This window comes from Exiguobacterium aurantiacum, assembly GCF_001766415.1.
GTDB classification, from domain to species: domain Bacteria; phylum Bacillota; class Bacilli; order Exiguobacteriales; family Exiguobacteriaceae; genus Exiguobacterium; species Exiguobacterium aurantiacum_A.
The window spans coordinates 57,672-173,014 of the sequence record NZ_MKXO01000005.1 but is presented as its reverse complement, the minus strand read 5'-3'; the positions used below and the strand labels follow the sequence as shown (position 1 = coordinate 173,014).

Genomic DNA, 115,343 nt, shown 5'->3' with positions numbered 1-115,343 from the left:
ACATTTCTCATAATTGGGGAACGGACGCCGATTTCTTAGAGGGCGGTTTCGCGATGATGGACCGCAAGCCGAGCGAATCCGCTCGGCTCAAGATGCTTCAGACGATGAAGGACAATGCCCGAGCCCTCACGGCCGAAGGGGTCATCGTATCGGCCGAGACGATGATCAACAAGCGGACAATCCCCCATTTAACATAATTAAGCGAGAATTCTCCCACCTCTAAGCGTCTGGGGCGAGGCCCAGCGTAGGTGGGAGATGAATCGCCCGTACATAAACTTCTTGGCCACCCCTGTGACAGATATGACGAACATAAGTTCGTGATTCCGTCAGATTTCCCTTCCCCCGTCGCGGGTATCGGATGAGGAAGGCGTTCATCACGATCATCGGCCGAGAGGAGGGGGAGACATGCTGAATGGCTACAAATACAGGCTCCACCCGACGTCGGAACAGGCCGATTTCCTGGTCAGGACGATCGGCTGTGCCCGGTTCATCTACAACAAGCTGCTCGAGGACCGCATCGCCATCCACGAGGAGGCGAAGGCTGGGACCGGCCCGAAGCGAAAACTGCCGACACCGGCCTCGTACAAGCCCCTGTTCCCGTTCCTGTGTGAGGCGGACAGCCTCGCGCTCGCGAACGCGAAGCTTCACCTCGACGCGGCGTTCGCGAAGTTCTTCGCCGGGACGGCCGGCTTCCCGGTGTTCAAGTCGAGACGGAAATCGCGCGCCTCCTACACGACGAACAACCAGCACGGCACGATCCGCATCGAGGGGGACCGGGTCCGGCTCCCGAAGGTCGGGTTCATCCGGTTCACACAGCACCGAATCTTCGACGGGGCCATCCGGTCGGCGACCGTGTCGATGACGAAGACGGGCAAATTCTTCGTGTCGCTCCTCGTCGAGCAGGCCGACGAGCCCTGGGTCCCGGCCGAGCACAAAATCGGGATCGACCTCGGCCTCGGGCACTTCGCCGTCATGACGAACGACGCGCTCGTGACGGAGAAGGTCCCGAACCCGCGCAACCTGCGCGAGGCCGAGGAACGGCTGAGACGGGCGCAGCGCGCGCTCTCCCGCAAGAAGCCCGGCAGCCGGAACCGCGAGAAGGCGCGGCTCCTATTGGCCAAAAAGCATGAAAAGGTACGGAACCGCCGACATGACTTCCTCCACAAGCTGTCACGACGCATCGTCGACGAGAACCAAGTCGTCGTCGTCGAGACGCTGAAACCGAGGGAGATGATGCAGGACCGCCGCCTGGCAAAGTCGATCGGGGACGCCGGATGGGGCGAGTTCGTCCGCCAGCTCGCCTACAAATGCAGGTTCCACGGCCGCACACTGATCCAGGCCGACCCGTGGTTCGCCTCGACCCAGGTTTGTTCGGCCTGTGGCGAGAACGGCGGCAAGAAGGACCTGCACGTCCGCGAGTGGACATGCGCCGTATGCGGCACGCACCATGACCGCGACGTCAACGCGAGCCTCAACCTGTTGCGTCTCGCCGACTGAAACACTCCAGGGCAGGGACTGCCCGACGAGCTTGGTCCACAACCGTGGCTGGTCAAAGCACGGTCTTCCCAAGAAGCTCCCACTTCAAGTTGCGAAGCAAATAAGTGGTGAGTAGTTCACAAGAGATTCACGAGGAAATCGTCTCGCTCGGTTGTCAACGCCACGAATTGCACCCAATGTACCCCGCAGACTTCGCTAGCGCGCTCGAGTCGGCCTCTCTCGACGAGATCCGTCAAGCTATCCATGACGTACTCGACATTCGGGACGAGAACGTCTGGATGCTGTTTGGAACGTTGCCGTTTTACGCCTGCTCGGACTCAGAAGCCGACCGCGCCTTACTGCGGCGACTCTCGACCGCGAAAAACGTGACGGTCCGCAACGACCCGGACGGACGCTCCCGGTTGAACACGAACATTTTTGACGGTCAGATCATCGTCACCGACTTCGGAGACGAACTCGGCACACTCGGCACGTTGTACGATACGTCGTTCCAAGACGCGTACGATCAATGGACGAACAGCGCGTTGAACGCCACACTGTCGTGCCATTGTCCCGCCGTCAAATGCCTCGGACCGAACGCACTCGTCAAACAAGCGTACTATCCGACAGTCGACTTTAGACAACGTGTCGCCCACTCGTTTTAATTATTTCGATTCGGGAAATATTTAGTATATAAAACGAATCGAGGTGTTCGATGATGACAGCGATCTATGTGTTCATCGTTACCGTCATGGGAATCATCATTTTCGGAGGCGTGCTCAGCATCTTATTGACAGCCGCATTCGTTTCGGACAAAGTAGACCATGATGAAGTATTCAGTCAAGGCAGTTGGGACGACGAGTTACTGCAAATAAATCATACTCCCCAACCGATTGATGAACCAAAAAGCTGAGACCTCTCAGCTTTTTATTTTTGTATATGAGGTGAACTATGGAACGGTTTCGTTTTTCGATCTTATTGCTCGTCGTTTTTATTTCAGGCTTGATTCAAGGGGCGCTCATCCCTTTACTATCCACATTAATCGAACGTGACGGCAACCCGGCCTGGCTGAACGGACTGAACGCGACGATGCTCTATTTGGGCATCATCGTCTCGGCGCCGCTACTCGAACGGTTCGTCCGCAAATACGGATTCCGCCCGACGATCGTGCTCGGCATCGTGTTGACGGCGCTCGCCACGTTCTTTTTACCGCTCTGGCCGTCACTGCTCATGTGGGCCGTCATGCGCTTCGTCATCGGATTCGGGGACTCGGCGCTTCACTACGGCTCGCAAGTGTGGGTCACGTCCGTGAGCGAGAAACGGAGTCTCGGCCGGGCGATGGCGTATTACGGGATGTCGTTCAGTCTCGGGTTTGCGGTCGGTCCGTTGATCGCCCCGCTCGTCGATATTCACTTTTGGCTCCCGTTCCTCGTCTTGATCTTCTTCTGTCTCGGATCACTCTTCCTTATCTTCAAGGTCGACAACGAGTACCCCGAGGCGGAGAAAGTGAAGACGGATTCGACCGGACGCATCCGCCTCGTCTTGATCGGTGCCGGGTACACGCTGCTCCCGGCGTTCACATACGGCTTTCTTGAAGCGAGCCTGAATGCGAACTTGCCGATCTTCACCGTCCGCAACGACATCGGGCTCGCACAGACGAGCACGCTCATCACGACGTTCATCGTCGCGTCCATCATCGTCCAGTTGCCGCTCGGACGGCTCGCCGATCACTTCGGGAAGAAACGCGTCCTGCAAATCGTCTTGACGCTCGGTACGCTCTTGTTCGCCCTCGCGAACCTCGCCGTCGACAACTATTTGTGGTTGCTCGTTTTGTTTGCCTTGGCCGGTGCCGGACTCGGTTCTACTTATTCGCTCGGCCTCGCCCATATGACGGAAGTGTTGCCCCGCTCACTCTTACCGACCGGCAACATGCTGTACAGCATCTCGTTCAGTGTCGGGTCGATCAGCGGTCCGATGATCGGTGCGTTTTGGGTCGCGTTGCCTAAAGAAGTATATTTCCTCATGTACGCCTTGATCCTCGGCATCCTGTCGATCAGCCTGTTCACGTCAAAAGCCAAACCGATCGAAGCATAAGTAAAGGATGAGTCTCCGCGGAGATTCATCCTTTTCGTTTGTCATTCGTTTGGTGGCCCGACTCTGACATCGTTTCGTTCGAACGCCCGGATGAACACCTCATCGAGAGCGAACGGCTCCGTATCGAGCGATGCCAATACGTCGGACTTGAGCGTCACCTCGATGACACGATCGTTGATTTGCCACTTCGTCTGGATGTCATCGCCTTGCCTGACGGCGCGCACATCGACTTGGTCGTGATGTTCTTTCAATCCGCGACTCACGCACTTCATCACGTACTTGACGTACTCGTCTCGCGGCTGGCGCGACACGAGGATGTTTCGGACAATCAAATTTCTCGTCATGGCACAAACCCTCCCTTCTGTTAACTTGTCGTACGCAAGTCTTTACAACGAAGACCGATTCATAACTGAAAAATTTTCAGAATTTTTAATATATTTTGTCATGAAAATAAACTTCCGTCAACTGTACCTCGAACTCATTTCGCGATAGAGCCGCCCGGTCGACGACGACCTTGAAAATACGTTGACAAATAGATGCCGGCGATGACGAATAGTAACCCGACGAGCGCGTTCCAAGGAATCGTCTCACCGAGCAGTAAACTCGATAACAAGACACCGAACAAGGGAACAAAGAACATATAGAGCGACACCCGGCTCACCGGGTTGTGCTTCATGAGCGTGTTCCACAACGTGAAACCGATCGCTGACAACAATGCGAGGTATAACAGGAACAATAGCGTCTTCACCGTGTAAGGCAAGAACACGCCTCCCGGGTCAAGGATAAATCCGACGATCAACAGACCGAGCGAACCGATCACCATCGCCCAAGCGGTCATCGGGGCGACGTCATGATGTCGCGAGTAGTCTTTCGCGACCAAGTTCCCGAACGCGCCAGACACCATCGCCAAGATGAGGAGGATCTCACCGATTCCAAAACCGATTTCCGAGCTTGCTGTCGGCCAGTTCGCGATGACGATCCCTGAGAAGCCGAGAGTGAGCGCGATGCCTTTCAACCGGTTCAACCGATCATCTTCATAGCGGAAATGTGCGAGCGCCATTTGGAAGAACGATGTCGAGCCGGCGATGATCGACCCTTGCACCCCGGTCGAGATGGACAATCCGATATAGAAGAACAGATATTGCAAAAACGTCAAGAACGCCCCTAAGTGTGCGTATGCCTTCAATTTTTCCGCATTCAATCGGATCGGCCGCTTGAAGACGAGCCGGCTGATCACGAGCAACAGAATACCGGCCAGTAAAAACCGTTCGCCGGCAAAAAACAGTTGTTGGCCGTACTCGCCTGCCCCGATGTCTAACGCCTCATAACTTAATTTAATGAACGGGAAAGCACTGCCCCATAAAAACGTGTTGAACAACGCCAACAGCGTGACGCTCCAAGAGCGTTGAAAAATATTTTGCATGACACGAAATCTCCTTAATCTTTTAGTTTGTGAGTTGTTATGAATGATGATAAAATAGACTCACATGATAATCATTATAAATAAGAGACATGAAGAAAACGGATGTAAAACCCTTTAAAACAACAAAAGATAATGATAATCATCCTCAGTCATTATCATTTAACTGATATATATTCTCAATTAGAAAGAGGTGCCTACTATGAACGTACACGCAACTACTGCACAAGAAAAAAGCCACGTCTTCAAACGGGCCAACTGGTTCGAACATATCGAGCTCATCATGGCGCTCATCAGCGGTGTATTGATTGTACTCGCATATCTCGCAGAAAGACAAGACGGAGCCACTTGGATTTACGTCACGCTCTACTTGAACGCCTTCTTGATCGGCGGTTACGCCAAAGCCAAAGAAGGACTGACCGATACGTGGGAAACCCGATCATTGAACGTCGAGCTACTCATGATCATCGCGGCGATCGGTGCCGCCTCGATCGGCTATTGGATGGAAGGCGCGATCCTCATCTTCATCTTCGCCTTGTCCGGTGCACTCGAGACGTACACGCTGAACAAAAACGAGCGGGCGCTCGAATCGTTGATGGAACTCCAACCGGAACAAGCGACCCGTTTCGATGCAGCCGGCGGTCTCGAAGTCGTCCACATCGATGACTTAAAAGTCGGCGACCGGATTTACGTCCGGCCGGGTGAACGCATCCCGGTCGACGGACGCATTTTGAGCGGGACCGCCTCCGTTGAAGAAGCCGCCATCACCGGGGAATCGATTCCGGTCGACCGGACCGTCGGCGACGAAGTGTTCGGTTCAAGTGTTAACTTGAACGGGGTGCTCACGTTATCGGTGACGAAACTCGCCACCGAGACGTTGTTCCAAAAGATCATTCAGATGGTGCAGCAAGCCCAAGAAGAAAAATCACCGTCGGCCCAGTTCATCGACCGCTATGAGGGACGATACGTCCAGATCGTGCTCATCTCGGTCACGGCCATCATCTTGCTCGGTCCCGTCCTCACTTCGTGGTCGCTCGAGACAAGCATATACCGCGGGATGATCCTGCTCGTCGTCGCCTCACCGTGCGCCCTCGTCGCCGCGATCACACCGGCCGCGCTTGCCGCCATCGCCTCGTCCGCTAAACACGGGATTTTGTTCAAAGGCGGTGTCCACATCGAAAACATGGGACGCCTCAAAGCGATCGCTTTCGATAAGACCGGGACGCTCACAATCGGTAAGCCGGTCGTCCAAACGGCGTTGGTTCATCCTGACATGGCAGCAGAAGACGTTTATCGCGTCGTCAGTTTGATCGAAGAACATTCGATGCACCCGCTCGCCGAGGCGCTCGTCAAGTTCACGGGCAAACATACGGGAGACATGGATCACTTTAAAGACATTACCGGTTCAGGCATCGAAGCGACGATTGACGGCACTTCCTACCGGGTCGGTAAACAAAAGTTCGCCGACCGGAGCGGTGACTTCTACCGCGAAGACGTCGAGCGGTTAAAAGCCGCCGGACACACACTCGTCTTCGTCAGTGACGATGAACAGACGATCGGCGCGTTCGCACTGCGTGACACGTTACGCCCGGAAGCCAAACAAGCGATCGAGCGCTTGAACCATCTCGGGATCGCGACGATCATGATCACAGGCGACAATGAAGCGACCGCACGCGCCATCGCGACGGAGGCGGGCTTGACCCGCTACATCGCCGAATGCCTCCCGGAAGAGAAAGTCGAACAAATCAAGCTGTTAAAACAAGAGTACGGCACGATCGGGATGATTGGCGACGGCATCAACGACGCCCCGGCCCTCGCGACAGCAGACGTCGGGATCGCCATGGGCGAAGGAACCGACGCCGCACTCGAGACGGCTGACGTCGTCCTCATGAAAAACGACCTCGTCCGCTTGAGTTCAGCGATTGAGCAATCTCGTAAATTGAACCGGATCGTCTTGCAGAACGTCGTGTTCGCCCTCGGCGTCATCCTCGTTTTGATCGCGACGAACATCTTCGAGCTGCTCGTCATGCCGTTCGCCGTCGTCGGTCATGAAGGGTCAACGATTCTCGTCATTTTGAACGGACTGCGCTTGCTCAGTTCTTCATGGGATTGACAAATTTCGACAGCGTTTGAAACCGTCATTGAAAGCGAATGACGATTTCGCTATAATGGAAACAATGTGTCTAACAGACCGATAACAGATAGATGATTGGCTAAAGGTGGTACAGCATATGAATACGATTGCAGTAATCGGCAAAGTATTTGTCGATATTAAAGGAACATCGTTCGCCCCGCTTCATAAAGATGCGAAAAACGTCGGGGACATCGCGTTCTCGAACGGCGGAACCGGCCGTAACGTCGCGCAAAACCTAGGTGTCCTCGGTAACGACGTCCGGTTCGTGTCAACCGTCACAAACGACCAAATCGGGATGGGTGTCCTTCAAGAGCTTCGCGACTTAAACGTCAACGTCGACCATGTCGACCTGCTTGAAGATAACGGTATGGGCATGTGGCTCGCCGTCATGGACAATAACGGCGACCTCCAGACCTCGATCTCGAAACAACCAGATGAAGCGATGATGGAACAATGTATCCTCCGCCGAATCGATACGGTGTTCGCCGAAAGCGAAGCCGTCGCCATCGACCTCGATTTGTCGGTCAACGTCTTGAATGAGACGATCGAACTATGTCGCGAGATGAAGCTTCCGCTTTACGGGGTGTGCGGTCATTTGTCCGTCATCGAACGAAATCGCCACTTGCTTCAAGGCTTCACCGGCTTCATCTGTAGCCGTGAAGAAGCCGAAATCCTGTCTGATATGTCAATCGTCACCGTCGATGACGCATTGCGCGTCGCCGAAGTGCTCGCGATGAAAGGTGCGCCGCTCACGATCGTCACGATGAGCGAACTCGGTGCCGTCTACGTCGATCTCCGGACGAACGAGCAAGGACACGTACCGACGACAAAAGTCAAAGTCGCTGATTCAACAGGCGCCGGTGATTCTTTCTTCTCGGCCGTCATCTCTGAATTGATGAAGCATCATTCGATTGAAGACGCGCTCCGCCTTGGCATGCGCGTCGCCGCAAAAGTTATCGGTTCTCATGAGAACGGTTTGACTTCTGATATGTACGAATCGTTAGAACAAAAGACGACAGATTAACAAAGCGCATCGACGGTGAGTCGATGCGTTTTGTTCACTATAAGCTACCGAAAGGAACGATCCCATTGGTCAGAACAAAATTACGCAGCGCCATCATCCTCACGAACGAACACGACGAGGTCGCGCTCATTCGACGCGAAAAAGAAAACGCACTCTATTACGTCTTCCCTGGCGGCGGTGTCGAATTTGGCCATACGGCTGAAGAAACTGCCGTCCGTGAAGCTTATGAAGAACTCGGTGTCCACGTCGAGCTTGAAGGAGTCGCCGCCTACGTCGCCTTCAACGGTGAATTGAATCCTTATTTTTGGGCCCGCGTCACAAGTGGCGAATTCGGCACCGGTACAGGCGAAGAGTTCCAAGCTGAACAGACGAACGGCTCGTACACACCGATTTGGGTGAAGCGGAGCGCATTGAGCCGCCTGCCGGTCAGACCCCCTTCTTTAGCCGAGCTACTCACCACCAATCCAGAACGATTCTTTGACAAAACGTTAGCCGAAGACTGAATCAATGTGTAACCTACTGACAAATCGGGAAAGATAGTTTCTAACGATAACGTTCAGGAGGATATGCGCATGGACACTACAGAAGTGAAAGAAAAAAAGAATTGGCTTTCCTTCGGGAAAGAGTTGTTTCGTCGTTTTAAAGAGCATGACGTTCAAGATTACGGGGCAACGCTCGCTTTTTTTTGGTTCTTATCCATTTTCCCGGGAATCATTTTTATTTTAGCGTTGCTCTCGTTCTTCGACATCACACAAGCGTCGTTTCAAGAACAGTTAAATAACCTGGCGCCAGGTTCGGCGGCGACCGAGTTTTTATCAGGGATCTTTGAGGCGATCGGCGAGCCACGAGGCGGACTGCTCTCGATTGGTGCGATTTTAGCGATTTGGTCGGCCTCTAAAGGAGTCGAACGATTGATCAATATGGCAATCCACGCGTACGGTGAGGACAACGAACGCAACTTCTTCGTCAGTAAAGGCATCGCCCTCGGCTTGACGTTCCTCCTCGGCGTCGGCGTCTTGCTACTCATCATCTCGAACGTGTTCGGTTCACAAATCATCGAATTCATTTCAGACTACCTCCCGATTTCCGGTGCCGAAGTCGTCTTGATCAACGTGTTCCGTTACGTGCTGACGACGGTCATCTTGATCTTGACGCTGTCGATCTTTTATAAGATTGCACCGCAACAACACGTGTTTTGGAAAAGCACCGTCCCCGGCGCCATCTTCGGCGTCATCGCTTGGCAGCTCGTCTCACTCGGTTTTAGCCTATACGTCTCGAACTTCGGTAACTACGATTCGACGTACGGATCACTCGGAGGCATCATCGTCACGTTGCTTTGGCTGCAGTTGACCGGCATGATCATCTTGATTGGCTCTGAGATCAACGCCACGTGGCAACGCTTCTTCAAAACACCGAGCGAGCAAGAGTATGAGAAGAACTATAAGAAAAACAAAAAATCCAAGTCGAAAGACTCGGACGAAGATGACTACAAAGATATTCCGGTCAACACGTACGGATGACAAAAGGCGAGCTCTCTCAAAACGGAGCTCGCCTTTTTGCATGGATGATTATGCCTCGACGACATCGAGTCGCCCCGTTCCTGGATCGATGACAAATCCGTGGACGTCCGTACCCGGCGGCAGGAGCGGATGGTTTTTGATCAGACTGACCGAGTTGACGACGTTCGCCTCGACCGAGTCAAAGCCATGCAACCACTTCTCCAAGTTCATGCCTGAGGCTTTGAGCGTCTGTAACGTCTGCGGATCAATTCCGCGCCGCTCCATCTCGCCGATGACCGCGTTCGGGTCGATAGCGGCCATGCCGCAATCGTAATGTCCAACAACGATCACCTCTTCCGCACCGAGAGCGTATAAGGCGACGAGAATCGAACGCATGACCGATCCGAACGGATGCGACAATACCGCGCCCGCGTTTTTGATGATTTTCGCGTCGCCGTTCTTCAAACCGAGCGCATGTGGCAATAACGACGTCAACCGTGTGTCCATACAAGTTAAAATGACAATTTTCTTATCAGGAAATTTATCTGACACGTACTGCTCATACTGCTTCTCTGTCACGAACCGTTCATTGAACGCAAGCATGTCTTTGACGACTGACATATCGTTCCCCTCCTCTATGTTTATGCGATAACGCGTGCGACGATTAATCCGATGACCATCCAGGCCCCGAATAACGTGTTGACCTTCGCCGTCATCGCCATCGCCGGCATCAGGTCGGCCGGCTCACGTTTCACCCAGAACCGCTTCACCGCACGAATCATGATCGGAACGGTCATTAACGAAAGCAATACCCAAGGCGTGACCCCGTAAACGAATACGGCGACGAGGATACCAATCAGCGCAACGATAAAGAATCCGGCCAAAACGAGCACGGCCCGGCGATGTCCGACGAGACACGCAATCGTGCGTCGTCCGTTCACCTTGTCGTTATCCAAGTCCCGTATATTGTTGGCTAGTAAAATCGCTCCGATCAAGAGCGCCATCGGGAATGACACGAGCAACAACTCAGTCGTCACCGTACCGATTTGGATATATCCTGAAATCCCGATGATGACGTAGCCCATGAACAATCCGGCGACAAGTTCACCGAACGGCGTATACGCAATCGGAAGCGGACCACCCGTATACAGATAGCCGACGACCATCGACAACGCTCCGATCCAAAGCAAATGCCAGCTCGTCGAAGCGGCAAGATACAGACCGAGTACACACGCGACACCATACATCCCGAGCGCGATGCCGAGCACTTGACCCGGCGTGAACCCGTCTCGTACGATCGAGCCGCCGATTCCAATCGAGCCTTCGTGGTCGAGCCCGCGTTTGTAGTCGTAATATTCATTAAATAAATTCGTCGCGATTTGAATCAAGATCGAGGCGAAGAGCATCGCCAAGAACAGACCCCATTTCAAATCGGTTTGACCGGCGACGATAAACGTTCCTAACAGCACCGGAATAAAGCTCGCCGTCAGTGTGTGCGGACGAATCATGCGCCAATAAGCACCTTTCTCTCTCTTCTTCATCTACTTCCCTCCCTTCGTTAGTTTACGTCTCCACAAAAAAATCTGTCAATGCCCGCCCCTCAATCATCTGAACTCATGTTTCTCGAGCATTCGACGGGCAGTACAGCCGTTAAGTCATGATACACTAAAAGATGAATATTCCATCGGATTGAGGAGGCTTTTCTTATATGCCAGATACTCAAACACACATTAAACAACGAATCGAACAAGCACATAAACGCGCACGCGCATGGCAACGACCTGTCCTTGCCTCATACACGTGGGAGATCCCTTCGTTCGACGCGTTTCAGATCATTCAAAATACAGAAACATCACACTATTATTTTTCGACACCCGATCGCTCACTTGAAATGCTCGGTTGTGCCGACGCGCTCGTCTTGACGGCGTCCGGACCCGAACGGTTCCAACGTCTGCAGTACGACTGGAGCCTGCATCGCCGGGATGTCGATGCCGTCATCTATGCGTTCTCAGGATTTTCATTTGATACGTTCGTCCGTCCTCAAAAAAACATGTGGGACTCATTCGACGAGGCTGCTTTAGTCGTCCCTAAATTTTTATACCGTCGTTCCGGTGACAAGCACACGTTGACGGTGTCGACCCTTGTTTCTTCAAACCAGACCGTTGAACAATATTTAATCCAACTAGCCGACCAATTGTCCCAGTTCAACGCCCTGCACGCGCCCGATGAGTCGACGCCGACGTATTCGAAAGTAAAAGACGGCGTCGATCACTTTAAATCAAGTTTTCAACAGGCGAAAGGATATATCGCCGAAGAAAAAGTCGAGAAACTCGTCATCGCCAGGGAAGAGATTTACCAGACGTCAGATGAAGCGTTCCCGTTCGCGAAGACGCTTCGGCACTTGTCTGAACATCAAGAAGGCAGTTACGTGTTCTTATATCAACCGAAACGGGAAATCGGATTTTTCGGGGCCACACCAGAGCGGCTCGTCCGTAAGCAAGGTCCGCATATCGAGACCGCGGCCATCGCCGGCACGATCAAGCGCCCGGATATGGACGCGGAAACAGAGACGGCGAAACAGCAGTTGTTGCATGACCGTAAAAATTTAGAGGAGCACCAAATCGTCGTCAAAGACATTCAAAACGCTCTCACACCTTATGCAGCGACCATTCATGTCGCGCCGTCCCCGACGATTTTAGAGAACCGCTCGGTGTTTCATTTACACACACCGATCAAAGCGACTTTGGACACGAACGCGTCTCTCCTCTCCATCATTGAGTCGTTGCACCCGACACCCGCACTCGGCGGTTCTCCGAAGCGGACGGCCGTCCGCTTGCTGCGCGACATCGAACGGTTCGATCGCGGCTGGTACGGCTCACCGTTCGGCTGGTTGAACACCGACGGAGAAGGTGAATTTGTCGTCTCTATCCGTTCGGCCCTCGTCCAGCATCAGTTCGTGGCATTATACGCAGGCTGTGGAATCGTCCAAGAGTCTGAACTCGAATCAGAGCTAGCCGAGACAGAAGTCAAATTGAGCCCGATCAAGCAAGCGCTCGGGTTAGACCAAGTCATTTCAGGAGGCAATCACGAATGAACGATATGTTAACGAATTGGGTATCCCATATGATGAATCGACTCGTCGAAACTGGGATTTATGACGTCGTCATCAGTCCCGGTTCGCGTTCGACACCGCTGGCGATAGCCGCGTATTTGCACCCGAATATACGCCATCACGTCGTCGTCGATGAGCGTTCAGCCGCTTTCTTCGCGCTCGGACTAACCCGCGCTGGCGAAGACGTTCGGCCGGTCGCATTAATTTGTACGAGCGGCACAGCCGCTACCAACTATTTTTCAGCTGTCGCCGAAGCAACGATTTCCCAGCTCCCGCTCGTCGTCTTGACGACAGATCGGCCGCATGAGTTGCGTAACGTCGGGGCCCCGCAAGCAATCGATCAAGTCCGCCTCTACGGTGAACATGTGAAGACGAGCCTCGACCTACCGGTGCCCGAGCCAGAGAGTCTGCGCTATATGGAACAAGCCGTCGGACGGCTCGTACGCTTGAGTGCGCAGGCCCCGCTCGGACCGGTCCATATTAACATTCCGTTCCGAGAACCGTTACTGCCCGATATCGAACGTCTGAAGTCACAATTGACCGCCACTTCGAGACGGAGCGAGACCTCGTACATTCGTCCCGTCACCGACGACTTGGTTCGCTTCAAACAAGAGACGGCCGTCGAACGGCTCGCTTTCGTCGTCGGACCTGGCACGCCGACGTCTTGGCTCGAAACCATCTACAACGTAGCAAACACTCACCGAATTCCGGTGTTCGCCGATCCGCTCAGTGGCATGCGTTGCTTTGACGGCGTTTTGACGAATTATGACACGTGGCTCGCAAGTGAGCATAGCCCAGAATGGACGCCGAATGCGGTCGTTCGCTTCGGTGCGGCTCCTGTATCGAAACGGTTGAATGAATGGCTCAAACAGACCCACCAAATCTTGATTGAACAGCCCGGCTCGTTTCGCGACCCATCAAGTCGTGCGACTGTCGTCTACGGCGACGCGAATGACTATTTGGAGGTCATCGACGTCCCGTTTGACGACGTCTACTCGGCTCGCTTTTCCTTATTCGAACAAGTCGCCGAATCGGCCAAACCAAGTCTGAGCGGTGAGAGCGCCTTGACGCGTCACGTCTTGAACGCTCAGATCGACCGCTTGTTCGTCAGCAACAGCATGCCGATCCGTGACGTCGACACGACGCTCGGCGCCGGACAAGCCGTATCCGTCTTCGCCAACCGAGGCGCGAACGGGATCGACGGAATCATCTCGAGTGCGCTCGGCGCTTGCCACGACACAGAACGAGCCGCGTTACTGATCGGTGACTTGGCGTTCTATCACGACAGCAACGCCCTGCAGTTACTAAAGACGCATCCTGGCTCGTTCTCGATCATCGTCGCCAACAACAACGGCGGCGGTATCTTCTCCTTCTTACCGCAAGCATCAATCGAGCCACAGATGTTCGAAGACTTGTTCGGTACACCGCTCGACTTGAACATCCGTGGCTTCGCCGACACATACGGGCTTAGCTATCAACTGCTCGAACGTCCAGAAGACGTGACAGCAGCAATCGAGGCCGGGATTCAGTTGATCGAATTCCCGTCCGACCGTGCCGACAACGTCTTATCCCACCGGAACTGGACGGAATCGATCTGCACGCGTCTCACGTTGGAGAACGGGACGTGAGACGTACTGTCCGTGACGTGTCGTATGAAGTGCTCGAGCACGGGTCCGGAAGACCGGTCCTCTTGTTGCACGGCTTCACGAGCAACGCCGGATGGCTCTCGTATTTCCCTGACTTGCCGGTGCACCTCGTCGCCCCGTCCCTGCTTCAACATGGACAGACCGGCAGTTGCTCGGTCGCCCGCGCGAAGATGAGCCAACAAGTGAAGGATTTGTCGACGCTGCTCGACACGGACGAAAGGCCGTGGACGGTCATCGGCTATTCGCTCGGCGGCCGCATCGGGATGACACTCGCAGCCTGTGACGAGCGCGTGGACCACTTCATCGGGATTAGTACGACGCCCGGTCTCACCGCTTCAGAACGACGAGCGCGACGCGACGCCGATGAACGGCTCGCGCGACGGATCGAGACGGACGGAATCGAAGCGTTCGTCGCCGCATGGGAGATGCTCCCGCTTTGGCGTCAAACGGACGAGATGCGGGCCTCACTTCGACATGAGCGGCTCGCTCAAGATCCGTCGGCGCTCGCGAACAGTTTGCGCGCCATCGGGACCGGCAGTATGCCGTCGCTATGGACGCATCTTGACCGCCTGCCTCGAACCGATTTGATCGTCGGTGCGCACGATGTGAAGTTTCAAACGATTGCTCGCGATATGCGTGAACGTCGTCCAGACATTCGGATACACGAAATTTCGAATGCAGGCCACGCTCCCCATATCGAGAACGCCCAACAATTTGGTACAATGATAGAGAAATTGATTTTAGGGGGAATTTAAATGGAATCAGTAGCAAACTGGACATCGGTCCGTACGTATGAAGACATTAAATATGAGAAGTGGAACGGGATCGCAAAAATCACGATCAACCGCCCGGAAGTTCGGAACGCGTTCCGTCCGCTCACGGTCAACGAATTGATTGACGCGTTCGCGCGCGCCCGTGACGATAAAGAAGTCGGCGTCATCATCTTGACAGGTGAAGGCGATCAAGCCTTCTGCTCAGGTGGCGACCAAAAAGTTCGCGGTCACGGCGGCTACGTCGGTGACGATGATATCCCGCGCTTGAACGTTCTTGATCTTCAGCGCTTGATCCGAGTCATCCCGAAACCGGTCATCGCCATGGTCGCTGGATACGCCATCGGTGGCGGACACGTCTTGCACCTCGTCTGTGACTTGACGATTGCGGCCGACAACGCTCGTTTCGGTCAAACTGGACCGAAAGTCGGTTCATTCGATGCCGGTTACGGTTCAGGGTACTTGGCACGTATCGTCGGACATAAGAAGGCTCGTGAGATTTGGTACTTGTGCCGTCAATACGACGCACAGCAAGCGCTCGACATGGGGCTCATCAACACGGTCGTCCCGCTCGAACAGCTTGAAGCCGAGACGGTCCAATGGTGCCAAGAGATCTTGCAACACTCGCCGACAGCACTCCGCTTCTTGAAAGCTGCGATGAACGCTGATACGGACGGCTTGGCCGGGATCCAACAGCTCGCCGGTGACGCGACGCTCCTTTACTACACGACAGATGAAGCAAAAGAAGGCCGTGACGCCTTCAAAGAAAAACGTGACCCTGACTTCGGTCAATTCCCGCGTTTCCCGTAAATCGTAAGAGAGTAGCGAATTCGCTACTCTTTTTTTGGAGGTAATTGTAATGGATTATGATTTGAAGCAACATCCTGTCGACACGATCGCCCTCGTCACCGCAACGGAACGTCTGACGTGGGGCGAATTGATCGATGAGAGCTCGCGCTTGGCACACTTTTTAGGCCGGACCGTTCCAGATGCTCGTCACATCGGACTGTATGCGTCAAATAGTAAAGACTATGTCGTCGCAGTCCACGCCGTCCATTTGCTCGGAAAAGTACTCGTCCCGTTGAATACACGGCTGACCACAAGCGAACTCGCGATGCAACTCGACAAGGCCCACATCGACATCTTACTCGTCGATCAGGAAATCGACCTCAACGTCCCTCAAATCGACGTGAGCGTACGCGATCAAGAGCCATTGCGCCGACATCATCGCTGGGGGCGTGACGAGGTCATATCGCTCATGTTTACGTCCGGCACGACCGGACACGCCAAAGCGGTGCAACAGACGTACGGAAATCATCGCGCGAGCGCCGAGGCCGCAAAAAAACATCTCGGATACGAGCCGACCGACCGCATGCTCGTCGTCACACCGCTGTTCCACATGAGCGGACTCGCTCAAGTGTACCGCTGCGCCCTGTTCGGCTCAGCATTATACGTTGAACCGAAGTTCGACGTCTTGCGTACGATCCAATTGATCGCGTCCGAACGGATCACCCATCTTTCCCTCGTCGCCATCATGCTCGGGCGACTGCTCGACGCAGGATTGACAAGTCACCATCTCCGCGTCATCCTCGTCGGAGGCGGACCGGTGCCACGGCCGTTGCTCGAAGAAGCAGACCGCCGCCACTTGCCGATCGCGCAGACGTACGGGATGACGGAAACTTGCTCCCAAGTCGCGACGTTGTTGCCGTCCGAAGCACTGGACCATATCGGTTCAAGCGGTCAAGCGATCGCACCGACCCGCATCCGTATCAGTCGCGATGGTGAGATCGAAGTCAATGGCCCGACCGTCACGCCCGGCTATTATAACGAATCGGAAGCGAACGCTTGGACCGAGGACAGGTACTGGCGAACCGGCGACCTCGGAACGATCCAAGACGGCTATTTATATGTTTTCGATCGCCGGAGCGACTTGATCATCTCGGGCGGAGAAAACATCTATCCCGCGGAGATCGAGAGCGTCCTGTTGCGATGCCCCGGTATCGAGGACGCAGGTGTCACCGGGAAGCCTGACCCGACATGGGGCGCCGTCCCGATCGCCTATATCGTCGGAACGTACGACCCTCACGAACTTACGCAAATTTTAAACGACCACCTCGCTAAGTATAAGCACCCGAAGGCGTTGATCACGGTCACTCAGCTCCCACGAAACGCCAACGGAAAATTGATGAGGCACCGCTTAAAGGAGACCGATTATGATTCAACGAGCTGACCTTTACATCGTCCCACTTACGTTCAAACATCCACTTGTAACAGCCCATGCCGTTTTGACGACGAGACGGACGGTCATTCTCCGTCTCGAAACGACCGATGGAGCAGTCGGATACGGGGAAGGTGTCGCCTTTGAGACGCCGTGGTACACGTCGGAGACGGTCCGCTCGACCGTCGACACGTCTGAACTGATCTATCGATTGTTGAACGGGCAGACGGTCAGCGCGACCACATTTCCAGACCATGTCCGTTCGATTATCGGGCACCCGATGGCAAAAGCGATGTGGGAGAGTGCACTCTGGGAAATCGAGGCCGCCCGTGCTGGCGTGACGCTAAAACAACTTTTGCAAGCCGGACATCACGTCGCTTGCGGGCGGACGATTGGGATCGGCTTGCTCACCCAAACGTTGAACGCGATCGAACAGGCGCTCGATTCCGGGTTCGAACGGATCAAGTTGAAAGCTTCGCCTCATGAGCTATTGACGGCGCTCGCGGAAGTGCGGACTTTTTTCCCGGACGCTCCGCTCATGATCGACTTGAACGGCAGTGCGCACGAGCAGCCGCTCGACTGGTTCGAACAACTCGACGCCCATCGCCTCTTGATGATCGAACAGCCTTATCCGAGCGACTGCTGGGTCGAATCGGCCGACCTGCAAACAAAACTCAAGACGCCCATTTGTCTTGACGAGTCCATCACCTCACGACAAGACGTCGAGACGATGAATCGGCTTCGGGCCGGACGCATCGTCAATATCAAACCCGCCCGCGTCGGGGGATTGACCGAGGCGCTCGCAATCCGTGACAGCGGTACTCCGTATTGGGTCGGCGGTATGTACGAATCATCGATCGGCCGTTATCATACGCTCTTATTCGCCTCGTTGACGGGTGCCGCCTATCCGGCCGACATGGCCGGAACGAGCGCCTATTTTGAGACTGACCTGCTCGATACGCCGCTCGAAGTCGAAAACGGTCAACTCTCGATCCCTGACGTCGTCACTCCGGATTGGAAAAAGATTCATCAGTTAAGCGAACAAATCATCCAATTAACGTAAACAAGGATACAGACCGCGGTCTGTATCCTTGTTTGATTGCGTCATTCTTCTCGGAACGTGCCAGTCAACACTTCATAGCCGTCCTCGGTCACGATGACCGTGTGCTCAAACTGCGAGACGGGGCTGTCGTTCGGTGTGAACAACGCCCAGCCATCCTCTTCTGACTGGTAGACGATCTCGTCTTTCGTCGAGACGAACGTCTCGACTGCGATGACTTGACCGACTTTCAAGATGTCATTCTCTTCCCGGCTATAATAGTTGGAGATCGTCTCCGGTTCGCCGTGGAGCGTGCGGCCGAGTCCATGACCTGCCAAGTTTCGAATGACGGTGAAGCCATTTTTGCGGACATCCGCGTAAATCGCTTTTCCGATCTGGTTCACTTTCGTACCGGCCTTCACTTTGCTGAGACCTGCTTCGAGCGACGTGAGCGAGACCTCGACTAAGCGGACATGCTCTGGCGATTTCGGTGTGCCGGCGATCACCGTTCGTCCCGTGTCTGCATAATAGCCATCTTTCACGGCAGACACATCGACATTGACGATGTCCCCGTCTTTAATGACTTCTTTACCTGGAATTCCGTGGGCAGCCACTTCATTGATGGAGATACACGTATAGCCCGGAAACTCATACATCGTAATCGGCGCCGAGGCCGCTCCTTCTTCTTTAAGAATACGTTGCCCGATCGCATCGAGCTCTTTCGTCGTCATCCCTGGCGTGACGGCCCGTGCCATCTCATCCCTTGCCCGGGCGACGATTCTCCCAATCTCACGCAACGCATCATAATCGTAATCAAACATCATAATCCCTCTCAATCTAATAATCGGTTTTGGTATAAGTACTCTTCTGATAAATCGGCGAACAAAAACATGCCGTCCGGTAACGGGTAGCTGAACGTACGTGTCACTTCGTTGGAGCTGAAGTCGCGATAGTCTTCCGACAAATAGCCCCGCCCACGAACACTCATCGCCGCCATCGTCCGGATAAAGTACGGTCGAAAACTCCAGTTATAGCCTCGGTATGTGTTATCGACTTTCCAAACGTGTTGCTCTTGGTAGACGTTCGCACTCGTCTGGAAGCCCGTTTGATCGGTCAAGTAGTAGCGGACGAGCATCCCTTCTAATTTAGGGGCGATATGGAGCAGCCATTCATCCTTCTTATCCCGTGACCATTTCCCGGTTTGGACGAGCTCCGCGACTTTTCCGTGAAGTTCGAATTCTAGCTCATACAACCGCTTCAATCGCTCTTGGTCGTGCAGGAAGAACGCTGGAACTTCTTGCGTGAGCACACTCATTCCTTTTGCTTCACGCGGCGGGAAATCCTCTTGACGACCTAACAAGCCGCCCATGTAGTAACTCCCACCGTGCTGCCAGGCGTAACGCAACTGACCGAGATGATCGATTGACTTATAAAGCAGCGGGGCCCCGAGTTTCGAAGCGATGTATTCCATCGTCTGGAGCATTTGGGGGTAAGTCACCGACAACGTCTTCTTCTCGACCATCGTTGCTAAATCGACAAGCAACAACTCCGGTGCAATCGTCATGATGTCCTCGATACTCGTCGACTCCGCGAAGTCGAGCGCGACTCTCACACCAGAAGATCGATAATATTGGACGACACGGGACAGACGAGACACATCGACGAGCTCGGTCCCTTGAAGTGTCACAAATATCCGGTGGAGCGGGAAGTTCAATTCCCGTAACGGTGCTAAAAATGCTTCGCCCCCTTCTTCAAGGATCCATTCCGACCGGCAGCGGAACGTGACGAACTGCTTTTCGTCACGCAACGCTTCGGCGGCCAACCGTTCCATCCGCTTGGCGATGTCGAGTTGATACTCGACAGGTACGTCGTCATCATAAAAGAACGGGGTGAGCGACTCGCCCCTGAAATGGCCGTGTACCATGTAGCCTTCCACTTGAAACGTGGCCGCCCCGAAAATCGGTTCATACGTCACTTCGACTTCATTTGGATTCATCATCACATCCACTGCATCCAATTGGATCACCTCATCCTCATTTTCGAAACAAGAAAGCGAGCCGGTTTCAGCTCGCTCGTGTATGCACATACATATAGGCACCGAAACAAGCAATAAAATACACGATACTCATCACACCGTATCCGATTCCCATCTTCCCGCCGACGCCGATGGCCATGACTAACCAAATCATCGCGCCAAACAAAAGTGTGGCGACCGGAATATATCGGAAATTCAGACGTACTGTCCGCATAACAATCGGCTTCAATGCTAGGATGCACGCCAATAATATGACGAGACCTAAACCTAGTTCTACCATCCGTTGACACCTCATCCTTCAATCTCTACTCGTTCAGTGTAGCATGAGATAAATAAAAAAACCGCAAATCCACTTAAGGAAATGCGGTTTTCGTTTTATCGATTAGTCACGCGGACGACGTGGGCCACGGTCTTCTGATGAGCGACGACGATCGTCAGTCCCACCAGTGCGTTTTCCACGGTATCCACCGCCACCGCTACGTTCGCCTGAGCGTCCGCCACGGTCTCCGCCGCCAGTGCGACGGTCTCCGCCGCCACTGCGTGCGCCGCCACGGTATCCACCGCGGTCGTTGCGTCCACCTTGACGTTTCACACGGACTGGTTCTGCGTAAGAGATTTCAACAGGTGTTGAATCTGGCTCTTTCGTCAAACCACGAAGTGCTGCTGCGAGAAGCTCGACTGCTTCGTACTCTTCAAGGAGCTCAGTCGCAAGTTGCGTGTAAGCTTTGAAGTCGCCCGCTTGAACGCGTTCGATCAAATCTTCAGCTGATTGCTTTTGGTTTCCTTCAAGTACTTCTGCGATCGTCGGTACGTGACGACGGTTCATTTTCTTGTTCGTCACACGTTCGATTGACTTCACTTGACCGAATTCACGTGGCGTGATGAACGTAAGGGCAGTACCTGTTTTACCAGCACGGCCTGTACGTCCGATACGGTGCACGTAGCTTTCCGGATCTTGTGGGACGTCAAAGTTGTATACGTGTGTGACACCTGTGATATCAAGTCCACGCGCCGCTACATCTGTTGCGACCAAGATGTCGATCGTGCCGTTTTTGAAACGACGGATGACTTGGTCACGTTTTGATTGCGTCAAGTCACCGTGAAGGCCATCAGCCGTGTAACCACGTTTGATGAGTGCTTCTGTAACTTCGTCAACACGTTTCTTCGTACGAGCGAAGATGATGCTGAGTTCTGGTGAGTCGATGTCGATCAAACGGCAAAGTGTATCGAATTTTTGACCTTCGCGCAATTCGAGGAACTGTTGGTTGATGTTTTCAACTGTCATTTCCTTCGATTTTACTTTGATGATCGTTGGCGACTTCATGAAGCGCTCAGCGATCTTCTTGATTTGTGGTGGCATTGTCGCTGAGAAGAGAAGCGTTTGACGTTCAGCCGGAAGGCCTTTCAAAATCATCTCGATATCTTCAACGAAGCCCATGTTGAGCATTTCATCCGCCTCATCCAAGATCACTGTTTGGATCTCGTCGAGTTTGATCGTCTTGCGTTTCATGTGGTCCATGAGACGTCCAGGTGTCGCAACGACGATTTGCGGATTCTTTTTCAAGCCGCGGATTTGGCGGTCGATTTGCTGACCACCGTATACAGGAAGTGCGTATACACGCTTCGTTTCCCCGATTTTGTTTAACTCTTCTGCAACTTGAATCGCAAGTTCACGTGTCGGTGCAAGAACAAGTGCTTGGACTTGACGCGCCTTTGTGTCGATTCGCTCAATTGTCGGAATACCGAAAGCTGCTGTTTTCCCTGTACCTGTTTGTGCTTGGCCTAATACATCCGCTCCTGTAAGTGCGATTGGGATTGTTTCAGCTTGGATCGGTGTCGCTTCCTCGAAGCCCATTTTGAGTACACCTTTTACTAATGCTTCACTTAACTGTAAATCTTGAAATTTTGTCAAATTATATTCTCCTTTGTTCATGCAAAAAACGTCTGAGGTTAGTTCTGCAGACGTTCTTTAAATGTTTCCTCGTAGTCAACTCTTATTACTATACCGCATTTGTTTCTAAAATGAAAGAAATACATTCTAAAACTTTTTTTAGCCACCTGGACATGAGTAATCTTATTTCAATTTATACCCGTTGTCGAGTTTTTCAACTTGCTTTTCTTTCAAGAGCTTCCCGAGCGCCCGTTTGAAGGCCGCCTTGCTCATGCCAAACTCACGGTCGATCACGTCTGGGGCTGTCTTGTCGCCGTAAGGCATTTCACCACCGCGTTCTTCGATGTAAGAACGAATGCTTTCCGCATCCGGGTCGATCGCTTCATACGCTCGCGGTTTCATCGATACAAGAACGGTACCGTCTTGCTTCACTTGCGTCACACGTACTGCTAACTGTTCGCCGAGACGCGGCCACCGCGTCATCTCTGCTTCATGTAAGAAACCGAGTGATTCATTCTCGACCCAGACGTTGACACCGACGTCACGTTTGTTGACGACGATCGCTTGAACGTCTTGATTGCCCCACTCTTCTTTGGCGGGACGGGCGAGCAAGTTCAAATACGCATAATGAGCCGGTTCTCCGAGAAGACGGCCTTTTTGATCGTATTTGAGACGGACGCATAGCTTATCGCCTTCTTTCGGCCAATATGTCCGGTTTTCAGGAAGGTCGTCGAGCGAGACGAGCACATCCTTTTGAATGCCGATGTTGACGAACACGCCCGTATTGTAGCGAACGCCTGTCACCTCGAACCATTCATATTCTTCAAACGATACGTTCGGAATCGTCATCGTCGAAGCGAGACGGCCTTCCGAGTCGTGATAAAGGAAGACACGCACCGTTTGACCGACTGTGACTTCTTCTGTTTGTTCTTTCCGATGAAGTAATACCTCTTCACGGCCGTTCCCAATAAATACGCCAAAATCGGCTGAACGTTCCGCAACTAGATCGACTACATCTCCTGCACGTAATACCATTCTATACACATCCTTTTTCATCTTATTACTGTCAGTATACCTACCTACACACGTTCTTAATCATATCACGTTCCTTTTCCTGCTTCGGGTCAATTGTGTCCAATTTGTGAACGAGACAATGAACCACCCAACCGTCAAGCTTCTAAATCGACCGAGTATCAGCCGGAATTTTGTGACAATTTTGTGAACAATGTTTTTCCATCTAGTATCCACTTTTTGAAAACGTTATTATTAAAGGAGTGTTGTTTATAAATCAGGTTTCAGCAATGTCCGAACGGGGGAAATAAAATGTTTGATGTTCAATCTCGCTCATTTGCGAAACGCTTCATGAAGGGCCTTTTGATTGCATTCTTCGCTCTTCTCGCTTCGCTGAGTTTCATATTCTCAAACGGTGTCGATACGAACGTGTCGTCTTCCGTCACGATGGTTCAAGAGTAAGCGCCCTCTCGCTCGTCAGAAGGCGTTTTTTTGTTTTGTTCGACAAAAAAAGGAATTTTTTGCTCACTTGTCGAACGAGAAATACGTTCGGTTTTTTCAATTGAATCATCTGGGAAGGGAGAGTCACTCATGCTATTTTATTTTCTCACCACGATTCTTTCAGTCGTCGGTTTGTCCGTCTCGCTCCAAACCGGTTTTTTCAAAGATCCGATCGGCACATTCTTGTTCGCGGCGCTGCTCGCCATGGGTCTATCTTCATTTAAACAGCTTATCGCACAAATGAACGTGCTCCTGAAAGAAAGGCGCAATCAAAAGCGCATCGATCGCATCGTCGCTCGCATGCACTCCAGTTCACGCAAACGCTCTACATAACGCTCGTGTTCCCCCGCCACTTTTGGTATTCTATTCTAGATAGAAGAGCACAACGGACTTGGACCGTAGGAGGCACAAACACGAATGAATGAAATCCCTTTATCGAACGAATGGCTGTTACGCTATTCACCCGTCATGGAGCTGTGGCTGAAAGAAGACGGCATTTTGCTCGTCGATGACGACAATCGAATCCGCCTCACCTTAGAAATTGGCAGTGATCACGTGATGCAGTTTAAGAGCATCGAGCAAGACGGTGCCTACTTTGTCGTTGACCCGGTGAATAAACGAATTACGTTCGAACTCGAGGAAGAAGAAGAGGAAACCGATTCTCGCTTCTGGGAATAAAGATTCATGTCTAAGAGTCAGATTCTCTGTGTGAGAAGAAGACTCTTTCTTGCTGTTTGGCTCTATTTTGAAAAGGAGATTGATACTATGTTACGCACCGCCATTTGGTTTTTCTCGTTCTTCGCCGTCTTGCCCGTCTTGCTTCCGTTTTATCCGAAAGCAAAACGACTCGACGTACCGGCACGATACGATTACGTTCAAAAAATCGCCTACAACTGGGCCAGCTTCTTATTGAAAGTGGCCGGAGCCCGAGTCCGTGTGCACGGACAAGAACATATTCCGAACGAACCGGTCGTCTACGTCGCTAACCACCAAGGAAACTTCGACATCCCGATCATGATCACGGCGACGAACCATCCGAAAGCGTTCATCTCAAAAATCGAAGTCAAAAAAATTCCGATGATCGCGGGTTGGATGGAATTGATGGGTTGTATCTTTATCGATCGCAGTGACCGCCGCCAATCCGTCAAAGCGATCCGCGCCGGTGTCGAGACGATCCAATCCGGACAGTCCATCATCATCTTCCCGGAAGGCACTCGTTCAAAAGGCGGGCCGATGAAAGAGTTTAAAGCCGGCAGCCTGACGCTCGCCACGTCGAGCGGAGCAAAAATCGTTCCGGTGGCGATCAACGGCAGCTATCACCTGCTCGAAATGAAAAACCGGATTAGACCAGGTATCGTCGATGTGACGTTTTTACCTGCCATCGACCCGGCTGACGTCTCGAATAAAGAATTGACAGCGAAAGTAGAAGCGATGATTCGCCAAGTCGTTGAAGGAGGTTCCAAATGAGTTTATTAACAATCGAAGGCATCCGTAAAGAGTTCGCCGATAAAGTCTTGTTTGACGACGTCACGATGACGATTCATCCCGGTAACCGGATTGGCGTCATCGGCGTCAACGGTTCTGGGAAATCGACGTTCTTAAAAATCATTGCCGGCGTCGAAACAGCAGACAAAGGCACGATGCAACATCCGAACGACTATCGGATTCGTTATTTGACGCAAACCGTTGATTTCGCTCCCGGTCAGACCATTTTAGACGCCTTGTTCACGAGCAACACTCCATCTGTGTTGGCGTTAAAACAATACGAGCTCGCTCGCCAAGCACTCGAGGCGAACCCATCGAGCGAGCAATGGCTCGAACGTTTCATGAAAGCACAGCAAGCGGTCGATGCCGCTGATGCTTGGGAAACGGAAGCGAAGCTGAAGTCGATCTTGAATCGGCTCGGGTTACCTGATGTGTCGGCCGAGATCAGCTCCCTCTCCGGGGGCCAACAAAAACGGGTCGCGCTCGCTGCGGCCTTGCTCGACGAAGCCGATTTGCTCTTACTCGACGAGCCGACGAACGAACTTGACGCCGATACGATCGCTTGGCTCGAGACGGTTCTCGCTGACTATCGAGGCGCGATCTTGCTCATCACCCACGACCGTTATTTCTTGAACCGGGTGACGAACCATATTCTCGAGATTGCCGACGGCACGTCTTACTTTTATGACGGGAACTATGAACTGTTTCTCGAGAAGCGAGCCGAACGCAAAGCCCGCTCCCAGTCGATGGAACAAAAGCGGCAAAACATCTTGCGACGCGAGCTCGCTTGGCTGCGCCGCGGTGCCAAAGCCCGGACGACGAAACAGAAAGCCCGGATTCAACGTGTCGAGGGCTTAAAGCAGCAAGAGGCACTCGCCGAAGACGATGCGCTCGACGTATCGGTCGGTTCACGCCGGCTCGGAAAAAAAGTCATCGAAGTCGAACAGTTGTCGTTCCAGTATGCGGACACGCCGCTCATTCACGATTTCAGCTGGCTGTTCGGACGCCGGGAACGGTACGGCATCGTTGGACCGAACGGGAGCGGCAAGACGACGCTCATGAACTTGCTCGCCGGTCGCATCGAACCGACGTCAGGCACGGTCGTCCACGGTGAGACGGTTCACATCGGTTACTACGGTCAACAAGTCGAATTTGACGATACGACGCGACGGGTCATCGACGAGATCGAACGGATCGCCCAAGTCATCTACACACCGGACGGCGAGACGATCACCGCCGGTCAAATGCTCGAGCGTTTCTTGTTCACACCGGACGCCCAATATAAACCGATCAGTAAACTTTCCGGTGGCGAGAAACGGCGCCTTGTGTTGTTGCGGATTTTGATGGATGAGCCGAACGTCTTGTTCTTAGATGAGCCGACGAACGATCTCGATACGGAAACGTTGTCGGTTTTAGAGGACTACTTAGAGTCGTTCCCAGGAACCGTCATCGCCGTCAGTCACGACCGTTACTTCCTTGACCGTATCGCCGAGCAACTGATCGCCTTCGAAGAGGGGACGATCAACGTCTACCACGCCGAATATAGCGACTATCTGGCCGAGCTTCAAGACGAGGCACGGCAACTTAAAAAAGAACCGAAAGACAAGAAAGAACGCGCCAAAGCCGACGTCGTCAAATTCACTTTTAAAGAACAAAAAGAGTGGGAGACGATCGAGGAAGAGATCGCTACAACCGAACAGAAAATCGAAGCTGCAGAAGCGCGACTCGCCGATGCCGGTAGCGATCTCGGAAAAGTGAACGATCTTTACGCTGAAATCAGTACCCTCAAGCAAACACTCGAAGAAAAAATGGAGCGCTGGGAGTACTTGTCTGAAATCGATGAACAAATTCAAGCTCAGAAAAAATAAAAAAAGACGGATCACAATTTAACATTGTGGTCCGTCTTTTTTCGCTATGTAGCCGTATACGTACACGTCGTATGTTTGATTGCCTTGGCGCATATAGTGGCGCAGCGTTCCTTCACGAATGAAACCATTGCGTTCTAACAGTTGCTGCGAAGGGATATTTTCAGGATAGACGATAGCCCCGACTCGCTCGATGTCTGCGGAACACGCAGCAAACGTCAATGCCGCCTGCAACGCCTCTGTCGCGTAGCCGTTCCGCCAATAACGCGGATGGATCTCATAACCGATCTCCGCACGTCGATGGCGCGGGGCGCGATTGTGGAATCCGATCGTCCCCATCAACTCGGGATGACCTTTCCTCATAATGCCCCAACGCATGATCGCCCCGTCGGCAATCCCTTCTAGCATCCCTAATAGCATTTGTTCCGTCTGTTCAAGCGATTGATGCGGCTCCATCCCATAATGGCGCAACACGTCGACGTTTGAAAAAATCGTGTGTAGCTGCTCGGCATCGGTCGGTTGTAACTGCCGTAACTGCAGTCGTTCCGTTTCAATCGTTGGAATCATCCCGTTTCCCCCGTCCGAGTGATTATTTGTCCACTAAATTATGTTGAAACGCATAGACGACCGCTTGCGTCCGGTCATAGACGTCAAGCTTCGTCAAAATGTTCGAGACGTGCGTCTTCACCGTCTTCAATGAAATATATAATTCATCGGCGATGACTTGGTTCGCCTTGCCTTCGGCCATCAGTTGCAAAATCTCGCGTTCCCGCGCCGTCAAACTTTCATGAAGGGTCGTCTCCGGATGCCGCAGACGTTCGAGCATCTTGCCGGTCACTTGTGCGGCCATGACCGGATTACCGGCTGCCGTCTGACGGATCGCGTCGGCGATTTCATTCGCATTTGCCGTCTTCAAGACGTAACTCATCGCACCGGCCTCGATGACCGGATACACTTTTTCATCGTCCAAAAAGCTCGTCACGACTAAGATTTTCGCATCTTTCCAGCTCGCTTTAATACGCTTCGTCGACTCGACTCCGTCCACAGGTTCCATCACGAGGTCCATCAAGACGACGTCCGGTTTTTCAGCGATGGCGAGTTCCGCTCCGGTCGCCCCGTCCGACGCTTCCCCGACTACTTCAATGTCCGGCTGTGTCGACAGAAATGCCGAGACACCGGCCCGGACCATTTCATGATCATCAATCAATACGACTCGAATCATTCTAACCCCTCCACTTGTTGTTTCACACGCACTTCGATTTGTGTACCGACTCCAGGCACGCTGACGAGACGTAACGTCCCGCCGACTTCGGCCGTTCTCTCTCTTATCGATTGTAAGCCATATGAGGCGACTTGTGTATCCTCGACATTAAAACCGATCCCGTCGTCATTTATTTTCAAGATGACCGTCTGTTGGACGGTCCGCATTTCAATTTCGAGCCGCTTCGCCTTGGCATGCCTGAGCGTATTGCTGATCGCTTCTTGAACGATGCGGAACAACTCATTTTCCGTATGGCGTGACAATTTCACTTCCTCGAGACGCCAGATGAGCTCGGTCGATTGTTTGCGGGACAGTTCTTCTAACAGACGTTCAATCCCCGTCTTCAAGGTCATCCCTTCTAACTCGACGGGACGAAGCTGCAACAAGAGCGAACGCATCTCGGCCTGGGCGGTCTGTGCCATGACTTCGACTTGACCGATCTGTTTAGCGGCGAGTTCCGGTTTCGATTCGATCGTCTGCTTGACCGCTGTCGTCATCATCGAGATCGCGTATAGCTGTTGACTGACCGAGTCGTGCAGCTCACGGGCGACACGACGACGTTCTTCGACGACCGCCTCGCTTCGTGCCTCTTCGACACTGACCGGCCGATCGCCGACCCGTTTGGCGACCTCGATCATCTCCGTACGTTGTTTGCTAATACGGACAATCCGTTCCAGCGTGTCGCGATACGGCGATAACGGCCGGAACGTGATCTCTTTTTGATTCTCGAGCTTCCATAGGGCAATCGCCACTTCACGGAAATCCCGGCGCAAGTAAAAGTAAGACCCAACTCCGAATATGCTGCCGATCAAAACGGCGATGACAACGATAGACACACCGAAAGGCAACCCTTCTTCACGTGTAAATAAATCTCGGAGTGAAGTCGAGTCACCTATTAGAAATGCAATCGTCACGAATAACGCCGTCAGTAGACTGCTGAATAACTGGTGCCAGACGACCGTCCTTGGGTAAGAATCTTTCTTCATACGGTCATCACCTCGACGCTTCCGCTCATGAGCACGATATGAATCCGGACTTTTCGCGTCGCCGCTTGGTACTCATCAGACGCCGTATAAAAACGGCGGTTGAACACCGGTGAATAATTCGATTCATCGACTTGGATCTTGCCGAAACCGATTGAGGCGTCGATCGAGTAATCGTAACCGGCCGGGATGAGGATACGGATATCCCCGGCGAGTCCGTTCAAGAGCAAGAACGTCTCCCCTTCCGGAATGATGGCGCGCGATAAATCCATCTCGACGTCGCGTAGCAAAAAGAATTCATTCGTGTCTTGCAAGACGTAATGGCCCGACTCTTTCGTCCCGAACGAAAACGCCTGTTCTTGACGAATGTGCGACCGGAACCGATTCGACTCAAGCGGTCGATTTTTATACAAACGGTACCCAAACATGAGCAATAATCCTGATAAGACGAACCCGAACGCGGCCGAAGAAAAGATGAGTCCGACGAGCATCACACCACCGATCCCGTAAAAAATATAACTGACCGGCTGATTTCCTTTCCGGCTGAAGCGACGCCCGATATAAAGCAATAAGAGCGGCACAATCATGCTGAAGAGGACGCTGTTCCCACCCGTCACGATGTCGATAAATAGTCCGATGGCAAATAAAATAATCATGAAGCCGATAATTTGGCGTGTGTTCCAACGTTCCACTCTGCTTCCCCCTCCCTAACGATATGTACAATGAAGCAAAGAAGCGATGGCCCGAAAATACTCTGGACCATCGCTGAACCAGTGCGTCAGTCTTGTTTAAAGCGACGCTCAAGTTCTTTTAATTTTGCTTCGAAATCATCTTCGTCCGCCGCGTCGGTTTTTTCTTCGGCCGCAGGTTCTTCCTTCGTTGCGTCTTTCTTCTCTTCTTCTGTGAACGGATGCGACTTCGATGTGTCCGCTCCGAAGATTTGATCGAGCGCACCTTTCAACAAATCAAGGTTCTCACGCATCGCGAACTCGTAACGTTTGTTTTGCATCTCGTCGAGTTTGAGGCGCATCTCGAGGGCACGGCGCTCAAGGGCGTCAAGTTCACGACCGCCTTCGTCTAGCAAGCCTTCGAAGTAGCGATACTGTTCACCGTAATGTTTTGACTCGAGAGCAGCGCGTTCAGCCAACTTTTCTTCGCCGGCTTGTTTCGCGAGCTCTGTCTGTTCGTAGCGCTTGTCAGCCATCAATTTGGCATCGTCACGCTTCGTCGCGAGTTCGCCGAGCAACGCCTTTTGACGCTCGACGAGACGTTCGACCGACAACGCCTCTTTTTCAGCACCGCGGATGTGGCGGTTCAATTCGGCTTCCCCACTCGAGCGTGGCGCCTCTTTATCTTGATACTTTTTCATTTCTTTTGAAAATTCTTTCGTCAACTCGTTAGCTAAATCACGAAACTGATCAAATGGTGTCTTCATCATAAAATCCTCCTTCTAAAAACTTAGCGACGGTTTACAAACTTTTGCCAGACTTGATCGAACGATTGGAAGCTGCTACGACTAGCACGCGACCCGTCCGCATTTAAAATCTCAACGTCCCGCTTTTGGTTGGCATACATCATATACCCTTTAAACAACATCCATGCCACCACAATTCCGATTAACGCCCAAATATTCGACAAAATCGTGATGATCCCGATCACGGCGAGTAAGCCGTAACCGATTTTTGCGCCGACATGCGTCACGGCCATGAATCTGACTCCAGCCCAAAGTGCTAAGAGCGCCCCCAAACCAAACATGATCATATTTGGTAAAAAGCCGATTAGGACGAGAACTAGAGAGATTGCCGCCACGATGAACAACACTTGCTTCACTTGGCGATTCATCTGTCATCCCTCCTCATTAAGTACACTCTTATCATAATACGCCATTTAAAAGATGGCGACGAGCGGAAGGCTTGTTTTCCCTCAGTCTGTAGACCGAGATGATAGCGTTATCAGAAAATGTGATACATTGAATGTATCGAACAATGAAAGGATGATGTTTTATGAGCACCTTACAAACAGCCGTATACACCTTGTCAGCCAACAGGAGGGCAGTTGTCCTCCACAACTAAAAGGAGGATTCGATTTGGATCACACAACAACGGGACGCGTCACGGCACAGTTCCAACATATGTACACGGTAACGACAGAGGACGCTGCTTTCACATGCGGGATATCGGGCAAATTTCGCCACGAGGCGATGAGCGAGCGCGACTATCCGGTCATCGGCGACTTCGTCGAGTTCACGGTTCGTGAGCACGGTCAAGGCACGGTTCGACGTCTCCTTGAACGACGGACTGTTCTTTCACGGACAGCCGCCGGCAACGAGACGCGCGAACAACTGATCTGCGCGAACGTCGACTATATTTTAATCACGATGGCGGTCGGTCACGACTTCAACCTGCGTCGGCTCGAGCGTTACTCGCTCGCCGCCTGGGAGACGGGGGCGATACCGCTTATCGTCTTAACGAAGGCTGATCAAGTAACTGATGTGGCCCCACTCGTTCAAGACATCCAACTGACGACGCCAGGCATTGACGTATTCTCGGTCAGCTCGATCACCGGCGACGGGGTCGAGGCATTGCGAACTGCACTGCCGAGCGGGAGCACGATCGTCCTCGTCGGTTCGTCCGGCGTCGGGAAATCGACGCTGACAAACGCGCTTGCCGGGAAAACACTCGCCGAGACGCAAGCCGTCCGCGAAAGCGACGAGCGCGGCAAGCATACGACGACGCACCGCGAACTGTTCCGCGTCGATGACCTCTTCATCATCGATACGCCCGGCATGCGTGAGTTCGGTCTTTGGGACGGCGCCGATCATCTCGACGACACGTTCAGCGATATCGAGGCGTTGTCGGAACGATGCCGGTTCCGTGACTGCTCGCATCAAGCCGAGCCCGGTTGTGCCGTCCGCGACGCGATTGCGACTGGCGCGCTCGATAAAAAACGGTATGCGAGTTACGTCAAACTCGAACGCGAGCTGCGTTACGCTGAAAAACGCCAAGCCGAAGCGGCACGACTAGCAGAAAAGAAACAGCGCAAGACGAGAGCATGAAACCAAAGGAGTTGCGGAATATCCGTGACTCTTTTGGTTTTCGTTTATGATTAGCACCAATTGTTAGGACCAATTCTACATATATGAACAATCGTTCAGAAATAATTGCGTCCATAGCAGGTAAAACGCTCGAAAGTAAGCGGTTTCTTCGATACAATGTAGTCGATTGTGACAGACAAAAAATCGTACGCACACAGGGAGAGAGTTATGAAAACATTGAACGAACGCGCACTCGAGATGCATGCTTTGCACCACGGTAAATTAGAAACGACGCCAAAAGTCGACGTCGACACGACAGAAGCGCTCAGCCTCGCCTACTCACCGGGCGTCGCCGAACCGTGCCGCCGCATCGCCGACAATAAAGAGCTGTCCTATGAATATACGTTGCGCGCCAACACGGTCGCCGTCGTCTCGGACGGAAGCGCCGTACTCGGGCTCGGCAACATCGGTCCGGAGGCGGCGCTGCCGGTCATGGAAGGCAAGGCCGTCCTGTTCAAAAGTTTCGCCGGGGTCGATGCGTTCCCGATTTGTTTAGACACACACAACGTCGATGAGATCGTGCGGACGGTCGAACTGCTCGCCCCGACGTTCGGCGCCGTCAACTTAGAAGACATCAAGGCACCCGAATGTTTTGAGATCGAGGCCCGGTTGAAGCAGACGCTCCCGATCCCGGTCTTCCATGACGATCAACACGGGACGGCCATCGTCGTCTTGGCCGGCCTCGTCAATGCACTCCGTTTAGTCGACAAAGCGATGCCTGAACTGCGTGTCGTCATGAACGGAGCCGGGGCCGCCGGAATCGCCATCGCCAAGCTGCTCAAGCGCTTCGGCGTAGAGGACCTCGTCATCTGTGATACGAAAGGTGCGATCTATGAAGGACGCGCCGACGGCATGAACCCGTTCAAAGACCAGATCGCCAAGGCGACGAACCGGAAGCTCCACGTCGGCACGCTCTCAGACGTGCTCGAGGGGGCCGACGTCTTCATCGGTGTCTCGGCCGCAGGTGCCGTCACCGAGGACATGGTCCGCTCGATGGCCGCAGATTCGATCATCTTCGCCCTCGCGAACCCAATTCCAGAGATTATGCCGGATCTCGCGACTTCCGCTGGTGCCCGCATCGTCGCGACCGGTCGCTCGGACTTCGCCAACCAAGTGAACAACGTCCTCGCCTTCCCCGGCATTTTCCGTGGGGCGCTCGACGTCCGGGCGTCAGAGATCAACGAAGAGATGAAAGAAGCGGCCGTCCATGCGATCGCCGACTTGTTGACAGAAGGAGATCTCGCGAACGGCATCGTTATCCCGAGCCCGTTCGACGAGCGGGTCGCACCGGCCGTCGCGATCGCCGTCGCGAAGACTGCTGTCGAGACCGGTGTCGCCAACCGTCCGCTCGACGAGGACGCCATTCGCCGCCACGTACGTGATAAGCGGCTATAACACGAAAAACTGCGCAGACCATAACGGTCTGCGCAGTTTTTTAGACTGTACCTTGTAAGATTCCTTCCGCCCACTCGACTTCTTCCGTCGTCGGTGGTTTGATGCCTTTTAACGGATAGTCGAGGCCGAGCGCCTCCCATTTATAGACGCCCATCTCGTGATACGGCAAGATTTCGACTTTCTCGACGTGGTCGAGTTTTTGAATGAACGCCGCCGTGCGCCGGAGCGCCCCTTCATCAAGCGTCCATTCCGGGACAAGGACGTGGCGAATCCACATTTTCGTTCCGCGCTCGGATAAGTGTTCAGCAAGCGCGAGCGTGTTGGCGTTGCTCCGTCCTGTCAGTTTCTTGCACATGTCGTCATCGATGTGTTTAATATCGAGCAAGACGAGGTCGGTGTGGTCTAAGATGGCGTCAAGGTTAGGGGGACGGAGTGCACCCGACGTATCGAGCGTCGTGTGGAGCCCGTGTTTTTTCGCTTCACGCAACAGCGCTTCTAAAAACTCTGGTTGCGCGAGCGGATCGCCCCCTGAAATTGTGATGCCGCCTTTTGATGCTTCCATGAACGGACGATAGCTGAGCGCTTCTTGAATGACGTCCTCGGCCGAACGATGGTTATTCTTTTTAAAATCCCACGTATCAGCGTTGTGGCAATACAAGCAGCGAAGCGCACAACCTTGCAAAAAGACGATAAAACGAATTCCCGGGCCGTCAACGGTTCCAAACGATTCGACCGAGTGTACATATCCCATTGTCATCGAGATGACCTCCTAACGAATGAGCGGCCTTCAAGCGAAGGCCGCCAAGCCTTTACTTATAATGAACCGTGGAACGTCCGGTTGATGACGTCGATCTGTTGCTCGCGTGTCAACTTGATGAAGTTGACGGCGTAACCTGATACGCGGATCGTGAGCTGCGGATACTCTTCTGGATGTTCCATGGCGTCGAGCAACGTCTCACGGTTGAAGACGTTGACGTTCAAGTGGTGACCTTTGTGCTCGCCACCCATATAGCCGTCAAGAAGTGCCGCCAAGTTAAGTTCACGTGCGACGTCTTCTTTACCGAGTGCTTTCGGTACGATCGAGAACGTGTATGAGATACCGTCTTGCGCGTGTTCGAACGGAAGTTTGGCGACTGACGAGAGCGACGCTGCCGCTCCTTTCGTATCGCGGCCGTGCATCGGGTTCGCACCCGGTGCGAACGGCTCACCAGCACGACGGCCGTCCGGTGTATTACCTGTTTTCTTGCCGTACACGACGTTCGACGTGATCGTCAAGACCGATTGCGTATGAAGCGCGTCGCGATACGTTTTGTGTTTCCGGACTTTTTCCATGAACGATTTCGTAAGTTCGACGGCGATCGCGTCGACACGGTCATCGTTGTTTCCGAATTTCGGGAAGTCGCCTTCTGTTTCAAAGTCGACAGCGATGCCGAATTCATTCCGGACCGGTTTGACCGTCGCATATTTGATTGCTGACAAGCTGTCCGCCGTCACCGAAAGGCCAGCGATACCACAAGCCATCGTCCGTAAGATTTCAGGGTCGTGGAGCGCCATTTCAATCCGTTCGTACGCATATTTATCATGCATGAAGTGAATGACGTTGAGTGTGTTGACGTAAAGCTCCGCGAGCCAGTCGAGCGTCCGGTCGAAGTCAGCGTACACTTTGTCGTACGTGAGGACGTCTTCTGTGTTCATGTCCCAAGCCGGAGCGATTTGTTCGCCGCTCTTCTCATCGCGTCCACCGTTCATGCTGTAGAGGAGTGCTTTCGCCATATTGGCACGGGCACCGAAGAACTGCATCTGTTTGCCGATTTTCATCGGTGACACACAGCAGGCGATGCCGTAATCGTCACCAAACTCTGGAAGCATGAGGTCGTCGTTCTCGTATTGGATCGCCGACGTCTCAATTGACATCTTCGCGCAATATTGTTTGAATCCTTCCGGTAATTTCGTCGACCAAAGCACCGTCAAGTTCGGTTCTGGTGCCGGGCCGAGGTTTGTGAGCGAGTGAAGGAAACGGAACGAGCTCTTCGTGACGTTCGAACGGCCATCCTCACTCATCCCACCGATTGATTCCGTGACCCACGTTGGATCTCCAGAGAACAATTCGTTATAGTCAGGCGTCCGCAAGAATTTGACGATGCGGAGTTTCATGATGAAGTGATCGACGATTTCTTGGACGTCTGACTCTGTCAAACGGCCCGCCGCCATGTCACGCTCAGCGTACACGTCAAGGAATGTCGATACGCGTCCGAGAGACATCGCCGCACCGTTTTGTTCTTTGACAGCTGCAAGGTAAGCGAGATATACCCATTGATAGGCTTCTTGCGTCGTTTCAGCCGGGCGACCGAGGTCGAATCCGTAAGCAGCGCCGAGTTGTTTCAATTCTTGAAGGGCACGAAGCTGTTCAGACATCTCTTCCCGCGTCCGAATGTCTGCTTCCGAGAGGAAACCGCCATTGTTTGCCAAATCTTTTTTACGCTCGGCAATCAAGAAATCTAAACCGTACAAGGCAACGCGACGGTAGTCACCGATGATCCGGCCACGTCCGTATGCGTCTGGGAGACCTGTGATGATCCCTGACTTACGTGCCGCCCGCATCTCTGGTGTGTAGGCATCGAAAACACCTTGGTTGTGTGTTTTACGAATGTCTGAATAGATTTTTGTGATTTCAGGATTTGGTTCGAAGCCGTATGACTCGAGCGCGGCGTCGACCATGCGAATGCCGCCGTTCGGATGAATCGAGCGTTTGAACGGTTCGTCCGTTTGGACACCGACGACTTTTTCAAGGTCTTTATTTAAGTACCCAGGTCCGTGTGAGATAATTGTCGACGGCGTGTTTTGATCGACATCCCAAACGCCCCCGCGTTCCCGTTCTTCTTTCGTCAATTCCATCACTTGTCCCCAAAGACGATTCGTCGCCTCTGTCGGTCCGACTAAGAAACGGTCATCCCCTGTATACTCGTGGCGGTTCAAGCGGATAAATTCACCGACATTCACTTCGTTCGTCCACTGTCCAGGAACAAATCCTGACCAGGCTGATTTAATTTCAGTTGCCATTATGGTCACTCCTCATAGTTGAGATAACTGCCTGATTCCTTATAATATGAGTGTACGTGAAAACGTGAACAATATGTTTTACATTCTTGTGAAAGTTGTAACAATCTCATGAACATTGGTGTTACGCCGTTTTTGTAAGCGCTATTTTATCTGTTATAGTAGTTTTTCAACTTACATAGAAACAGACGAATCCCTATCCGTTCACGTTCTTGTGAATCCTGTATTATCTTTAAGGAGTTGTGAAAAATCATACAGTTTTTGTAGTGACTTAACTCACAGGTTCGGGATAGAACTTGAATTTTTGCCTTATATCGAGCACAATGGAAGCAGAACATTGTAGAAGAGGAAGGGGTTCTTCCCATGACGTATGAACCATTAACAGCCGAGCATAACTTAAAAGCCGGTGACCGCATCTCCCTTAAAGTCGAAGAGGCTGGAGACAAGCGCGACGGATTTATCACAGAATTTGAAGAAAAAGGCTTTTGGATTCGCTTTGATGACGATATCGAGAATGAGGATTTCATCGATTTCCGTGACCATTTAATGGTCGCACTCGTGTCGCGCCCAATCGACGTCGCGACGACGTATCCAGAACTAAACGCCTATGCAAAATTGCTTAAGGAATTGGAATACCGCGTGTATCAAGGCTTCACGGTCGAAGGTGTCGAAGCCTCACCTGAGCACATCGACGTGCACATCAAACTAGTCGAGGACGGGCAAGTGTACACACAGACACTCCGTTCATCGATTGACCAAGACACTGAACATGTTCGCTATATTTGAACCAGGGAGCGCTTATGCTTCCTTTGTTTTTGCCCAACGATAAGGAGAACTGATATGAACTTTACAAAACCATTCATTAACGAAGCCTGGGAACGCCTTGGCTTTAACGAACCGATGCCGGTCCAAGCGGAAGCGTTCCCGCCCCTTTTAGAAGGAAAAGACGTCACGATCGAAGCACCGACAGGGACAGGTAAGACACTCGCTTATCTTTTACCCGCTATTGAAAAAATCGATGCCTCGAACGACCGGATCCAAGTCGTCATCGTCGCACCGACGCGCGAACTCGTCATGCAGATCCAAACGGTGGCGCAACGTTTCACCGAAAAAGGTGACGTCCGGATCGCCTCGTTCATCGGCGGCGTCGAACTGAAGCGCCAAATCGATCGCTTGAAGAAAAAACCGCATTTAATCGTCGGGACACCAGGACGTCTCGTTGAATTGATCGAGAAGAAAAAACTTAAACTGCACGAAACGCATACGATCGTGCTAGATGAAGCCGATCAAATCATCGACAGCGGATTGACGGAAGCGGCCGAGCGCATCATCAACCATACGGCGCACGAGCATCAAATCTCACTCGTTTCGGCGACGTTGACGGACACGCTTCAAGCCTGGGCTGCCCCGTTCTTGAAAGAACCGGTTCACGTGAAGGTCGAACGGACTGTCAGTGCTCAAGTGACGTACGGCTATATGTTGACGACACGTCGCTATAAGCCAGAATTGCTTCGTCGCCTGTCACACGTCGACGGTGTCAAAGTGCTCGCCTTCATCAACAACCGCTCGTTCTTACCGCCGCTCAAAGGTGAGCTCGATAAGATGAAAGTGAACTACCGTATGCTCGATAGCTTGAAAGGGAAACGTGCCCGCGTCGAGACGCTCCGCGAATTCCGTAAAGGCGAATATCCGCTCCTCATCACGACGGGTCTCGCAGCGCGCGGACTCGACATCGATGAAGTGACGCACGTCGTCCATTTCGATTTACCTGAATCGACCGATGACTTCATCCACCGCTCAGGACGGACCGCTCGCGGTAGCGCGGCCGGGACGGTCCTCTCGATCGTGACACCGGAAGATTTGACGCACTTGAAATCGTTCGCCCGCCAGCTCGGTGTCGAATTGAAAGAGCTTGAGATTTACCGTGGCGAAGTCATCGAGAAACGGATCGAAGACAAACCGCCGGTCGTCAAACGTCCTGCAGACAAGCGAGGACCACGGCGATGAAAAAAGACCGGAAAGTAATTCCCTTCCCTTTGCTCGTCGAAGAGTCCGAATTGCTGGCCGAACTGAAAAAGTTATACGAGCAAGCGGCACTCGCACGCAGCACGCAGTGGACGAACTATATCCAAGAGATCGCTTCGGAAGGCACGTGGCACTTGAAAGACGCCGAACTGTTCCGCGATTTGTTCATCGATTGGGCCGTCTTCTTTGAGACGGATGAGGACGGGATGACACCGCACGGCCGCTATTTGGCGGACCATAAAGCCGATATGTCACCCGCCCTTTATCACGCCTTGCGTGGTCTCGCCGTCCCCCGGTGCTCTGTGTTTGAAGTGACCGAGGACGGTCTCCGCGACTGGGAGACGAAAGAGACGTACAAGGTGATGCTTCCAGAAGTTCGTGAACCGGGCGACGTCATGCTCGGCAAGCTGCTCGATATCCGTGGCAGCTGGCGCTTCGGGTCGGCCTTCCTCGCACTTCCAGCGAAGATGGCTGGCAACGTAGCAGATCTGTACATCGACTTCATGGATGAGGTCGGTCCAGGTGCGTTCCTCGATCAATTCCCTGAGTTTTGCGCGGAACTGATCGATATGTTGCTTGATTTAGAAGAAGGGGTCATCATCCCGAAACCAACGAAATAACCGAGAGGCAGCCGCCTCTCGGTTTTTGTATTAGTAAACATAGTAATGGACGGGTTGATTCGAAGTCTGTCCGCTGTCTCCTTCTGCTTTTATGGAAGCGCGCGAAACCATTTCCCCTTCATCATATACTTCTAACATGGCTCCTTCTTTTTTAGGAAGCACATGATAGACTAACTGATCGATATAAGTGATTGACCCGACTGCACCTTGAATGACTTGGCGAGTCGTCTGCTCTAACGAGTTTAAATCAATAATCAATTCTGTTCCGTCAGATCGAATCGCACGATACTCCTGATCTTTGAATAGCGTACCTTTCAATTCTTCCGATTGATTCACTGTCACTACTTTGTTTTCTTTGGCATCATAGACAAATAATCCCGGTAAATCCATTTCTGACGTATACTCCTCACCCGTATCTTCTTGCAACGTCTCAAGTGCCGTCGCCCGAATCGGAATATAGCGGTTGTCCGTCGCCACTTGACCTTGATACGCAGATGGGTACCATGACCATTCCGCCCCCACGACTCCTCCGATCAACGTCTTGGACCGATCAATCTTTTGCGTGACGAACGTCTTCGTCGATTCATCGAACGTCGCCACGTGATGGTTCGTCGTTTCATAGTTTTGATCGTATAGAAGGTGGACTTTACCGTCATAAACATAGAATCCCTTCCAACCACTTTCTAATATCTCTCGTGCCTGTTTAAACTCGGTAACGTCTACTTCCTTACCGTCTTTTGATTTGAGCAACACTAACGTATCACGATCTTTTTGGCCAATTGCCATCTCCCCATCCGTCGTCCAAATGCGTTGCGCATAATCCAACTGTTTCAGCGCTCGTTTGAACGATCGAGAGTCTTCCCCGAAATTCGCTTGAAAATCGAGGAGCTGCTTAAAGTAACTTCCCTTATTCGAGGGGGTGCTCCCATTCAATGTCACATTGATATGCGTATAGGGCTGATCCATCGAATCTTTAGCGACTTGAACGATTCGATTTTCCCACACCTTTTTATTTGATTCGACTTGGAGTGACCAATCCGTCTCTTTTTCCGTCCCGCTGACGGCATATGTGGCGAGCCCTACCGTGATAATCACACCTAAGGCGACCACGTTCACTATTCGTTTCATGCGATTCACCTCACACACTCATTTTTTTTGAAAGGAAGCGACGGCTTAGCAACGTCAGCCCGAAGACCATCCCGATCAAGGCTAAACCGAACAGTCCAATCTGTTCATCCATAAACAAATAGCGATCAAAATAAATAATCAGAAAAGTCGGCAACGCGATCAAACCGCTCACTACACAAATCGCCAAGAACGGTGACCAAAGCGTCCGTTGCCATAGACCCCGCTCCACTAAAACGAACGTGAAGAGTGCGAGCACGACAAATGCGATTAGCACCTGATGCACGAGGAAGTTAAATCCGCTCTCTGGATACATCATGGCAAGATAATCGAATTGTATCGCCCTCTCGAACGATCCTTGAAGCGGAATCATTTTGGCGTTCAGCCAAGCCGAGAACAGTTGATATTGCAAAAACAATGCCATCCATTGAATCGCGAACAGCCCTAAAATGAGCATCATGACCGTCACAAATTTCGCAACGAACAGCTCCATTCTCCCCGTTGGTATCGTCAATAGCCGCATCATAAACATACCGCGCCCTTGAAAATCGCGGTACCAAATCCATACGCTGAAAAAAATCATCGCGACGATCGCGACACCAACCGAAAGAGTAAAAATAGTGCTCCCGATGTAATTTATGAACGAGACCGTATAACCCGTCATACCCTCTAGTCTCATTTCTTCATATGTAGCATTCTGCCTCCATAAGAAAGCACCTAGCCAGCCGAATTGCAGCAGCAACAGTATACCAACCAAAATCAAATAGGATTTTTTTACGCGATCAAGCTCCCAACTGATCAGTTTCAACACGTTCATGCCCCATACTCCTCTCTCATGACGTCGACGATCGATTTCCCGTGAATGAAGCGGACGTCCTCGACGTCGAATTCACGGACGATCCGTCCCCGGTTCAACATGACGGCTTTGTCGACCAAATACTCGATGTCGTCAATCTCGTGCGTCGTGATCAAGACACCGCGGTCTTCCATGATGTCACTCGAAAACAGCTCGACGATTTGCTCTTTTGAAAACACATCGATACCTGAGAACGGTTCGTCGAGCAGCAAGTAATCCGGGTCTTGAGCGATGCCGAGCGCCAAATTCACCTTGGCGAGCGTCCCTTTCGACAGTTCTCTCAACTTATCTTCCGGAAACAGTTTGAACTCGTCGACGAGTCTAGCGAACAGTTTCGGGTCGAACTTCGGATAAAAATCGCGCATGAACGCTTCGCACTGCTCGATCGAAAAGTGGATCGGGAACGTCGAATGATCCGGTACGAACGCGACAGTGTTCAAATCGATTGGCTTGCCGTCAATCAAAACGTTGCCTTGATCGAACGGGGTCAATCCCATGATGCCTTTTAAAATCGTCGATTTACCGGTCCCGTTCAGACCGATGAGACATGTGATCTCGCCTTTATTCGCCGTGAACGACACATCTTCGATGACTTGTTTGTTACGATAGCGCTTCTTAACTCCCAGTACCTCGATCATCGAGATTCCCCTCCCCATATTGCCGTTTGATTTTGCTGACGAGCTCGTCCATCGTGACGTCGAGCTCTTGAATCGATTCGACGAAGACAGCGACCGCCTCATCGACGAGTTCGGTCCGAATTCGTTTTAATACGTGGTCGTCCGTCGTCACCCGACTTGGACGATTGCGTTCGGTCGTGATCAATTGCTGTTCCTCCATTTCCTTGAACGCCTTTTGGACGGTGTTCGGATTGATTTTCAGTTCGGTCGCGAGCTCTCGCCGCGACGGCATCTCTTCGCCCGCCTTCAACTCGCCTAGCGCCATCTTCTTTTTGAAGTAGTCGACGACTTGGATGTAGACGGGAGACCTCGTGTTAAATTGAATGATCATGTTGTCACCTCTCTAAGTGTATGATGCGACTAATACACTATCTGACTGTATTATTACCGTAATACACTTGACTGTCAATAATAATTTCCCAAAACAATCCAAAACAAAAGACGCATCCTCATTGATTAGGATGCGTCAGTTTGATGAGCGGACGATATAGTCGGCTCGTATCACTGGATTGACCGTCTTGATGTAGTGCGCTTCACCCGGCCAGTAGCGGCGCTCATATTTGGCGAGCCGTGCCGCTAAATCGCCGATATACGTATCGCGATTTAGCACACGCTCGTAACGCGTCTCGCGTGGACAGTCAAGATAAACGATGTAGTCGAAATACGACCGCCACTCGTCCCGCAATAAGAAGATGCCTTCAATCAACACGAGCGCATTCGGAGCCACATCGATCGTCCGCATGACAATCGCGTCCTCGTCTCGCTCGTAGTATGGCAACGTCAGACGCGTCTCACCTCGGGACAACGGCTCGAACAACATCTTCACGAGCAGATCGACGTCCCATTGGAGCGCATAGTATTCCACCGCCTCAGGCTGCCCCGTCTCATAGCGCCGATGCCGTTCGACGATGAAGTCATCAATATGTAGAAGCAGTTCGTTCGGCGCGATACCACTCAATTGTTCGACGAGCGTCGTCTTCCCGGCCCCGCTCAAGCCGTCGATCGCGACGATGAACGGCCGGTCGTGGACACGGTTAGCGTATGCTTCACGAATCACTTCCTGTAACGTCTCCATACGTTCTCCCCCAAATCAAAAAAGTCAGCCCTAGAGGCTGACTTCAGTTTACCAGAGCACCCAACCTTTCGCTCCCGGAGGCGCGCTTTCAATCAAGTGCCAAATCGGAACCGTGTAGGCGAATGCGATCAAGACGAACGTGACCGTGATCCAGAGCTTCCAGTTCTCAAAGAACCGTGGCGTCTCCATTGCCGCCTCTTCCGTTTCTGCGAGTGGGAACTCTTCCTCACCTTTTGGTGCGAGGAATGACAAGTTGAACATCGAATATACGAAGATGAGCACCGAGACGAGAAGGATCGTCCCGCCGATTGCCATCGCCATATGGTACGGGATCCATTCACGCGTCAACGCGTCTGAGAAATACGTCGCCGGACCGGTCCGACGCGGGTTACCTTGAAGGCCTGAGATGTGCATCGCATACGACATGATCGACATCCCGAACGCCCACGTCCCCGTCTGAATCAAACCGAGACGGTTCATTGATTTCGTGAGTGTACGTCCGCGTAGTACCGGTACGAGCCAATAGGCAGTTCCAAAGAACGTCAAGGCGACGGCCGTTCCGACCGTGATATGGAAGTGACCGGTGACCCAAAGCGTGTTGTGGACCATCGCGTTCAATTGGTGCGACGCGTTGATGATACCGCCGGCACCAGCCGGAATGAAGAACAACATCCCGACGAACGGGGCGAGGAAACGCACATCGCCGTACGGCATCTTTTTGACCCAACCGAACAGACCGCGTGCTCCGAGAGCGCGTCCCCGCAGCTCGAACGTCGCGAACAGCGAGAACGCCGTCATGAACGACGGAATGACGACGAGGAACGTCAAGATGACTTGGACGAACTTCCAAAACGGATCAATCCCCGGCTCTGTCAACTGGTGGTGGAAACCGACCGGGAACGAGAACAAGAGGAATAACAAGAACGCCATCCGCGCGAGCGCGTCCGAGAAGATCTTCCCACCGATGACTTTCGGCACGACCGTATACCAGACGATATAGGCCGGCATGAGCCAGAAGTAAACGAGCGGGTGACCGAAGTACCAGAACAACGTCCGGCTCAGTTCAATCCCGACCGTGTCTTTCCATCCGAGCGAGAGCGGGAGCAGTTGGAACAAAATCGTCCCGGCAACACCGAGTGTCGCGATGACCCATAGCAACATCGTCATGATACTCATGTACGCTGGGAGTGGCGGATGGACGCCAGGGTGTTCCCGTTTATAGTCCGCATACATGCGGAACATCGCGAACGCCGAGAACCATGTACCGACGACGAAGAGAACGAGACCGACATAGAAGATCGGGTCGGCCATGAGCGGAGCGTAGAACGTGTAAAGTACAGTCGCTTTATTGGCGAGCACCATGATCGTCACGAGTACCGCCCCGGCGATGATCATCCAAAAACCGAGCCAAGCGACACGTGTCGGGAACGATTCAAACCGTCCGAACGACTTGGCGAGCAGCGCGTAAAGTAAGCCGATGATAAACATCGTCGTAAAGACGAGACCAAGCATGATACCGTGGGCCGTCAACAATTGATAGTAACCGAACACTTCCGGAATGATTCCTGTACGGATGAGCGTCTGCATGAGTCCCGCGATCGCTCCAATCAAGACGGCGAGTACCGAGACGACAACGTGGGCATAGGCGAGGCGCGCTTCTTTCACACCGATGCTCGGCACCGGCACACCGCGCTCCATTTCCCACTGTTTCAGTTTTGAGGCTACGTCGTTCATTTAGTCCACCACCTTAATTTTTGTCGCCATCATGTGATGGCCCGTCCCGCAATATTCGTTACAGAGAATTAAAAATTCGCCTGTTTCTTCAAACGTATACGTGAGCGAGTTGATATGCCCCGGCACGACCATCATGTTGACCGGTGTCCCCGTCAACTGGAAACCGTGGACGACGTCCGGTGACGTGACGAGAAACGTCACTTTCGCACCTTTCGGGATTTCAACGTTACCCGGTGTGAACGTGAACGCCTGCGCGACCATGACGAGTTCATACTCGTTATCACCAATTTTATTAAGTCCAGGTTTATCGAACGGCGCCGTCTGATGCACTTTCGCCGGGTCGATCAAATCAGCGTCCGATGCGGGCTGGTTGCCGGCCGCAAACGCCGAAATGCCGAGCACTGTCAAAAACACGCCTAATAGAACGATGCCAAAGATCAACCAATATTTTTCAAGCTTATGAATATGCATGTTTGTTTTCTCCTTTTGACGTTATCGTGTAACAAATAAATAAAAGACCGACGACCACATGGCGATGATGACACCCGCGACGATCATGACCGATGTAAACGTGCCTTTCAGATTCGGTTCTTGTCCACCGTTCTTATCCACGTGAAGGACCCCTTTCGCTATAATTTCCTCTTTCATTGTATGAAATTCACCCCGACTTAATATGTGACTTTTATCACTTCAAAAGTGACAATCACATCAATTTTGCGTAGTTTCCACACATAAAATTCACAATTAGCCAAATCAAGACGACAAAAAAACCGCCTCTCTAAGAGACGGTTCCTCGTTATAATCGGCAAATCCCGGCCGGACAGCCTTCGCAATGGCACAGCTCTTTTAAGAAATCGATATCATGCAAGACGATCGAGTTTCCCGTCGTTGTCAGGACGCCTTCTTTTCGCCACTGGTTCATCATCCGGTTGACGGTCTCACGCGGTGCCCCGATCAGTTGACCGAGCTCCCCATCGGAAGGATGTCGTGAGATGACGACCGCGTCATCTTCCTCCACACCGTGCATGGCCGCCATCCGAAGCAACGTCGATGCGAGCGCTCCCGGCTTTCCGTACAATAGCAAATCACGCAGTTTCATCTCTGAATGTTTACGCATCATCGACGTCCAGCGCAGCACGTCACCGGCAAATTTGGCGTCTTGCTGCATGATAGTCTCGATGTCTTTCTTTGAAATAACGCCAATGACACTTTCTTCCGTCGTCTCGATGCTGTAAGAACTCGGGAACGTGTCGACGATATCAAACTCACCAAAAAAATCGTCGGCGCCATATAAGAACATGACGATTGGATTCCCTTTTTTCGTGATCTTCGTGAATTTGACAGATCCGCTCTTCAAATAAAAGAATTTATCACACTTCTCACCTTCCCAACAGACGATGCTAGCCTTCGGGTAGTCTTGAGGTGTCATCATTTCGAGCAATAACTGTTTCGTCTCCGCTGAAAAGATAAAGCTGTTCGGTTCGGTCGTCCCACATTTCGTAGACATATTCGTCTGCTCCCTCCACAATTCATTGGTGCCTGGAATGTCTCGTACGTTTCATTTATGGCTTTATTATACAGTAGCGTGAGCACCCTGATCACAAAAGTATGTGACATTTCAAACAATCTTCTATTTTTCAATTCGTTCTCATAAAAAAAAGACTGTAGAAAGTCTACAGTCTCAGATCAGTCTCAGCGATAGACGAGACGGATCAGCTTCTCCGCTCCTTTAAAGTTTGGATAACGAATCGGCACATCAAATTTTGTCGTGTTGCGTAATATTGATTTGGCATGGCTGAACGCCTCAAAGCTATAGCGTCCGTGATAAGCCCCCATCCCACTCTCCCCGACACCGCCAAATGGCAAGTTCGGGTTTGTCAAATGCATGAGGACATCGTTGACACAACCGCCGCCGAATGTCAGATGCTTGAGCACCGTCTGTTCGACAGCTTTCGTTTCCGTGAACAGATAGAGCGCGAGCGGATGCGGACGGTCGGACACAAACTCGATCGCCTCATCGAGTTGACGATACGTCAGCACCGGCAAAATCGGTCCGAAAATCTCGTCTTTCATGACAGCAGCCCCATCATGAATATCCGTCATGACGGTCGGGGCGATTTTCAAACTTTCCCGCTCCGTCGCTCCCCCGAAGAAGACGTCCCCTTGACTCAAATAACTCGTCAACCGATCAAAATGAGACTCGCTGACGATCCGGGTGAACCGTTCTGTCCCGATTCCGTTCCCAAACATCAGGAACGCTTCCCGCTTGATTGCTTCAAGAAACGCATCACGTTTCGACTCGTGGACGAGCACGTAGTCCGGGGCGACACACGTCTGCCCGGCGTTCATCCATTTCCCCCACGCAATCCGTTTCGCCGCAATGTTAATATTGGCATCTTCATGGACGATGGCCGGTGACTTCCCACCTAATTCGAGCGTGACCGGCGTCAATTGCTTGGCCGCAGCCTCCATGACGATTTTTCCGACTTGGGTCGAACCGGTAAAGAAGATATGATCCCATTTTTGCGCGAGCAAAGCTTGAGCGACGTCTTTATCCCCTTCGACGCTGACGACGTAACGATCGGTGAACGCCCGTTCGAGCACTTTCGTCATTACTTGGGCCACGTTCGGCGTCAATTCCGACGGTTTCACGACAGCCGTGTTCCCGGCCGCGATTGCTCCGATGAGCGGTGCGATTGCCAATTGGAATGGATAATTCCAAGGCGCGATAATGAGAACGGTGCCGTACGGTTCATACATGACTTCACTTTTTGTCCCGAGGTGGATCGCTGCGCCGCGAACCCGTTTCGGGCGCATCCAACGCTTCAACTCTCGATTCGTCCGACTGATCTCGTCGTAAATAAAGCCGATCTCCGTCGTGAACGCATCGAGCTCTGATTTATTTAAATCTGTTTTTAACGCTTCGATAATCTCTGCTTCGTGATGTTTGATTGATTCTTTCAAAAACGTCAACATACTGAGACGGAATGCGAGCGATTTGGTCGCTTGCGTCTTAAAGAAACGACGTTGCTTACTGATGAGCTCTTCGATCGTCAACTGTTCGATTGGTGCGAGCATAAATCTGCCTCCCTTTGAGTGATAACGCTGTCTTTATCTTATCACTATCCAATCAGACCCGACCATTTTGAACGTTCAGCCGTTGCTGCTTGATACGTGCCCATCTCACCCGGTCTTGTTTGAAACGACACGTTTCCTTGTCTGCTCGATCACAATCAAAAGCAGGCCCGCTAGCAGCAAAACAATCCCGGTCAGCGTGAATTTCTGCGTTAACGAGACGGACAGCCACCCTAAGAGAGCCGAACCCACGACCGTACCGAGAGAGAAAAACGCATAGAAGTAGCCGTATGATTTGCCTCGATTGGCACTGTTCGTCGCTTTGATCAACATCGTGTTGATGGCCGGGAACAAAATAGCGAAGCCGACGCCATAACAGCCGAGCACGAGATAGAGCAGATTTGCGCTACCCGACAAACCGATCAGAATTTGACTAACCCCAAGGATGCCGATCCCGAGCGCAGCCAAGCGCGCCGGCTCGAACCGGTCGAAGATACGGTTCGTCGGCAAGACGAACACGAGGACGGCAGCAACGCCAAACGTGCTGAGCAACGTCCCGCTGAGCCGTGAGTCGTAACCGAGCGCTTGCACGTAAAGCGGTAATAAATAAGCGAGCGCTCCTTGCGAGAACATTAATAAAAACGCCCCGACATACGCTTTGACGACGTCACGCTCTAGCGTTTTCGAACCAACCACTTCGCGCCGGTCCTCATGTTTAACAGCGAATCGCAACCGCTTTAACACGACGAGGGCAAGCAAAGCCACAAGCACGCCATACGCCGCCACGTACGTAAATACGACCGGGACCGATGTGCGGCTGGCCATGATGCCGCTGAACGCTGGTCCTAGAATCGCCGCCAACCCGACGAAGCTCCCGGTGAGCGCCACTTTTTTCCCTTGTCGATTGGCCGCGGTCAAGTTCGCGGATAGCGTAAACGCAGCCGGTACAATCAAGCCGGCCACGAATCCGTGAACGACACGCACCACCAATAACATCGAAGCATCATCGACAAGGCGATACATGAGCAGACTCGCACTTGATAACACTAAACCGACGAGTAAGATTCGGAACGGACCGAACTTGTCCGTCCAAACGCCAGACAAAATGTTCCCGAACGTGTTCGACAATGAATAGATGGCAATGACGACACCGGCGATGAACGGCGTCGCACCGACTGAGGTCGCGAACGTGCTCATGACGGGAAGTTGGGCAAACAGATCAAAAAACGCAAAAAAGACGATACTATAAATCACAAAAGCGGATGGTTTATTCACGGAATTCTCTCCTTAGCTCAGCACCTCCACGGACACTGAGTTTTCAGCTTCAGTCTAGCTTGCCGGTTCCGCTTTGTATAGACACGTTGGCACACTGACACAAAAAGTCCCTACAAACGTTGCGTCTGTAGGGACTTATGATTTAGTTCGTCACTTCGACTGCTGTGTCGAGGGCGACACGAATCATCTCGTCGAACGTCGATTGACGTTCTTCTGATGTCGTCTCTTCACCCGTTAACAAGTGGTCAGAGATCGTGAGGATCGTCAAGGCGTTGACTTTATGTTTCGCCGCGAGCGTGTAAAGGCCGGCTGCTTCCATCTCGATTGCGAGGCAACCGAAGTCCGCCCACTTTTTGAAGTGGTGGAAGTCATCTTGGTAGAACTGGTCGGCCGTGAAGATTTGACCGACTTTGACCGGGATGCCCGCTTTCTCCGCGTTCATATACGCACGATGTAGGAGGTCGAACGTCGCTGTCGGTGCGTAGTCCATGCCGTCGAACCGGACACGGTTTTGTCCCATCTCACTCGATGCGCTCATCGCGATGACAACGTCACGCACTTTGACGTCTTCTTGAATCCCGCCGGCTGTACCGACACGAATCAAGTTTTTAGCACCGTACGACATGATCAATTCGTTGACGTAAATCGACATCGACGGCACACCCATACCTGTCCCTTGAACAGAGATGCGTTTGCCTTTATACGTACCTGTGAAACCGTACATGCCACGCACTTCGTTATACAGTTCGACATCCTCTAAGAACGTCTCGGCGATGTATTTCGCGCGCAACGGATCTCCTGGAAGTAATACCGTTTCTGCGATTTGTCCTTCTTTTGCCCCAATGTGTACACTCATGATAAAATTCCTCCTTTAAAGTTGTCGTTGGTAGTCTTCCCGATATTCGTTCGGGGTAACACCAACTTGTTTTTTAAAGACTTTTCGGAAGTATTTGTCGTCCGAAAAACCAACCGCTTGGGCGACTTCATAAATACGTTGTCTACTTGTTTCAAGGAGACGCTTGGCTTCGAGCATGCGGATCGACAGCAAGTACTCGGATAAGTTGACGCCATACTGCTGCTTAAAACGACGCGATATGTATTCGCGGCTCAAGTAAAAGCGCTCGCTCATCCCTTGCAAGCTGAGCTCTTCCGCATAATGACGCTCAATAAACGCACCGATTTGGAAGATTGGGTCTTCCTCGGCTGGACAGACGTCTGCGAGGGCACGTTCGAGCGTATCGTTCAACACGTCCGGATCAATCGGTTTCAGCAAGTAATCGAAGCTGCCGAGCTGAATCGCGCGCCGCATATACGAATACTCATCGTACCCGGTCAACACGATCAGCTTTACCGACTCCACCTCTTGATGCACCCATTCCATCAACTCAATCCCGTTGCAGCGCGGCATTTGAATATCCGATAAAACCAAGGCCGGGCGCTCTTTCGTGATAATCCGTTTCGCTTCTTCGCCGTCGCTCGCTTCGAACACTTTCGTGACGCCGAGACGTTCCCACTCCCCAAGCAATTTGACCGCTTCCCGTACCGGCGACTCATCGTCGACGATCAATACTTTCGTCATGACGCACCCGCCTCCTTCACGGCCGGGAAACGCATGACGATGCGGAATCCGCCGGTCTCTGGTGTAGCCAACATAAACTCAGCCTCCCGATTATAGTTTAACATGAGTCGATCGCGAATGTTCTTTAAACCGGTGCCTTCCGCACCATGAATCGGTCCTGTCGACCGTTCGATCCGTTGTTGCAGGGCGTTCAGCTCAAAGTCCGAGATCGCTCGCCCGCTGTTCTCACAACGGATGATGAGGTCGGCTCCCGTTTGACGGATGTTTAAGCAGAATCGATTGGCCGCCGTCGCCCCGTCCCGCTCAAACCCATGTTTGAAAAAGTTCTCCGCGAGCGGTTGGAGGATCATCTTCGGAACGATCAAGTCGAGCAACGCGTCCGGGACGTCGACCTCGACGTCGAACTGATCGGGGAAGCGGACCTGTTGGAGCCGAACGTACGAATTGAGATGCTCGACTTCGCGCTTGAGCGTCACCATCGACTCGTCCGGGTGCATCGTGTACCGCATCATCGAGGATAACTGTGTGATTAAGCGATAAACCGTTTTACCGTCCCCTTTTAGGGCGAGCGTCCCGATCGACTGCAGCGCATTGAATAAAAAATGCGGGTTCGTTTGTGCCTGCAGGGCGCGCAGTTCGTTCGTCCGATTTTCGAGTGCCAACCGATATTCGCGCTGAATCAAGTCATCGATCCGTTCGATCATCCGTTTGAACTGCCGACCAAGGACGCCGAACTCATCATTTCCCAGGGAATCGAACGAAACGGTCATGTCCCCTTGCTCGATTCGCCAAATGTTCGACGTGAGCGTTTTAATCGGCGTCGTCAAACGCATCGATGCGTATGTCGCCCCGATCAACGCTAAAACGAGCGAAACCATCCCGACGACGAAGATGATGAATGACGTCCGGGATGCCGGTTCAATCAACAACCGATCCGGAATCGATTTCCCGACATAAAACGTTTGATTTTCAAACTCGAACGATTTAATGATCCGATGATGTTTCCCGTCGACCGACATCGACTTCGCCGCCACAGTGTCCGGGATGTCCTCGTCCCCGAGCTTGGCAAACACTTGATTGTTCCCGCCAATAAACCAAAGGCTTTCCTCCGGATTGTTTTGCAACGACGCGAGTTGTCCGACAAACACGTCTTCCGGTATATCGATCGAGAGAATCGCGAGCGGTTTATCCGTCTCGATCTTGTCGAGCCGGAAATGGAGCGTCACGACCTCTTCTGCCGAGACTATCGGTCCAAAGTCATGGTACGGGACGAGCGGATGCGACGCCTCGAGCAAGACACGGCTCTCTTCATACTTCAGCAATTGTTGTTGAATCGCACTCGGTTGTTTTTTCGAACGTGGTGACACTTTCATTTTATAGGCGGCGAACGAGTCCATGTCTTCAAGCATGAGCAATTGAATCTGTGCGACATCCTCCCGTGATAAGTACATACCAAGGAGGGCCCGCCGAACTTCAAGCTCCGTCTGCTCGAGTGACAGCCCGGGACCGTATTCAAGAATGTCGAGGACGTCCCGATTGGCGTATAGGCTCGTCGGCAGGCGGCTCAAGTCAGAGATGTAGCGTTCGATCTGCAACGTCCCGCGCTCGAGTGACCAGTCCGTGAGCTCGAGACCGCGCTCTCGTTCCCGGTCTTTGACGTACCAAAATGATATGACGGTCGCTAAAATAACCGGAACGATGATCGTCAATGCGATCATCCCGGTCAATTTCGTACGGATGCTCCTCACCGACACCCCTCCTCTTGAAGATTATATCACGGGTCATGCAAGCGTTTGCAATCCCAACATAAAAAACTCGTCCCTCAGTTTCCCGAGAGACGAGCCAGCTGTTCATTCATAAGAACGTAGCAGTTCTATAATCCCAAATTCGTGGCTCCAATCTTTCGCCACATCGATCGGTGTCATACCATCGTCATTTTCTATGGTGACATCTGCCCCGCTTTCGAGCAAGAGCACTAATGAATCGTAGTCCATTCCATCGTTGTACAGCAAGTTATGGAGCGGCGTATCGCCATAACTGTCTTGCATATTGACATCTGCCCCATTCGCCAGCTCTTCTCGAATCGCATCGGCACCTGCATTGTCGTACGCCAATTCTTGGAGCGGTTCTTCCGTCATTTCACCAGCGAACCCTTCGCTGAACGGTGAAGCGGCGAGGCTCGTGAACCCGTCACTCATAACGAGCCACGCGATGATGGCCCCGTTGACGAGCACGGTGACGACAATCGTTCCGATGATTGAGGCTTTGACATAACCAGCCGTCTTGAACATCGGCACGTTCGCCTCACCGGCATGCGTGGCGATAGCGGCGATCCGTTTCGGCAATGTCGGATGCGTCGAGATCAGTTCGCTATATTTGGCGATGAACCCGTTCTCACGACTTGCTTCATATAAATAGTCAAACTCGTTCACTTCTTTGGCGAGCCTTCCACCGACGGCGAGGATAGTGAGCGCCCGTTTTGAAGCCGCTTCGTCTTGAATGTAATGCGCGGCCATCCGGTCGCACGTATATTCGCAAGCGCGTGAATACGCTGTCCCTAAAAATGGGACGATATTCCCGAGCAAGACGAGCCACTGTTTTTGGACATGATTGCGGCGGATGTGCGCGAGTTCATGCGCGATGACGAACTCGACTTCTTTCGTCTGACCGTTCCGAGACAGTTCCACGACGTCCGAATACAAGATGATCATATTCTTTTGGAAGAATCGGGTCGCGAACGCGTTCAAGACCCCGCCCGCCTGTAAAATATAGACGTCTGGCAACAAACGGATGCCCATCCCTTGTCCGACGCGCTGATACATCTCATGCAGGTCGGCGAATTGTCGCTCCGTCACTTTGACCCCGTTCGTCCGAATATAGCCGATTTGAATCCAGTGCGCGAACATCGACAGCGAGACGATTAGCCCGATGATCCACAGGAAGATACCGAGTGAGGCAATCGTCAAGACGATGCCGACAATGATCGTCAGGATGCTCATCGCGACGAGCAGTCCGAAATACAATTGTTCGTGCTTATGTACCAATTTTGAATGATCCATGTCATTAACTCCTTCATTTTCCAATTAACGTCTTTATTATACGTAATCTCACAAGTAATACAACAAAAAAATAGAAACTGACGAGATGTCAGTTTCTAACGTAATTCCAACATGAACAGTTGATCGTCTTCCGCTCCCGGATTTCCCCGGCCGTCCGTATTGTTCGTGATGTAATACAGACGGTCGTCTTCTAACCAGACGTCCCGGATGCGCCCTTGATCCTCGACGAGCGGAACGACTTCGCGCGTCTCACGGTCGATCGCGACCAAACGATTTCCACGCAACGTCGCCATATAGACGTACTGTTCGTCGGCAACGATGCCAGATGGCGCCCATGACGTTCCTCCGACCTCAAACCAAGGCGTCTCGAGACCGTCTTCCGTCTCATTGGCCTCGATGATCGGCCACCCGTAGTTGTTGCCTGGCTCGATGATGTTCACTTCGTCATGACCGGACGCCCCGTGTTCGCTCGCATAGAGCACGTCTTCGATGACGGTCAACCCTTGCGGATTCCGATGGCCGGACGAATAAATCCAATCGACCGGGTCCCCTTCGCCGGACAACGGCACGCGCAGGATTTTCCCGGCAATCGACGTCTCATCTTGAGCGAGGTCTGGGACGAGTGCGTCTCCGGTCGTGACCCAAATCACGTCACCGTCGAGTAATAAGCGTCCGCCGTTATGGAACTGCGCCCCGGGTATGTCTTCCAAGACGATGTCCGTCTCTTCAAATCGTTCTCCGTCCCACGTCAATTCGACGACCCTGTTCCGCACATCCCCAGGTGTCCCGTACGTATGATAGGCGTACAGCTGTCGCGACGTCGCAAAGTCATCCGCGAGAGCAAGACCGAGTAGTCCGCCTTCCCCGATTTCAAGCACATCTTCAGTCAGATCGACCGGTTGACGCGAGACGTTACCGTCAGCATCAATGACTGCAATCGTTCCCCCGCGCTCTGAAACAAGCCAACCGTCCTCGGTTCGTGCAATCGACCATGGGACGTCGAGCTGTCGTGCAATCGATTCGTTCGCCCCAACCGATAACGCGTCATCTTCGTTCGGCGCCCCTTCCGTCGATTCAGCCGGTTGTTCGATCGGGGTTTCCTCTTCTTGGACCGCATCGTCCGCCGAATCAGATGCACAACCGGCAACAAAGACGAGTGACAACATGAGTAACCATCGTTTCAACGTGACCGCCTCCTTTCCCCCATCATACCGCGCTTTTAGGCGTCGCGTGAAGGTTCGGGTGGGCGGGTCGGTAACCGAAGCGCGATGAGCAAAGCGATGAACGCCGCGAGCGCCGCTCCGACGAAGACACTGTTCAGTCCCGAGGCGATCAACTGCTCACCTTGCAGACGGACGCTCTCGTCAAGCGTGGCACTCGCCGCCCGGTTGAAGAACGATTCGAGCGAGACACCGCTCAACGTTTCGTCGTTCCGGAATCCGCTCAAGACGATAAAGTTGAACATCGCCCCGAACACCGCGACGCCGAGCGTCTGTCCGACCGTACTTAAAAATGAGTTCGCCGCTGTCGCTGTACCGCGCTGACGGTATGACACGACCGTCTGCAACACGACGATGAACATCGGTTGTGATAAACCGAATCCGACGCCGATGATGGCGACGGCGAGGTACACCCAGACGTCCGAACTCGATGGAGTCATCAGCGTCAAGATGACCGTCCCGATCAAGAGCAGGCCCATCCCGAAGACAGCCCGTCGTCGCGGTGATGCCGCTCCGAGCGTCCGTCCGCCGATAATCGACGTGAACGTCCATGCGACCGAGAGCGGCATGAGCATGAAGCCCGCCTCCGTCGCCGATTTACCAAGTACAGCCTGCGCCCAAATCGGGATGTAGGCTGACATCGAGACGAGCACCCAAGCAGCAAAGAAGACGGCCCCGTTGATGGACGCGATAATCGGCTGCTTCAACAGCTCGAGCGGCAGGAGTGGTGTCTTGGCCCGGCGCTCTGACATGAAGAAGCTGACGAGCAACACAAGACTGAATAGACCGCTGACGACGACCGGTAGCGTCAAGATGTTCGTTTCACTGAACGTGATCAAGGCGTACAAGAATGCGGTCGTCCCCCCAGCGAACAGGAGTGCTCCTTTTATATCGATCCGTTCGGTCGTCTCAGCGACCGTCTCTTTATAAAATGTGACGATCATGATGAACGATAAGAGCGCAAACGGAACGTTCAACAAGAACACGTAGCGCCAAGACAACGTCTCGACCAAAAATCCTCCGATGACCGGTCCGAGTACACCGGACACGCCCCACACCGCGCTTAAAATCCCTTGGATTTTGCCGCGCTCTTCATACTTATACAAGTCCCCGATAATCGTCATCGAGATCGGCAGGACCGCACCGGCACCAAGACCTTGCAGCGCCCGAAACACGATCAACTGCTCCATCGATGTCGCTAGACCGCATAAGAGCGAGGCGAGTGTGAACAGCCCGATCCCAAACAAGAGGACGCGCTTACGCCCGAACAAGTCGGCGACTTTTCCGTAAATCGGTGTCGACACCGCGGTAAATAGTAAGAAGGCGGCAAATACCCAACTGACGAGCGCCGCGCCGTTCAACTCGCTCGCAATGACCGGCGTCGCGACCGAGACGACCGTCCCTTCGATCGCCGCCAAAAAAGTCGCAAGCAGTAGTGCGACCGTAACATTCTTTCTCATCTGTTCCATCTCCCCACAAAAATAGTGGCGCCGGAAGGCTCCGACCACCACTTCAACTGTCTATTATTTTGTGCGAGCGGCGTCTGTTTGACAAGCCTCAACTTCCGGTTCGAAAAAGAAGTTTTTAATTTCGGCGTAAGCGGCCTGTTCATCTTGAACGAGGACACGTCCGGCCAGCCGGCCGGCATCAAGCATCCAGACTTCGTCAGCAAGCCTCGCCGCCACATCGAGCTGGTGTGTCGAGAACACGATCGTCGTCCCGCGGTCGGCCTCTTCCCGCAACAGTCGGCCCAATACATGCATCCACGTCGGGTCGAGACCGTTCGTCGGCTCGTCTAGCAGTAAAATGTCAGGTTTCGTGACCAACGCTTGAGCGAGCAGGAGACGTTGCCGCATCCCTTTCGACAACATCCCGACCTGTTGCCGGGTCTTGGCGTCAAGCCCGACACGGTTCAATAGAGACGCATCCGGTTTGACTCCTTGAAGCAACGCGTAATACGCAAACGTCTCACCGACGGTCCACGACGGATCGAATGCGAAATCATCAGGCATATAACCAAACGATTGATTATACGATTTTCGACGGTCACGCGTCTCCCCGTTCAACGAGATATGACCGACACTCGGTGCGAGCGTACCGTTCATCATGTTCAGTAGCGTCGATTTCCCAGCCCCGTTGCTTCCGCATAAGGCGACGACCCGACCGTCGGCAATCGCTCCGTCAAGCGGATGGAGCGACCATACATCGCCATAGCGTTTACCGACCTGTTCAAGCTGAATCATGTCGTCCCTCCTGTCGAAGTAACCAAGCTGTCCCGAACCACAACACAAACACGACACTCAAGATCGCGATGCTGACGGTCAAACTACCGAGTGGGTCGCCGAGCCAGCCGATAAACGTTTCATAGACGGCCCCGAACAGGTCAGGTGCCGACAAGACCGAGCTCACCCAGACGCGCAGTAGCTCAAATCCGTTCAAAAACAGAAGCCCGACCATCGCACTCGCTTGCGACCCGTAAGGCAGCCAAGCAATCGTTGCCACGAGGAGCGTCGGCCAAAGTAAAACGAGGACGACCCAGACGATGAACGAGAGGAGCACGGCTCGAAGCCTCGTCCGTCCGACGACGCCGATGAACGTGCCGATCGCGGCACCGTACGCGGTGAGGCCGAACGCATACACCCATAGGACGAACCACGTCTCGAGCGGCATCGAAACAAGGAACGAGGCGAGCGCGAACGCAAGCGTGATGATGAGTCCTTGCGTCGCCAGGAATGCGCTGTAACGCATCCAGACCACGCGGCGCATCGACACCGTGAACGTCGAGACGAGTCGCATCCGCTTTGATTCACGCTCATTGCCCCACTGCAGTGCCGTCGTCAACATGACGAGGAGCGGTAACACGAGCCCGATCACCGTGACGAGTGTCGCGCTGACGTTCGTATACGCCGTCGCCACCGGGATCGCTTGGCCGAGACCACCCAGCAAGACGAGTGTCAGTACCCAAGCAAGCAAGAAGACGTAACTTTCTTTCTGACGCAGCGTACGGGACCATTCGATCCGCCATAACATCGCTTACTGCCCGTGACCGTCAGATGACTCATCCGAATCGTGCGCGTCACTCATGTCGCTCGCTTCGCCATCGTCGTCCGAATTCATTTTTTTATGACCGTTCATCTCGCCGCGTTCCCACGTGTGTTCTTTCAAGTCGTCTAAATCCATCACCATGCCGCCATTCTCTTCGGCATACGTCTCCGCGTCCGCTGCTTTCGCGAACGAGACGATGTTATAAGCCATCGGCGTTTTCGCTTCTTTATTATAGACAAACGTACCTTCATCTAAATCGACCCAGTCCATCGTATTGTAGTCTTTCACATACATCGCCGCGATGTCCTCTTCCGTTTGCTCAGGGTACCAGTCACGCATCAAACAACCGATATCGTCGAACGCATAGCCTTTCCCGTTGTCCATGATCGCTTCGGCAGCGAATTGTTTATCCATCACTTTCATCTTGCACACTTCACACTCGGTCTCGCCCCATTCGATATCGAACGGTTCCGCCGCAGCGCTCGAACACGCCCCAAGTGCGAGCGTCAAACTTGATGCAGCGAATAGTCCTGCCATTTTCTTATACGTAGTCATATCGTTTCCTCCCAAATATCCATAGTAAAACCATCATTCCGGTTAAAGCGACCGCTCCGAACGACCCGTTCCACTCGATGCGAAACGCGGACACAATTGGTCCTGCGTCCGTGAGTGTGACCTCGTCCGGGCTGCGGAGCACACGTTCAAGCACGGTTAGCCCCGGGGCACCGTACAGCAACTCGAACGCTTCATATGAATCGGCCAATAAAAACAAGTACGGGTCGGCCCGAAACGGGATCTCACTGAACCCGTCGCGTGTCAAATCGAGCGTCGGTCCGCCCCAATCGTTTCCTTGAATCACATTGTCTGCCGACTCAAACGAGACGACCGGATACCGATTGCCGGTCAAGTCATTCCCTGCCATCGTCATCCCGTTCGCCGACTTCAAGCGCAGTCCTACATCATTGCCATTCACACCGTTGTCATGAATCGTCGTCCACTCCGATTTTTCCGCATAAATCCCGATCCGATTGCCGAAGATCGCGTTGGCACGCAACGTCGTCTCGACTGCTTCAAACAACATAATCCCGGTCGCCGTCGCGCCGACTTGGTCATGGATTTGTCCGTTCTCGATGACGACGCGCTCTGTCCCCATGATCATCGCACCTGCTCCGTTGCGCCGGAGGTTCGGCAAATTGATCGACACGTCTGTCGGAAACATGAGATGGACACCGTATCTAGCATCGGCAACGCTCGGTCGAATCAGCTGGTGACCCGACCCGTTCTCGATGTAGATCCCGTCACGGACTCGGTCGATGACCGCCCCTTTGATCAAAGCCGCTTCGCTGTTCAATAGCGAGATGCCCTCGTGTTGATTAGACCCCGAGATGACGGGACGGACGAGCCTTACCCCGTAGCTGTCTTCCACTACGATACCGGTCCCGGACGCTTCGACGGTCACATCGATCAGCTGATGGCCAAGCCCTGAGACTTGTATGGCAGCCACGTCCGTCTGCCGGCACTGTTCGACCAAAACATTCTCGAGCACCGCCCCGGTCCCTTCTAACCGAAACGCCGGTTCATTGCAGCTGACGAAGCGTTTCCCCGCACCGTCAAACGTCTCATTCGAACGGACCACGATCGGTTCGTCAAGCGTCACTAAATCGGACTCCGCGTGGACAGACGGGACTGCGAACAACAAGCCGATGAACAATCCAAGTTTTAGTTGTCTCATAACCCCTCCTCTTGATCAATCGCTTACAAAACATATTGTACGAAAACCTAGGGGGGTATGTGTGTGCTTTTTATGGGATTCCTGTGACAGTTTCTTCATAAAAAAAACACAAGCGGCGAAGGGGTCAGTTCGCTGCTTGTGTTTTCTTTATTTAGCTTTATCCATCCATACTTTTGTGAAGTCTTGGAGCATCTCGTCACCGGTCTTCTGACCGCCGACGTACGCTTGCATCAAAGCACCATACTCGTTGACCGCGCCGTCCGGATACTTGAACCAGTTCCATGAGATCGTCTTGCCTTCGTTCGAATAGGCAAGGATATCGTCAGCGAGTGGTCCGAGGTCGTTCGCTTCGATCGACTTGAACGCCGGGATGAACTTGAACTTGTTGACCATGTAGTCTTTCCCTGTGTCTGACGTCGCCATCCACTCGAGGAAGTCTTTCGCTTCTTCTTTATATTGTGAGTTTTTGTTGACGACCCAGTTATTCGGGACGCCGACCGGCAAGCGGTCCATCTTCTCTTTATCATCATTGATCGGAATCGGTACGAAGCCCATCTCGATGTCCGGATTCACGTCGAGAATCATCTGTTGGGCCCAGTTGCCCTGCTGGAGCATCGCTGTCTCGCCTTGGGCGAACTGTGTGACTTGCGTGTTGTAGTCCGTCGTGAGCGGGTTCTTGTTGCCGTATTTGATGGTCAGGTCGAACAGTTTCAAGAACTGTTGGAACTGCTCATTGTCTTCGAACTTCTCTTTGTTGTCGTTGAGCGCTTGGATGAACGCATCGGGATCATCTTGTTGTGCCATCGGGATGTTGAGCAAGTGGATGCCGAGAATCCAAAACTCCGCGTATCCGACCGAGAACGGGGTGATGCCCGCCTTGTCCAATTTTTCAGCCGCGTCCGTCAATTCAGACAGCGTCTTCGGCAGTTCACTGATGCCCGCTTTCTCAAACAGCTCCTTATTGTAGATGAAACCGTAGCCTTCAAGGTTCATCGGCATACCGTACAGTTTCCCGTCCATCGTCATCGGTTCTTTGGCCACTTCCGTCAAATCACCGACCCACTTTTCATCCGACAAATCTTCCAACTTATCTTTCCACGTCTGTGCTTCCGTGAAGCCACCGTTGTTAAAGATATCCGGTTCATTGCCAGATGCGAATTGCGATTTGAGCGCGGCACCGTAGTCGGCTCCGCCGCCGACCGTTTGAACGGTTACTTTGACGCCCGTCTCTTCTTCATATTCTTTCGCCATCGCCTCGAGGTCTTTAGCGATTTCGGCTTTAAATTGGAAGACGTTCAACGTCACATCTTTTGAGTCACCGCTATCCGCGTTCCCGTCAGCCGACCCTTCCCCTTCTGTGAGCGATCCGCCCCCGCAGGCAGCGAGCGTCAATACCATGCCAGCCGTCATCACAGCTGTCGATAATCTCCATTTGCGTTTCATCTTGCTTCCTCCCTCGGTGTGTAAGTCGACTAAAATAATCGATCCAATCAGTACACCCTTACTTTAAATGAAAACGCTTCCATTATGTAGGTGTCAAAATTGACGTGTAGGGTGGAAAATGTTGTACAGAAAACCAGGACTTTCTCGTAAGAAAGTCCTGGCTCATTTGCTTCTATATAATTACAACAGGCTAATTCCAGCTTCTTCGCACGCCGCGACCATCTCGCTCGGCCAGACCGACGATTGGACTTCACCGATATGACGGGCCCGGAGCAGATACATGGCGACACGTGACTGGCCGATTCCGCCTCCGACCGTAAGTGGGAGACGTCCTTCGAGCACGGCTTGATGGAACGGATACTTCCGCTTCTCTTCCGCGCCGGCTGTCACCAACTGCTCAGCGAGCGCTGTCTCATCGACACGGATCCCCATCGACGACAGTTCGAACGCCGTCTCGAGTTCTGGATGCCAGACGAGAATATCGCCGTTGAGCGACCAGTCGTCATAGTCAGCCGCTCGGCCATCATGTTTCTCTCCTGAGGCGAGCGCGCCTCCGATTTGTGAGAGGAAGACCGCGCCATGCTCTTTACAAATCGCATGTTCCCGTTCTTTTGGCGTCAGCGTCGGATACAGATCTTCTAGCTCTTGGCTCGTCAAGAAGTGAATCGACTCAGGGAGAATCGCTTCGATCGCGTATGCCGACTCGACCGACCGTTCCGTTTCAAGCAAGGCCGCATAAATCGATTCGACGGTCGCTTTCAAATAGTCGGTCGTCCGGTGTTCCCGGGCGATGACGCGTTCCCAGTCCCATTGATCGACATGAAGCGAGTGTGTCGCGTCGAGTTCTTCGTCGCGGCGGATCGCACGCATCTGTGTATACAACCCTTCGCCAACTTTGAACCCGTACCGGCCGAGCGCTTCGCGTTTCCATTTCGCAAGCGACTGGACGATCTCAAGCTCATGTCCCGGATATTGTGTGTCGAACTGAATGATACGCTCGACGCCGTTCAAGTGATCGTTGACTCCGCTCGCCGATGTGACGAACAACGGTGCCTGTACTTGCGTGAGACCTAGCGCCGTACTGAACTTGTCCTCGAACATTGCCTTTACCGCCGTGATTGCCTGTTGTTTTTCCTTCATCATGCTTGTTGCTGTCGTTGTCATTTTGTCTTCCTCCAATTGTGGGATTTGGGACGGAGCAATAGAAAAAAGCCCTCCAATCCCATGGACTATGGGACGGAAGGCTTCAAGCTCCGCGGTGCCACCCAAATTAGTAGACGAATCTACTCACTTTTTCGAGACGAACATCTCGTAGTTCCGATAACGGGGAACGGTCCGGCTACGTCTACTTGCAAAGCGTTCGGGTAGCGACTCCAGGAGGTTCTTCGACAGAGATTTCAGTCCGGGCTCTCACCTTCCCCGGCTCGCTTTGCTTACGTCTTCTGTGTACTCGTCCTTTCAATGTCGTTCACAATTGAATTGAACTCATTATTATAAATATTCAGACGAATGTCAACAGCTTTTCTAAAAAAAATTCTCCCCCGTGTAGCGGACGAGGGAGATCCCTTGGGAAGGGTTATTTGATCGAGCCGCTCGTGATCCCTTTGATGATATGCTGTTGCATACCGAAGAAGAAGATGAGGAGCGGAACGATCCCAAGAACTAAACCAGCGAGTGCCAAATCCCATTGTTTCGTATATTGTCCGAAGAAATAGAACGTCGCGAGCGGGATCGTCCGCAGTTCAATGTCTCGGAGGACAAGTGAAGGTAACAGAAAATCGTTCCAAATCCATAGGCTGTTCAAGATGACGATCGTCACCGTGATCGGTTTCAAGAGCGGGAACACGATCCGCCAGAACAGCCCCCATGTCGAGCAACCGTCGATGATGGCCGCCTCCTCGATCTCTTCCGGGATCGATTTCATGAAGCCATGATATAAGAACACCGAAATACCTGACCCGAACCCGAGATACATGACCATCAGTCCCCAATGACTGTTCAATAGACCGAGCACGCTCGATACTTTTACGAGCGGAATCATGATCGATTGGAACGGGATGACCATCGCCGCGACGAACAAGAAGAAGATGACGGTCGAGATCCAATGTTTCGTCCGGACGAGCTTCCATGCCGCCATCGACGTGAAGATGACGATGACGATGTTCGCGCCGGCCGTGATCAAAAGCGAGTTCAAAAAGACGCGGCCATAGTTCATCGCCTCCCACGCTTCCGTATAGTTCGATCCGAGCCAGACGTTTGGGAGTGCGGACGTGTTCGTATAAATCTCAGCAATCGACTTGAACGAGTTGACGATGACGTAATAAAACGGGACGAGATATAAAAGTCCTAGTAAAATAGCGACCAATTCGATGAGGCCAAGGCCGGTCGTATATCCGCTCGTCCGCAGCGGCTTTTGCGGCAACTGCCGTCTCGGCGTCTGATCTATTTTTGGTTCGAACTGTTCAATTTTTTCCGTCGTCATGCCTGCACCTCCCGTTTTTTCGTCAAATACACTTGGGTGACGGTGATCGCCGCGACGACGAGGAAGAAGATGACCGCTTTCGCCGAGCCGAGACCGTAATTGTTGTTCACGAACGACTCTGTATAAATGTTCAAGGCGAGCATCTCGGTCGATTTGAACGGTCCTCCGTTCGTGAGCGACAAGTTCGTATCGAATACTTTGAACGACCAGGAGATCGTCAAGAACAGACAGATCGTAATCGATGGCATGATCATCGGGAGCGTGATATGACGCAACATTTTCAACCGGTTCGCCCCGTCGATCCGGGCCGCCTCGAGCAAATCCGTCGGCACGTTCTGCAGCGCCGCGATATAGATGACCATCACGTAGCCCCCGCCTTGCCAGATCGCGACGATGACGATTCCCCAAAACGCTGTCTGGGCGTCGCCGAGCCAAGGCAGCTCGAACAGGCTCCAGCCGGTCAATGATCCGATCGACTCGAATCCTTTCACGTAAATGAATTGCCAGATGAAACCAAGGATAAGTCCGCCGATCAAGTTCGGCATAAAGAAGACCGTTCGCAATATATTTCGCGTCTTAATATTCATCGTCAACAACAGCGCCAATGAAAAGCCGACAATGTTCGTCATGATGACGGCCACGATCGTGTATTTCGTCGTGATCCAAAACGACGAACGGAACTGGGCGTCCTCGAACAAGAGTCGATGATAGTTATCCCATCCGACAAAGTTCAACTGACCGGTCACCCCGTTCCAGTCCGTGAAACTGTAATAGATCCCGTTAAAGAACGGGATGAGTACAATGGCCACGAACGCCAAAAAGGCCGGACCGACAAATGCGATAAAGCTTGCCGGCTTCTTCCAATTCCGTCTCTGTTTGCTTCGCTTCGGTGTTTCAATCATCTTCATCGCCTCCACTATCAATTTACCTGCAATGAAATGAAATGAAAACGGATACATTTGACGGAATGGGTGGAATATATTGAACTCAATTAGTGAATTTGCAGAACTGATGCGTTATGATAAAGTCAATGACAATACGAACGAGCCAGTTTATATTAGAGAAACGATCCAAATTATGGCTCGAATCACGAATGAATCAAACATAATATTAGTAAAACGTTCGAAAGTGGAGGGAATTTATACATGACGACAATCAAACCGTTATCTGACTTAGCGATCGCCCAACAAGCGGACATGCTCCCCATCAAGCAAATTGCTGAAAAGCTCGGCCTACAAGAAGATGATCTCGACCTATATGGGAAATACAAAGCAAAACTGTCGTTCGATTTGCTCGAACAAGTGAAGACCCGAGCAGACGGCAAGCTCGTCCTCGTCACAGCCATCAATCCGACGCCCGCCGGAGAAGGAAAATCGACGGTCACCGTCGGACTCGGTCAAGCGTTGAACCGACTCGATAAACAAGCGATCGTCTGTCTCCGCGAGCCGTCACTCGGCCCGACGATGGGGCTAAAAGGCGGAGCGGCCGGCGGCGGATTCAGCCAAGTCTTGCCGATGGAAGACATCAACCTCCACTTCACGGGTGACATGCACGCCATCACGTCAGCCCACAACACGATCAGCGCCATGCTCGACAACCATCTTCATCAAGGCAACGACCTAAAAATCGACGTTCGGAAAATCGTCTGGAAGCGCGTCCTCGACTTGAACGACCGTGCCCTTCGCCACGTGACGGTCGGACTTGGCGGAGCCGCACACGGTGTCCCGCGCGAAGACGGTTTTGACATCACCGTCGCCTCAGAAATTATGGCGATCCTTTGCCTCGCCGATTCGCTCGCCGATCTAGAGGCGCGTATTAAGCGGATCGTCGTCGCCTACGACTTCGATAATGAACCCGTCACGGCTGAACAGATTGGTGCGGCCGGTGCGGCCACACTCTTACTGAAAGAGGCGTTCAAGCCAAACTTGGTCCAAACACTTGAACAGACCCCGGCTCTCGTCCACGGCGGCCCGTTCGCGAACATCGCTCACGGCTGTAACTCGCTCATCGCGACAAAGACTGCCTTGAAGCTCGGCGAATACGTCGTCACCGAGGCCGGCTTCGGAGCTGATCTTGGCGCCGAGAAGTTCTGTCATATTAAATCGCGTATCGGCAACTTAAGTCCTGATGCGGTCGTCCTCGTGGCGACAGTCCGCGCGTTGAAGATGCATGGTGGTGTCGCCAAAGACCAACTCCACATCGAAAACGTCGAGGCCGTCACAAAAGGCATGGAGTTGCTCGCCAAACATGTCGACACGATGACAAAGCTCGGTTTGCCAACCATCGTTGCCTTGAACCGCTTTAATTCAGATTCGATCGCAGAGCTCGACACTGTGCTCGACTGGTGCGAAACGCATCAAATCCGCGTCGCCCTCAGCGAAGTTTGGGCGAGCGGCGGACAAGGCGGACAAGCACTTGCCGAGGCCGTCATCGAGACAGTCGAGTCGAACGAAGCCATGCTCACACCACTTTACGAGCTGACTGATTCGATCGAACAGAAGATTACGACGATTGCCCGAGAAGTTTACGGAGCGGCCGGCGTCACGTTCACCGCTACGGCGAAAAAGCAAATGGCTCAAATTAAAGCGAACGGATGGGACGATTTGCCGATCTGTATGGCCAAAACACCGTTCTCACTATCCGACGATCCGACAAAACTCGGATACGTTCAAGGATTCACGGTAACCGTACGAGAGTTGAAACCGTCGGTCGGTGCCGGCTTCCTCGTCGCTTTGACGGGTAACGTCTTGACGATGCCAGGACTGCCAAAACATCCAGCCGCTCTCAACATGGGCATCGACGAGACAGGTAAGGCCATCGGATTGTTTTAATCCACACGACAACGGAGGGATGACTTTGGACGTCCTTGAGCACACGTACGCAGACGGGTACCGCACGCACGTATTGCATGTCCCGGCAACGAACCCGATTGGAAATTGTTTCTTGTTTCACGGCATGCTCGAACACCACGGCAGGTATGTCGAATTCGCCGACTTTATGGCAACAACTGGATTTAACGTTTTTGTTTGCGATCTTCGCGGAGCTGGAAAATCAGCGCGTGCTCAATCCACATACGCTCACTTACTTCCAAAAGAAGGATTTGACCAAATGGTCGAAGACGCTGTCGCATTGATTGGTCACTACCAAAATGATTTGCCTACGTTTGTAATCGGACATAGTTTCGGTTCTTTGCTCGTCCGTCGTCTCGGTCAAATCATGGGTCATAACCTAGCCGGCATCGTCGCCATTTCACCGCCTCCTGGCTCTGGTTTCGTCGGCCGGCTCGGGCTTTACGCCATCGGGTCGGCAATTCGTATGAAAGGGAGCGATTACCACTCTCGCCTGTTCGAACGCCTCTTGTTCGGGCGCTACAATTTAAAATTCTTCCCAGCCAAGACGGAGAACGATTGGATTTCTAGCGTCCCGGAAGAAGTGGCCTCTTACCGCAGCGACCCGGACTGCGGCGGTATCCCGACACTCGGTTACTTATATGAAGTAGCTAGCGCTTCGCTAGAGGTCACATCCCTCGCCCGTATCCATGAACATCCGAAGACGCTCCCGATCCTCTTCGTCGCCGGAACGGACGACCCGGTCGTACACGATGGGGAAGGGTTGAAAGGGATTGTTCGAAACTATCAGGCAGCGGAAGTCGAGCTGACGGTGTTGTCTTACGACAACGCGCGTCACGAAGTGCTCCGCGAACGGCAACGCGACGAAGTGTGGACCGATATAAGCAGTTGGCTCTTGCGCAACCTTTAAGCTAAAACATGGAAAAACCTCCTATTAAATGGAGGTTTTTTTATTTTTACATTTTAAACCAACGACTTTCTAATTCATTTACCTTTTTTGAAATTTTTCATCTTCTTTCCATTTTTTAAGTGCGCTATACTTAGACCGCGCACTACGAAGAACACTTATAGATTGAAGTATATGGAATGAAAGGGGTAACACATTGAAACCAACTATTACACGACTGAGCGCGGCCGTCCTCATCTCTAGCACAGTATTGAGCATGATCGGACCGACCGAGTCATATGCAGCAACATACGAAGGCACGGTGAATACCTCCATTTTGAACGTCCGGTCGTCTACGTCGACTTCGGCAGCAATTGTCGGCAAGTTGACGAAAGGGACTGCTGTACAAGTTTATTCGACAAGCAACGACTGGGCCCAAATCGAGTTTCAAGGTCAAAAGCGCTATGTTTCTTCCTCGTACTTAACGTTGAAGTCTACCGTCACGAAAGCTTCAACAGCTAAAACGTATACAGCTAATGCGACCGTCAATATGCGCTCTGCGATGACGACGAGCGCTTCAATCGTTACAACGATTCCAAAAGAGGCGACCGTCACTTACATATCGACGCACGGCGCGACGGGATCATGGTTCAAAGTCACATACGGCGGGAAAACTGGCTATGTGGCTCAACGCTACTTCTCTCAAGTAGGAGGCGAAACCGTGGCACCCCAAGCGAACCCGACGCATAGTACGACAACAAACACGACGATGCATAGCTCGATGATTTCAACGTCACCTGTCGTCGTCACGATTCCAAAAGGGGCAAGCGTGACACTCGTGTCGACTCACGGAGCAACCGGATCATGGGCGAAAGTGACGTATGCCGGAAAAACAGGTTATGTCGCGATGCGCAACTTACAATCTATCGTGACGGTCGAACCGAAAACGATGTACGTTAAGGCAAACTCAAGTATTTTCAGTTCAATGTCGACATCAGGTCAATCCATCGGTACACTGCAAGCGGCGACAAGCGTCAAACTCTTGTCAACTCACGGTGCGACTGGCTCATGGGCTAAAATTTCGGCCGGTTCATTGACGGGTTACGTACCGATGCGCAACTTGTCTGAAACGGAAGTTGCTGTACCGGTGACACCGTATTACGCGACACAGGCAGTGACGATGTATTCATCGACTTCGACGAGCGGAAACGTCCTTCAAACGATTCCAGTCGGCGCGAAAGTCGATCAACTTTCGGCTCACGGTGCCACTGGCTCGTGGTTCAAAGTCCGCTATGCGAATGTGACCGGTTACGTCGCAGCACGAAACTTTTCTTTGACGCCACCAGCGACTTCGACCGAACAATATGGACCGGAGCGTGAAGTACAAGTCATCTCAAGCGGCACACCACTGAACGTCCGTCCGACTTCCGGGACCGGAAATGCCGCCATCGGTACTCTTACTCATGGCACAGTAGTAAAAGTGAAACCTGTCTTGAATACAGAATGGGGCATCTTGACGAGCGGAAGCTTTGTCGGGGGCTATATCCACTTAAGTTATACGACTGCTATCACGACTCCACCGCCGGCAACCGGTATTCAACGCGTCGTATCCTATACGAGTTATCCGATTTCAGTTCGGACAATGGCGGAACGACAGATGGCACAGTTCGGCCAGACCGATGCTCACCGCTATGCCAAAGCGTATTTACCACGTTCGTGGGTAAAAGTGGACGGGATTTCTGGAACGATTGTCAATAACAATATGCAAGTGATTTCAGGCGTAGGTGCCGCTCTTAAAACGACGGCTTCTTCAAGCGCGGCGACACTCGCCACGATCCCAAACGGTACGACGCTCGAGTATGTCAGCCGTCAAACGGTCGGTACGACGGTTTGGTATCGCGTCAAATACGGGACGATGACTGGCTTCGTGACACCGAGTTCGGTTGTTGGTGAAGCTAAAATGTTTAGCCGTGCCAGTCTCACGTCACACGCATATGGCCAAATCAATCCAGGTGAAACAGTAACAATCACGGGACAAGATGGAAACTACTATACCGTCTCTTACAAGCGCCCGTCTGGCCATAACATCCGTATTTTTGACAACACGTGGCGTCGCGCATCGGTAGCTGATATTGAACCGTACGTCAATCCGAACAATTTCGCGCAAGATTCACAAGCATTTTACCAATTCCTCGACTTGTCGAAGAGCGCCGGTACGAGCGCTGCTACATTGAACGGGGTTCTCACAAATAGCGGAACGCTTACCAATCAAGGTCAAGCATTCATCAACGCAGCAAATCAATACAGCGTCAACGAAATCTACTTGCTCGCACATGCCGTCCATGAAACCGGGCACGGTAAGTCAGTCCTCGCTCAAGGGGTCCCGGTCGATAAAGACGGAAACGCCTTAATCAACTCGAGCGGCGTTCGCATCTATCCGGATCGGGAAATCGCGGCTACTGTCTACAACATGTACGGTATTCAAGCAGTCGACAGCAGTCCATTAACGACAGGTGCCAAATTCGCTTTCGAACAGAAATGGTTCACGCCGGAAGCTGCCATTGTCGGGGGAGCTTATTGGATTGGAGCAAGTTATATCAATCATCCGACACATAAACAAAATACACTCTATAAGATGCGCTTCAACCCGGCCGCTCCTGGCAACCATCAGTACGCAACGGATATCGGTTGGGCGACGAAACAAACGACACGTATCTTCCAGATCTATCAAAACCTCGATTCATACACGCTCCACTTCGACGTACCAAAGTTCCAATAACGAACAAGAGACACGAGCCAACTTGGCTTCGTGTCTCTTTTTATGTCCATTCGATGGAATCGACGATCGCTTCGATCTCTAACTTTTCATCCGTCTTCTTGTCGGCGACGTACGTCAAAAACAACAGGCGCTTCCCGTCCGTGAGCGACCAGACGTCTAAATACATGTCGTCTTCAATCCCGCTCGCGTAAGCCGTCGTCATGCCGCCCGATTGATCCGTCACGCTCGGTGCGACTTTAATGTCGATCGGGAACTCCCCTAAAAAGGTGTTCAGTTCTTGCAGCGCCGCATCTTCAGGGGCCTGGGCCTCCTCTGCTTCATAGATAGACATTTGAAGCGTGCCTTGCGCATCTTCCTCCACCGAATAGAAGCTGACGTGATCCTCTTCTTCATTGTATTCATAGTGCTCTGGGTAGGATAAACGAAGCCACCCGTCGATTTCGTATTCTTTCATGCTAATTGCTCCTTCGTTTTCTTGAATGTCAGGCCGGTGACCATTTTGGCTTGCAGCGCATATTTGAGCCGCTCCGTCACGTAAAGGCGTTGGCTGTTTCGATCTTGGGCGATCATATGTCCGCATAAATCCATCCGAACGGTTTGTCGGGACAGAAAGTAGAGACGATCCTCGCTTAACGGACGATATTCACCGGAATCCTCGAGGTGCTCGATCTCAAATCGGCGTAAGACGTTGAGCGCGCAATAGTGATCGGTCTTGCCGGTACTCGTATGCAGTTCAACCCGGACGAGCTGGATGTCGTACGGACATAGATTCATAAAGATGGGTCCGATTCGTTCGTGGATGAGCAAGACGCCCATATCCGTCTCAATCAAATCGGGTAACGCCCCCGCGTCTTGGGAGATGCTCAAGACGACGTAGGGTCGTTCAGTCGGTGCGAGCAGTTCCCCTTTAAAAAAGCGGAACCGTTGGATGCCGGTCAATACGCGGGCCCGCCAAGCGCTGCCACGGGCTTCCGCTTCAATCCGATACAGTCGTTCTCGACTCACGACTACTCCCCCTTCAATTGTTTGAGCGCTTCGACGAATCGTTCCCACTCTTGGTCGTCGCAGACGATCTTACTTTCAATTCCCCATTCTTCCTCGATTTTCAAACGTACCTCGTTCGTTTCAACGTGGCGCGTGAGATGCAACGCTCCGATTTGAACGAACATCGGCTCGATGACTAACGTCTCGGTCGGTGAACTGACCCATTTTAGCCGGTCAGCCCGTAAAATCACATGCCACATCGACTCATGCCGCACCGAGAACGTCCATTGACGGAGCGTTACAGTTTGTTCGACTTGTTTCGCCTGGTTCATCATGCGAAACCCTTCACTCATCATCTTCAAATAAGATTTTCGTTCGCTCATGCCCGTCCCACTCCCCTCTTCTATTATCTTAGCAAGACCACCTATCCGCCACAACTAATGTTTTTTCGAAAAAGGGTTTGCAAAGGTTAAATCGTGTGCTATTATATTACCGTAACGTTAAGCGTTTCGCGGGTGTAGTTTAATGGTAAAACCTCAGCCTTCCAAGCTGATGACGAGAGTTCGATTCTCTTCACCCGCTCCAATTTTAAATTTCATACTTGAATGTGCGGGTGTAGTTTAATGGTAAAACCTCAGCCTTCCAAGCTGATGACGAGAGTTCGATTCTCTTCACCCGCTCCAATTTCCGACATATTCGCGAGGCTTAACTCGCACACATAACCACATGGTGCACACCATGTAACGAGCAGGAGGTCATTCGACTTCCTGCTCTTTTGTTTTTTGACGTCACGCTTAAATGAGACCGATTCGGGAAAAGAATTGGAGATATGAAGGAGGGATCACCATGATTCAAGTCCGCCTACAGCCATTTACCGTTTATGAGAGTGCTTTAATGCGAACCACATCGACTTTGATCGACACTGAAGACAGCCTCATCTTAATCGACCCGAACTGGTTGCCAGAAGAAGTTGCGACCATCCGTCGCGACATCGAGTTGAAGCGACAAGGTAAGAAATTGTACGTCATTTATACGCACCAGCACTATGACCATATCATCGGCGCTTACGCTTTCCCTGATGCGACCGTGATTGCTTCAAAAGCGTTCGTCGAAACAGACGCCAGCGCCCAACTTGAAGAGATTAAAACGTTCTACGAACAGTATTACATCGACCGCCCGATTCAAAAGCCGGTCGTCGACATCATCATCTCCGAAGACAGTACGGTCGAGCTCGGTGCTACCCCGATCACGTTCTACTTGACGCCAGGACATGAAGCGACCCATATGTCACTCATTGTCGAACCGTTGCGTCTGCTCGTGTGCGGTGATTACGGATCGAACATCGAACCACCGTTCATTGAGCACGACGCGGAAGCGTATCTCGAATCGCTTCAAAAACTTCAATCCGCCGTCTACGAACACGAGATCCGTTGGCTCATACCCGGCCACGGCGACCTATGTGATGACCGCAGTAAGATGATCGAGCGACTCAGCGCTGCCGAAGAATATATCCTCGCTTTGCCTGAAGAACGCGTCTGGTCCCCGCTTTGGCCTGAGCACGCCTTTTTTAACCGGGTTCACGAACGCAATCGAAAACATGTCGAACAAAAAGAGCATGAGCGCGAGGCACGCCAACGCGACTATTGACGCAAAAAAATCGCAACGTCTCCCCAAGACGTTGCGATCCCCCTATGTAAACCTATTTCTTTGTGATGCGTTCTGAACGGACCGTGAACATACGGTCAATCCCATAAATCGTCACTCCGGTAAGAGCGAGCAATCCGATCATAGCTGATGAAAACATTGACCATACCCCCATTGTTCACAAATTCGTCATAATCACCCCGTGCCTTCATTATAGAAGAAAACATTTCAAAAAGAAAGCGTTTTCTTCAAACTTTCTTCACAATTACTGATCGTTGTTTACTTCTCCTTCGTTTGTGTAGCAACATTCAAATATGTGTAGGTTTTATGGAATGTGGGAATACACTCTATAAGAATAAAAGAGACAGAAAGCTGTTCGCTGAGGAGGAAGAGGCATGATCAAATACGGCACGTTGGTGCGAGTCGAAGGGAAATACGCCGTGTTACGTTGGAACAACGGCTCAAGTTTTATCCCACGACGATTCTTGCCATCAGAAGCACGGGTTGGCGATACGATCATTCGAGATAACCACCATTATTATCTTGAAGAAGACATGACACCGAATTTCGATGCGCTCATCAAACAACATTATAAAAAGTAAACAAAGACAGACCGGTTCTCTTCCAGTCTGTCTTTGTACGTTCATTTTGTCTGTTCGCGTAACCAGTTAAAGTCGACCGGACCGACTTGTTTGGCTGTAATCACACCGTCCGGACCGACGACATACGTTGTCGGCAAAGCGACGACGCGGTACGTCTTCTCCACCGTGCCTGCTTCGTCCAATAATACCGGGAAGCTGACCGGCACTTCTTTCAAAAACGCCTCGACGTCTTGTCTGCCGCGTCGCTCATTTTTCGTGACGTTCACCCCGAGCACCGGAATCCCGGTTTCTTCGCCGAACTCGATCAATTCCGGCAGTTCTTCTCGGCAAGGCGGGCACCACGATGCCCAGAAGTTTAAGACGACTTGCTGTCCTGCGTACGCATCAAGTGCCAACGTTTCCCCTTCGATTGTCTCCAGTTCGAAGGCGGGCGCGCGTTGACCGATCTCGAGACCACCGAGAACCGTGTCGTCCGTCGCGACACGGTCAGTCTGTTCGCTCGCTTGACTCGCCTTGTATTCGTCATACCCTTTATAGCCCAGACCGGCGATCAGTCCCGCCATAATCAATCCAATAGCCAGTTTATGAAATCGCATCATTTACCCCTTGTTCTCTGTCCTATTCATTTCTAAACTTAACTTATCACATTCACTCAAAGGAGCGGAACTATCGTGCAACTTCACAATGAAAAAGTCAGTGTCACTTTGAAAGCGCAAGGCGCGGAAATGACGAGTTGGAAAGTCGACGGGACCGAGCTACTCTGGCAAGGCGACCCTACGTATTGGGGACGACAAGCCCCGATTTTATTCCCGTTCGTCGGACGGTTGTTGGATGACCGTTACTTATATGATGGCTTGACGTATACGATGAGCCAACACGGATTCGCTCGCGATGAGACGTTCGAAGTCGCAGAATCGTCTGATACACACGTCCGGTTCGTTCTCCGTGACTCGGTCGAGACACAGAAACACTATCCGTTCCCGTTCGAACTTCACGTGGACTATCGACTGATCGGCGAGGAATTGAACGTGACATATCGCGTCCGAAACGGCGGCGACGAGGTGTTACCGTTCAGCATCGGCGGACACCCTGCCTTCAATATCCCGTTCGCGGGCGGGGTGTTCGAAGAGTATACAATCGATTTCGGTGAGACGCGCTCACTTGATCGCTTATTGTTAGAGGGTCCTTATTTGACCGGCGCCTATCAACCGCTCGGCGAACGTCGCTACATCCCGCTCTCGCATCACTTGTTCGACCAAGACGCTTTAATTTTCGAAAATATCGAGTATGCTGCACTGCGCCACCAACCGAGCGGTCGCGCCATCGTCATGGAGTGCCCGACATTCACCCATTTCGGGATTTGGTCACCGCCTCAGTCTGACGCCCCGTTCGCCTGCCTCGAACCTTGGTTCGGTCATGCCGATTATAAAGGACATCGTAAAGACATCCGTCAAAAAGAAGATATGCAGTTGCTCGCACCGAACGAAACGTTCGAAGCGACTTACACGCTCTATACGGAATGAAAAAACGTGCTGACCGCATTGGTCAGCACGTTTTCGTTAGAAGCGGCTTTCTTGTTCCGCCTCATACTCTGAAGGCGGTTTTTTCATGACAATCGCGAGCACGATATAAATTAACAAGCCCGGTCCGCCGAATAAGGCGAGAACGACGAAGATGATCCGCATCAACGTCACGTCTACTCCGAGGTACTTCCCGAGCCCCGAGCAAACGCCTGCTATCATTTGGTCAGACGGATCTTTGTACAGTTTTCGTTCCATCAAGACACCTTCTCCTTCATTTTTTCGGTCATCGCTGTGGTCGACGAAGTGTCGTTCTTCCAGCTGTCGCGGCTTCGCCTCGACTATCAAAATCGAGTGCATCGTTGATCGGTGTACTTCCTGATCTAATTTCAATCCGACGTCCGTACAAGCCCCGATTATCGAGCGAGGCAGCAATGACTGTCGCGACGTCCGTCTCGGAAATCGTGGCGCCTGAGGCGTCACTTAAGTCTTCTGAAGCTTCGATCGACCCTTTTCCAGGTCCATCTGTAATTGCCACTGGGCAAATGATCGTGTAGTTCAAGCCGCTATGTTCGATATACTCATCGGCCGCATTATTCGCAGACAAGAAGTTGTAATGTTCTTTCGGGCCCGCGTCTGGTCGATCGGCACCGTATGCGCTTAGTAAGACCACGTGACGGACGCGCTCTTTTTTAGCGGCGTCAATCGCTTTCATCGCGACGTTCCGGTCAAGCAGTTCAATCTCTTTGCTCGTGCCTTCAGCACCTGCTGTCGCAGCGACGATGACGGCGTCTTGGCCAGCGGTCGCCTCGTGAATCTTTTTATCAAGCTCTTTTTCAACATCGACGGTGAGCACGCGCGCACCCATTTTTTCGTACTCTGCTTGCAGTTCAGGATAACGAATTAAAGCGGTCACTTGATGCGTTTTCGCTAAACTTTTCAAGACACGTCTACCGATCTTTCCTGTTGCTCCAATGACTAAAACTTTCATTCAAATTTCCCTCCTCAAAAGAGTAGTTCATTTGATTAAAATTCCTCTTTCCGTACGGAATCAAACCCGTTTCGCAAAATTATCTCACAGTTCCCCACATCGTTAAGTCGAGCGCGTCACGAATCGATTGGACGCTCTCTTCATTCGGTTGGTAATAGTAGATGTTGTCAATGTAAGCATCTTGTCCGTCGACTTGAAGTTTGTTCACTTCGGGTTGAAGCATCATCGTGAGCCCAACCGACGCCATTTGCAGCGGATTCATTTCGAGCCCCATCTCATCTTTCATAAAACTGTACGTGGCCGGGATCTTCGACCATCCGGCCGGGCTTACCAACTTGTCGGCCACTGCCGACATGACTTCGGTTTGGCGACTTGAACGGGCACCGTCTGTATCCGATTTACGATGTCGCGCGTAGGCGAGCGCCATATCCCCGTCCATCGAATACGATACACCTTCCGTGTATTCATACGTTTGATTAAACCCCTTTTCGCTGAACGAATGGGTGGCCGTGATGTTCACTCCGCCGACGACGTCGATCAATTCCATGAACGTCTCGAACGTGATGACGACTTGACCGTCGACCGAAGTCTCGGTCAATCCTTCGACTGCACCGACCGTACACTCAGCGCCTCCATAAGCGAAGGCATGGGTAATCTTATCGCCTTCGCGCTCAGGTTCACAAGGGATCGCCGTATACGTATCTCGTGGAATCGATACGTTTTGAACGGTCCGCGAACGCGGGACGAACTCCATCAACTGAAGCGAATCGGTTCGTGAACCGGACACCGATTCGCCGACACGGGCGTCACTGCCCATGACTAAGAACGTAACTGGGTTTGATGCCATATAACCGACCCCGATCACGAGGAGCAACAAGACGAGCAAGAGCTTTCCTTTCCAACTTCGGCGCTTGCGCTTGTCTTTTTGCGGCTTTTGTTTCGGCGGTACGCTGCTTTGCTGCTTCGGAACACGCTCTTTCGTGTCATGAGAGCGAGGTTCCCGCTTGTCCTCACGCTTTTGGCGCTTCGCTTTTTTCCCGAACGGCATCTTCAGTTTAGGTGCCTGAACCTTCCGTTTTCGATTATTGTTCGTCTCGGTCCGTTTTTCATCGGAACGATCTAAAAATGGATGGTCTTGTCCTTCCGCTTGCTTCGACTCTAGTGAAGGGCGAATCACTTCGTCTTCCGCCTCACCCGGATTCACTTGTTCATCGCGAGACAGTTCTTCTAGCCGCTCGCGTTCTAATTCACGTCTGCGTCGTTCGACACGCGAGAGTTGTTGATCGTCATTCATATGATGTACCTCTATAGTTTAGATTTTCCTACATTATCATCGACAAACTCTATTCTGACAACGGTTAGCGCAAAAATCCGTCTTAAGCATGAGACGCGAGGATTGTTTTAAATGAAAAGCGGGAAAGGAATAATAATCGGTGTCTGCCTATAAACGAGACATGGCAGCCCGTTCGATGTCCTTTGAAGGGAGGGAGAGCTAATGCGCATCGGGAAGCTCCGCATGTTACTTGAACAGTACGGAGAGACGACTCTTCGCGATTTAGTCGTCGAAATGTACCGAAACACCCCTAAAGCCGTTATCGAAGAAAAAGATATGGATTACATGATTAGTCAGTTCACTCGTTACAAAGAACAAAAATCGTCAGACGAGCGACATTCGCTCTCGCAGACAGTAATCCTCGCTGAACGCTTCGTGGAATTGGCTTACGATCACCTCTACTTGCTGCCAAATCAAATCATGAGCGAACGCGATCAAAAGAATTGGTATATACACGCCAAGAAAATCATTCGTGACTTATCGTATTACGCCGAAGATGAAGCAGAGGCACGGACGATGTATGAGGAAATGTTTTTACTCTTGTCCTCTTCGGCAGGGGAAGAGCCCCTATTTTCAACAAGTGACCCGTTTCGACTGCTGAAACTCTCGCAAACCACGATGCTCACTCAATTGATTCATTACTATCAACTCGACGCCCCCACCTCCGACGTGTGGATCGATCGTTCTTTGTACACGGCGCTCCACGTCCCAAAAGATGTTGACTCGACACGGGTCGACTTACTCTCTACACTTCTTGAGCAACCCTACACTTCGTTTGAATGGAATTTATTCCATCAACGCATCATCACACTTTGTGAACGGACACTTGCCAAAGCCCCGTCCGATGACAGTGCACTTGAGGACTATCAAGCACTTAAAATGCTTGAACTCGAACTCCTCGTTGAGCGCGGACAATTGTCAGAAGCTGAACGGAAGTTGTTTTCTGAGTACATCCCCTTCTTCTCACACCGTTCAGAACCGTTCAAAGTGTATGTCAATATGCTCGAGAGCCGCGGACATTCTGATGAAACGAAACGACTTCGCCGGCTAGCCAAAGAGAAACGCATCCAATTTTAAAAAAAAAGGGAGTCAACCGACGGCGTCGGTTGACTCCAAAACATGATATGAACGAGGGGTGTTCATCTGAAAAGAGGAGTGGAAGTTGGTGCAGAACTTCCTTCCTACATACCTAGTATAAAAGATATTTGAAACCGCTTCCGGGATAGTTATTGCAGTTTTGTGAACGTTTTCACGTTATTCAATCGCGTTAATAATGCCCAACCCGATCACTGACAACAGAACAATTAAAACGAAAATAAACACCATCTCATTTGGTGACCGGAAGCCTTCGTATAACTCGACCTGTTCTTCAACGATGACATTGTCATGGACTACAATCGGTTCAGTCTCGGCAAGAGCCGTGGCCGGGACACCGACCAATAGCAGCGCCAACCATAAACTTATTACGTATCGCATATCATACTCCTGTCGTTTTTTCTCACTGACAGTATAGCACGTCTCTCTCTCTTCGACCCATTCGTTTCTCCTCTTCCCACCGGAAAAGTTTAACAAATCTCACAGCCCCTTCGTTGCTCTAAACTTCCTCGTTCCGACACGGATCACACTTCGATAAAATGCTCATTCCAAAGCCATTTCCCTCACCATTCCCCTTTAAAAATCTGACTTTCCACGTGTCAAAACAGTAATCAAACATGATGAATGTTCATAAAATGAACACGACATTTTTCAATTGGTAGCCCTTACAATTTAAGGGTAGTGATTATTTTAGAAGAAAGAAGGATTCCTCATGAAACGGACGCTTATATTCGCGGAGTGTCGCCAAATCCAACCTAAAAAACGTTCACTGCTTCACCAATTGTACAACCCGGGCGAGTCGCCTCACATCCTCGCCATCCGACCACACCAATATGTCCATACGGCCTGGCAAGGAGATGTTCCCGTCGCAGCAATCGCCTCCGACTATAGCGATTATGCAACGGATCAGATGATCCGGCTCACGCACGAGGCTTATCGGGACCGCTATGTCTTCCGAGGTTTGCTCGACCGACTGATCCGTGAGATACGTCGAAACAGTATACATGACACAACGTTGCTGTTACACGTCAAACAAGACCACGACCAAGATAAGCGTCGAATGTTTGAAGTGCTCGGTTTTGATCCATATCACGAGACTGTCACTTACACATTGCCGCTCATCCTTTTCCAAAAATATACATACGAGAACTGGTCGCTTCACGTTGATTATTTTGCGACACACTCTAGCTGGCTCGCCTACCGAAATCAATATGCGCATATGCTGACTGATGTGTTGCCGCTGACTGCATCACGACTGCTCGAGCATGAACGTCGTCAGGAAGTCTTCCATTCCCTTAAATTAAAAGGGAAAATCGTCGGCATCATGCGATCTCGAATTGGATCTGGACGACTGGACGTATATGAACTCCACGTGTCAGGTAGCGATGAATTGATTCAAGAGGCCGTGTCTTTTATTCAGCAAGAATTTTATTTCCGGTTCAGGTCGCTTGAACAAATTCGGGTCACGTTGACTTCACTCCAACCAGAGCTACGATACGCTTTGATCCGACAAGGCGGATCGCCAACCCAAGCAGGAACCTACACGATGATTAAAGAAGTGGCGCCTTCCGCGCCATCGTTTCCACTCAATTAGAAAAAGACGCTAAACGTCACGTCCTTTTCACGGAAAGGATTCGTTCGTTTGGCGTCTTTTCTTCATTCAGCAGCGTTTGCCGATTCGATTGCTAAGGGTGGCATCTCTTCGAACAGCACGGTTCGAAGCCCGATATCACGTCGGTCCAACGATTCAATCCGATCGAATTGAATTTCACGGTCCGCGACACTGAACCAATACGTGATGTGAGGTTCATCCGTGAAGCGAAGCGCATAATTCGAACCGTTCAAATGAAAATCCACTTCGGTCGAAAGGATTTCTGCCGGGCCGATTTTTTTGTGGGTCGTCAGTCGTTCGAGAACGACTTGCTCCTCATTGATCTGATAATCGACAAATGTCGCAAGTGAGAGTCCAAACACAAATGATACCAGCGCGAACGCGCTGATCAATCCAAGAGTGATCTTTCCGTTCATGTCGCCGTCCCTCCCTCTTCTACTATATCGGATTTTGCTAAAACGTTGTGAAGTGACATTTTGTTCAAGTTTCGGCAAACTAGAGCAAGAGGAGGGATTAGTATGCAAATTGACCACACCGGGATCGCTGTTCGCGACTTAGACGAAGCGATCTCGTTTTACACGAACGTGTTACAAGGAAAACTTGTCGACCGTTATACGAATACGGCAGCCGGTGTCGAAACCGAGCTCGCCGTGATTCACGTCGGTGAAGACGTGATCGAGTTGCTCTTGCCGACAAGTTCGACGAGCCCGATCGCCCGATTCATGAAAGCACGCGGCAAAGGCGTTCACCACATCGCCTATCGGGTCGATGATTTAGAAGCATCGATTGCCGCTTTGAAACGCGACGGCATCACGTTTTTAGAAGATACGCTCCGAACGACGGCAAAAGGCCGACGCCTCATCTATATGGACCCACGCCACTCGGGCGGGGTCATCGTCGAACTATGTGATTATCCGGCAATGAAGCAGTGAGGGACATCCCTCACTGCTTCATTATTGTCCGCTCGATAATATCACGATTTTTCGCTTTCAACCGTTCGTTGTGCGACGACACCATCGCCGACTTCGTCGCGTCCGGATCGATGAACGTCTTGGCCCGGTTGACCGCGTTAGCCGCATCTTGGAACGCTCCCGCAATCAGATGCACCTTGCCTTCATGCGTCAAAATATCGCCCGCCGCATAAAGTCCAGGTACTGACGATTCGCTGCTCGCGTTCCCGTTCACATAGAACCCATCCACCATCTCGACTTTTAATTCGCTGTCGTTGAGGAGAGCCGAGTCCTGTTCGTAGCCGTGGTTGATGACCACTTCATCGACCTCGACCAATTCACTTGCCCCGGTCCCGCAATCGATGAGCTTGACGGCATGGATCGTCGTGCCATCATTGGAAATCAAGTCCTCGATCGTTGTATGAAGTCGGCAGTCGACTCGGCCACAGAGGAGCTTGTCGACTTGCGATTCATGCCCTTTGAGCGCTTCTTTTCGATACGTCAAAATCACGCGCTCCGCAATCGGCTCAAGTTCGTTCGCCCAATCGATGGCGCTGTTGCCGCCACCGGAAATCAATACCGTCTTCCCTTTAAAACGCATCAACGACTTAACCGTATAATGAAGGTTCGAGACTTCGAACCGCTCCGCCCCGCTGATCTCAATTTTTTGAGGTTGTAAAATACCGCTCCCCGTCGCGACGATGACCGTCTTTGACACGTGCCGGCCGTTTGTCGTATCGAGCACGAAATGACCAGTGTGATCTTTCGCCATCGATTCTACTTTCTCGCCGAGCACGACGGTCGGATCGAACGTGAGACCTTGCTCAATCAATTGTTCGATGAGGCGGGCACCCGTCGTCGGGGTGACGCCACCGATGTCCCATATCATCTTCTCCGGATAGACATGGATCTTACCACCGAGATGCGGTTGAAATTCGATCAACTTCGTCTTCATCCCGCGCAACCCGCTATAAAAAGCGGCATACAATCCCGCCGGACCGCCACCAATGATTGTTACGTCGTACACGTCCTGTTCGCTCATCCGCTCCATCCTCCTTAAACATTTACCGTCACTGATTATCATTCTCATTTAATATACATCGAAATTTTAGTTCAGACAATCTATTTTGATATCAAAACATTCGTTGACAGCTTTTCATTCAGACTGCTATAGTTGACGTTACATTGAGAATCATTATCAAAACTACTGTTACGAGGAGAGGGGAATCCACATGTCACGGATCCATACGGCAGACATCGAGGTCGGTTACGGCGGCAAAACAATTGTGAAGCAATTGAGTTTATCGATCCCGGACCGTCAAATCACAACCATCATCGGCCCGAACGGTTGTGGGAAATCGACACTCTTGAAAGCCATGACTCGGATTCTGTCCCCGTCTAACGGTTCGGTCCATTTAGACGGAGCGGACATCGCCAAATGCAATACGAAAGAAATCGCCCAAAAGATGGCGATTTTGTCGCAAACGCCTGAAGGCGCTGGCGGCTTGACCGTGGGAGAACTCGTCTCGTACGGTCGCTTTCCTTATCAATCCGGGTTTGGTCGTTTATCGAAACATGACCATGAAGTGATTGATTGGGCGCTTGACGTGACCGGTACGCTCGAGTTCAAAGATCGAAGCGTCGACGCCCTTTCAGGCGGACAACGCCAACGGGTGTGGATCGCGATGGCACTGGCCCAAGAGACGGACTTGATATTTTTAGATGAGCCGACGACGTATCTCGATCTCGCGCATCAGCTCGAAGTGCTCGAACTACTCGAGACGTTGAACCGCGAGCAGGGCCGGACGATCGTCATGGTCCTCCACGACTTGAATCAGGCCGCCCGGTTTGCCGACCATATCGTCGCCATGAAAGACGGAGAAGTGCTCGCGACGGGCTCCGCCGAGGAAGTCATTTGTCCGCTCGTCCTTAGACAAGTCTTTCATATCGATGCCATCATCGGACGAGACCCACGGACCGAAAAACCGATGTGCCTCACCTACCAACTTATAAAAGATGAGATTCAACGTGAAGCGCTCGACCCTTCGAGTGCTGATCTCGTTGCTAGTTCTCGTTAGTATGATGAAGCGAACGGAGCGCCTCGCACATTGCGAGGCGTTTTTCAGCAGGAAGAGGCGGGTAATGAGTGGAACATATTGAAGAAAGGGGGAAACGCTATGGATTGGCTCGATGGTTTGTTCATTCTCGTCTCGACCGCATGGCTGTATGAGATGAGGCGATACCGTAATCGTGATGAACCGACCGATGGCAACAGTGAGCACATGAGCTTTTACATCGTCTCACTCATTATGGTCACCGTGTTCGCCGTCTCGATCGGTTTATCTATTTTCACTGAAACACGCCAACCGCTCCTAGTCCGTTGGCTCGGGCTCGGGTGTTACATAGCCGGTGTTTCACTTCGTTACTGGGGAATCGCGCATTTGCGTCATCAATTCACTCGTCACGTCGTCGTCCGTCCTGCTGATGAGATCGTCAGCTCTGGACCGTACCGCTTTTTGCGCCATCCGCTCTATACCGGGCTATTATTTATCACGTTCGGATTTTCGCTCTATTTCAGTCATTGGGGCGTCGCGCTCGTCGGTACGTTCGCCATGGGGATCGCCTTGCTTTGGCGCATCCATATCGAAGAACAGATGTTGACGTCACACTTCGGCAGCGCCTATCAAACTTGGGCGAAATCACGAAAACGATTGATTCCGTTCATTTATTGAACAAGCGTCGAAAAACACGAATTGATAACCTCGACCCAACAAAAATGCGATCCTGTCAGCAAATGACAGGATCGCATTTTTTATACGGAAAATCGGCCGAGCAGTCGGACGATCAAAAAACCGGCAACGAACGAAACAACGCTCAAGACCCACATCGTCGCCGTCTCCGGAAGACCCGGGAAGACGACGGCGAGGGACCCGATGACGAGTCCTAAGATGACCGAGAACGTCATGCCCGGGAAATTCCCGAGCAAATAACGGATCACTTTACTGCTGACGATGAATCCGACGGCTACACCGAGTCCGACGATCCCGATAATGAGCACGTTCAAGTTCGACAAGGCGCTGATGACCGTCGGGTACACGCCGATCAAGAGCAAGACGAACGAGCCGCTGATCCCCGGGAGCAACATCGCCATACTGCCGAGCCAACCCGAGAAGAACAACAACAGCGCCGTGCCGGTCGACAGTTCAGTAATAATGGCTGTGTCGGCCGGTTTGATGATTGCCATACTTGCTACTAGAATCGCTCCGATCACCATCGCCACGATGTGCACGGGGCGCATCGTCGCACGCGATTTAAATTCAAACATCAACAGTGGGATAATCCCAAGAATCAAGCCGATGAAAAAGAACTGTGTAGGTGCATAGTATTCTAACAATAAAAATTCAATTAGACGGCTCAGTCCTAAAATCGCGGTTCCCATTCCGATTGCTAACGGAATTAGAAACCCAATATGCTTTTTCCACTGCCGACTGAACACACCGCTGATCGCTTCGATCAATCGATCGTAAATCCCTAAAATGACTGCGATTGTCCCCCCGCTGACGCCAGGAATCAAGTCACTCGTCCCCATCGCGATACCGCGCAGGATATTTTTCCACTCCATAATCGATCTCCTTTTATATCTGATTCGTTTCAAGCACTTAGTATATCCGAGAAGCTCGGGTTTTGCATCGGTTTCGAGACTGAGACTCGGACTTCGGTCCATGTTTCACAAGTCGAGCATCATATAATCGAAACGGTCTCCTGAAATCTCAATCTCTTTATGTTTGCGGAATCCAAGACGTTCGTACAGACGAGCCGCTGCCGGATTGCCCTGGTCGACGTTGAGTGTGACGGCCGGGATGTTTGTTTCGCGAGCATGTTCGACCACTCGCTGGATCAACTTCGTACCGATGCCGCGTCCTCCAAATTCTGAGTCGACGGCCACGGAATCGATATACAAAACGTCTCCTTCCGTCTCCACGTCAAGATGTCCAGGCTGCCCATGTTCGATGAGCCATTGCTTAATCGGCTCATCCAACTCAATCGCGCGCTTGCCCTCGTAGGCGATAATAATACCTGCGATGACGCCGTCTATGTCTGCCACCCAAATGTTTTCATAACTTAACCGGTTGTTCGGCCGACCGATCCACATCGCTAAGCGCTCAAGCACTTGCTTTTGGTCTGCCGTCCCCGTCAATGAATAGGCGATATCATGAATCGCTGAGTAAACGAGCGGTGCGATTGCTCCACTTTCGTTTGACTGTGCGTGTCGAATGTTCATCATTTATCTCCTCCATCAATCAGTTTAGCACAAAGCTAGAAACTGGTGGTTTGTCACATCTAGAAGTGTGGGATGATAGAAACAGAAGGGAGGAATTTGTAATGAAAGCTATTTTAACGGGCATGAACGGTACAGTCGCACCGGTCGTCGCCAAAACAATACAACGACATGGGATCGAACCTGTCGCTTGGGACAGGTCAAAAGTTTCGACGTCAGACGAGGCGGCGATGCGTGAATTTATCGAATCGGTGCGTCCTCATTATTTTCTTCATATCGGTATGGGATCGGTTGAATGGGCGGAAACGTTGGCCCGCCTTTGCGGAGAATACAACATCCCGTTCTTGTTTACGAGCACGGTCTCGGTATTCTCAGACAATGTGACTGGTCCAATCACGCCGGACACACCACCTGACGCAACGGACGAGTACGGCACCTACAAACGCGCCTGCGAAGAAGCAATCGCCCGGACCAACCCTGGTGCACAAATCGTCCGACTCGGCTGGCAAATCGGCGAAGCTGCCGGTTCGAATAATATGATGGACTATTTTACGAATGAAATGAACCAGCACGGTGTCATCAATGCGAGCGCACACTGGTATCCATCCTGCTCCTTTTTAGAAGACACGGCTGACGCATTGTTCGAGATATTGACGAAGCGCGGTCCGGGTCTATATCAATTGAACGGCAATCCGAGCCTGTCGTTCTATGACATCGCCACTTCGTTAAACGAGTTGCATGACCTCGCGTGGCGCGTCGAGCGAACGGATGAACCAAAACGCGACAATCGGATGGTCGACATGAACATCACGATCCAACCGATCACGAAACGATTGACACTTCATACAAAATGAGTCGACGAATTCGTCGACTCATTTTATGGTTATAAAGGATGTTACCTCGCTTCTACCGAACAAACTTACATAGGAAGGGAGGGGGCCGTATGCTCTCATTCATATTGACGTTCCGTCGCATGTTCCGTGGGATTTGGCGTGGGTTGAAAGAACCTGAATTTCAAGTTCTGTTCAGTCTAGCGTCCCTTACCATATTGTCGGGAACGCTGTTTTATACCCGCTTCGAAGATATGCGTTGGTTAGACGCCCTCTATTTCAGCGTCATCACGCTCACGACGATCGGCTACGGTGATTTCGTCCCGACGACCGATATTGGCAAAGTGTTCACGATCGGTTACGTCATCACCGGCGTCGGCATCATGGTCGGATTCATCACCCAAGTATTCAATCACTTGCAGCAGGCACGACTCGAGGAGATCAAGAACAAACGAAAAATGCCGCCATCCGATTAAGGATAGCGGCGTTCGTTCGTTACGATGCTTTTCGACTTCGATTCTCGATTGCCAACTGCTGATTAAAGCGCTTCGTCTCAGCGATGACGACACCCGACAAGAACAAGAGCCCAATTAAGTTCGGAATGGCCATCAAGCCGTTGAAGACGTCAGACAGTGCCCATACCATGTTCAAGTTCGTCGTCATCGCCCCGAGTCCAGCGACGAGTACAAACGCGATCCGATACGGGATGATCGACTTTTGACCGAACAAGTAATGAATCGACCGCTCACCGTAATACGACCAACCGAGCACCGTCGAGTAGGCGAACATGACGAGACCGATTGTGACGACATAACTGCCGAACGGCCCGAGGAACTGCTCGAACGTCGCCGTCGTCAACTCGACCCCTTCGAGTCCCGATCCGATTTGACCGCCCATGACGAGCGTGATCCCCGTGACCGAACAGACGATCAACGTATCAAGAAACACCTGCGTCATCGAGACAAGGCCTTGACGACCTGGCATGTCCGTCTTGGCCGCGGCCGCTGCGATCGGAGCCGAGCCAAGACCAGCTTCGTTCGAGAAGACGCCTCGCGCAACCCCGTACCGGATGGCTGCCCCGATGGCCCCGCCGCCAATCGCTTCGGCGCTGAACGTGCTGCTAAAGATGAGCGCGATCGCATCGGGGATGAGTGTGTAGTTCATGATCATGATCAAGAGACCGCTCCCTAAGTAAAAGACGATCATGACCGGGACGAAATAACTGACGACACGACCGATCGATTTGACACCACCGAGAATGACGGCGCCCGTGAAAATCATCATCAAGATACCCGATACGTAAAGCGGAACGTCGAACGTCGAGTTGAGCGCCAACGCGACCGAATTCGTTTGAACCCCGTTCCCGATCCCGAACGCGGCCAGTGAGGCGAACGCTGCAAACGCGACCGCGAGCCAGCGTTGCTTCAAGCCCCGTTCCAAATAATACATCGGTCCTCCGGCCATTTGACCACGTTCGTCCGTCACCCGGTACTTGACGGCGAGCACGGCTTCGGCGTACTTTGTTGCCATCCCGAAGAAGCCCGATACCCACATCCAAACGATCGCGCCTGGTCCCCCGAGGACGACCGCAGTCGCGACACCGACGATATTCCCCGTACCGACGGTCGCTGCGAGCGCCGTCATGAGGGCTTGGAAGTGGCTAATATCTCCTCGTGACGTCTTGTCTTGATTTTTAGAGAATGCGAGTTTCAACGAGTAAGGCAACTTCGTGATTTGGAGCCCCCCGAGACGCACCGTCAAATAAACGCCTGTCCCCACAAGCAAAATTAACAGCGGCGGTCCCCACACAAAGTCTGAAATCGTACCGATTAGTTCGCTGAACGATTGACTCATGCTGTAATCCCCTTTCCCCTTATGTAATAAATACACCTCTATTTTTTCAGAATACTCGGAACGTTGTCAAAAGTATTGTGCTAAAACAAAGAAGGGGATAAACGCCCTGTATCTAAAACAGCGAGCCGTCGGTTAGACGTCTCGCTGTGACGGTGGCTTTTCGCGTTGCAGGGGGGCTTTCCAATCAAAATCGTCCGGCACATAGTCAAGTCCGCCCGAATGGAACGGTTGGCACCGCAACAGGCGCCGAGTCGTCAAATACCCGCCTTTGACAGCGCCATGCTTCTCAATCGCCTCAATCCCGTAGTGCGAACAGCTCGGATAAAATCGGCACGTCGGGGGCTTTAAAGGAGAAATAAAGCGCTGGTATCCTTGAATCCCACGTACTAATACTCGTTTCATTTCAATCGCCTCGCTCAGTCAGATTACTGCAATGATAGCCCGGACTGCGTGAATTGTCATCTGCAGCGCTTCGTCGATTCTCGTTACAAAACGACGAGTTTTTTTCCTTTCTTTTACAATTCAAGCGTGGCAGGCGATAATTGCTCGAACATTTGTTATGATAGGCAACATATATACGACCGAATCAAATGAATGAAGAGGTGACGGAAATGAACATATTAATGGTAGGAGCAGGATCGATGAGCGAGGCACTCGTCCGAGGCTGGATCGCTTCCGGGCTCTCCCCTGAACAAATTACGATGACGAACCGGAGCGACCTTACACGTCTAGAGCAGTTGCGAGATGAGCTCGGCGTACAGATCGTCGAAACAGAAGACGTCAACGCTTATACAATCGTCGTGCTCGCGATGCAACCAGACGGCGTCTTAGCTTACGCTCAATCACAGACGTGGAAAACACCGCTGCTCGTATCCGTTGCGGCGCATATCGAACCGAGCGAGCTTGAAGAAGCAGCCGGCATCCCAGCCATCTGCGCGATGCCGAACACCCCGGTCGCCCATCAAACCGGGATGACCGGACTCTGGTTCGGACCTGAGACAGATGCGACCGACCGCGAGACGGCGACCGCACTGTTCAACCGTGTCGGTCGGACGGCCGTAACGGACGCGAAAACGATGTCGGCTTTCATGGCGGCGGCCGGATGCAGTCCTGCGTTCTTTTACGAGATCGTCGGTTCGATGACCCCGGTGCTGACAGAAGCCGGGTTTGATGAAGACACGGCCCGCCAAATCGTCGCTCAAGCGATGAAAGGATCAGCCGAGTTATTGTTGCATGAGACACGTCCGACCGACGAGCTGATCGCCGACGTCGCCGCACCAGATGGACCGACCGACCGCGGTGTCGGCGTGCTCCGCTCACGTGACTTGTCTGACGTGATGTCGTCCGCCCTGCGTGAGAGTGCAAAGGAAGACCACGACCCTGTCGACGCAACGATTGAAAGAACGTAAGCACTTGAACCGCCCGATAGAAGTCGAACGTTAAGTTCTGACTTCTATCGGGCGGTTTTTTTAATTCTCGCACTACTATTTTTTAGAAGTCATAAAATCCACAAATAATCTTGCTTCCCGATAGTAAAGAACGTGTTATGCTACCAAATGAGAAGAATTATCATTTGACTAAAATGGAGAGATCTTAATGAGTTCATTACTTGCCATGCCGCTACATCAACCAGTGCTCATATCCGATTTAACGAGAATCGATGACCGCTTGCGGCGTCGCATGATTGCCTTAGGATTTTATGAGGGCTGTTCCGTACGAATTAAACGTCGGGCCATCTTTTCCGGACCACTCACGATTGAACAAATCGAACATCAACAAATGATTGCCATCCGTCGCTGTGACGCTGAACAGATTGGGGTGATCGTCCCGTGACGCAACGGATTGCCCTAATCGGAAACCCGAACACCGGAAAAACGTCTTTATTTAACCGATTAACGGGCTCCTTCGCCCACGTCGGTAACTGGGCCGGTGTCACGATCGAACAGAAAATCGGGCAGCTGCATGGAAACATCGGACAGTTGATCGACTTGCCCGGTGTCTATGATTTAGACCCGCTATCGGCTGACGAAGCAATCGTCTCACGATTCTTGTTGCAGGAACCGTTCGATGGGATGTTCAACATCATCGATGCCTCGCAGTTCGAACGTAACTTACAACTAACGCTCCAACTGCTCGAAATGGGCCGCCCGCTTCAAATCGGTCTGAACATGGTCGATGTCGCTGAAGGCCGAGGCATCCACATCAATTTAGAGCGTCTGAAAGAACGTTTGGACGTGGATGTGTTTCCGATCACAGCGCGCACAGGCGCCGGCTGTGAAGTTCTCCTGTCCTCCCTGCGAACGACCCCTCGCGAACCTTTCGTACTCGATTACGGGGAAGAGACCGAACAGGCGATTCAACAAATTCTTGAAGCGACGGGACTTGGTGAGCGCGATCGCTGGGTCGCCATTCAATACTTGGCCGGAAATCGCGTCATTTCAGAACAGCTCGAGTCTTCGACGCCAACCGTCAATGAAATTCGTAAAGCGTTAGAAGTAAAACTCGGACGCTTCGCCCACGCCCACATTACAGAACGCAGACGCGACTGGACGAAAGACGTTCGCCACCACGTCGTCGATCAGCAAGGCGCACAACAAGCCACGGTCACTGACCGCATCGATGCCGTCGTGACACATCCGATCTGGGGCTTACCCATTTTCTTTACAGTACTTTACGCCTTGTTCCACATCACGTTCAACTGGATCGGTGCCCCGTTGTCCGATCTGTTGGATGGATTTCTGTCGGGTCCGGTCACGTCCGGAACGAGCTCGTTGTTACAACTGCTCGGGACCTCTTCTTTCATCCAGGCGTTGCTGATTGATGGGGTGATTGCCGGTGTCGGCGGTGTCCTCGTCTTCGTCCCACAGATTTTCGTGCTCTTTTTCTTTATCTCGTTTTTAGAGGACTCTGGCTATATGGCGCGTGTCGCCATTGTCATGGACCGATTTATGCAACTCGTCGGACTGAACGGGAAAAGTTTCATTCCGATGATCATTGGATTTGGTTGTAACGTCCCAGGTATTATGGCGGCACGGACGGTCGAGGAAGAACGGGAGCGGCTCGTCACGATTTTTATTTCGCCGTTCATGTCGTGCTCGGCGCGTCTGCCGATCTATGCCGTCTTCGCTGCCAGTTTTTTCGCATCAAACCAAGCGCTCGTCGTCTTATCGCTCTATATGCTCGGGATCGTCCTGGCGTTGATTGCCGCGAAAATATTCACGTCCGTATTGGCGGCGGAAGATCGGAACAGCCTCTTTATCGTCGAACAGCCTCCATACCGTGTCCCCCAAGGGTTGACGCTTTGGCGCAGCACGTGGCAAAAAGCGAAAGGGTTCGTCCGAAAAGCAGGTACGTTCATCTTTGGCGGTTCCGTCTTCATTTGGTTACTCGCCTATTCCGGTCCAGCCGGAATGGACGTCCCGATGAATGAGAGTTTTCTCGCTATGGTCGGCGGGGTCGTTGCGACGTTGTTGGTTCCACTCGGTTTCGGGACGTGGCAGGCCGGTGCTTCGCTCATCACAGGTTTTTTGGCGAAAGAAGTCGTCGTATCGACGATGGCGATCATTTATGCGGTCAGCGAATCTGACTTGTCCGCTTCGTTGCTTCCCGTGTTTACGCCGTTGAGCGCATATAGCTTCATGGCGTTCGTCCTCTTGTACGTCCCTTGTCTAGCGACCGTCGCCGTCATTCGGCGCGAGGTGGGAAGTGCCAAGTTGACGTGGGTCGCTAGCCTTTATGGGCTTGGTGTTGCGTACGTCGTATCACTGATGATCTATCAAATCGGTCGTCTGTTCGGATTGTCTTAACAAGGAGGAAATCATATGTTCTTATTTGATTTACTGATCGGTCTTGCCGTATTCGGGTACGCCGCCTATTCGCTCTATCGCTACACCCGTAAAGCAAAAGCCGGTAAATGCGCCACGTGCGAAATCGCACCGACTTGTACGACATCCTGTGATGCCGCAGACTGGGATAAAATCATTGCGGAAGCCTTACATGCTGATAAAAAAAGTTATCATCAATGAAAAACGGACTAGCGCATTTTTTCGCGCTAGTCCGTTTTTTCATTGAAAGATATGTAGCGTGGTGACAATGATCGCGACCATCAAAATACCGGGCAGCAAGTTGGCGACACGAATCCGGGTGATCCCGACCAGGTTCAACCCGATGGCGACGATCATGACGCCCCCGGTCGCCGTCATCTCCAAAATAAAGTCATCCATGAGCGACTCCGGAATAAACTTCATGATCTGGATGGCGAGCAACGCGATCGCTCCTTGGTACAACAAGACCGGTACGGCCGAGAACATGACGCCGATGCCGAGCGTCGAACTGAGCACAAGCGCCGTGAAACCGTCAATCAACCCTTTTGTATAGAGGACGTCATGGTCCCCGCGCAGGCCGCTGTCGAGCGCCCCGATGACGGCCATCGCCCCGATCACAAAGATGAGCGTCGCCGTGATGAAGCCTTCCGCGATGCTCGACTTACTTTTTCCACCGAGACGCCGTTCTAACTGATAGCCGATCTCGTTCAACTTCTCGTCGAGCTTCCACCATTCGCCAAGTGCGGCTCCGATAACGAGACTGCCGATGACGATTAAAAAGTTCTCACTCTTCATGCCCATCTGCACGCCAAGCAAGACGACGGCGAGACCGATGGCAGCCGTGACCGTCTCTTTCATCCGCTCGGGGATTCGGTGAAACAACAACCCGAGTAATGTGCCGACCACGATCAAGGCCGCATTGACGATTGTTCCGGTTAATACCATCGTATAATTCCCCGTTTCTGTATGTATTGAGAGGAATATACCAACTGTTTATGTGGGCTGTCAATTAAAAGAATACACAAAAAAAGCCACTTCTCGTAAGAAGTGGCTGCGCGGAAACCCACGTTCCTATGGGTTTCGCATCGGGTTTGGCACCCAAGTGATTCTGACTGGGCTCGAACCAGCGACCTCTACCCTGTCAAGGTAGCGCTCTCCCAGCTGAGCTACAGAATCAGGTCGTGTCCTCTCTTTAGGACACTATTAATATATCAAGAAACTAATGCCTTGGCAACTGTTTTTTAAAACTTTTTTTATTTTTTTCACCGCGTCATTTCTTCCCGCTTCATGTGACGGCATAGACGTTCCAAATCGCCGGCATACACGGACACGATCATGCCTCCGTGTTCGGTGTCACGGTCCCAATGCAATCCGTTCGCTTTCGCGACTCGTTGTGACGGCACGTTGTCTGGGTGGATGAGCGAGATGATGTCTTTCTCGCCTTCCTCGAACGCATGCTGCATGAGACGCGCGGCCGCTTCCCGGCCGTAGCCCATGTGCCAGTGCTTTGGTGCCAGCCAATAACCGACCTCGAGCTCGATGTTGCCATCAAGTTCATGCAAGAGCGTCCCGGCATGGCCGATCGGCTCATCGCTGTGATGTGTCATCAGCTTGAGGAGTCCGGTCTGTCGGCCCGTCGTATAGCGGACCAATTGTCTCTCGAACCATTCGATTGTCTGTTCATCCGTATATGGCTTGCCGTCCGGACTGATGAAACGCATCACTCGCGGATCTTGGAGTAGCGATTTTACGAAATAGAAATCGGAGATCGTGTAATGTTCAAGCCGTAGACGTTCTGATTGCAACTCGACAAGATTCATCTTTCCCGCCCCTTTCGTTCACAGTCTGAACTATTCGATTCCCGTTTTCATCTCGTTTCAATCCTATTCACGCCACGACTTTCAATCCGATAACGCTCCCGATAATGAGAATTAAAAAGAAGATACGCCAGCGATCCCTCGACTCGTTCAAGTACAACATACCGAGAATCACTCCGCCCGCCGCGCCGATCCCGACCCAAATCGAGTAAGCGAGCCCGAGCGGCAGCGTCTCGAGGGAACGTGACAACAAATAGAAACTTAGTGCGAACGTCGTGATCGAAAGAAGCGACCATTTTAAAATCTGATAGCCTTTTGATTTCCCCATGAAGAAAACAGCAAGCATCTCAGCGAGCCCAGCCCCGATTAAAAATGTCCAACTCATGCCGATTCACCTCCTGTCACTTGCTTCAAACCGACCACCCCGATGAGGAGCGTCGCGATAAACAACAGCTTCATTCCCGTCATCGTCTCATCAAACAAAATATTTCCAACGATGACCGTCCCGACGGCGCCAATACCCGTAAAAACGGCGTACCCGGTGCCAGCTGGCAACACACGGAACGACATCGCCAACAAGCCAAAACTGACAATCAATAACACGATGGTCACGACGGTCGGTCCTAACACGGTAAACCCGTTCGACAATTTCATCGTCGTCGCCCAAACAATTTCAAGAAGTCCGGCGAGCACGAGCCACAACCAAGCCATTTGTTCCTTTTTCATGTCCACCCGACTCCTCTCTTGAAAATTTTAAATGCTGCATGCTGTCGTTGCGCTCGATTCGTTGCAAACGAAAAGAGTGAAAGCAACGCCCCGTCCAAAAAGCAATAGTACGCGTCATATACGTCGTCGAGCGATTGTTCCGGTAACTCGCCACGCTCCATCGCCAAACGGAATTGCTCTTTCTCAAACGTTTGGAGCTCGGTCTCGACCGACCCGATCGTCGTCTCGATGAACGTGCGCAGCTCAGGAGGCGGTACGAGTAGCATTCGTTTTGTCAGCATCCACGTCTCTTCTTCTTCGAAGAAATGAATCAGCGCTTCAACGATTGCCTCGATCCGTTCGAGCGGTGCCGCATCATTTGACGCGTCCCGCGCTTGTGACCAAGCTCCCTGGTAACGCTCGGCCATCTGTTCGACGACTTGTTTGAACAGCTGTTCTTTTCCGTCGATGTGCGCATATAAAGACGCCTTCTTAATCCCGACATCTTCGGCGAGCGCCGCCAAAGATAATCCTTCATATCCTTCAAGCGCGAACCGGCGTCTGGCAGCTTGTTCAATGCGCTGTTTCGTGGTCATATGCGATCTACCCCTTTCATCTCCCCTTACTTTACCTAACGAACGGTAGGTAGTCAAATTTCCGGATTGAGTTTTTGTACGGACAACGCCAAAATGAGAAGAGATTGTCAGAGGAAGGAATGATTGTATGATCGAACAGTTTAGTTTCACCTTGCCGACCGAGACGATGCGCGGCCGAAAACGAATCGTCCGCGTCTACCGTCCCGACTTCGCTCGTACCGACGAGGCGTTGCCCGTGCTCTATATGCATGACGGCCAAAACGTCTTCGACGGCAAGACCGCGACAATCGGGGAAGGTTGGGCGATTGACCGCCATCTCGACGATTTGCAACTGCCGCTCATGGTTGTCGCCATCGCGAGCGCCCCCGATTGGCTTGACCGCTATGACGAGTATTCGTTTTATGAAGACGAGATGCTTTATAAACGCATCGGGCCAGAGCTCGCTAAGACTCGGCCGACACTCGGCGGCAAGGGGCGCCTCTATGCCGACTGGCTCATGCAGGAGCTGAAGCCGTGGATTGACGCACGCTACGCGACCGACCCGGATGACGTCGGCGTGATGGGCAGCTCGATGGGCGGCGTCATCTCGCTCTACATGATGGCGACGTATCCGGCAATCCGTCGTGTCGGTTCGCTGTCGACGGCCGCCTGGTCCAACCTCGACTCGCTCATTCGCGAACTGAAACAAACTGACCTGTCTGCCCGACTCTATATGGATATCGGCACGAACGAGACGAGCGGACCGATCACGCCCGAGGACTACTTATACACGAATGCGAGACTCGTCGAAACGATCGCTCGGACCGGCGTCGCCTTCCGCTACGAAGTCGAGCCCGGGGCGGTCCACAACGAGATTGCATGGCGGCGTCGGTTGCCGAACGCGCTCGCATTTCTGTATGAACTCTCATGACATGAAAAGACGCAAAGACGGTCGCCTTTGCGTCTTTTCAACTATCTTTTTCTATTAGATGACCCAGTTCCCATCACGCATGATCGCTTCGCGTGTTCCGTCCTCGAGCTCACCGTCGATATTCATTTCGGCCGAACCGATCATGAAGTCGACGTGTGTCATCGAATCGTTCGCGCCATTCTCAGCGAGTTCTTCGGGCGACATCGTCGGTCCGCCTTCAAGGCATGTCGAGTAGGCACGACCGAGCGCCAAGTGGCACGATGCGTTCTCATCGAACAACGTGTTGTAGAAGAGGAGTCCCGAGTTCGAGATCGGCGAATCGTCCGGCACGAGCGCGACTTCTCCGATGCGGCGTGCCCCTTCATCAAGGTTCAACAGTTCATCGAGTGCTGCCTGCCCTTGTTTCGCTTCCGCTTTTACGACTTTTCCACCTTCGAACCAAAGCGTGAACCCGTCGATCAAGTTCCCGCTGTAGCTGAGCGGCTTCGTGCTCGACACGTGTCCTTCGACCGCATCTTTATCGGCGAGCGTGAACACTTCCTCCGTCGGCATGTTGGCGATGAAGTCGACGCCGTCCATGTTCGGACCGCCACCACCGAGGAAGACGTGCTTCTTCGGAAGACCGATCGTCAATTCCGTGCCTGGTGCTTTGTAGTGAAGTTTCGCGTATTTCTTGTCCGTCAACAGCTGCGCCCGTGAGCGCAACGCTTGATCGTGCTCGTCCCAGGCGGCAACGACATCGTCTTGGTCCATTCGTGTCGCTGCGAAAATCGCTCTCCACAGGGCTGGAACCGCATCTTCACGGTCTGGGAATACTTTTTTCGCCCATGCTTCAGATGCACCGGCCACGATTGACCAGCTGACATTATCACTCATGACATACTTACGCCATTTCGCGAGCGCGACACCAGACGCCCGGTTCGAGTCGGCGATGCGTGATGATTCGACACCGTTCAGCGCGTCGGGATCGTCGCTGACGATCGACAAGAATGCCGTCTTCTCTTCCGCGAGTTGCTCGAATCGTGCTTTGAGCCACTCTGGGAACTCCTTGAACGCTTCAGTCGGTGCGTTGAAGTAACGCACTTTCGTCGTCTCTTCATCGCTCCAGTTGACGTACACTTGTTTCGCCCCGGCCGCGTAGGCCGCTTTCACGATTTGGCGGACGAGCGGTGCTTGGCTAATATCGGCTCGGACTTCGAGCTGTTGACCCGGTTGAATGTTGACACCTTTTTTGACAGCAAGCTCGGCATAGCGGGCAAATTCTGCCTCGGTCGGTAAAGTTACAGTAGACATATGTACAGTTCCTCCTTTTTCACTTACTTCTATTTTCTTAAATTTTCGGAAAAGTTGCAACCAAATCGCAAAAACGGGCATATTAGTAGTTGTAGAGAGAAGGAGGAGAAAAACATGTCAGATTGGAAAACGACTTATTCACACTTTTTAAACAACGCCCAAACCGAATTCACCGAGAACGAAAAGCTAGGTGACTTATTAGTCCAAGGAGAACTCGCCCTAGCAAAAGTCACGGTCGACGTCGCCTCAAACGAAATCAGCGACATCGAACGGGAAGAGGAGCTCACACTATACTTCCAAATGAAACAACTGCTCAACATGCTACGTGCCGTCTACAACGCCCAGTTCGAGATGCAGCCCGACAAGCAACACGCTCTCGTCGCGGCCGTGCTCTATTTCGTCTCACCGTTCGACGCGATTCCGGACGACGCCCCGCTCGGACTGTTTGACGACGCTCAAGTCATCGACTACGTCCACGAACAGCTAGCGAGTGATATCGACCGCTTCCATAACGAGTTATAATCTTTCAAGACTTGAAATTCTGGCGTCATCGGAGTACGCTTGCATGAGTTCATTCAAAGGAGGCGTATGGCGCCTTAGCCACTCATATGTACGCAAAATCACGTAAACGGATCGCTGTCGAGACTATCCTTTTTATCATCGCCGGAACAATCCTACAATCTATCTTTGTCGGTCTGTTACTCAAACCGAATGAAATCGGATCCGGCGGGATTGTCGGAATCACGCTCATCGTCAACGAGCTGTTCGGCACACCGATCGGACTCACCCAGTTGGTGCTAAACATCCCGCTCTTCATCATCGGGATCAAATATCTCGGGAGACGATTTATTCTCATGACAGGACTCGTCGTCATATTGTCATCGATTTTAATCGATGCGCTGCCTGTCCTCATTCCACCGACGCCACTCGACGATCCGCTCGTCGCGTCCGTCTTCAGCGGTATCGTCTCAGGACTCGGTTTGGCACTTTTGTTATTTGCCGGGGCATCGACAGGCGGGCTCGATATTTTGGGGAAAGTCATCTTCATGAACAACCGCAACTTATCGCTCCCGAAAATCTTTTTGACCCAAGATATCATCGTCTACATTCTCGTGTTCATCACGTTCGATATTAAAGCGGTCATGTACGCACTCGTCCTCAGTTTTGTCCGGTCGCGGACGCTGTTGACGATCCATCGCTTCTTCTCCGCCCAAAAACAGTGTTTCATCATCTGTAAAAAAGCGGACGAGATCAACTTAGTCATCAAACAAAACTTGAAGCGTGGGGTCACCATCATGGACGCGACCGGCGGCTATTCGAACGACGCGAAAAAAATGCTATATGTCGTCGTTCAAAACAATGAGATTCCAAAGTTGCGTCAAATCGTCTCAGACATTGATTCCGAGGCGTTCGTCACTGTCTCAGAAATCGACTCGATTGTCGGTAACTTTAAAGAACATTCGTATACACTTTGATCGACAGCATCGTGCTGTCGATTTTTTTGTGTAATAAATACCCGAACGGTCCGATAATAAGGATGAGCCTCAGAGACATATACAGAAGGAGGTGCATAAGTTGTCTAGCCACACTTTGCGCCAATCAGTCCCCGCTCTTCTCCTCGGGACGTTTTTTATCGGTCTATTCGTTATCTTATTCAGCCCTTATGCGTTAAGGGAGACGAGCTTGTTCGTCTACTTTATGATCATCGCACTCGTCGCCACCGTGGTAAGCGGGAGTGCCGTATTGCGCCATCACGGGATGCGCCGCTATATCTATCTTCTCATTAGCGCTGGCAACGTCTGTTTCATCGCTTATTTGGTGGGACACCGCTTTACCACGGCGATGCCAATTGACATGATGCTGTTCATTCAAAACTTCTTTTATTTGATCATGGCCCTCATCGTCATCACCCAATCGATTGAAATTAGAACGTTGAAGTTGCGTACGTTTGATGTGTTCGCACTGCTCAGCTTTTTGATTGTCGGTGCGTTGCATATCTTTTTTTACACAAAGAACGGCGGCCAGTATGTCACGAATTTGAACGGCTTTGAAGAACAGATGGTGCTCATCAGCCTTTACATGGTGCTCGGTTTCTTATATTTGAATCGCATCGTGACATCCGGGCAAGGCTTCCGCGTGATGCTCCTCATCGGGATTCTCGGTTTTACAACCGCCTCGATCATCAATGAGTTGCAGTTGTTCACCGGTATCGGCCATGAGCTCCTCCATTTGCTTCAAGTCATCAGCATTCTCATCATTTCAATCAGTTATTTGTTTGATGAATCGACAGAAGACGTCCTCGCCCATGATTCTGTGTTTGATTACGTCATCTACAGTACGATTGTCATGTTGTACATGCTCGCCTCGGATCGACTGCTCGGCACCTCGATCATCGACTCGATGATTGCGAACGCGGTGTTGCTACTGCTCATCCGTCAATTCGTTGTCGCCAAACAGAACGCACTCATTAGCCATCGGTTACATACCGTCAATACAGACCTCGAAGTCGCGGTCACGACGAAAGCCCACGAGCTCGAACTCCGTGAACAACAGTACCGCTCGCTGTTCGCGTATCACGCAGAGCCCATCTTTTTGTTCGACCTTGACGGCGAAGTGTTGTCCGTCAACGAAGCAGGGAGCTCTGTCCTCGGTCATGACACCGAGACGCTCATCGGATCAAATATTTTAGACATCATCGAACAAACGGATCGATCCGCCTATACGAACGTGTTATGTGACCTTACGAACGGACGTCCGCAAACATTAGACGTCAGTGTCATGACAGAAGATGGTTCGGCACGCGTTTGGCAATTGATGAACATCCCGATGATCATTGATGGGGAAGTCGAAGGCATCTATGCCATCGTCAAAGACATCACGCAAATGATCGTCCAGCAAGAACAGATTCTTTATCAGGCTAACCACGATAGCTTGACCGGGCTGCATAACCGTTACGCGCTGCAAGAACAGATCGAGCGCCTGATCGCGGACGGCCGACCGTTCACACTCATGTTCTCCGACCTCGACGGATTCAAAGAAATCAATGACCAGTTCGGCCATCATATGGGTGATCAGTTGCTGCAGCACATCGGTAAACGTCTACGCAGCGCCTTGTTGCCAAACGAATATGCCGGACGACTTGGAGGCGATGAATTCATCGTCGTCGCCGAACACAATGATGATGAAATTCTCGTTGAACGTTTACGTCGTCTCGTTTATCGTCCTCCTTATTTCATGGCCGGGAACCTCGTCGAAATTCATGCTTCAATCGGAATCGTCCGTTATCCGGAGCACGGCACGACGCTGAAGCACCTCTTATCGAACGCTGATTTGGCCATGTATAAGGCAAAAGACAAAGGACGCGATGAGACCGTCATCTTCGCTCCTGCGCTTCGCGTCGACAAGGAAGAACGGAAATTGTTGATGGAAGGACTTGATATGGCACTCGAGAAAGGTGAAATCTCACTTTATCTCCAGCCACAGGTCGATGCCTCGACGAAGGCGATCATCGGCGCCGAGGCACTCATGCGTTGGCAACGCGACGGCAAGTTCATCCCGCCGAGCGAATTCATTCCGATTGCCGAAGAGACCGGTCATATTCATGACCTCGGTCGTTGGATGATTCATGAGACGTTCCAACTGATGTACGCGTTTGAACAAGGCGACATCGATTTGCCGAAACTATCGGTCAACTTGTCGGTCCGGCAATTGTTCGATGAACACTTGATCGATTATTTGACGACGTTGTTCGAACGCTTCCCGATCGAACCGAGCCGCTTGAACTTCGAGTTGACCGAAACGGTCGCGGCGCACCAGTCGGACCGCGTCTTAAATCGAATTCTCGAGTTGAAGGCACTCGGCATCAAACTATCGATCGACGATTTCGGGACCGGCTACAGCTCACTCGCCTATCTCGTCCGCTATCCGATTGACGAGTTAAAGATTCCGCGGGAGTTCACGATGCAGCTAGAAGAAAATCGCGAGTATCAAACCGTGACCGCGACCATCGTCGCCATGGCACGACAACTTGGGATGGCTCTCGTCGCTGAAGGCGTCGAGACCGAATACCAAGAGACGTTCCTTCGGCGGATCGGTTGCAATTCGATGCAAGGGTATCGTTACGCGAAACCGATGCCGCTCGACGAGTTCGTCATCTATTACATGAAACAAAACGCTTGAACAGACAAACGCCTCGGATCCACTTACGGATCCGAGGCGTTGCTTATTTCATTTCATAGATTTTGACTTCGCCTGGCATCAAATCGACCCAAAGGTCCCAGTTGTCGTCGAACGAATGCTCGGCGTACGGCCATGAGTTCGGTGAGTACACCATCTCGGCGAAACGACTCGCGTTCCAGTTCCGGCGACGCACCCCATCGAGCGGCACCTTCCCTTGCAGGTGCTCTTGCATATTCGTGTTGGCGATGATGAGCAACGTCTCGTTCGTATCTGCCCGTAACCAAGCCAGACCGATGAACGGCGCCCCCATATCCATCATCGTGAGCGGTTCAAAGTGACTCGGGTCGACGAGAACATCGAGCCAACGGCGGCGAACTTCCGCCACTTGATGCATGAGTTCGACCATTTCAGTCCGCTCGGGATGATCCCAATGGAACTGATACGCGTCGAAGAAAGCAAGTTTCCCGAAATATGGATCGGTCGGGAACAACTGATACGCCTCTTCCGGTCGGCAATCGAGACCGGTATTCATCGGCTGCGTCTCATACAGTTCAAGCCCCGAGTTCGTCAATGGCACCCCGTTCGGCATGAAGCCGTTCAGTACGGTGAGCAAGCGACTCGCCTGGCGTCCACCGTCTCGTGTCGCAATCCGGCGTGTATCGGCTGTCTCACCAGCCGCAAATACCGGCAACGGCAAGAAACGTGAGTCGTAGATGAATTGATGGGTGTCATGCGTGTCAAAACGCGGCTCTTTATAGAATCCGTATCCGATGATCATATTGTAGCCGGCGTCACGCGCCGACCAAGCCCCGACTTCGATCAGTTCTTCGGCGATGAAACTGAAGTTCGAATCGAGTTGACGCGGCTCTGTCAAAATGCGCTGGGCGAGATCGACTGGCAAAGCGTGTCCCATGTCGATTCGGGCACCGTCAATCCCATATTCGCGTTGATAATGCGGGATGATGTCGGCTAACATCACCCAAAGCGGCTCGTTGATCTCGTCACCCCGGAACTGGTTCGACTTGATCGAGTCGAACAAAATATACGGTGCCAGACTCGCCTCGCCGACATAAGGTGCAGCTGCTGTCGGGTGGTCGAGGAACAGGCGGAAGTATGTGACGTCCGACCACGGCGGTTGCGGATCGTTGATACAATCCGAGAACGCCGGAGCGGTCGTCAAACCGAACTCACGCTCGATGACGGCAAGTAAGTTTTCGTCCGGATGTTCGACCAAGTAGGCTTTCACCGTCTCCCACTTGGCAGCATCGACAAGATTAGGCGCCATCGAGAAGCGGCGGAGATGGTGCCAAACGTCCTCAGATCCATAGATCATCGGCAGGAATGCATACTCAGGCTTCACGTTTTCTCCGATTCCCGGTACGTGAGGCGGGTGATAGTAATCGAGTTCCGCAACCGGAATCCAGTAGAACCATTCCGGATTTTCTAAAATGAGACGGTTATCGCGGGCGCACGTGCGAGGAATGACATCGATGACGACACGAATGCCCACCATATGACACGCCTCGACGAAAGCGGCGAACTCTTCCTCGACCGTCAACCCGTCCCCTGTCAATGTCTCTTTTAGTTCTTCGTCGATGGCAAAGAAATCTTGGACAGCGTATGGGGAACCGAACTCACCTTTCTTATTTTTATGACTGTGCTGCGAGATCGGCAATAAAAATAACGTGTCGATCCCCATGTATAACAAGTGCGGCAACAGAGCCAGCGTTTTCACGAACGTGCCGGTATCTTTCATGCCTTGAGAGTTGTCCATCTCGACGTAGCCTGACCCGTCATGGTCCCACGACGTCGAGGTCCGGACTTGCATCGAGTAGACCGAGGAGCGCTTAATCCAGTCTCCCCCTGTCTCGAGGTGCCCGTCCGCTTGTGCGACCGACTGACGATAATCACGCCCGTTGACAGCGTGCGGAAGAATGCCTCGTTCAATCGTATCGATTAAAAAGTCGTACGGGTTCACCCGTTCGACACCGTCGCGCACGGGTTCTGCCGGAAATCGCATCCGGTTCCACAAGGTCGGGATTTCATATTGAAGATTGGTCCGTTTTGTTTTCAAGACCTGATGTAACTTTTTTAACGACGAGTTCTCTGGCATATTTACTCTCCTTATGAATGAAATCATTCCATCGTCTATTGTAAGCGATAACAAGAAACGTCATATTATATATTTAACTCTTTACCCGGTTTTTCCTTTCCCAAAAAAATATTTTATGCTGAAACCCGAAAAATATTGTACGATTGTCTTCATAAAGGAGGGATGAACATGTCCCAACGAAAGTGGCTGCTGCTGCTCGCCTCATTGTCCGTATTAATCGTCCTCGTCATCGCCAGTTTCATCGTTCAACTGCGAAATACGACTGACCAGATCGATACCATTCACGAGCAACGGTTCGATTCATATGAAGCAATTGAAGAAATCATGTACTACAATATCGAACGCGCCAACGCTATCCGCGGTCTCCTCGCCTATGAAGACCGCCGCTTTTTAGAAGCCTATTACAGCATGTCCCAACGTACGAAAGAGTTGAAGGAATCTATCAAGAATGATCCGAGAACGCCAAGTTCATTCCTCGACTTACTGCATCGGGACGGCATTTGGGAACAAGAAGCCGACCGCGTCCTCGTCATGTACGAGAGCGGTGACATCGAACAGGCGACGGTGACGGCCAAGTCGATGACCGATCAACGGCAGACGATACTAGAAGATTTAAGAGCTTTGAAACAGATGCAATACAACGATATCCGGAAAGAGCTCGTATCCACTCAAAATCAAATCGATATCGTCATTCAAGCACTGTACTCAATCGTTTTCTTACTCGTAGCGATCCTCATCATCCTCATGTTCATGATTTTCAAAACACGTCAAAAAAAGACCGATCACAACTGATCGGTCTCAAGCATTCACCAAACTTCAAGCTCGCTTGAAGTTTTTTTAGTTGGAACGGATCAAGCGAGTCGCGTTGCCGATCGCGAGCAACGCGACGCCGACGTCTGCGAACACCGCTTCCCACATCGATGCGAGTCCGAGCACGCCGAGCAGGAGGAACAGCGCCTTCATCCCGAATGCGAGGACAATATTTTGCCACACGATCCGCTTCGTCCGCTGACTTAACTCAATCGCCGCAACGACATCGCTCGGTGCGTCATTCATGAGCACGAGGTCTGCCGCCGTCACTGCGGCATCGCTCCCGATTCCACCCATGACGAGTCCGACGTCCGCACGGGCTAGCGCTGCCGCATCGTTCAAACCGTCACCTACGAACGCGACTTTCCCTCGCGCGGCCAACTTCTCCACTTCCTCGACTTTCTGATGGGGAAGTAACTCACTTTTCACTTCATCGATTCCGATTTTCAAACCGACCGACGTCGCAACTTCATCCCGGTCCCCTGTCAACATGACCGTCCGATAGCCGAGACGTTTTAGCGCGGCAATGGCTGCTGCGGCATCCTCTTTCACCGCATCCATCAGTTCAATCCGCCCGAGCCAGCGGTCATTTCTCATGACGTGGACGCTTGTGCCCATTTGTTCATCTTGAATCGAATGTCCTAACTTCCTCATGAAACGGGCACTTCCGACATAGATTGTATCCGTGCTATCTGTCGCTGTCAGACCGTAGCCCGGGTCTTCGGTAATATTCGCAAACGCGGTCGTCTTGCTCGCCTTCGCGACGATTGCTTTTGCCAACGGATGCGTCGATGCCATCTCAACACGGGCAGCGAGCGTTAACAACTCCGCTTCTGTCACGTCTCCGTTCGTCGTCACGTCCGTCACTTCAAAGCGACCGGTCGTGAGCGTTCCCGTCTTGTCAAAGATGACCGTCTTCACTTCGGCGAGCACGTCTAAATACTCGCCGCCTTTGACCAAAATCCCTCGTTTAGAACCAGCCCCGATCCCGCCGAAATAACCTAACGGAATTGAAATGACGAGTGCGCACGGGCAACTGATGACGAGGAAAATTAAGGCACGATACACCCACTCCTCTAAATTCCCAACGAAAAGAGGTGGGATGAACGCAACGATTGCTGCTAAAACGACGACAATCGGCGTATACACTCTGGCTAAGCGTGTGATCATCTGCTCTGTCTTCGCTTTGTTCGAGCTTGCCTGTTCGACAAGCGCAATCATCTTTTGCAAGCTCGACTCCGTCGCAGATCGTATGACGCGCACTTCAAGCCGCCCTTCTAAATTGACCATTCCGGCGAGCACTTCATCGTGCGGTCCGACTTGACGGGGAACCGATTCGCCCGTCAATGATGCCGTATCGAGTGAACTCGATCCGATCACGACGCTCCCGTCCATCGGAACTTGTTCGCCGGCACGGACGATGATGACCGAGCCGATTGCCACATCTTCAGGACGCCGTTCGAACTCACCGTCCGGACCGAGCACACGTGCCATCGTCGGTTTCATATTCAATAATGACTGGATCGACCGACGCGACGCGTGGACGGCTCGTCCTTGGAAGTATTCGCCGAGTTGATAAAATAGCATGACGGCGACCGCTTCCGGATATTCTCGAATTGCGAACGCTCCAATCGTCGCAATCGTCATTAAAAACTTCTCATCGAACCATTCGCGATGCCATACGTTTCGTGCTGCCGCATAGACGACATCATAGCCGGCGACCGCATAAGCAACAACGTATAACGGCAGTGATTCAGTCAAGAGAGCGAGCACAAGCAGGCTGAGGGCGATACCAAAGCGCCACAACAGGTGGTTCGATGCTTGCTCGATTTGATCAGTTTTCACGAAATGCGCGCCCGGTTCAATCCGCCCCATCGTCTCTTCAATTGAACGGAGCGCTGTTTCACGCTCGGACGGATCAATCCATTCGATGATCATCCGGCTCGTCGCAAAGTCGATTTGACAGGATGCGACACCGGTCTGCTCCGAGACGCTTTTCTCGATCTTCGCCGCACAATTTGTACAAGTTATACCTTCGACTGGTAAGACGTCACGTGATTCCATCGCTCTTCCTCCCACTTCATTCAAACGTTTATTTGAATATATCGTAACGCTGATTGGAAGAGAATACAATATAAAAAAGTGTCTACTGTGTTGTCGCAGTAGACACTTCTCAAAGACCTGATTGCTGTTCGGCACTGTGCGCCATCGCGATTTCGACGAGAAGGCGAACGTGCTCGTCATCTAATGAGTAATAAACAACTTTCCCATCTTTACGATATTTTACGAGCCCTTGATCGAGGAGCGTCCGTAAATGATGAGACGCGGTCGCGTTCGAGTGTCCGATCACGGCGGCGACGTCACAGACACATAATTCTTGCTCGAGCGTCAGGACGTACAGCACTTTCAGTCTCGTCGGATCAGCGAACGCCTTAAACAACCGACTGACTCGGTTCGCATCCAATCGCACAAGCGCCTGTTGCAATACAGCCACGTCTTCACTTTGGATGGCGATTGTTTCGCATTGTGGTGCCTTCATCCGTGTCACCTCATTTCGTATAATTTCATTTTAGCAAATCCAAACAGAAAAATCTGTTATAGATTATAATTGACTTAAACACAACTGTTATAATACAATGAATACAACTTAACAAACGCACGCATACTTAAAGGAGGCGCTTTATATGAATGAATGGGCAAGCCGACTCGAATCGTCAGTCGAATTTTATCGGAAATTACCAGATAAGACGTGTCAAGAATGCGGACAACATATGGATGAGCAGTGTGAGTCTTATGAAAACACATGCGCATCATGTGCTGAAAAGCTTCAACTCGCTGAACAATAAACAATCCCTCGGAGTTTCCGAGGGATTGTTTATTGTCCAAATTGGTAGCCAAGGTAGGCGGCAATTAAACCAAAGACATACGTCGCCAGTAAGTATAAACCAAAGCGAAGCCAATCTTTCGTCACGAACCGCATCACTTCAAGTTTGAACGTCGAGAACGTCGTGAACGAACCGAGGAAGCCGACACCGATTCCGAGTCCCACCACCGAAGGTACAGGGGCCGCATACAAATATCCGAGCCAAAACGATCCGGTCACGTTCACGAACAAAGTCGCCCAAGGAAAGACCGATCTCGTCCATACTTTAACGAGCTGACCAATTCCGAAGCGGGCCATCGCCCCGAAAAAGGCACCGATCATCACTGTCACAACAGTCATCACGCCTCCCCCTCTCGCTTCACAAAACGCCGGAATCGTCTTCTTCCTAGTTTATAGCCTAACCACGAGCTGAACAGACCGAGGACGATGCTCAGTGTCACATAGGTGAGCGCTCCGATCAGGTTCCCTGACTCGATCATCACAATCGTCTCGACACTGAACGTCGAGAACGTCGTGAACGAACCGATAAACCCTGTACCGACCGCCGTAATGACCATCGGTGAAAGCCGTCCGGTTTGAAACAAGTAATGGGTGAGCCAACCGAGTAGAAAACTGCCGATCAAGTTGACGGTGAGCGTCCCTAGCGGAAATGTACCTGTCCACAACGTATGCATCCCTATACCGACCCCATACCTTGCTAGCGCTCCAAGCGCTCCTGCTAAACCAACGTAAACGTAGAGCACGACCGTTCCTCCTTACGAAAAGACACCTGCCGCGAAAACATCGCCCGGCAGGTGTCTGCATTTCTTCTCAAATTATAACAAGCCCTCCCGCATTATGAAATAGGAGTCGGTGCGAATACAGCCTCGATTGCCGTGAACGCTTCATCGAGTTCTTCTTTCGTAATGACAAGCGGTGGTGCGAGTCGAATGACCGTCTCGTGCGTCTCCTTGCAAAGCAAGCCACGCTCTTTAAGCGCCTCACAATAAGGACGAGCCGCTTCCGTCAACTCGATCCCGATGAATAGGCCGCGGCCCCGCACTTCTTTAATGCGTGGGTTGTCGATTGACTTTAAACGGTCCATAAAGTACGTCCCGAGTTCGAGCGAACGCTCCGGAAGCTGTTCTTCTTCAAGCACCTCGAGCGCAGCGATCGATACCGCCGCCGCGAGCGGGTTCCCCCCGAACGTCGACCCGTGCGATCCTGGATTGAACACTTGGAGGACGCTTTCGTTGGCAGCCACGCACGATACCGGGAAGACACCGCCACCGAGTGCTTTTCCGAGGATATACATATCGGGATCGACGCCTTCCCATTCGATCGCGAACCATTTTCCAGAGCGGCCAAGACCTGACTGAATCTCATCTGCGATGAACAACACGTTGTTCGCCTTACACAATTCAGCCGCCCGCTTCAAGTAACCCGCCGGCGGGATGATGATACCCGCTTCCCCTTGAATCGGTTCAACGATGAACGCCGCCGTGTTCTCCGTGATCGCCGCCTCGAACGCGTCGATGTCTCCGTACGGCACGACTTTGAAGCCTGGGAGGAGCGGTCCGAAACCGCGCTGATAGTCCGCTTCTGTCGACATCGACACAGCCGCCATCGTCCGCCCATGGAAGTTGCCGGTGCAGACGATAATCTCGGCTTGCCCCGGAATTTGTTTGACCTCATAGGCCCAGCGCCGTGATGCCTTGACCGCGGTCTCGACCGCTTCGGCACCGGTGTTCATCGGTAACACCATTTCTTTATTTGTAAGCGTTGCCACTTTTTTGTAGAAGCGACCGAGCTGATCGTTGTAGAAAGCACGTGACGTCAACGTGATCTTGTCGGCCTGATCTTTTAACGCTTGAATGATTTTCGGATGACAATGCCCCTGGTTGACAGCCGAATACGCACTCAACATATCCATGTAACGATTTCCTTCCGGATCCGTCACCCAAATCCCCTTCGCCTCCGAGATGACGATTGGAAGCGGATGATAATTGTGCGCCCCGAATTTCTCTGTCAATTCAATCACTTCTTGTGTTTTTGACATTTGATTTCCCCCTTATGAAAAAAAACTACCTTACACCTTCAGTATATGATGACCGTCTTTCTTTTGACAACGACGAACTTGCCCGTTCCTTGGGTTGGGAAAATAAGGTACACTGAACGTATAGTATGACTTATTTGATGTAGATTGGAGGAATTTGTGTGACTTCATTGCGTGATTTGCCGATTGATACGTTCATCGATGCCCTATCGATCCCATGCTGTTACATCGATTTTGACGGCACCGTCCTTCTTTGGAACGAACAAGCGGAGACGCTGTTCGGTTGGGAGCGTGACGAGGTACTTCACCACGCATTACCCGTCGTCCAACATTTAGAGCAGGCGCTTGAAACGTGGTCACCATTGCTCCTTCAATATCCATTCTCGACGACGGCGTTGACGGCGTTTAAACATAAAAACGGCTCGGTCGTCTATGCGACCGCTTACTTACAAACTTTTTCGATCAACGACGTCAACGGCTATTTTTTAGCCTTCCTACCGAAAGGCTTCGGTCCGCTCATCAGCACCGAGCAGTTCAACCTGCTCCACCACTTCCAAGCGATGATCGAGCATTCGACTTATTATTTGGCAGCCAACGCTCGTGGCGAGATCACCGAGATCAATCCGCTGTTGTGCGACTTGATCGGGGCACCTGAACAACAATTCATCGGTCGTAACTGGTTCGAGCTCATTCACCCATCCTTTGAAGATGATCCGATTGCAGGTGTGGTACGTCAAGCGCTCACGACCGATCAAATTTGGAACGGCGAGATGCCGATTCGATCGCAACGACATGTGACGAACATCTGCTGGCTCAACTTGACGATTGTACCGATTTTAAGTGAAGACGGCGAAATCGCCCAGTACACGGCGTTTGGTTTCGACGTGTCTGATAAAAAACGTCTCGAACAAGAAGTGAACTACCTCGCCTATCACAACGATTTGACCGGGCTGTTAAATAAAAAAGGGCTCTTGCGCCAATATGCGCACTCACTTACTGACGTGAAAGAACATAACGGGTTGTTGCACGTCGCCCTCTTCGATATCGATCGGTTCAAAATTATCAACGAGTCGTTCGGTTCACGCGTCGGCAATGAACTGTTGCTCCAAATTAAAGACCGGGCTGAACGCTTCCTGCCCCAGTCGAGTGTCATGTTCCATCCTTCGGGCGGCTTGTACGGTATTCTTTTCTTTGAACAATCAAAAGAAGAAGTGTTCCAGCTGCTTCGTCAACTGCAACACGAACTGCAACGACCGTTCCGGATTTACCACCATTCGATCATGTTATCGATCTCGATCGGTTGCGTGTTCTACCCGTCGGCCACTAATTCGTTGGACGAGCTGTACACCCGGGCCGAGAGCGCTTTGTTCAAAGGCAAGCGCATCGGTGTCGGGACGATCCAATTCGTCACGAAAGACATGGACGATGCGTTCTCAAGACAAATCCATATCGAAAAAGCGCTGTACCAAGCGCTCGAAGAAAAACATTTTTATCTCGAATACCAACCGAAGTTCGACTTGAAAACGGATAAGCTGATTGGATTTGAGGCGTTACTGCGCTGGCATCACGACCAACTCGGGCAAATCCCGCCTTCGGAGTTCATCCCGCTCGCTGAAGAGATGGCGCTGATCGTCCCGATCAACAACTGGGTCATTCTTGAGGCCACCAAGCAACTGAAGGCGTGGCAACCGCTCGTCAATCATCCTCTATCGATGGCGGTCAATATTTCGCCGAACCAGTTCCGCAGCGAGAGTTTCATCAACACGCTCCGAAACATCAAGCAACAACTCGACTTGAACCCGTCCGACGTCATCCTCGAGATCACGGAAAGTCTCGTCATGCAACAGACGGAGGAAACCATCGCTCGGATGAATCAAATCAAACGGCTCGATTACCGCCTGTCGATCGACGACTTTGGAACCGGCTTCTCGTCGCTTCAATACTTGAAATCGTTCCCGGTCGACGAGCTGAAGATCGACAAAGTGTTCCTCGACGACTGGTTGACGTCGAAGTCTCACTTGCTCGACGTCATCGTCCACCTCGGCAAGAGTTTGAACCTTCACGTCGTCGCCGAAGGCGTCGAAGACCAAATCATGCTCGACCATTTAAAAGAGACCGATTGCGACTCGTTCCAAGGATTTTTATACGCCAAACCAATGCCACCCGACCAAGTCGTCCGGTTGCTCACGAATAACGAGACATAAAGAAGCACCGGTCGTCATCTCGACGACCGGTGCTTCTTTTGATTAGAGGCTAATCGCAGCCGTCCATAGTCCGTACACACCATAAGTCGCCGCGAGGATGATGACAGTCGCAATCGCATACTGAATCCCGCTTAGGAACTTCCGTCCTTGCTCCCGTTCTGCGAGCATGAAAACGAAGATTCCCGGCGCATACAAAATCATTGCGATGAGCATGTATTCAATCCCGGATGCGTAGAGTAACCATGCCGCGTAGAGCGAGGCGACACTCGAAACGAGGACCATTTTTCGAACACCAGTCCGCCGTGCCTCTTTCCAGCCGAACAAGGCCGAGAATAAGTAAGGCACGAGCGCGGCGATACCGGCGATGCTCGAGAGCACCAAGTACGTCTGTTCCGAGAACAAGGCGATGACCGTGACTGCTTGCGTGAACGCTTGCGTGATGAACAAGGCGCTCACCGGCGTATCATTTCGATTGAGCCGATTGAACAATTTCGGGAACACACCGTCCCGGCTCGCCACGTAGGAGATCTCCGTCGCCAATATCGTCCACCCGAGCAACGCCCCAGCGAGCGACACGAGCAGACCGATATTGATGATCGTCGCACCGACCGGACCGACGACCGCTTCGAGCACGTACGCCATCGACGGTTCCGGGAGCGCCGTGAGTTGTTCTTGCGTCATGACGCCAAAGGAGAAGATTGAAATCATCATGTAAATCAACAGCGTCCCGATGAGGCCGATCACCGTCGCCCGCCCGACATCGCGCTTATTGCGCGCCCGCGACGATAAGACGACCGCGCCTTCAATGCCGACAAACGCCCAAAGCGTCACGAGCATCGTCGATTTCACTTGGGGAAACACGTGCGACCAACTGAAACCAGACTCTCCCCAAACATCGATTTGGAACGTCTCAATCTGGAACGCAAACAAAATGAGCACGATGAACAAGAAGATCGGGACGAGCTTCGCGATCGTCGTGACGATGTTCAAGAGCGCCGCCTCCTTCATCCCTCGAGAGATGAGCCAGAACAGCCCCCAAATGAAGAACGCGCTCATCACTAACCGGAACGATCGATGCTCTGCTGAAAAAATCGGGAAAAAGTAACTGAGCGTGCTAAAGATCAGCGTGATGTTCGCTACTGTCCCGATCCAAGCGGACATCCAATAACCCCAGCCGCTATTGAAGCCGACGAACTTTCCGAACCCTTCTTTGGCGTAGGCATAAATCCCACCCTCAAGTTCAGGACGTGAATCCGCCAAAAATTGGAATACGAACGCCAGCATAATCATACCGACCCCTGTGATCGTCCAGCCGATCATAACTGATCCGACCCCGGCACCTTGGGCCATCGCGCCTGGCAAGTTAAAAGCTCCTCCGCCAATCATCGTCCCGACGACCATGGCAGCGAGCCCGAAAAAGCCGATTCCGGCTGATTGTGACTTCATTCAAAACCCTCCAACATTAGTTCACTTTTATCGAATAACTATACACACATAATGTATAAACATTCGATGATTTTCTCATTCTACTGAATAAAGGAACGTTTAGATAGGTATTTTAGTAATGTTTGTATTTTCGAATAATTTAAAAAATTTCATTGCGCATTCATTCTGTTTGTAGTTTAATTGCAATATATTCGAAACAATCAGAATTTTCGGGAGGTAAGACAATGCGGAATAAAAAATGGTTAGCTTTATCGGGTGTCGCTTTGCTTGCTACAGCAGCATGTGGCGGTGGAGAAGAGGCAACAGATTCATCGGACGGATCGTCATCAAGTGACGCGAAAAAAGAAGTCACGCTCGTTTCGGCAACTGATTTGCCACAGCTTGACCCGACGCTTACGACCGACTCGACATCGATCATCGTGACGAACAACGTCTTCGAGGGACTGTATCGTCTCGATGAGAACAACCAACCAGTACCAGGTATTGCTGAGGACGTCGAGATTTCGGAAGACGGTCTTACATACACATTTAAATTACGTGACGCCAACTGGTCAGACGGCTCACCAGTCACAGCCGAAGACTTTGTCTACTCTTGGAAACGTGCCCTCAACCCTGAAACGGGTGCCGAGTACGCATACATCCTTCAAGACTTGAAGAACGCCAACAAAATCCTCGGCGGCGAAGCTGAACTCGATTCACTCGGTGCGAAAGCAGTCGATGAGAAGACGCTTGAAGTTCAATTGGAAGCACCGGCTCCATACTTCCTCGGGTTGACAGGATTCCCGACGTACATGCCGCAAAAACAAGAGTTTGTCGAAGAACAAGGCGAGTCGTTCGCGACAGCCGTCGATAAAACGCTCTACAACGGCCCTTACGTACTTGATAGCTGGCAAGACAACGAAGGTTGGGTTTATAAAAAGAATCCAGATTACTGGGATGCTGAAAACGTCAAGATGGACACGATTAACGTCAAAGTCGTCAAAGAAGTCGCGACCGGTGTCAACTTGTTCGAGTCAGGTGAAGTCGACTATACGCTCTTGTCTTCTGAATTCGTTCCACAATTCCAAGAAGCAGAAGAGTTTAAAACACGTGCTGACGCACGGATCAACTTCCTTCGTTTCAACCAAAAGAATGAAGCACTCCAAAACGTGAATATTCGTGAAGCGTTGGCGAAAGGTTTCGACAAGCAAGGCGTAACCGACGTCATCTTGACAGACGGTTCACAGCCGGCCAACTTCATCGTCGCTAAGGACTTCACGTTCACGGAAGACGGAGCTGACTTCCGCGAGAAGTATCCTGATCTTCAAAGCTACAACGTCGACGAAGCGAAAGCTGCCTGGGATAAAGGACTTGCCGAGCTCGGCGTCGAGACGATCGAACTCGAGTTCCTCTCACGTGATGAAGAAGCGTTCAAGAAAGTCAACGAGTACATCAAAGGTGAACTCGAGAAGAACTTGCCTGGACTCACGCTTAACATCAAACAACAGCCGTTCAAAAACTTCCTCGAGCTTGAAGGTGCAGGCGACTATGATATCTCTGCTGCCGGCTGGGGCCCTGACTATCAGGATCCAATGACGTACCTCGACATGTGGATCACAGACGGTCCGTTCAACCGGATGGCGTACTCGAACGATGAGTACGATCAGTTGATCCAAAGCGCGAAGAAAGAAGCTGATCAAATGAAGCGTTGGGAGACGATGCAAGAAGCTGAACGCATCTTGCTCGAAGACGACTTCGCGATCGCACCGATCTACCAAAAAGGTGAAGCTTACCTCGAGCGCTCAAACATTCAAAACATGTACCGCCATCCGTTCGGAGCTGACGCTAGCTTCAAGTGGTTGGACGTTAACTAAAAAACAAATCCTGTCGCATAGCGGCAGGATTTGTTTTTACATTCCATACAAAAAAGATGTGTGTCACGAATCGCGTGACACACATCTTTTCGGATTGTTAGACGAGCTGTTTACGCTTCACGCTCAGCACGCATCTCTGCCGGCACTTGGCCGCGCTTCGAGATGACTTGAGCGACGACCAGCGCGACGACGAACGTCGCGAACGCCGCGAAGAAGCCAATCCACATCGAGCTTGTGATCCCAAGAACCAAGTAACCGACCGCCGACACTCCTGCCGCGATCAACGCGTACGGGAGTTGTGTCAACACGTGGTCGATGTGGTGCGACCCGGCACCCGTCGAACTGAGGATCGTCGTATCCGAGATCGGTGAACAGTGGTCACCGAACACGGCACCTGCGAGCACAGCGGCAAGTGTCGGGAGCAACAGCTCTGG

General features: G+C 51.9%; 117 protein-coding genes, 3 tRNA genes, 2 pseudogenes and 1 other annotated feature (2 of these 123 cut by a window edge). Of the genes and pseudogenes, 51 read left to right on the top strand and 71 right to left on the bottom strand.

Features of this window, described 5'->3' with window-relative positions:
• The 5 genes and pseudogenes from yfkAB (BJU60_RS11175) to BJU60_RS11155 form a co-directional block, all read left to right on the top strand.
• Positions 1-191, top strand: a pseudogene (gene yfkAB / locus BJU60_RS11175) (radical SAM/CxCxxxxC motif protein YfkAB) (its annotated part extends 391 nt beyond the left edge of the window); the annotation flags it as partial.
• Between the two features lie 214 nt (positions 192-405).
• On the top strand, positions 406-1,497 hold the full coding sequence (locus BJU60_RS11170; protein ID WP_070328937.1) for an RNA-guided endonuclease TnpB family protein: 1,092 nt from the start codon (positions 406-408) through the stop codon (positions 1,495-1,497).
• A 119-nt stretch (positions 1,498-1,616) separates the two neighbouring features.
• Positions 1,617-2,141: pseudogene (gene yfkAB / locus BJU60_RS11165) on the top strand (radical SAM/CxCxxxxC motif protein YfkAB); the annotation flags it as partial.
• A 53-nt stretch (positions 2,142-2,194) separates the two neighbouring features.
• The gene (locus BJU60_RS11160; RefSeq protein WP_233589689.1) at positions 2,195-2,389 is read left to right on the top strand and encodes a hypothetical protein; all 195 of its coding nucleotides are present in this window, start codon (positions 2,195-2,197) and stop codon (positions 2,387-2,389) included.
• A gap of 38 nt (positions 2,390-2,427) precedes the next feature.
• Positions 2,428-3,570 (top strand): MFS transporter, encoded by a 1,143-nt coding sequence (locus tag BJU60_RS11155; RefSeq protein WP_016510467.1) that lies wholly within the window; start codon positions 2,428-2,430, stop codon positions 3,568-3,570.
• Positions 3,571-3,611: 41 nt separating this feature from the next.
• On the opposite strand, the gene BJU60_RS11150 is transcribed toward BJU60_RS11155, so the two are convergent.
• The gene (locus BJU60_RS11150; RefSeq protein ID WP_016510464.1) at positions 3,612-3,914 is read right to left on the bottom strand and encodes a hypothetical protein; all 303 of its coding nucleotides are present in this window, start codon (positions 3,912-3,914) and stop codon (positions 3,612-3,614) included.
• A 134-nt stretch (positions 3,915-4,048) separates the two neighbouring features.
• On the bottom strand, positions 4,049-4,993 hold the full coding sequence (locus tag BJU60_RS11145) for a DMT family transporter (protein ID WP_070328935.1): 945 nt from the start codon (positions 4,991-4,993) through the stop codon (positions 4,049-4,051).
• Between the two features lie 199 nt (positions 4,994-5,192).
• Between BJU60_RS11145 and BJU60_RS11140 the strand changes: the two genes are divergently transcribed.
• The 4 genes from BJU60_RS11140 (at position 5,193) to BJU60_RS11125 (ending at position 9,668) form a co-directional block, all read left to right on the top strand.
• Positions 5,193-7,103: a heavy metal translocating P-type ATPase gene (locus BJU60_RS11140; protein WP_070328934.1), complete on the top strand. Its 1,911-nt coding sequence runs from the start codon at positions 5,193-5,195 to the stop codon at positions 7,101-7,103.
• Between the two features lie 118 nt (positions 7,104-7,221).
• Positions 7,222-8,148 (top strand): carbohydrate kinase family protein, encoded by a 927-nt coding sequence (locus BJU60_RS11135; RefSeq protein ID WP_070328933.1) that lies wholly within the window; start codon positions 7,222-7,224, stop codon positions 8,146-8,148.
• Between the two features lie 65 nt (positions 8,149-8,213).
• Entirely contained in the window at positions 8,214-8,651 is a 438-nt protein-coding gene (locus BJU60_RS11130; protein ID WP_167615739.1) for an NUDIX hydrolase, read from the top strand.
• A gap of 69 nt (positions 8,652-8,720) precedes the next feature.
• Positions 8,721-9,668: a YihY/virulence factor BrkB family protein gene (locus tag BJU60_RS11125; protein WP_070328931.1), complete on the top strand. Its 948-nt coding sequence runs from the start codon at positions 8,721-8,723 to the stop codon at positions 9,666-9,668.
• Between the two features lie 48 nt (positions 9,669-9,716).
• Here BJU60_RS11125 and BJU60_RS11120 read toward each other — a convergent pair whose 3' ends face one another.
• Together BJU60_RS11120 and BJU60_RS11115 are read right to left on the bottom strand one after the other, a co-directional pair.
• The gene (locus BJU60_RS11120; RefSeq protein WP_070328930.1) at positions 9,717-10,268 is read right to left on the bottom strand and encodes a beta-class carbonic anhydrase; all 552 of its coding nucleotides are present in this window, start codon (positions 10,266-10,268) and stop codon (positions 9,717-9,719) included.
• Between the two features lie 20 nt (positions 10,269-10,288).
• The gene (locus tag BJU60_RS11115; protein WP_070328929.1) at positions 10,289-11,188 is read right to left on the bottom strand and encodes a 1,4-dihydroxy-2-naphthoate polyprenyltransferase; all 900 of its coding nucleotides are present in this window, start codon (positions 11,186-11,188) and stop codon (positions 10,289-10,291) included.
• Positions 11,189-11,355: 167 nt separating this feature from the next.
• Between BJU60_RS11115 and BJU60_RS11110 the strand changes: the two genes are divergently transcribed.
• From BJU60_RS11110 to menC, 6 genes are read left to right on the top strand one after another with little or no spacing between them, the layout of a single operon-like run.
• On the top strand, positions 11,356-12,741 hold the full coding sequence (locus tag BJU60_RS11110) for an isochorismate synthase (RefSeq protein ID WP_070328928.1): 1,386 nt from the start codon (positions 11,356-11,358) through the stop codon (positions 12,739-12,741).
• Positions 12,738-14,387, top strand: a complete 1,650-nt coding sequence (menD, locus tag BJU60_RS11105) for a 2-succinyl-5-enolpyruvyl-6-hydroxy-3-cyclohexene-1-carboxylic-acid synthase (protein WP_070328927.1) — start codon at positions 12,738-12,740, stop codon at positions 14,385-14,387. The genes BJU60_RS11110 and menD overlap by 4 nt, the downstream gene beginning before the upstream one ends.
• On the top strand, positions 14,384-15,160 hold the full coding sequence (locus BJU60_RS11100) for an alpha/beta fold hydrolase (RefSeq protein ID WP_070328926.1): 777 nt from the start codon (positions 14,384-14,386) through the stop codon (positions 15,158-15,160). The genes menD and BJU60_RS11100 overlap by 4 nt, the downstream gene beginning before the upstream one ends.
• Positions 15,161-15,985: a 1,4-dihydroxy-2-naphthoyl-CoA synthase gene (gene menB, locus BJU60_RS11095; protein WP_070328925.1), complete on the top strand. Its 825-nt coding sequence runs from the start codon at positions 15,161-15,163 to the stop codon at positions 15,983-15,985. It begins immediately after the preceding gene.
• Positions 15,986-16,034: 49 nt separating this feature from the next.
• Positions 16,035-17,405: an o-succinylbenzoate--CoA ligase gene (menE, locus tag BJU60_RS11090; RefSeq protein ID WP_070328924.1), complete on the top strand. Its 1,371-nt coding sequence runs from the start codon at positions 16,035-16,037 to the stop codon at positions 17,403-17,405.
• The gene (gene menC / locus BJU60_RS11085; protein ID WP_070328923.1) at positions 17,389-18,456 is read left to right on the top strand and encodes an o-succinylbenzoate synthase; all 1,068 of its coding nucleotides are present in this window, start codon (positions 17,389-17,391) and stop codon (positions 18,454-18,456) included. Before menE ends, menC begins: the two co-directional genes overlap by 17 nt.
• 41 nt (positions 18,457-18,497) lie before the next feature.
• On the opposite strand, the gene map is transcribed toward menC, so the two are convergent.
• The 5 genes from map to BJU60_RS11060 all read right to left on the bottom strand — a co-directional run bounded on the left by map (position 18,498) and on the right by BJU60_RS11060 (position 23,393).
• Positions 18,498-19,253, bottom strand: a complete 756-nt coding sequence (gene map, locus BJU60_RS11080; RefSeq protein ID WP_070328922.1) for a type I methionyl aminopeptidase — start codon at positions 19,251-19,253, stop codon at positions 18,498-18,500.
• 11 nt (positions 19,254-19,264) lie between these two features.
• Entirely contained in the window at positions 19,265-20,428 is a 1,164-nt protein-coding gene (locus BJU60_RS11075) for an EAL-associated domain-containing protein (RefSeq protein ID WP_251138939.1), read from the bottom strand.
• Positions 20,429-20,495: 67 nt separating this feature from the next.
• On the bottom strand, positions 20,496-20,747 hold the full coding sequence (locus tag BJU60_RS11070) for a hypothetical protein (RefSeq protein WP_070328920.1): 252 nt from the start codon (positions 20,745-20,747) through the stop codon (positions 20,496-20,498).
• Positions 20,748-20,849: 102 nt separating this feature from the next.
• Positions 20,850-22,379 (bottom strand): DEAD/DEAH box helicase, encoded by a 1,530-nt coding sequence (locus BJU60_RS11065; RefSeq protein WP_070328919.1) that lies wholly within the window; start codon positions 22,377-22,379, stop codon positions 20,850-20,852.
• 162 nt (positions 22,380-22,541) lie between these two features.
• A complete protein-coding gene (locus BJU60_RS11060; RefSeq protein WP_070328918.1) occupies positions 22,542-23,393 on the bottom strand; it encodes a CvfB family protein in 852 nt (283 codons plus the stop codon).
• A 567-nt stretch (positions 23,394-23,960) separates the two neighbouring features.
• Here BJU60_RS11060 and BJU60_RS11055 point away from each other — a divergent pair.
• From BJU60_RS11055 to BJU60_RS11040, 4 genes are all read left to right on the top strand, one after another.
• Positions 23,961-24,203, top strand: coding sequence for a hypothetical protein (locus tag BJU60_RS11055; RefSeq protein ID WP_070328917.1), 243 nt, complete (start codon positions 23,961-23,963; stop codon positions 24,201-24,203).
• 84 nt (positions 24,204-24,287) lie between these two features.
• On the top strand, positions 24,288-24,548 hold the full coding sequence (locus BJU60_RS11050; RefSeq protein ID WP_016508370.1) for a hypothetical protein: 261 nt from the start codon (positions 24,288-24,290) through the stop codon (positions 24,546-24,548).
• A gap of 87 nt (positions 24,549-24,635) precedes the next feature.
• A complete protein-coding gene (locus BJU60_RS11045; RefSeq protein WP_070328916.1) occupies positions 24,636-25,337 on the top strand; it encodes a lysophospholipid acyltransferase family protein in 702 nt (233 codons plus the stop codon).
• Positions 25,334-27,223 carry an ABC-F family ATP-binding cassette domain-containing protein gene (locus BJU60_RS11040; RefSeq protein ID WP_070328915.1) on the top strand — a complete coding sequence of 630 codons (1,890 nt, stop codon included), beginning with the start codon at positions 25,334-25,336 and terminating at the stop codon, positions 27,221-27,223. Before BJU60_RS11045 ends, BJU60_RS11040 begins: the two co-directional genes overlap by 4 nt.
• Positions 27,224-27,241: 18 nt before the next feature.
• On the opposite strand, the gene BJU60_RS11035 is transcribed toward BJU60_RS11040, so the two are convergent.
• From BJU60_RS11035 to BJU60_RS11010, 6 genes are all read right to left on the bottom strand, one after another.
• Entirely contained in the window at positions 27,242-27,787 is a 546-nt protein-coding gene (locus BJU60_RS11035; RefSeq protein WP_070328914.1) for a GNAT family N-acetyltransferase, read from the bottom strand.
• Positions 27,788-27,809: 22 nt separating this feature from the next.
• Positions 27,810-28,442: a response regulator gene (locus BJU60_RS11030; protein ID WP_070328913.1), complete on the bottom strand. Its 633-nt coding sequence runs from the start codon at positions 28,440-28,442 to the stop codon at positions 27,810-27,812.
• Positions 28,439-29,467 (bottom strand): sensor histidine kinase, encoded by a 1,029-nt coding sequence (locus BJU60_RS11025; RefSeq protein WP_016508424.1) that lies wholly within the window; start codon positions 29,465-29,467, stop codon positions 28,439-28,441. Before BJU60_RS11025 ends, BJU60_RS11030 begins: the two co-directional genes overlap by 4 nt.
• On the bottom strand, positions 29,464-30,156 hold the full coding sequence (gene liaF / locus BJU60_RS11020) for a cell wall-active antibiotics response protein LiaF (RefSeq protein ID WP_070328912.1): 693 nt from the start codon (positions 30,154-30,156) through the stop codon (positions 29,464-29,466). The genes BJU60_RS11025 and liaF overlap by 4 nt, the downstream gene beginning before the upstream one ends.
• Positions 30,157-30,242: 86 nt before the next feature.
• Positions 30,243-30,899: a PspA/IM30 family protein gene (locus BJU60_RS11015; RefSeq protein ID WP_070328911.1), complete on the bottom strand. Its 657-nt coding sequence runs from the start codon at positions 30,897-30,899 to the stop codon at positions 30,243-30,245.
• A 23-nt stretch (positions 30,900-30,922) separates the two neighbouring features.
• A complete protein-coding gene (locus BJU60_RS11010) occupies positions 30,923-31,306 on the bottom strand; it encodes a hypothetical protein (RefSeq protein ID WP_016508398.1) in 384 nt (127 codons plus the stop codon).
• A 244-nt stretch (positions 31,307-31,550) separates the two neighbouring features.
• Here BJU60_RS11010 and rsgA point away from each other — a divergent pair, with 244 nt between their 5' ends.
• Positions 31,551-32,519 carry a ribosome small subunit-dependent GTPase A gene (gene rsgA / locus BJU60_RS11005; RefSeq protein WP_254281693.1) on the top strand — a complete coding sequence of 323 codons (969 nt, stop codon included), beginning with the start codon at positions 31,551-31,553 and terminating at the stop codon, positions 32,517-32,519.
• A gap of 207 nt (positions 32,520-32,726) precedes the next feature.
• Complete coding sequence (locus tag BJU60_RS11000; protein ID WP_070328910.1) at positions 32,727-33,953, top strand: NAD(P)-dependent malic enzyme; 1,227 nt, start codon at positions 32,727-32,729, stop codon at positions 33,951-33,953.
• Between the two features lie 40 nt (positions 33,954-33,993).
• Here the strand turns inward: BJU60_RS11000 and pflA are convergent, their stop codons facing one another.
• Together pflA and pflB are read right to left on the bottom strand one after the other, a co-directional pair.
• Complete coding sequence (gene pflA, locus BJU60_RS10995; RefSeq protein WP_070328909.1) at positions 33,994-34,710, bottom strand: pyruvate formate-lyase-activating protein; 717 nt, start codon at positions 34,708-34,710, stop codon at positions 33,994-33,996.
• A 56-nt stretch (positions 34,711-34,766) separates the two neighbouring features.
• Positions 34,767-37,013: a formate C-acetyltransferase gene (pflB, locus tag BJU60_RS10990; RefSeq protein WP_070328908.1), complete on the bottom strand. Its 2,247-nt coding sequence runs from the start codon at positions 37,011-37,013 to the stop codon at positions 34,767-34,769.
• A 360-nt stretch (positions 37,014-37,373) separates the two neighbouring features.
• On the opposite strand from pflB, the gene BJU60_RS10985 reads away from it, so the two are divergent.
• The 3 genes from BJU60_RS10985 to BJU60_RS10975 are packed head-to-tail and all read left to right on the top strand — an operon-like array spanning position 37,374 to position 39,655.
• Positions 37,374-37,796, top strand: a complete 423-nt coding sequence (locus BJU60_RS10985; RefSeq protein WP_070328907.1) for a hypothetical protein — start codon at positions 37,374-37,376, stop codon at positions 37,794-37,796.
• Positions 37,797-37,850: 54 nt separating this feature from the next.
• On the top strand, positions 37,851-39,017 hold the full coding sequence (locus BJU60_RS10980) for a DEAD/DEAH box helicase (RefSeq protein WP_070328906.1): 1,167 nt from the start codon (positions 37,851-37,853) through the stop codon (positions 39,015-39,017).
• Positions 39,014-39,655, top strand: a complete 642-nt coding sequence (locus BJU60_RS10975; RefSeq protein WP_070328905.1) for a hypothetical protein — start codon at positions 39,014-39,016, stop codon at positions 39,653-39,655. Before BJU60_RS10980 ends, BJU60_RS10975 begins: the two co-directional genes overlap by 4 nt.
• A gap of 30 nt (positions 39,656-39,685) precedes the next feature.
• Here the strand turns inward: BJU60_RS10975 and BJU60_RS10970 are convergent, their stop codons facing one another.
• The 25 genes from BJU60_RS10970 to BJU60_RS10855 form a co-directional block, all read right to left on the bottom strand.
• Positions 39,686-40,783, bottom strand: a complete 1,098-nt coding sequence (locus BJU60_RS10970) for a hypothetical protein (RefSeq protein ID WP_070328904.1) — start codon at positions 40,781-40,783, stop codon at positions 39,686-39,688.
• Between the two features lie 10 nt (positions 40,784-40,793).
• Entirely contained in the window at positions 40,794-41,597 is an 804-nt protein-coding gene (locus tag BJU60_RS10965; RefSeq protein ID WP_070328903.1) for a hypothetical protein, read from the bottom strand.
• On the bottom strand, positions 41,594-42,274 hold the full coding sequence (locus tag BJU60_RS10960) for an ABC transporter ATP-binding protein (protein WP_070328902.1): 681 nt from the start codon (positions 42,272-42,274) through the stop codon (positions 41,594-41,596). Before BJU60_RS10960 ends, BJU60_RS10965 begins: the two co-directional genes overlap by 4 nt.
• Positions 42,252-42,644: a GntR family transcriptional regulator gene (locus BJU60_RS10955; RefSeq protein ID WP_070328901.1), complete on the bottom strand. Its 393-nt coding sequence runs from the start codon at positions 42,642-42,644 to the stop codon at positions 42,252-42,254. The genes BJU60_RS10960 and BJU60_RS10955 overlap by 23 nt, the downstream gene beginning before the upstream one ends.
• A gap of 135 nt (positions 42,645-42,779) precedes the next feature.
• Positions 42,780-43,388, bottom strand: a complete 609-nt coding sequence (locus tag BJU60_RS10950) for a kinase (RefSeq protein WP_070328900.1) — start codon at positions 43,386-43,388, stop codon at positions 42,780-42,782.
• A gap of 48 nt (positions 43,389-43,436) precedes the next feature.
• Positions 43,437-45,122: a b(o/a)3-type cytochrome-c oxidase subunit 1 gene (locus BJU60_RS10945; protein ID WP_070328899.1), complete on the bottom strand. Its 1,686-nt coding sequence runs from the start codon at positions 45,120-45,122 to the stop codon at positions 43,437-43,439.
• A complete protein-coding gene (locus tag BJU60_RS10940; RefSeq protein ID WP_070328898.1) occupies positions 45,123-45,593 on the bottom strand; it encodes a cytochrome c oxidase subunit II in 471 nt (156 codons plus the stop codon).
• 21 nt (positions 45,594-45,614) lie between these two features.
• Entirely contained in the window at positions 45,615-45,734 is a 120-nt protein-coding gene (locus BJU60_RS15170; RefSeq protein ID WP_233589685.1) for a cytochrome c oxidase subunit 2A, read from the bottom strand.
• A 184-nt stretch (positions 45,735-45,918) separates the two neighbouring features.
• A complete protein-coding gene (locus BJU60_RS10935; RefSeq protein ID WP_070328897.1) occupies positions 45,919-46,629 on the bottom strand; it encodes a Crp/Fnr family transcriptional regulator in 711 nt (236 codons plus the stop codon).
• 185 nt (positions 46,630-46,814) lie between these two features.
• The gene (locus BJU60_RS10930; protein ID WP_070328896.1) at positions 46,815-48,200 is read right to left on the bottom strand and encodes an aldehyde dehydrogenase; all 1,386 of its coding nucleotides are present in this window, start codon (positions 48,198-48,200) and stop codon (positions 46,815-46,817) included.
• A 105-nt stretch (positions 48,201-48,305) separates the two neighbouring features.
• The gene (locus BJU60_RS10925; protein ID WP_070328895.1) at positions 48,306-49,472 is read right to left on the bottom strand and encodes an MFS transporter; all 1,167 of its coding nucleotides are present in this window, start codon (positions 49,470-49,472) and stop codon (positions 48,306-48,308) included.
• Positions 49,473-49,614: 142 nt separating this feature from the next.
• Positions 49,615-50,328 carry a purine-nucleoside phosphorylase gene (gene deoD, locus BJU60_RS10920; RefSeq protein ID WP_016508372.1) on the bottom strand — a complete coding sequence of 238 codons (714 nt, stop codon included), beginning with the start codon at positions 50,326-50,328 and terminating at the stop codon, positions 49,615-49,617.
• 15 nt (positions 50,329-50,343) lie between these two features.
• Entirely contained in the window at positions 50,344-51,051 is a 708-nt protein-coding gene (locus tag BJU60_RS10915; protein WP_070328894.1) for a response regulator transcription factor, read from the bottom strand.
• Entirely contained in the window at positions 51,048-52,799 is a 1,752-nt protein-coding gene (locus tag BJU60_RS10910; RefSeq protein ID WP_070328893.1) for a sensor histidine kinase, read from the bottom strand. Before BJU60_RS10910 ends, BJU60_RS10915 begins: the two co-directional genes overlap by 4 nt.
• 102 nt (positions 52,800-52,901) lie before the next feature.
• Positions 52,902-54,110 carry a M48 family metallopeptidase gene (locus tag BJU60_RS10905; protein ID WP_070328892.1) on the bottom strand — a complete coding sequence of 403 codons (1,209 nt, stop codon included), beginning with the start codon at positions 54,108-54,110 and terminating at the stop codon, positions 52,902-52,904.
• Positions 54,111-54,205: 95 nt separating this feature from the next.
• Positions 54,206-55,294 carry a PQQ-dependent sugar dehydrogenase gene (locus BJU60_RS10900; protein ID WP_070328891.1) on the bottom strand — a complete coding sequence of 363 codons (1,089 nt, stop codon included), beginning with the start codon at positions 55,292-55,294 and terminating at the stop codon, positions 54,206-54,208.
• A gap of 35 nt (positions 55,295-55,329) precedes the next feature.
• Positions 55,330-56,790 carry an MDR family MFS transporter gene (locus tag BJU60_RS10895; protein WP_070328890.1) on the bottom strand — a complete coding sequence of 487 codons (1,461 nt, stop codon included), beginning with the start codon at positions 56,788-56,790 and terminating at the stop codon, positions 55,330-55,332.
• Between the two features lie 63 nt (positions 56,791-56,853).
• Entirely contained in the window at positions 56,854-57,573 is a 720-nt protein-coding gene (locus BJU60_RS10890; RefSeq protein WP_070328889.1) for an ABC transporter ATP-binding protein, read from the bottom strand.
• Positions 57,560-58,360: a hypothetical protein gene (locus tag BJU60_RS10885; RefSeq protein WP_070328888.1), complete on the bottom strand. Its 801-nt coding sequence runs from the start codon at positions 58,358-58,360 to the stop codon at positions 57,560-57,562. Before BJU60_RS10885 ends, BJU60_RS10890 begins: the two co-directional genes overlap by 14 nt.
• A gap of 3 nt (positions 58,361-58,363) precedes the next feature.
• Positions 58,364-58,930 carry a nitrous oxide reductase accessory protein NosL gene (locus tag BJU60_RS10880; protein ID WP_070328887.1) on the bottom strand — a complete coding sequence of 189 codons (567 nt, stop codon included), beginning with the start codon at positions 58,928-58,930 and terminating at the stop codon, positions 58,364-58,366.
• On the bottom strand, positions 58,917-60,107 hold the full coding sequence (locus BJU60_RS10875) for a right-handed parallel beta-helix repeat-containing protein (protein WP_070328886.1): 1,191 nt from the start codon (positions 60,105-60,107) through the stop codon (positions 58,917-58,919). The genes BJU60_RS10880 and BJU60_RS10875 overlap by 14 nt, the downstream gene beginning before the upstream one ends.
• Before the next feature lie 147 nt (positions 60,108-60,254).
• Positions 60,255-61,550, bottom strand: a complete 1,296-nt coding sequence (locus tag BJU60_RS10870; RefSeq protein WP_070328885.1) for an ABC transporter substrate-binding protein — start codon at positions 61,548-61,550, stop codon at positions 60,255-60,257.
• Between the two features lie 180 nt (positions 61,551-61,730).
• Positions 61,731-62,714 (bottom strand): aspartate--ammonia ligase, encoded by a 984-nt coding sequence (gene asnA, locus BJU60_RS10865; protein WP_070328884.1) that lies wholly within the window; start codon positions 62,712-62,714, stop codon positions 61,731-61,733.
• 65 nt (positions 62,715-62,779) lie between these two features.
• Positions 62,780-63,021 (bottom strand) — a binding site (T-box leader).
• A gap of 105 nt (positions 63,022-63,126) precedes the next feature.
• A complete protein-coding gene (locus BJU60_RS10860; RefSeq protein WP_083274118.1) occupies positions 63,127-64,032 on the bottom strand; it encodes a carbohydrate ABC transporter permease in 906 nt (301 codons plus the stop codon).
• Positions 64,029-64,934, bottom strand: coding sequence for a carbohydrate ABC transporter permease (locus BJU60_RS10855; protein ID WP_070328883.1), 906 nt, complete (start codon positions 64,932-64,934; stop codon positions 64,029-64,031). The genes BJU60_RS10860 and BJU60_RS10855 overlap by 4 nt, the downstream gene beginning before the upstream one ends.
• A 243-nt stretch (positions 64,935-65,177) precedes the next feature.
• Between BJU60_RS10855 and BJU60_RS10850 the strand changes: the two genes are divergently transcribed.
• The 3 genes from BJU60_RS10850 (at position 65,178) to BJU60_RS10840 (ending at position 70,546) form a co-directional block, all read left to right on the top strand.
• Positions 65,178-66,863, top strand: coding sequence for a formate--tetrahydrofolate ligase (locus tag BJU60_RS10850; protein ID WP_070328882.1), 1,686 nt, complete (start codon positions 65,178-65,180; stop codon positions 66,861-66,863).
• Positions 66,864-66,888: 25 nt separating this feature from the next.
• The gene (locus BJU60_RS10845; RefSeq protein ID WP_083274117.1) at positions 66,889-67,791 is read left to right on the top strand and encodes an alpha/beta fold hydrolase; all 903 of its coding nucleotides are present in this window, start codon (positions 66,889-66,891) and stop codon (positions 67,789-67,791) included.
• A 193-nt stretch (positions 67,792-67,984) separates the two neighbouring features.
• A complete protein-coding gene (locus BJU60_RS10840) occupies positions 67,985-70,546 on the top strand; it encodes an SH3 domain-containing protein (protein WP_070328881.1) in 2,562 nt (853 codons plus the stop codon).
• A gap of 40 nt (positions 70,547-70,586) precedes the next feature.
• Here the strand turns inward: BJU60_RS10840 and BJU60_RS10835 are convergent, their stop codons facing one another.
• Genes BJU60_RS10835 through BJU60_RS10825 form a run of 3 tightly spaced genes read right to left on the bottom strand, consistent with a single transcriptional unit; the run spans position 70,587 to position 71,913 of the window.
• Positions 70,587-71,000, bottom strand: coding sequence for a hypothetical protein (locus tag BJU60_RS10835; protein WP_070328880.1), 414 nt, complete (start codon positions 70,998-71,000; stop codon positions 70,587-70,589).
• The gene (locus BJU60_RS10830) at positions 70,997-71,551 is read right to left on the bottom strand and encodes a hypothetical protein (protein WP_070328879.1); all 555 of its coding nucleotides are present in this window, start codon (positions 71,549-71,551) and stop codon (positions 70,997-70,999) included. Before BJU60_RS10830 ends, BJU60_RS10835 begins: the two co-directional genes overlap by 4 nt.
• A gap of 2 nt (positions 71,552-71,553) precedes the next feature.
• A complete protein-coding gene (locus tag BJU60_RS10825) occupies positions 71,554-71,913 on the bottom strand; it encodes a hypothetical protein (RefSeq protein ID WP_070328878.1) in 360 nt (119 codons plus the stop codon).
• Between the two features lie 128 nt (positions 71,914-72,041).
• Between BJU60_RS10825 and BJU60_RS10820 the strand changes: the two genes are divergently transcribed.
• The 4 genes from BJU60_RS10820 to BJU60_RS10805 all read left to right on the top strand — a co-directional run bounded on the left by BJU60_RS10820 (position 72,042) and on the right by BJU60_RS10805 (position 73,776).
• Positions 72,042-72,115: transfer RNA gene (locus BJU60_RS10820), tRNA-Gly, on the top strand.
• A gap of 24 nt (positions 72,116-72,139) precedes the next feature.
• A tRNA-Gly gene (locus tag BJU60_RS10815) sits at positions 72,140-72,213 on the top strand.
• 163 nt (positions 72,214-72,376) lie between these two features.
• A complete protein-coding gene (locus tag BJU60_RS10810; protein WP_016508415.1) occupies positions 72,377-73,177 on the top strand; it encodes an MBL fold metallo-hydrolase in 801 nt (266 codons plus the stop codon).
• A 392-nt stretch (positions 73,178-73,569) separates the two neighbouring features.
• Positions 73,570-73,776: a DUF3006 domain-containing protein gene (locus BJU60_RS10805; protein WP_016508383.1), complete on the top strand. Its 207-nt coding sequence runs from the start codon at positions 73,570-73,572 to the stop codon at positions 73,774-73,776.
• A gap of 41 nt (positions 73,777-73,817) precedes the next feature.
• Here the strand turns inward: BJU60_RS10805 and BJU60_RS10800 are convergent, their stop codons facing one another.
• Positions 73,818-74,372, bottom strand: a complete 555-nt coding sequence (locus BJU60_RS10800; RefSeq protein WP_070328877.1) for a TlpA family protein disulfide reductase — start codon at positions 74,370-74,372, stop codon at positions 73,818-73,820.
• Positions 74,373-74,447: 75 nt separating this feature from the next.
• On the opposite strand from BJU60_RS10800, the gene BJU60_RS10795 reads away from it, so the two are divergent.
• The gene (locus tag BJU60_RS10795; protein ID WP_233589682.1) at positions 74,448-75,299 is read left to right on the top strand and encodes an aldose 1-epimerase family protein; all 852 of its coding nucleotides are present in this window, start codon (positions 74,448-74,450) and stop codon (positions 75,297-75,299) included.
• Positions 75,300-75,335: 36 nt separating this feature from the next.
• Here the strand turns inward: BJU60_RS10795 and BJU60_RS10790 are convergent, their stop codons facing one another.
• From BJU60_RS10790 to BJU60_RS10780, 3 genes are all read right to left on the bottom strand, one after another.
• The gene (locus BJU60_RS10790; RefSeq protein WP_016508377.1) at positions 75,336-75,554 is read right to left on the bottom strand and encodes a PspC domain-containing protein; all 219 of its coding nucleotides are present in this window, start codon (positions 75,552-75,554) and stop codon (positions 75,336-75,338) included.
• Positions 75,555-75,582: 28 nt separating this feature from the next.
• Entirely contained in the window at positions 75,583-76,287 is a 705-nt protein-coding gene (locus BJU60_RS10785; RefSeq protein ID WP_070328876.1) for an NAD(P)-binding oxidoreductase, read from the bottom strand.
• A gap of 79 nt (positions 76,288-76,366) precedes the next feature.
• Positions 76,367-77,581 carry an LCP family protein gene (locus BJU60_RS10780; protein WP_070328875.1) on the bottom strand — a complete coding sequence of 405 codons (1,215 nt, stop codon included), beginning with the start codon at positions 77,579-77,581 and terminating at the stop codon, positions 76,367-76,369.
• 201 nt (positions 77,582-77,782) lie between these two features.
• Here BJU60_RS10780 and BJU60_RS10775 point away from each other — a divergent pair, with 201 nt between their 5' ends.
• Positions 77,783-78,697 carry a hypothetical protein gene (locus BJU60_RS10775; protein WP_070328874.1) on the top strand — a complete coding sequence of 305 codons (915 nt, stop codon included), beginning with the start codon at positions 77,783-77,785 and terminating at the stop codon, positions 78,695-78,697.
• Between the two features lie 177 nt (positions 78,698-78,874).
• Here BJU60_RS10775 and BJU60_RS10770 read toward each other — a convergent pair whose 3' ends face one another.
• A complete protein-coding gene (locus tag BJU60_RS10770) occupies positions 78,875-79,096 on the bottom strand; it encodes a hypothetical protein (protein WP_035385937.1) in 222 nt (73 codons plus the stop codon).
• Between the two features lie 331 nt (positions 79,097-79,427).
• On the opposite strand from BJU60_RS10770, the gene BJU60_RS10765 reads away from it, so the two are divergent.
• Complete coding sequence (locus BJU60_RS10765; RefSeq protein WP_070328873.1) at positions 79,428-80,309, top strand: hypothetical protein; 882 nt, start codon at positions 79,428-79,430, stop codon at positions 80,307-80,309.
• A gap of 62 nt (positions 80,310-80,371) precedes the next feature.
• Here BJU60_RS10765 and BJU60_RS10760 read toward each other — a convergent pair whose 3' ends face one another.
• Positions 80,372-80,743 (bottom strand): hypothetical protein, encoded by a 372-nt coding sequence (locus tag BJU60_RS10760; RefSeq protein ID WP_070328872.1) that lies wholly within the window; start codon positions 80,741-80,743, stop codon positions 80,372-80,374.
• A gap of 102 nt (positions 80,744-80,845) precedes the next feature.
• Between BJU60_RS10760 and BJU60_RS10755 the strand changes: the two genes are divergently transcribed.
• Positions 80,846-81,259, top strand: coding sequence for a VOC family protein (locus BJU60_RS10755; RefSeq protein WP_070328871.1), 414 nt, complete (start codon positions 80,846-80,848; stop codon positions 81,257-81,259).
• Positions 81,260-81,269: 10 nt separating this feature from the next.
• On the opposite strand, the gene BJU60_RS10750 is transcribed toward BJU60_RS10755, so the two are convergent.
• The gene (locus tag BJU60_RS10750; RefSeq protein ID WP_070328870.1) at positions 81,270-82,319 is read right to left on the bottom strand and encodes an NAD(P)/FAD-dependent oxidoreductase; all 1,050 of its coding nucleotides are present in this window, start codon (positions 82,317-82,319) and stop codon (positions 81,270-81,272) included.
• Between the two features lie 190 nt (positions 82,320-82,509).
• On the opposite strand from BJU60_RS10750, the gene BJU60_RS10745 reads away from it, so the two are divergent.
• Entirely contained in the window at positions 82,510-83,355 is an 846-nt protein-coding gene (locus BJU60_RS10745; protein WP_070328869.1) for an ABC transporter ATP-binding protein, read from the top strand.
• A gap of 99 nt (positions 83,356-83,454) precedes the next feature.
• Positions 83,455-84,009, top strand: coding sequence for a methyltransferase family protein (locus BJU60_RS10740; RefSeq protein ID WP_016509434.1), 555 nt, complete (start codon positions 83,455-83,457; stop codon positions 84,007-84,009).
• An 80-nt stretch (positions 84,010-84,089) separates the two neighbouring features.
• Here BJU60_RS10740 and BJU60_RS10735 read toward each other — a convergent pair whose 3' ends face one another.
• Positions 84,090-84,899, bottom strand: coding sequence for a DUF368 domain-containing protein (locus BJU60_RS10735; RefSeq protein WP_070328868.1), 810 nt, complete (start codon positions 84,897-84,899; stop codon positions 84,090-84,092).
• 105 nt (positions 84,900-85,004) lie between these two features.
• A complete protein-coding gene (locus BJU60_RS10730) occupies positions 85,005-85,559 on the bottom strand; it encodes a GNAT family N-acetyltransferase (protein WP_236636391.1) in 555 nt (184 codons plus the stop codon).
• A gap of 101 nt (positions 85,560-85,660) precedes the next feature.
• Between BJU60_RS10730 and BJU60_RS10725 the strand changes: the two genes are divergently transcribed.
• Both BJU60_RS10725 and BJU60_RS10720 read left to right on the top strand, forming a co-directional pair.
• Positions 85,661-86,410: a sugar nucleotide-binding protein gene (locus BJU60_RS10725; RefSeq protein WP_070328866.1), complete on the top strand. Its 750-nt coding sequence runs from the start codon at positions 85,661-85,663 to the stop codon at positions 86,408-86,410.
• Between the two features lie 89 nt (positions 86,411-86,499).
• Entirely contained in the window at positions 86,500-86,862 is a 363-nt protein-coding gene (locus BJU60_RS10720; RefSeq protein ID WP_070328865.1) for a potassium channel family protein, read from the top strand.
• 19 nt (positions 86,863-86,881) lie between these two features.
• On the opposite strand, the gene BJU60_RS10715 is transcribed toward BJU60_RS10720, so the two are convergent.
• Both BJU60_RS10715 and yidD read right to left on the bottom strand, forming a co-directional pair.
• Entirely contained in the window at positions 86,882-88,240 is a 1,359-nt protein-coding gene (locus tag BJU60_RS10715; RefSeq protein WP_070328864.1) for an alanine/glycine:cation symporter family protein, read from the bottom strand.
• Between the two features lie 132 nt (positions 88,241-88,372).
• A complete protein-coding gene (gene yidD / locus BJU60_RS15045; RefSeq protein WP_083274114.1) occupies positions 88,373-88,642 on the bottom strand; it encodes a membrane protein insertion efficiency factor YidD in 270 nt (89 codons plus the stop codon).
• 209 nt (positions 88,643-88,851) lie between these two features.
• Here yidD and BJU60_RS10710 point away from each other — a divergent pair, with 209 nt between their 5' ends.
• The 4 genes from BJU60_RS10710 to BJU60_RS10695 all read left to right on the top strand — a co-directional run bounded on the left by BJU60_RS10710 (position 88,852) and on the right by BJU60_RS10695 (position 92,265).
• Complete coding sequence (locus tag BJU60_RS10710) at positions 88,852-89,649, top strand: pyrroline-5-carboxylate reductase family protein (protein ID WP_070328863.1); 798 nt, start codon at positions 88,852-88,854, stop codon at positions 89,647-89,649.
• A gap of 187 nt (positions 89,650-89,836) precedes the next feature.
• On the top strand, positions 89,837-90,073 hold the full coding sequence (locus tag BJU60_RS10705) for a FeoA family protein (protein WP_070328862.1): 237 nt from the start codon (positions 89,837-89,839) through the stop codon (positions 90,071-90,073).
• Positions 90,070-92,046, top strand: coding sequence for a ferrous iron transport protein B (feoB, locus tag BJU60_RS10700; RefSeq protein WP_070328861.1), 1,977 nt, complete (start codon positions 90,070-90,072; stop codon positions 92,044-92,046). Before BJU60_RS10705 ends, feoB begins: the two co-directional genes overlap by 4 nt.
• A gap of 15 nt (positions 92,047-92,061) precedes the next feature.
• Entirely contained in the window at positions 92,062-92,265 is a 204-nt protein-coding gene (locus BJU60_RS10695) for a FeoB-associated Cys-rich membrane protein (protein ID WP_070328860.1), read from the top strand.
• Positions 92,266-92,304: 39 nt separating this feature from the next.
• On the opposite strand, the gene BJU60_RS10690 is transcribed toward BJU60_RS10695, so the two are convergent.
• The 6 genes from BJU60_RS10690 to BJU60_RS10665 all read right to left on the bottom strand — a co-directional run bounded on the left by BJU60_RS10690 (position 92,305) and on the right by BJU60_RS10665 (position 95,182).
• Positions 92,305-93,009: a DUF554 domain-containing protein gene (locus tag BJU60_RS10690; protein WP_070328859.1), complete on the bottom strand. Its 705-nt coding sequence runs from the start codon at positions 93,007-93,009 to the stop codon at positions 92,305-92,307.
• Positions 93,010-93,167: 158 nt separating this feature from the next.
• Positions 93,168-93,240, bottom strand: a tRNA-Val gene (locus BJU60_RS10685).
• A gap of 86 nt (positions 93,241-93,326) precedes the next feature.
• Positions 93,327-93,884 (bottom strand): GNAT family N-acetyltransferase, encoded by a 558-nt coding sequence (locus tag BJU60_RS10680; protein WP_083274112.1) that lies wholly within the window; start codon positions 93,882-93,884, stop codon positions 93,327-93,329.
• Between the two features lie 67 nt (positions 93,885-93,951).
• A complete protein-coding gene (locus BJU60_RS10675; protein ID WP_070328858.1) occupies positions 93,952-94,266 on the bottom strand; it encodes a DMT family transporter in 315 nt (104 codons plus the stop codon).
• Positions 94,263-94,592 (bottom strand): DMT family transporter, encoded by a 330-nt coding sequence (locus BJU60_RS10670; RefSeq protein ID WP_070328974.1) that lies wholly within the window; start codon positions 94,590-94,592, stop codon positions 94,263-94,265. The genes BJU60_RS10675 and BJU60_RS10670 overlap by 4 nt, the downstream gene beginning before the upstream one ends.
• Positions 94,593-94,603: 11 nt before the next feature.
• Positions 94,604-95,182: a TetR/AcrR family transcriptional regulator gene (locus BJU60_RS10665; protein ID WP_070328857.1), complete on the bottom strand. Its 579-nt coding sequence runs from the start codon at positions 95,180-95,182 to the stop codon at positions 94,604-94,606.
• Positions 95,183-95,309: 127 nt separating this feature from the next.
• Here BJU60_RS10665 and BJU60_RS10660 point away from each other — a divergent pair, with 127 nt between their 5' ends.
• Positions 95,310-96,092 carry an alpha/beta hydrolase gene (locus tag BJU60_RS10660; RefSeq protein ID WP_070328856.1) on the top strand — a complete coding sequence of 261 codons (783 nt, stop codon included), beginning with the start codon at positions 95,310-95,312 and terminating at the stop codon, positions 96,090-96,092.
• A gap of 54 nt (positions 96,093-96,146) precedes the next feature.
• Here the strand turns inward: BJU60_RS10660 and BJU60_RS10655 are convergent, their stop codons facing one another.
• Positions 96,147-97,385 carry an aminopeptidase gene (locus BJU60_RS10655; protein WP_070328855.1) on the bottom strand — a complete coding sequence of 413 codons (1,239 nt, stop codon included), beginning with the start codon at positions 97,383-97,385 and terminating at the stop codon, positions 96,147-96,149.
• A 114-nt stretch (positions 97,386-97,499) separates the two neighbouring features.
• Here BJU60_RS10655 and BJU60_RS10650 point away from each other — a divergent pair, with 114 nt between their 5' ends.
• The 3 genes from BJU60_RS10650 to BJU60_RS10640 all read left to right on the top strand — a co-directional run bounded on the left by BJU60_RS10650 (position 97,500) and on the right by BJU60_RS10640 (position 101,564).
• Positions 97,500-97,907: a YkvA family protein gene (locus tag BJU60_RS10650; RefSeq protein WP_070328854.1), complete on the top strand. Its 408-nt coding sequence runs from the start codon at positions 97,500-97,502 to the stop codon at positions 97,905-97,907.
• A gap of 86 nt (positions 97,908-97,993) precedes the next feature.
• Entirely contained in the window at positions 97,994-98,860 is an 867-nt protein-coding gene (locus BJU60_RS10645; protein ID WP_070328853.1) for a YitT family protein, read from the top strand.
• A gap of 100 nt (positions 98,861-98,960) precedes the next feature.
• Positions 98,961-101,564 (top strand): putative bifunctional diguanylate cyclase/phosphodiesterase, encoded by a 2,604-nt coding sequence (locus BJU60_RS10640; RefSeq protein WP_254281692.1) that lies wholly within the window; start codon positions 98,961-98,963, stop codon positions 101,562-101,564.
• A gap of 43 nt (positions 101,565-101,607) precedes the next feature.
• Here the strand turns inward: BJU60_RS10640 and BJU60_RS10635 are convergent, their stop codons facing one another.
• On the bottom strand, positions 101,608-103,584 hold the full coding sequence (locus BJU60_RS10635; protein WP_254281691.1) for an alpha-amylase: 1,977 nt from the start codon (positions 103,582-103,584) through the stop codon (positions 101,608-101,610).
• A gap of 261 nt (positions 103,585-103,845) precedes the next feature.
• Between BJU60_RS10635 and BJU60_RS10630 the strand changes: the two genes are divergently transcribed.
• Positions 103,846-104,469: a hypothetical protein gene (locus BJU60_RS10630; RefSeq protein WP_254281690.1), complete on the top strand. Its 624-nt coding sequence runs from the start codon at positions 103,846-103,848 to the stop codon at positions 104,467-104,469.
• Positions 104,470-104,514: 45 nt separating this feature from the next.
• Here BJU60_RS10630 and BJU60_RS10625 read toward each other — a convergent pair whose 3' ends face one another.
• The gene (locus tag BJU60_RS10625) at positions 104,515-106,551 is read right to left on the bottom strand and encodes a heavy metal translocating P-type ATPase (RefSeq protein WP_070328850.1); all 2,037 of its coding nucleotides are present in this window, start codon (positions 106,549-106,551) and stop codon (positions 104,515-104,517) included.
• Positions 106,552-106,660: 109 nt separating this feature from the next.
• The gene (locus BJU60_RS10620) at positions 106,661-107,026 is read right to left on the bottom strand and encodes an ArsR/SmtB family transcription factor (protein ID WP_070328849.1); all 366 of its coding nucleotides are present in this window, start codon (positions 107,024-107,026) and stop codon (positions 106,661-106,663) included.
• Positions 107,027-107,171: 145 nt separating this feature from the next.
• Between BJU60_RS10620 and yhfH the strand changes: the two genes are divergently transcribed.
• On the top strand, positions 107,172-107,333 hold the full coding sequence (gene yhfH / locus BJU60_RS15040; RefSeq protein ID WP_016509445.1) for a protein YhfH: 162 nt from the start codon (positions 107,172-107,174) through the stop codon (positions 107,331-107,333).
• A gap of 29 nt (positions 107,334-107,362) precedes the next feature.
• On the opposite strand, the gene BJU60_RS10615 is transcribed toward yhfH, so the two are convergent.
• The 3 genes from BJU60_RS10615 to BJU60_RS10605 form a co-directional block, all read right to left on the bottom strand.
• Complete coding sequence (locus BJU60_RS10615; RefSeq protein ID WP_070328848.1) at positions 107,363-107,710, bottom strand: fluoride efflux transporter FluC; 348 nt, start codon at positions 107,708-107,710, stop codon at positions 107,363-107,365.
• Positions 107,710-108,114, bottom strand: a complete 405-nt coding sequence (crcB, locus tag BJU60_RS10610; protein ID WP_070328847.1) for a fluoride efflux transporter CrcB — start codon at positions 108,112-108,114, stop codon at positions 107,710-107,712. Before crcB ends, BJU60_RS10615 begins: the two co-directional genes overlap by 1 nt.
• 92 nt (positions 108,115-108,206) lie before the next feature.
• Complete coding sequence (locus BJU60_RS10605) at positions 108,207-109,409, bottom strand: ornithine--oxo-acid transaminase (protein WP_070328846.1); 1,203 nt, start codon at positions 109,407-109,409, stop codon at positions 108,207-108,209.
• Positions 109,410-109,567: 158 nt separating this feature from the next.
• Between BJU60_RS10605 and BJU60_RS10600 the strand changes: the two genes are divergently transcribed.
• Entirely contained in the window at positions 109,568-111,610 is a 2,043-nt protein-coding gene (locus BJU60_RS10600) for an EAL domain-containing protein (protein WP_070328845.1), read from the top strand.
• 42 nt (positions 111,611-111,652) lie between these two features.
• Here the strand turns inward: BJU60_RS10600 and BJU60_RS10595 are convergent, their stop codons facing one another.
• Positions 111,653-113,056, bottom strand: coding sequence for a basic amino acid/polyamine antiporter (locus BJU60_RS10595; RefSeq protein ID WP_070328844.1), 1,404 nt, complete (start codon positions 113,054-113,056; stop codon positions 111,653-111,655).
• A gap of 224 nt (positions 113,057-113,280) precedes the next feature.
• Between BJU60_RS10595 and BJU60_RS10590 the strand changes: the two genes are divergently transcribed.
• Positions 113,281-114,909: a peptide ABC transporter substrate-binding protein gene (locus BJU60_RS10590; protein WP_070328843.1), complete on the top strand. Its 1,629-nt coding sequence runs from the start codon at positions 113,281-113,283 to the stop codon at positions 114,907-114,909.
• Between the two features lie 110 nt (positions 114,910-115,019).
• Here the strand turns inward: BJU60_RS10590 and BJU60_RS10585 are convergent, their stop codons facing one another.
• Positions 115,020-115,343, bottom strand: partial view of a Na+/H+ antiporter NhaC family protein gene (locus tag BJU60_RS10585; RefSeq protein ID WP_070328842.1) — the 3' portion only. 1,269 nt of this gene lie beyond the right edge of the window; only the last 324 of its 1,593 coding nucleotides appear in the window; its start codon lies beyond the right edge, outside the window; the stop codon is at positions 115,020-115,022.

Bases quoted from the DNA above. Each gene is read 5' to 3' on its own strand.
- BJU60_RS11170 (WP_070328937.1), top strand. From the start codon at position 406: ATGCTGAATGGCTACAAATACAGGCTCCACCCGACGTCGGAACAGGCC.
- BJU60_RS11160 (WP_233589689.1), top strand. From the start codon at position 2,195: ATGACAGCGATCTATGTGTTCATCGTTACCGTCATGGGAATCATCATT.
- BJU60_RS11155 (WP_016510467.1), top strand. From the start codon at position 2,428: ATGGAACGGTTTCGTTTTTCGATCTTATTGCTCGTCGTTTTTATTTCA.
- BJU60_RS11150 (WP_016510464.1), bottom strand. From the start codon at position 3,914: ATGACGAGAAATTTGATTGTCCGAAACATCCTCGTGTCGCGCCAGCCG.
- BJU60_RS11145 (WP_070328935.1), bottom strand. From the start codon at position 4,993: ATGCAAAATATTTTTCAACGCTCTTGGAGCGTCACGCTGTTGGCGTTG.
- BJU60_RS11140 (WP_070328934.1), top strand. From the start codon at position 5,193: ATGAACGTACACGCAACTACTGCACAAGAAAAAAGCCACGTCTTCAAA.
- BJU60_RS11135 (WP_070328933.1), top strand. From the start codon at position 7,222: ATGAATACGATTGCAGTAATCGGCAAAGTATTTGTCGATATTAAAGGA.
- BJU60_RS11125 (WP_070328931.1), top strand. From the start codon at position 8,721: ATGGACACTACAGAAGTGAAAGAAAAAAAGAATTGGCTTTCCTTCGGG.
- BJU60_RS11120 (WP_070328930.1), bottom strand. From the start codon at position 10,268: ATGTCAGTCGTCAAAGACATGCTTGCGTTCAATGAACGGTTCGTGACA.
- BJU60_RS11115 (WP_070328929.1), bottom strand. From the start codon at position 11,188: ATGAAGAAGAGAGAGAAAGGTGCTTATTGGCGCATGATTCGTCCGCAC.
- BJU60_RS11110 (WP_070328928.1), top strand. From the start codon at position 11,356: ATGCCAGATACTCAAACACACATTAAACAACGAATCGAACAAGCACAT.
- menD (WP_070328927.1), top strand. From the start codon at position 12,738: ATGAACGATATGTTAACGAATTGGGTATCCCATATGATGAATCGACTC.
- menB (WP_070328925.1), top strand. From the start codon at position 15,161: ATGGAATCAGTAGCAAACTGGACATCGGTCCGTACGTATGAAGACATT.
- menE (WP_070328924.1), top strand. From the start codon at position 16,035: ATGGATTATGATTTGAAGCAACATCCTGTCGACACGATCGCCCTCGTC.
- menC (WP_070328923.1), top strand. From the start codon at position 17,389: ATGATTCAACGAGCTGACCTTTACATCGTCCCACTTACGTTCAAACAT.
- map (WP_070328922.1), bottom strand. From the start codon at position 19,253: ATGTTTGATTACGATTATGATGCGTTGCGTGAGATTGGGAGAATCGTC.
- BJU60_RS11075 (WP_251138939.1), bottom strand. From the start codon at position 20,428: ATGAATCCAAATGAAGTCGAAGTGACGTATGAACCGATTTTCGGGGCG.
- BJU60_RS11070 (WP_070328920.1), bottom strand. From the start codon at position 20,747: ATGGTAGAACTAGGTTTAGGTCTCGTCATATTATTGGCGTGCATCCTA.
- BJU60_RS11060 (WP_070328918.1), bottom strand. From the start codon at position 23,393: ATGGTATTACGTGCAGGAGATGTAGTCGATCTAGTTGCGGAACGTTCA.
- BJU60_RS11055 (WP_070328917.1), top strand. From the start codon at position 23,961: ATGCTATTTTATTTTCTCACCACGATTCTTTCAGTCGTCGGTTTGTCC.
- BJU60_RS11050 (WP_016508370.1), top strand. From the start codon at position 24,288: ATGAATGAAATCCCTTTATCGAACGAATGGCTGTTACGCTATTCACCC.
- BJU60_RS11045 (WP_070328916.1), top strand. From the start codon at position 24,636: ATGTTACGCACCGCCATTTGGTTTTTCTCGTTCTTCGCCGTCTTGCCC.
- BJU60_RS11040 (WP_070328915.1), top strand. From the start codon at position 25,334: ATGAGTTTATTAACAATCGAAGGCATCCGTAAAGAGTTCGCCGATAAA.
- BJU60_RS11035 (WP_070328914.1), bottom strand. From the start codon at position 27,787: ATGATTCCAACGATTGAAACGGAACGACTGCAGTTACGGCAGTTACAA.
- BJU60_RS11030 (WP_070328913.1), bottom strand. From the start codon at position 28,442: ATGATTCGAGTCGTATTGATTGATGATCATGAAATGGTCCGGGCCGGT.
- BJU60_RS11025 (WP_016508424.1), bottom strand. From the start codon at position 29,467: ATGAAGAAAGATTCTTACCCAAGGACGGTCGTCTGGCACCAGTTATTC.
- BJU60_RS11015 (WP_070328911.1), bottom strand. From the start codon at position 30,899: ATGAAGACACCATTTGATCAGTTTCGTGATTTAGCTAACGAGTTGACG.
- BJU60_RS11010 (WP_016508398.1), bottom strand. From the start codon at position 31,306: ATGAATCGCCAAGTGAAGCAAGTGTTGTTCATCGTGGCGGCAATCTCT.
- BJU60_RS11000 (WP_070328910.1), top strand. From the start codon at position 32,727: ATGAAAACATTGAACGAACGCGCACTCGAGATGCATGCTTTGCACCAC.
- pflA (WP_070328909.1), bottom strand. From the start codon at position 34,710: ATGACAATGGGATATGTACACTCGGTCGAATCGTTTGGAACCGTTGAC.
- pflB (WP_070328908.1), bottom strand. From the start codon at position 37,013: ATGGCAACTGAAATTAAATCAGCCTGGTCAGGATTTGTTCCTGGACAG.
- BJU60_RS10985 (WP_070328907.1), top strand. From the start codon at position 37,374: ATGACGTATGAACCATTAACAGCCGAGCATAACTTAAAAGCCGGTGAC.
- BJU60_RS10980 (WP_070328906.1), top strand. From the start codon at position 37,851: ATGAACTTTACAAAACCATTCATTAACGAAGCCTGGGAACGCCTTGGC.
- BJU60_RS10975 (WP_070328905.1), top strand. From the start codon at position 39,014: ATGAAAAAAGACCGGAAAGTAATTCCCTTCCCTTTGCTCGTCGAAGAG.
- BJU60_RS10970 (WP_070328904.1), bottom strand. From the start codon at position 40,783: ATGAAACGAATAGTGAACGTGGTCGCCTTAGGTGTGATTATCACGGTA.
- BJU60_RS10965 (WP_070328903.1), bottom strand. From the start codon at position 41,597: ATGAACGTGTTGAAACTGATCAGTTGGGAGCTTGATCGCGTAAAAAAA.
- BJU60_RS10960 (WP_070328902.1), bottom strand. From the start codon at position 42,274: ATGATCGAGGTACTGGGAGTTAAGAAGCGCTATCGTAACAAACAAGTC.
- BJU60_RS10955 (WP_070328901.1), bottom strand. From the start codon at position 42,644: ATGATCATTCAATTTAACACGAGGTCTCCCGTCTACATCCAAGTCGTC.
- BJU60_RS10950 (WP_070328900.1), bottom strand. From the start codon at position 43,388: ATGGAGACGTTACAGGAAGTGATTCGTGAAGCATACGCTAACCGTGTC.
- BJU60_RS10945 (WP_070328899.1), bottom strand. From the start codon at position 45,122: ATGAACGACGTAGCCTCAAAACTGAAACAGTGGGAAATGGAGCGCGGT.
- BJU60_RS10940 (WP_070328898.1), bottom strand. From the start codon at position 45,593: ATGCATATTCATAAGCTTGAAAAATATTGGTTGATCTTTGGCATCGTT.
- BJU60_RS10935 (WP_070328897.1), bottom strand. From the start codon at position 46,629: ATGTCTACGAAATGTGGGACGACCGAACCGAACAGCTTTATCTTTTCA.
- BJU60_RS10930 (WP_070328896.1), bottom strand. From the start codon at position 48,200: ATGCTCGCACCAATCGAACAGTTGACGATCGAAGAGCTCATCAGTAAG.
- deoD (WP_016508372.1), bottom strand. From the start codon at position 50,328: ATGAGTGTACACATTGGGGCAAAAGAAGGACAAATCGCAGAAACGGTA.
- BJU60_RS10915 (WP_070328894.1), bottom strand. From the start codon at position 51,051: ATGACGAAAGTATTGATCGTCGACGATGAGTCGCCGGTACGGGAAGCG.
- BJU60_RS10905 (WP_070328892.1), bottom strand. From the start codon at position 54,110: ATGGATCATTCAAAATTGGTACATAAGCACGAACAATTGTATTTCGGA.
- BJU60_RS10895 (WP_070328890.1), bottom strand. From the start codon at position 56,790: ATGAGAAAGAATGTTACGGTCGCACTACTGCTTGCGACTTTTTTGGCG.
- BJU60_RS10890 (WP_070328889.1), bottom strand. From the start codon at position 57,573: ATGATTCAGCTTGAACAGGTCGGTAAACGCTATGGCGATGTATGGTCG.
- BJU60_RS10885 (WP_070328888.1), bottom strand. From the start codon at position 58,360: ATGTTATGGCGGATCGAATGGTCCCGTACGCTGCGTCAGAAAGAAAGT.
- BJU60_RS10880 (WP_070328887.1), bottom strand. From the start codon at position 58,930: ATGACTACGTATAAGAAAATGGCAGGACTATTCGCTGCATCAAGTTTG.
- BJU60_RS10875 (WP_070328886.1), bottom strand. From the start codon at position 60,107: ATGAGACAACTAAAACTTGGATTGTTCATCGGCTTGTTGTTCGCAGTC.
- BJU60_RS10870 (WP_070328885.1), bottom strand. From the start codon at position 61,550: ATGAAACGCAAATGGAGATTATCGACAGCTGTGATGACGGCTGGCATG.
- asnA (WP_070328884.1), bottom strand. From the start codon at position 62,714: ATGACAACGACAGCAACAAGCATGATGAAGGAAAAACAACAGGCAATC.
- BJU60_RS10860 (WP_083274118.1), bottom strand. From the start codon at position 64,032: ATGACGACGGAAAAAATTGAACAGTTCGAACCAAAAATAGATCAGACG.
- BJU60_RS10855 (WP_070328883.1), bottom strand. From the start codon at position 64,934: ATGATTGAAACACCGAAGCGAAGCAAACAGAGACGGAATTGGAAGAAG.
- BJU60_RS10850 (WP_070328882.1), top strand. From the start codon at position 65,178: ATGACGACAATCAAACCGTTATCTGACTTAGCGATCGCCCAACAAGCG.
- BJU60_RS10835 (WP_070328880.1), bottom strand. From the start codon at position 71,000: ATGAAAGAATACGAAATCGACGGGTGGCTTCGTTTATCCTACCCAGAG.
- BJU60_RS10825 (WP_070328878.1), bottom strand. From the start codon at position 71,913: ATGAGCGAACGAAAATCTTATTTGAAGATGATGAGTGAAGGGTTTCGC.
- BJU60_RS10810 (WP_016508415.1), top strand. From the start codon at position 72,377: ATGATTCAAGTCCGCCTACAGCCATTTACCGTTTATGAGAGTGCTTTA.
- BJU60_RS10805 (WP_016508383.1), top strand. From the start codon at position 73,570: ATGATCAAATACGGCACGTTGGTGCGAGTCGAAGGGAAATACGCCGTG.
- BJU60_RS10800 (WP_070328877.1), bottom strand. From the start codon at position 74,372: ATGCGATTTCATAAACTGGCTATTGGATTGATTATGGCGGGACTGATC.
- BJU60_RS10790 (WP_016508377.1), bottom strand. From the start codon at position 75,554: ATGGAACGAAAACTGTACAAAGATCCGTCTGACCAAATGATAGCAGGC.
- BJU60_RS10785 (WP_070328876.1), bottom strand. From the start codon at position 76,287: ATGAAAGTTTTAGTCATTGGAGCAACAGGAAAGATCGGTAGACGTGTC.
- BJU60_RS10780 (WP_070328875.1), bottom strand. From the start codon at position 77,581: ATGAATGACGATCAACAACTCTCGCGTGTCGAACGACGCAGACGTGAA.
- BJU60_RS10775 (WP_070328874.1), top strand. From the start codon at position 77,783: ATGCGCATCGGGAAGCTCCGCATGTTACTTGAACAGTACGGAGAGACG.
- BJU60_RS10770 (WP_035385937.1), bottom strand. From the start codon at position 79,096: ATGCGATACGTAATAAGTTTATGGTTGGCGCTGCTATTGGTCGGTGTC.
- BJU60_RS10765 (WP_070328873.1), top strand. From the start codon at position 79,428: ATGAAACGGACGCTTATATTCGCGGAGTGTCGCCAAATCCAACCTAAA.
- BJU60_RS10760 (WP_070328872.1), bottom strand. From the start codon at position 80,743: ATGAACGGAAAGATCACTCTTGGATTGATCAGCGCGTTCGCGCTGGTA.
- BJU60_RS10755 (WP_070328871.1), top strand. From the start codon at position 80,846: ATGCAAATTGACCACACCGGGATCGCTGTTCGCGACTTAGACGAAGCG.
- BJU60_RS10750 (WP_070328870.1), bottom strand. From the start codon at position 82,319: ATGAGCGAACAGGACGTGTACGACGTAACAATCATTGGTGGCGGTCCG.
- BJU60_RS10745 (WP_070328869.1), top strand. From the start codon at position 82,510: ATGTCACGGATCCATACGGCAGACATCGAGGTCGGTTACGGCGGCAAA.
- BJU60_RS10740 (WP_016509434.1), top strand. From the start codon at position 83,455: ATGGATTGGCTCGATGGTTTGTTCATTCTCGTCTCGACCGCATGGCTG.
- BJU60_RS10735 (WP_070328868.1), bottom strand. From the start codon at position 84,899: ATGGAGTGGAAAAATATCCTGCGCGGTATCGCGATGGGGACGAGTGAC.
- BJU60_RS10730 (WP_236636391.1), bottom strand. From the start codon at position 85,559: ATGAACATTCGACACGCACAGTCAAACGAAAGTGGAGCAATCGCACCG.
- BJU60_RS10725 (WP_070328866.1), top strand. From the start codon at position 85,661: ATGAAAGCTATTTTAACGGGCATGAACGGTACAGTCGCACCGGTCGTC.
- BJU60_RS10720 (WP_070328865.1), top strand. From the start codon at position 86,500: ATGCTCTCATTCATATTGACGTTCCGTCGCATGTTCCGTGGGATTTGG.
- BJU60_RS10715 (WP_070328864.1), bottom strand. From the start codon at position 88,240: ATGAGTCAATCGTTCAGCGAACTAATCGGTACGATTTCAGACTTTGTG.
- yidD (WP_083274114.1), bottom strand. From the start codon at position 88,642: ATGAAACGAGTATTAGTACGTGGGATTCAAGGATACCAGCGCTTTATT.
- BJU60_RS10710 (WP_070328863.1), top strand. From the start codon at position 88,852: ATGAACATATTAATGGTAGGAGCAGGATCGATGAGCGAGGCACTCGTC.
- BJU60_RS10705 (WP_070328862.1), top strand. From the start codon at position 89,837: ATGAGTTCATTACTTGCCATGCCGCTACATCAACCAGTGCTCATATCC.
- BJU60_RS10695 (WP_070328860.1), top strand. From the start codon at position 92,062: ATGTTCTTATTTGATTTACTGATCGGTCTTGCCGTATTCGGGTACGCC.
- BJU60_RS10690 (WP_070328859.1), bottom strand. From the start codon at position 93,009: ATGGTATTAACCGGAACAATCGTCAATGCGGCCTTGATCGTGGTCGGC.
- BJU60_RS10680 (WP_083274112.1), bottom strand. From the start codon at position 93,884: ATGAATCTTGTCGAGTTGCAATCAGAACGTCTACGGCTTGAACATTAC.
- BJU60_RS10675 (WP_070328858.1), bottom strand. From the start codon at position 94,266: ATGAGTTGGACATTTTTAATCGGGGCTGGGCTCGCTGAGATGCTTGCT.
- BJU60_RS10670 (WP_070328974.1), bottom strand. From the start codon at position 94,592: ATGGCTTGGTTGTGGCTCGTGCTCGCCGGACTTCTTGAAATTGTTTGG.
- BJU60_RS10665 (WP_070328857.1), bottom strand. From the start codon at position 95,182: ATGACCACGAAACAGCGCATTGAACAAGCTGCCAGACGCCGGTTCGCG.
- BJU60_RS10660 (WP_070328856.1), top strand. From the start codon at position 95,310: ATGATCGAACAGTTTAGTTTCACCTTGCCGACCGAGACGATGCGCGGC.
- BJU60_RS10655 (WP_070328855.1), bottom strand. From the start codon at position 97,385: ATGTCTACTGTAACTTTACCGACCGAGGCAGAATTTGCCCGCTATGCC.
- BJU60_RS10650 (WP_070328854.1), top strand. From the start codon at position 97,500: ATGTCAGATTGGAAAACGACTTATTCACACTTTTTAAACAACGCCCAA.
- BJU60_RS10645 (WP_070328853.1), top strand. From the start codon at position 97,994: ATGTACGCAAAATCACGTAAACGGATCGCTGTCGAGACTATCCTTTTT.
- BJU60_RS10635 (WP_254281691.1), bottom strand. From the start codon at position 103,584: ATGCGATTTCCGGCAGAACCCGTGCGCGACGGTGTCGAACGGGTGAAC.
- BJU60_RS10630 (WP_254281690.1), top strand. From the start codon at position 103,846: ATGTCCCAACGAAAGTGGCTGCTGCTGCTCGCCTCATTGTCCGTATTA.
- BJU60_RS10625 (WP_070328850.1), bottom strand. From the start codon at position 106,551: ATGGAATCACGTGACGTCTTACCAGTCGAAGGTATAACTTGTACAAAT.
- BJU60_RS10620 (WP_070328849.1), bottom strand. From the start codon at position 107,026: ATGAAGGCACCACAATGCGAAACAATCGCCATCCAAAGTGAAGACGTG.
- yhfH (WP_016509445.1), top strand. From the start codon at position 107,172: ATGAATGAATGGGCAAGCCGACTCGAATCGTCAGTCGAATTTTATCGG.
- BJU60_RS10615 (WP_070328848.1), bottom strand. From the start codon at position 107,710: ATGACTGTTGTGACAGTGATGATCGGTGCCTTTTTCGGGGCGATGGCC.
- BJU60_RS10605 (WP_070328846.1), bottom strand. From the start codon at position 109,409: ATGTCAAAAACACAAGAAGTGATTGAATTGACAGAGAAATTCGGGGCG.
- BJU60_RS10595 (WP_070328844.1), bottom strand. From the start codon at position 113,056: ATGAAGTCACAATCAGCCGGAATCGGCTTTTTCGGGCTCGCTGCCATG.
- BJU60_RS10590 (WP_070328843.1), top strand. From the start codon at position 113,281: ATGCGGAATAAAAAATGGTTAGCTTTATCGGGTGTCGCTTTGCTTGCT.